124 protein-coding genes and 3 pseudogenes are annotated in these 110,291 nt (G+C 52.3%); 42 read left to right on the top strand and 85 right to left on the bottom strand.

Annotated elements, in window-relative coordinates; genetic code table 11:
• Positions 1-133: 133 nt before the first annotated feature.
• From B5E84_RS09085 to B5E84_RS09045, 9 genes and pseudogenes are all read right to left on the bottom strand, one after another.
• Positions 134-430, bottom strand: coding sequence for a DUF3847 domain-containing protein (locus B5E84_RS09085; RefSeq protein ID WP_016147288.1), 297 nt, complete (start codon positions 428-430; stop codon positions 134-136).
• Between the two features lie 131 nt (positions 431-561).
• Entirely contained in the window at positions 562-1,395 is an 834-nt protein-coding gene (locus tag B5E84_RS09080) for a methyltransferase domain-containing protein (protein WP_002584969.1), read from the bottom strand.
• A 185-nt stretch (positions 1,396-1,580) separates the two neighbouring features.
• Positions 1,581-1,877: a P-loop NTPase family protein gene (locus B5E84_RS09075; RefSeq protein WP_005930687.1), complete on the bottom strand. Its 297-nt coding sequence runs from the start codon at positions 1,875-1,877 to the stop codon at positions 1,581-1,583.
• Positions 1,878-2,011: 134 nt separating this feature from the next.
• Positions 2,012-2,191, bottom strand: a complete 180-nt coding sequence (locus tag B5E84_RS09070; RefSeq protein WP_005930684.1) for a transposon-encoded TnpW family protein — start codon at positions 2,189-2,191, stop codon at positions 2,012-2,014.
• A 78-nt stretch (positions 2,192-2,269) separates the two neighbouring features.
• On the bottom strand, positions 2,270-4,120 hold the full coding sequence (locus tag B5E84_RS09065) for a recombinase family protein (protein ID WP_206197938.1): 1,851 nt from the start codon (positions 4,118-4,120) through the stop codon (positions 2,270-2,272).
• A 56-nt stretch (positions 4,121-4,176) separates the two neighbouring features.
• Positions 4,177-4,485, bottom strand: a pseudogene (locus tag B5E84_RS09060) (VirD4-like conjugal transfer protein, CD1115 family); the annotation flags it as partial.
• Entirely contained in the window at positions 4,482-4,964 is a 483-nt protein-coding gene (locus B5E84_RS09055; protein WP_087221904.1) for a PcfB family protein, read from the bottom strand. The gene B5E84_RS09055 and the pseudogene B5E84_RS09060, both read right to left, overlap by 4 nt.
• Before the next feature lie 99 nt (positions 4,965-5,063).
• Complete coding sequence (locus tag B5E84_RS09050) at positions 5,064-5,414, bottom strand: DUF7768 domain-containing protein (RefSeq protein WP_002592984.1); 351 nt, start codon at positions 5,412-5,414, stop codon at positions 5,064-5,066.
• A 176-nt stretch (positions 5,415-5,590) separates the two neighbouring features.
• On the bottom strand, positions 5,591-6,496 hold the full coding sequence (locus tag B5E84_RS09045; protein ID WP_087221902.1) for a DUF6017 domain-containing protein: 906 nt from the start codon (positions 6,494-6,496) through the stop codon (positions 5,591-5,593).
• 319 nt (positions 6,497-6,815) lie between these two features.
• Between B5E84_RS09045 and B5E84_RS09040 the strand changes: the two genes are divergently transcribed.
• Positions 6,816-7,619 (top strand): helix-turn-helix domain-containing protein, encoded by an 804-nt coding sequence (locus B5E84_RS09040; protein WP_087221899.1) that lies wholly within the window; start codon positions 6,816-6,818, stop codon positions 7,617-7,619.
• On the top strand, positions 7,616-8,227 hold the full coding sequence (locus tag B5E84_RS09035; protein ID WP_087221897.1) for an alpha/beta fold hydrolase: 612 nt from the start codon (positions 7,616-7,618) through the stop codon (positions 8,225-8,227). Before B5E84_RS09040 ends, B5E84_RS09035 begins: the two co-directional genes overlap by 4 nt.
• Positions 8,228-8,291: 64 nt before the next feature.
• On the opposite strand, the gene B5E84_RS09030 is transcribed toward B5E84_RS09035, so the two are convergent.
• The 3 genes from B5E84_RS09030 to B5E84_RS09020 all read right to left on the bottom strand — a co-directional run bounded on the left by B5E84_RS09030 (position 8,292) and on the right by B5E84_RS09020 (position 9,673).
• The gene (locus tag B5E84_RS09030) at positions 8,292-8,633 is read right to left on the bottom strand and encodes a winged helix-turn-helix domain-containing protein (RefSeq protein WP_227604672.1); all 342 of its coding nucleotides are present in this window, start codon (positions 8,631-8,633) and stop codon (positions 8,292-8,294) included.
• 99 nt (positions 8,634-8,732) lie between these two features.
• Complete coding sequence (locus B5E84_RS09025; RefSeq protein WP_087221893.1) at positions 8,733-9,026, bottom strand: metalloregulator ArsR/SmtB family transcription factor; 294 nt, start codon at positions 9,024-9,026, stop codon at positions 8,733-8,735.
• Positions 9,027-9,118: 92 nt separating this feature from the next.
• On the bottom strand, positions 9,119-9,673 hold the full coding sequence (locus B5E84_RS09020; protein WP_227604675.1) for a helix-turn-helix domain-containing protein: 555 nt from the start codon (positions 9,671-9,673) through the stop codon (positions 9,119-9,121).
• Positions 9,674-9,842: 169 nt separating this feature from the next.
• Here B5E84_RS09020 and B5E84_RS09015 point away from each other — a divergent pair, with 169 nt between their 5' ends.
• The 5 genes from B5E84_RS09015 to B5E84_RS08995 all read left to right on the top strand — a co-directional run bounded on the left by B5E84_RS09015 (position 9,843) and on the right by B5E84_RS08995 (position 13,333).
• Positions 9,843-10,046, top strand: coding sequence for a PLDc N-terminal domain-containing protein (locus tag B5E84_RS09015; RefSeq protein WP_058963791.1), 204 nt, complete (start codon positions 9,843-9,845; stop codon positions 10,044-10,046).
• Positions 10,043-10,960 (top strand): ABC transporter ATP-binding protein, encoded by a 918-nt coding sequence (locus B5E84_RS09010; protein WP_058963790.1) that lies wholly within the window; start codon positions 10,043-10,045, stop codon positions 10,958-10,960. Before B5E84_RS09015 ends, B5E84_RS09010 begins: the two co-directional genes overlap by 4 nt.
• A complete protein-coding gene (locus B5E84_RS09005; RefSeq protein ID WP_058963789.1) occupies positions 10,957-11,715 on the top strand; it encodes an ABC transporter permease in 759 nt (252 codons plus the stop codon). The genes B5E84_RS09010 and B5E84_RS09005 overlap by 4 nt, the downstream gene beginning before the upstream one ends.
• A 266-nt stretch (positions 11,716-11,981) precedes the next feature.
• Complete coding sequence (locus B5E84_RS09000) at positions 11,982-12,893, top strand: ParM/StbA family protein (RefSeq protein ID WP_087221891.1); 912 nt, start codon at positions 11,982-11,984, stop codon at positions 12,891-12,893.
• A 5-nt stretch (positions 12,894-12,898) separates the two neighbouring features.
• Positions 12,899-13,333, top strand: coding sequence for a hypothetical protein (locus B5E84_RS08995; RefSeq protein WP_087221890.1), 435 nt, complete (start codon positions 12,899-12,901; stop codon positions 13,331-13,333).
• Between the two features lie 38 nt (positions 13,334-13,371).
• Here the strand turns inward: B5E84_RS08995 and B5E84_RS08990 are convergent, their stop codons facing one another.
• The gene (locus B5E84_RS08990) at positions 13,372-13,707 is read right to left on the bottom strand and encodes a helix-turn-helix domain-containing protein (protein WP_058963758.1); all 336 of its coding nucleotides are present in this window, start codon (positions 13,705-13,707) and stop codon (positions 13,372-13,374) included.
• Positions 13,708-13,910: 203 nt separating this feature from the next.
• On the opposite strand from B5E84_RS08990, the gene B5E84_RS08985 reads away from it, so the two are divergent.
• From B5E84_RS08985 to B5E84_RS08910, 16 genes are all read left to right on the top strand, one after another.
• Positions 13,911-14,381 (top strand): SLOG family protein, encoded by a 471-nt coding sequence (locus tag B5E84_RS08985; protein WP_242959237.1) that lies wholly within the window; start codon positions 13,911-13,913, stop codon positions 14,379-14,381.
• 298 nt (positions 14,382-14,679) lie between these two features.
• Positions 14,680-15,315, top strand: coding sequence for a TetR/AcrR family transcriptional regulator (locus B5E84_RS08980; RefSeq protein ID WP_087221886.1), 636 nt, complete (start codon positions 14,680-14,682; stop codon positions 15,313-15,315).
• Complete coding sequence (locus B5E84_RS08975) at positions 15,312-15,509, top strand: cysteine-rich KTR domain-containing protein (RefSeq protein ID WP_087221884.1); 198 nt, start codon at positions 15,312-15,314, stop codon at positions 15,507-15,509. The genes B5E84_RS08980 and B5E84_RS08975 overlap by 4 nt, the downstream gene beginning before the upstream one ends.
• An 81-nt stretch (positions 15,510-15,590) precedes the next feature.
• Positions 15,591-17,351, top strand: a complete 1,761-nt coding sequence (locus B5E84_RS08970) for an ABC transporter ATP-binding protein (RefSeq protein WP_087221882.1) — start codon at positions 15,591-15,593, stop codon at positions 17,349-17,351.
• The gene (locus B5E84_RS08965; RefSeq protein WP_087221880.1) at positions 17,344-19,080 is read left to right on the top strand and encodes an ABC transporter ATP-binding protein; all 1,737 of its coding nucleotides are present in this window, start codon (positions 17,344-17,346) and stop codon (positions 19,078-19,080) included. Before B5E84_RS08970 ends, B5E84_RS08965 begins: the two co-directional genes overlap by 8 nt.
• A 17-nt stretch (positions 19,081-19,097) precedes the next feature.
• Positions 19,098-20,030: an ABC transporter permease gene (locus B5E84_RS08960; protein ID WP_087221878.1), complete on the top strand. Its 933-nt coding sequence runs from the start codon at positions 19,098-19,100 to the stop codon at positions 20,028-20,030.
• A complete protein-coding gene (locus B5E84_RS08955) occupies positions 20,030-20,812 on the top strand; it encodes an ABC transporter permease (protein WP_087221876.1) in 783 nt (260 codons plus the stop codon). The genes B5E84_RS08960 and B5E84_RS08955 overlap by 1 nt, the downstream gene beginning before the upstream one ends.
• Complete coding sequence (locus B5E84_RS08950) at positions 20,809-21,612, top strand: ATP-binding cassette domain-containing protein (protein ID WP_087221874.1); 804 nt, start codon at positions 20,809-20,811, stop codon at positions 21,610-21,612. Before B5E84_RS08955 ends, B5E84_RS08950 begins: the two co-directional genes overlap by 4 nt.
• Complete coding sequence (locus tag B5E84_RS08945) at positions 21,585-22,313, top strand: ATP-binding cassette domain-containing protein (protein ID WP_087221872.1); 729 nt, start codon at positions 21,585-21,587, stop codon at positions 22,311-22,313. Before B5E84_RS08950 ends, B5E84_RS08945 begins: the two co-directional genes overlap by 28 nt.
• Positions 22,314-22,316: 3 nt before the next feature.
• A complete protein-coding gene (locus B5E84_RS08940) occupies positions 22,317-23,942 on the top strand; it encodes an ABC transporter substrate-binding protein (RefSeq protein WP_087221870.1) in 1,626 nt (541 codons plus the stop codon).
• Between the two features lie 13 nt (positions 23,943-23,955).
• On the top strand, positions 23,956-24,318 hold the full coding sequence (locus B5E84_RS08935; protein WP_087221868.1) for a metal-dependent transcriptional regulator: 363 nt from the start codon (positions 23,956-23,958) through the stop codon (positions 24,316-24,318).
• 752 nt (positions 24,319-25,070) lie between these two features.
• Positions 25,071-25,484 carry a sigma-70 family RNA polymerase sigma factor gene (locus tag B5E84_RS08930; protein WP_227604679.1) on the top strand — a complete coding sequence of 138 codons (414 nt, stop codon included), beginning with the start codon at positions 25,071-25,073 and terminating at the stop codon, positions 25,482-25,484.
• Positions 25,474-25,656: a helix-turn-helix domain-containing protein gene (locus tag B5E84_RS08925; protein WP_087221866.1), complete on the top strand. Its 183-nt coding sequence runs from the start codon at positions 25,474-25,476 to the stop codon at positions 25,654-25,656. The genes B5E84_RS08930 and B5E84_RS08925 overlap by 11 nt, the downstream gene beginning before the upstream one ends.
• 193 nt (positions 25,657-25,849) lie before the next feature.
• Complete coding sequence (locus B5E84_RS08920) at positions 25,850-26,038, top strand: hypothetical protein (RefSeq protein WP_087221920.1); 189 nt, start codon at positions 25,850-25,852, stop codon at positions 26,036-26,038.
• Between the two features lie 203 nt (positions 26,039-26,241).
• Positions 26,242-26,445: an antitoxin VbhA family protein gene (locus B5E84_RS08915; RefSeq protein ID WP_006573901.1), complete on the top strand. Its 204-nt coding sequence runs from the start codon at positions 26,242-26,244 to the stop codon at positions 26,443-26,445.
• Entirely contained in the window at positions 26,438-27,154 is a 717-nt protein-coding gene (locus tag B5E84_RS08910; RefSeq protein WP_087221864.1) for a Fic/DOC family protein, read from the top strand. The genes B5E84_RS08915 and B5E84_RS08910 overlap by 8 nt, the downstream gene beginning before the upstream one ends.
• Before the next feature lie 40 nt (positions 27,155-27,194).
• On the opposite strand, the gene B5E84_RS08905 is transcribed toward B5E84_RS08910, so the two are convergent.
• The 14 genes from B5E84_RS08905 to B5E84_RS08840 form a co-directional block, all read right to left on the bottom strand.
• On the bottom strand, positions 27,195-27,602 hold the full coding sequence (locus tag B5E84_RS08905; protein WP_087221862.1) for a winged helix-turn-helix domain-containing protein: 408 nt from the start codon (positions 27,600-27,602) through the stop codon (positions 27,195-27,197).
• A 52-nt stretch (positions 27,603-27,654) separates the two neighbouring features.
• Complete coding sequence (locus B5E84_RS08900) at positions 27,655-28,980, bottom strand: MATE family efflux transporter (RefSeq protein ID WP_087221861.1); 1,326 nt, start codon at positions 28,978-28,980, stop codon at positions 27,655-27,657.
• Between the two features lie 80 nt (positions 28,981-29,060).
• Entirely contained in the window at positions 29,061-29,675 is a 615-nt protein-coding gene (locus B5E84_RS08895; RefSeq protein WP_087221859.1) for a methyltransferase family protein, read from the bottom strand.
• 80 nt (positions 29,676-29,755) lie between these two features.
• Positions 29,756-30,316 (bottom strand): TetR/AcrR family transcriptional regulator, encoded by a 561-nt coding sequence (locus B5E84_RS08890; protein ID WP_087221857.1) that lies wholly within the window; start codon positions 30,314-30,316, stop codon positions 29,756-29,758.
• 65 nt (positions 30,317-30,381) lie between these two features.
• Entirely contained in the window at positions 30,382-30,990 is a 609-nt protein-coding gene (locus B5E84_RS08885; RefSeq protein ID WP_087221855.1) for a class I SAM-dependent methyltransferase, read from the bottom strand.
• A gap of 237 nt (positions 30,991-31,227) precedes the next feature.
• The gene (locus B5E84_RS08880) at positions 31,228-31,662 is read right to left on the bottom strand and encodes a winged helix-turn-helix domain-containing protein (protein ID WP_087221853.1); all 435 of its coding nucleotides are present in this window, start codon (positions 31,660-31,662) and stop codon (positions 31,228-31,230) included.
• A gap of 18 nt (positions 31,663-31,680) precedes the next feature.
• Entirely contained in the window at positions 31,681-32,391 is a 711-nt protein-coding gene (locus B5E84_RS08875; protein WP_087221851.1) for a hypothetical protein, read from the bottom strand.
• Positions 32,384-34,567, bottom strand: coding sequence for a hypothetical protein (locus B5E84_RS08870; protein WP_087221849.1), 2,184 nt, complete (start codon positions 34,565-34,567; stop codon positions 32,384-32,386). Before B5E84_RS08870 ends, B5E84_RS08875 begins: the two co-directional genes overlap by 8 nt.
• On the bottom strand, positions 34,564-35,424 hold the full coding sequence (locus B5E84_RS08865) for an ABC transporter ATP-binding protein (RefSeq protein ID WP_087221847.1): 861 nt from the start codon (positions 35,422-35,424) through the stop codon (positions 34,564-34,566). Before B5E84_RS08865 ends, B5E84_RS08870 begins: the two co-directional genes overlap by 4 nt.
• A gap of 133 nt (positions 35,425-35,557) precedes the next feature.
• On the bottom strand, positions 35,558-36,160 hold the full coding sequence (locus tag B5E84_RS08860; protein ID WP_058963742.1) for an alpha/beta hydrolase: 603 nt from the start codon (positions 36,158-36,160) through the stop codon (positions 35,558-35,560).
• The gene (locus B5E84_RS08855; protein ID WP_242963331.1) at positions 36,157-36,831 is read right to left on the bottom strand and encodes a CatA-like O-acetyltransferase; all 675 of its coding nucleotides are present in this window, start codon (positions 36,829-36,831) and stop codon (positions 36,157-36,159) included. Before B5E84_RS08855 ends, B5E84_RS08860 begins: the two co-directional genes overlap by 4 nt.
• 283 nt (positions 36,832-37,114) lie before the next feature.
• Entirely contained in the window at positions 37,115-38,635 is a 1,521-nt protein-coding gene (locus B5E84_RS08850) for a sensor histidine kinase (protein ID WP_087221845.1), read from the bottom strand.
• On the bottom strand, positions 38,613-39,281 hold the full coding sequence (locus B5E84_RS08845; protein ID WP_087221843.1) for a response regulator transcription factor: 669 nt from the start codon (positions 39,279-39,281) through the stop codon (positions 38,613-38,615). Before B5E84_RS08845 ends, B5E84_RS08850 begins: the two co-directional genes overlap by 23 nt.
• Before the next feature lie 109 nt (positions 39,282-39,390).
• Complete coding sequence (locus B5E84_RS08840) at positions 39,391-39,765, bottom strand: winged helix-turn-helix domain-containing protein (protein ID WP_087221841.1); 375 nt, start codon at positions 39,763-39,765, stop codon at positions 39,391-39,393.
• Between the two features lie 374 nt (positions 39,766-40,139).
• Between B5E84_RS08840 and B5E84_RS08835 the strand changes: the two are divergent.
• Both B5E84_RS08835 and B5E84_RS08830 read left to right on the top strand, forming a co-directional pair.
• A pseudogene (locus B5E84_RS08835) lies at positions 40,140-40,352 on the top strand (hypothetical protein); the annotation flags it as partial.
• Between the two features lie 42 nt (positions 40,353-40,394).
• On the top strand, positions 40,395-41,591 hold the full coding sequence (locus tag B5E84_RS08830) for a tyrosine-type recombinase/integrase (protein ID WP_074141138.1): 1,197 nt from the start codon (positions 40,395-40,397) through the stop codon (positions 41,589-41,591).
• 191 nt (positions 41,592-41,782) lie between these two features.
• Here the strand turns inward: B5E84_RS08830 and B5E84_RS08825 are convergent, their stop codons facing one another.
• The 28 genes from B5E84_RS08825 to B5E84_RS08695 all read right to left on the bottom strand — a co-directional run bounded on the left by B5E84_RS08825 (position 41,783) and on the right by B5E84_RS08695 (position 63,892).
• Entirely contained in the window at positions 41,783-44,116 is a 2,334-nt protein-coding gene (locus B5E84_RS08825; RefSeq protein ID WP_087221840.1) for an ABC transporter permease, read from the bottom strand.
• Positions 44,113-44,796, bottom strand: a complete 684-nt coding sequence (locus B5E84_RS08820; protein WP_087221838.1) for an ABC transporter ATP-binding protein — start codon at positions 44,794-44,796, stop codon at positions 44,113-44,115. The genes B5E84_RS08825 and B5E84_RS08820 overlap by 4 nt, the downstream gene beginning before the upstream one ends.
• Positions 44,797-44,947: 151 nt before the next feature.
• Positions 44,948-45,640 (bottom strand): transglycosylase domain-containing protein, encoded by a 693-nt coding sequence (locus B5E84_RS08815; RefSeq protein WP_087221836.1) that lies wholly within the window; start codon positions 45,638-45,640, stop codon positions 44,948-44,950.
• Between the two features lie 357 nt (positions 45,641-45,997).
• Positions 45,998-46,291 carry a hypothetical protein gene (locus B5E84_RS20385; protein ID WP_143469200.1) on the bottom strand — a complete coding sequence of 98 codons (294 nt, stop codon included), beginning with the start codon at positions 46,289-46,291 and terminating at the stop codon, positions 45,998-46,000.
• A 97-nt stretch (positions 46,292-46,388) separates the two neighbouring features.
• Complete coding sequence (locus tag B5E84_RS08810) at positions 46,389-48,206, bottom strand: ABC transporter permease (RefSeq protein WP_087221834.1); 1,818 nt, start codon at positions 48,204-48,206, stop codon at positions 46,389-46,391.
• The gene (locus tag B5E84_RS08805) at positions 48,203-48,886 is read right to left on the bottom strand and encodes an ABC transporter ATP-binding protein (protein ID WP_087221833.1); all 684 of its coding nucleotides are present in this window, start codon (positions 48,884-48,886) and stop codon (positions 48,203-48,205) included. The genes B5E84_RS08810 and B5E84_RS08805 overlap by 4 nt, the downstream gene beginning before the upstream one ends.
• Positions 48,887-48,959: 73 nt before the next feature.
• On the bottom strand, positions 48,960-49,997 hold the full coding sequence (locus tag B5E84_RS08800) for a sensor histidine kinase (protein ID WP_087221831.1): 1,038 nt from the start codon (positions 49,995-49,997) through the stop codon (positions 48,960-48,962).
• 8 nt (positions 49,998-50,005) lie between these two features.
• A complete protein-coding gene (locus tag B5E84_RS08795; RefSeq protein ID WP_087221829.1) occupies positions 50,006-50,698 on the bottom strand; it encodes a response regulator transcription factor in 693 nt (230 codons plus the stop codon).
• A complete protein-coding gene (locus B5E84_RS08790; protein ID WP_087221827.1) occupies positions 50,695-50,889 on the bottom strand; it encodes a helix-turn-helix domain-containing protein in 195 nt (64 codons plus the stop codon). The genes B5E84_RS08795 and B5E84_RS08790 overlap by 4 nt, the downstream gene beginning before the upstream one ends.
• Before the next feature lie 169 nt (positions 50,890-51,058).
• Positions 51,059-51,259, bottom strand: a complete 201-nt coding sequence (locus B5E84_RS08785) for a hypothetical protein (RefSeq protein WP_087221825.1) — start codon at positions 51,257-51,259, stop codon at positions 51,059-51,061.
• Complete coding sequence (locus B5E84_RS08780) at positions 51,259-51,954, bottom strand: hypothetical protein (RefSeq protein WP_204248566.1); 696 nt, start codon at positions 51,952-51,954, stop codon at positions 51,259-51,261. Before B5E84_RS08780 ends, B5E84_RS08785 begins: the two co-directional genes overlap by 1 nt.
• Positions 51,951-52,757: a DUF4313 domain-containing protein gene (locus tag B5E84_RS08775; protein WP_087221824.1), complete on the bottom strand. Its 807-nt coding sequence runs from the start codon at positions 52,755-52,757 to the stop codon at positions 51,951-51,953. The genes B5E84_RS08780 and B5E84_RS08775 overlap by 4 nt, the downstream gene beginning before the upstream one ends.
• A 252-nt stretch (positions 52,758-53,009) precedes the next feature.
• On the bottom strand, positions 53,010-53,759 hold the full coding sequence (locus tag B5E84_RS08770) for a hypothetical protein (protein ID WP_087221822.1): 750 nt from the start codon (positions 53,757-53,759) through the stop codon (positions 53,010-53,012).
• Between the two features lie 25 nt (positions 53,760-53,784).
• Entirely contained in the window at positions 53,785-54,015 is a 231-nt protein-coding gene (locus tag B5E84_RS08765; RefSeq protein WP_087221820.1) for a hypothetical protein, read from the bottom strand.
• A gap of 114 nt (positions 54,016-54,129) precedes the next feature.
• Positions 54,130-54,639, bottom strand: a complete 510-nt coding sequence (locus B5E84_RS08760; protein WP_006573876.1) for a hypothetical protein — start codon at positions 54,637-54,639, stop codon at positions 54,130-54,132.
• Complete coding sequence (locus B5E84_RS08755; protein ID WP_087221818.1) at positions 54,636-55,193, bottom strand: decarboxylase; 558 nt, start codon at positions 55,191-55,193, stop codon at positions 54,636-54,638. The genes B5E84_RS08760 and B5E84_RS08755 overlap by 4 nt, the downstream gene beginning before the upstream one ends.
• 42 nt (positions 55,194-55,235) lie before the next feature.
• Positions 55,236-56,117 (bottom strand): hypothetical protein, encoded by an 882-nt coding sequence (locus B5E84_RS08750; RefSeq protein ID WP_058963728.1) that lies wholly within the window; start codon positions 56,115-56,117, stop codon positions 55,236-55,238.
• Positions 56,118-56,309: 192 nt separating this feature from the next.
• Positions 56,310-56,819, bottom strand: coding sequence for a hypothetical protein (locus B5E84_RS08745; protein ID WP_006573873.1), 510 nt, complete (start codon positions 56,817-56,819; stop codon positions 56,310-56,312).
• Positions 56,812-57,240, bottom strand: a complete 429-nt coding sequence (locus tag B5E84_RS08740; RefSeq protein WP_087221816.1) for a DUF6809 family protein — start codon at positions 57,238-57,240, stop codon at positions 56,812-56,814. The genes B5E84_RS08745 and B5E84_RS08740 overlap by 8 nt, the downstream gene beginning before the upstream one ends.
• A gap of 95 nt (positions 57,241-57,335) precedes the next feature.
• Complete coding sequence (locus B5E84_RS08735) at positions 57,336-57,779, bottom strand: DUF7659 family protein (protein WP_087221814.1); 444 nt, start codon at positions 57,777-57,779, stop codon at positions 57,336-57,338.
• Between the two features lie 195 nt (positions 57,780-57,974).
• Complete coding sequence (locus B5E84_RS08730) at positions 57,975-58,658, bottom strand: YkgJ family cysteine cluster protein (protein WP_087221812.1); 684 nt, start codon at positions 58,656-58,658, stop codon at positions 57,975-57,977.
• Positions 58,659-58,747: 89 nt separating this feature from the next.
• Positions 58,748-58,993 (bottom strand): hypothetical protein, encoded by a 246-nt coding sequence (locus tag B5E84_RS08725; protein WP_006573868.1) that lies wholly within the window; start codon positions 58,991-58,993, stop codon positions 58,748-58,750.
• Positions 58,994-59,046: 53 nt separating this feature from the next.
• Positions 59,047-59,586 (bottom strand): ECF-type sigma factor, encoded by a 540-nt coding sequence (locus B5E84_RS08720; protein ID WP_087221811.1) that lies wholly within the window; start codon positions 59,584-59,586, stop codon positions 59,047-59,049.
• 101 nt (positions 59,587-59,687) lie between these two features.
• Positions 59,688-60,533 (bottom strand): hypothetical protein, encoded by an 846-nt coding sequence (locus tag B5E84_RS08715; protein WP_087221809.1) that lies wholly within the window; start codon positions 60,531-60,533, stop codon positions 59,688-59,690.
• 38 nt (positions 60,534-60,571) lie between these two features.
• Positions 60,572-61,645, bottom strand: coding sequence for a DUF932 domain-containing protein (locus B5E84_RS08710; protein WP_087221807.1), 1,074 nt, complete (start codon positions 61,643-61,645; stop codon positions 60,572-60,574).
• A gap of 33 nt (positions 61,646-61,678) precedes the next feature.
• Positions 61,679-62,494, bottom strand: a complete 816-nt coding sequence (locus B5E84_RS08705; protein ID WP_087221805.1) for a hypothetical protein — start codon at positions 62,492-62,494, stop codon at positions 61,679-61,681.
• A gap of 110 nt (positions 62,495-62,604) precedes the next feature.
• On the bottom strand, positions 62,605-63,012 hold the full coding sequence (locus tag B5E84_RS08700; protein WP_087221803.1) for a single-stranded DNA-binding protein: 408 nt from the start codon (positions 63,010-63,012) through the stop codon (positions 62,605-62,607).
• A 274-nt stretch (positions 63,013-63,286) separates the two neighbouring features.
• Positions 63,287-63,892 carry a hypothetical protein gene (locus B5E84_RS08695; protein WP_087221801.1) on the bottom strand — a complete coding sequence of 202 codons (606 nt, stop codon included), beginning with the start codon at positions 63,890-63,892 and terminating at the stop codon, positions 63,287-63,289.
• A 287-nt stretch (positions 63,893-64,179) separates the two neighbouring features.
• Between B5E84_RS08695 and B5E84_RS08690 the strand changes: the two genes are divergently transcribed.
• From B5E84_RS08690 to B5E84_RS08650, 9 genes are all read left to right on the top strand, one after another.
• Positions 64,180-64,872 carry a response regulator transcription factor gene (locus B5E84_RS08690; RefSeq protein WP_087221799.1) on the top strand — a complete coding sequence of 231 codons (693 nt, stop codon included), beginning with the start codon at positions 64,180-64,182 and terminating at the stop codon, positions 64,870-64,872.
• Positions 64,869-65,891 carry a sensor histidine kinase gene (locus B5E84_RS08685; protein WP_087221798.1) on the top strand — a complete coding sequence of 341 codons (1,023 nt, stop codon included), beginning with the start codon at positions 64,869-64,871 and terminating at the stop codon, positions 65,889-65,891. The genes B5E84_RS08690 and B5E84_RS08685 overlap by 4 nt, the downstream gene beginning before the upstream one ends.
• Before the next feature lie 72 nt (positions 65,892-65,963).
• Positions 65,964-66,410, top strand: coding sequence for a hypothetical protein (locus tag B5E84_RS08680; protein ID WP_087221914.1), 447 nt, complete (start codon positions 65,964-65,966; stop codon positions 66,408-66,410).
• A 58-nt stretch (positions 66,411-66,468) separates the two neighbouring features.
• Positions 66,469-66,999 (top strand): flavodoxin domain-containing protein, encoded by a 531-nt coding sequence (locus B5E84_RS08675; RefSeq protein WP_087221796.1) that lies wholly within the window; start codon positions 66,469-66,471, stop codon positions 66,997-66,999.
• Between the two features lie 15 nt (positions 67,000-67,014).
• The gene (locus B5E84_RS08670; protein ID WP_087221794.1) at positions 67,015-67,680 is read left to right on the top strand and encodes an ABC transporter ATP-binding protein; all 666 of its coding nucleotides are present in this window, start codon (positions 67,015-67,017) and stop codon (positions 67,678-67,680) included.
• Positions 67,681-67,692: 12 nt separating this feature from the next.
• On the top strand, positions 67,693-70,230 hold the full coding sequence (locus B5E84_RS08665; protein ID WP_087221792.1) for an ABC transporter permease: 2,538 nt from the start codon (positions 67,693-67,695) through the stop codon (positions 70,228-70,230).
• Positions 70,231-70,384: 154 nt separating this feature from the next.
• Positions 70,385-71,056: an ABC transporter ATP-binding protein gene (locus B5E84_RS08660; RefSeq protein WP_087221790.1), complete on the top strand. Its 672-nt coding sequence runs from the start codon at positions 70,385-70,387 to the stop codon at positions 71,054-71,056.
• Positions 71,057-71,070: 14 nt separating this feature from the next.
• A complete protein-coding gene (locus B5E84_RS08655; protein WP_087221788.1) occupies positions 71,071-73,629 on the top strand; it encodes an ABC transporter permease in 2,559 nt (852 codons plus the stop codon).
• A gap of 154 nt (positions 73,630-73,783) precedes the next feature.
• Positions 73,784-74,053, top strand: a complete 270-nt coding sequence (locus tag B5E84_RS08650) for a winged helix-turn-helix domain-containing protein (protein WP_242963330.1) — start codon at positions 73,784-73,786, stop codon at positions 74,051-74,053.
• Between the two features lie 47 nt (positions 74,054-74,100).
• Here B5E84_RS08650 and B5E84_RS08645 read toward each other — a convergent pair whose 3' ends face one another.
• The 10 genes from B5E84_RS08645 to B5E84_RS08600 all read right to left on the bottom strand — a co-directional run bounded on the left by B5E84_RS08645 (position 74,101) and on the right by B5E84_RS08600 (position 81,523).
• The gene (locus tag B5E84_RS08645; RefSeq protein WP_087221784.1) at positions 74,101-74,604 is read right to left on the bottom strand and encodes a hypothetical protein; all 504 of its coding nucleotides are present in this window, start codon (positions 74,602-74,604) and stop codon (positions 74,101-74,103) included.
• Entirely contained in the window at positions 74,601-75,302 is a 702-nt protein-coding gene (locus B5E84_RS08640) for a hypothetical protein (protein WP_087221782.1), read from the bottom strand. Before B5E84_RS08640 ends, B5E84_RS08645 begins: the two co-directional genes overlap by 4 nt.
• A 59-nt stretch (positions 75,303-75,361) precedes the next feature.
• Complete coding sequence (locus B5E84_RS08635) at positions 75,362-75,937, bottom strand: sigma-70 family RNA polymerase sigma factor (RefSeq protein WP_087221780.1); 576 nt, start codon at positions 75,935-75,937, stop codon at positions 75,362-75,364.
• Between the two features lie 14 nt (positions 75,938-75,951).
• Positions 75,952-76,368: a zinc-finger-containing protein gene (locus B5E84_RS08630; RefSeq protein WP_087221778.1), complete on the bottom strand. Its 417-nt coding sequence runs from the start codon at positions 76,366-76,368 to the stop codon at positions 75,952-75,954.
• A 60-nt stretch (positions 76,369-76,428) separates the two neighbouring features.
• The gene (locus tag B5E84_RS08625; RefSeq protein ID WP_242963329.1) at positions 76,429-76,776 is read right to left on the bottom strand and encodes a hypothetical protein; all 348 of its coding nucleotides are present in this window, start codon (positions 76,774-76,776) and stop codon (positions 76,429-76,431) included.
• 103 nt (positions 76,777-76,879) lie between these two features.
• Entirely contained in the window at positions 76,880-77,110 is a 231-nt protein-coding gene (locus tag B5E84_RS08620) for a DUF6133 family protein (protein WP_058963714.1), read from the bottom strand.
• A gap of 396 nt (positions 77,111-77,506) precedes the next feature.
• On the bottom strand, positions 77,507-78,385 hold the full coding sequence (locus tag B5E84_RS08615; protein WP_058963713.1) for a hypothetical protein: 879 nt from the start codon (positions 78,383-78,385) through the stop codon (positions 77,507-77,509).
• The gene (locus B5E84_RS08610; protein WP_087221776.1) at positions 78,382-79,347 is read right to left on the bottom strand and encodes a type II secretion system F family protein; all 966 of its coding nucleotides are present in this window, start codon (positions 79,345-79,347) and stop codon (positions 78,382-78,384) included. Before B5E84_RS08610 ends, B5E84_RS08615 begins: the two co-directional genes overlap by 4 nt.
• Positions 79,348-79,350: 3 nt before the next feature.
• Entirely contained in the window at positions 79,351-80,727 is a 1,377-nt protein-coding gene (locus B5E84_RS08605; RefSeq protein WP_087221774.1) for a CpaF/VirB11 family protein, read from the bottom strand.
• Entirely contained in the window at positions 80,720-81,523 is an 804-nt protein-coding gene (locus tag B5E84_RS08600; RefSeq protein WP_087221772.1) for a CpaE/TadZ family protein, read from the bottom strand. Before B5E84_RS08600 ends, B5E84_RS08605 begins: the two co-directional genes overlap by 8 nt.
• A gap of 106 nt (positions 81,524-81,629) precedes the next feature.
• Between B5E84_RS08600 and B5E84_RS08595 the strand changes: the two genes are divergently transcribed.
• Entirely contained in the window at positions 81,630-83,054 is a 1,425-nt protein-coding gene (locus B5E84_RS08595) for an ATP-binding protein (protein ID WP_204248565.1), read from the top strand.
• A 34-nt stretch (positions 83,055-83,088) separates the two neighbouring features.
• Here B5E84_RS08595 and cpaB read toward each other — a convergent pair whose 3' ends face one another.
• The 20 genes from cpaB to B5E84_RS08495 all read right to left on the bottom strand — a co-directional run bounded on the left by cpaB (position 83,089) and on the right by B5E84_RS08495 (position 104,942).
• Positions 83,089-83,961, bottom strand: coding sequence for a Flp pilus assembly protein CpaB (gene cpaB / locus B5E84_RS08590; RefSeq protein WP_087221768.1), 873 nt, complete (start codon positions 83,959-83,961; stop codon positions 83,089-83,091).
• Between the two features lie 14 nt (positions 83,962-83,975).
• A complete protein-coding gene (locus B5E84_RS08585; RefSeq protein ID WP_242963328.1) occupies positions 83,976-84,482 on the bottom strand; it encodes a prepilin peptidase in 507 nt (168 codons plus the stop codon).
• On the bottom strand, positions 84,457-86,157 hold the full coding sequence (locus B5E84_RS08580; protein ID WP_087221764.1) for a DUF8193 domain-containing protein: 1,701 nt from the start codon (positions 86,155-86,157) through the stop codon (positions 84,457-84,459). The genes B5E84_RS08585 and B5E84_RS08580 overlap by 26 nt, the downstream gene beginning before the upstream one ends.
• 80 nt (positions 86,158-86,237) lie before the next feature.
• Positions 86,238-86,813 carry a DUF6550 family protein gene (locus B5E84_RS08575; protein WP_087221762.1) on the bottom strand — a complete coding sequence of 192 codons (576 nt, stop codon included), beginning with the start codon at positions 86,811-86,813 and terminating at the stop codon, positions 86,238-86,240.
• A 73-nt stretch (positions 86,814-86,886) separates the two neighbouring features.
• Positions 86,887-87,387, bottom strand: a complete 501-nt coding sequence (locus B5E84_RS08570) for a hypothetical protein (RefSeq protein ID WP_087221760.1) — start codon at positions 87,385-87,387, stop codon at positions 86,887-86,889.
• An 8-nt stretch (positions 87,388-87,395) separates the two neighbouring features.
• Positions 87,396-87,818 carry a DUF4320 family protein gene (locus B5E84_RS08565; RefSeq protein ID WP_227603392.1) on the bottom strand — a complete coding sequence of 141 codons (423 nt, stop codon included), beginning with the start codon at positions 87,816-87,818 and terminating at the stop codon, positions 87,396-87,398.
• A gap of 314 nt (positions 87,819-88,132) precedes the next feature.
• Positions 88,133-88,780, bottom strand: a complete 648-nt coding sequence (locus B5E84_RS08560; protein ID WP_087221758.1) for an RloB family protein — start codon at positions 88,778-88,780, stop codon at positions 88,133-88,135.
• A gap of 1 nt (position 88,781) precedes the next feature.
• Positions 88,782-89,978, bottom strand: a complete 1,197-nt coding sequence (locus B5E84_RS08555; RefSeq protein ID WP_087221756.1) for an AAA family ATPase — start codon at positions 89,976-89,978, stop codon at positions 88,782-88,784.
• Between the two features lie 197 nt (positions 89,979-90,175).
• Positions 90,176-91,732, bottom strand: a complete 1,557-nt coding sequence (locus B5E84_RS08550) for a S1 RNA-binding domain-containing protein (protein WP_087221754.1) — start codon at positions 91,730-91,732, stop codon at positions 90,176-90,178.
• 27 nt (positions 91,733-91,759) lie between these two features.
• Entirely contained in the window at positions 91,760-93,685 is a 1,926-nt protein-coding gene (locus B5E84_RS08545) for a VirD4-like conjugal transfer protein, CD1115 family (RefSeq protein ID WP_087221752.1), read from the bottom strand.
• Between the two features lie 23 nt (positions 93,686-93,708).
• Positions 93,709-94,695 carry a hypothetical protein gene (locus tag B5E84_RS08540; protein WP_330374219.1) on the bottom strand — a complete coding sequence of 329 codons (987 nt, stop codon included), beginning with the start codon at positions 94,693-94,695 and terminating at the stop codon, positions 93,709-93,711.
• A 283-nt stretch (positions 94,696-94,978) separates the two neighbouring features.
• Positions 94,979-95,641 carry a DUF6100 family protein gene (locus B5E84_RS08535; protein ID WP_006573834.1) on the bottom strand — a complete coding sequence of 221 codons (663 nt, stop codon included), beginning with the start codon at positions 95,639-95,641 and terminating at the stop codon, positions 94,979-94,981.
• Positions 95,642-96,127: a DUF5697 family protein gene (locus tag B5E84_RS08530; RefSeq protein WP_330374218.1), complete on the bottom strand. Its 486-nt coding sequence runs from the start codon at positions 96,125-96,127 to the stop codon at positions 95,642-95,644.
• 232 nt (positions 96,128-96,359) lie between these two features.
• The gene (locus B5E84_RS08525) at positions 96,360-99,422 is read right to left on the bottom strand and encodes a PrgI family protein (RefSeq protein WP_087221746.1); all 3,063 of its coding nucleotides are present in this window, start codon (positions 99,420-99,422) and stop codon (positions 96,360-96,362) included.
• A gap of 32 nt (positions 99,423-99,454) precedes the next feature.
• Complete coding sequence (locus tag B5E84_RS08520) at positions 99,455-100,831, bottom strand: C39 family peptidase (protein ID WP_087221744.1); 1,377 nt, start codon at positions 100,829-100,831, stop codon at positions 99,455-99,457.
• The gene (locus tag B5E84_RS08515) at positions 100,831-101,730 is read right to left on the bottom strand and encodes a hypothetical protein (protein WP_330374217.1); all 900 of its coding nucleotides are present in this window, start codon (positions 101,728-101,730) and stop codon (positions 100,831-100,833) included. The genes B5E84_RS08520 and B5E84_RS08515 overlap by 1 nt, the downstream gene beginning before the upstream one ends.
• 107 nt (positions 101,731-101,837) lie before the next feature.
• Positions 101,838-102,548, bottom strand: a complete 711-nt coding sequence (locus B5E84_RS08510) for a hypothetical protein (RefSeq protein ID WP_087221740.1) — start codon at positions 102,546-102,548, stop codon at positions 101,838-101,840.
• A gap of 39 nt (positions 102,549-102,587) precedes the next feature.
• A complete protein-coding gene (locus tag B5E84_RS08505) occupies positions 102,588-102,986 on the bottom strand; it encodes a fimbrial protein (protein WP_204246187.1) in 399 nt (132 codons plus the stop codon).
• 251 nt (positions 102,987-103,237) lie between these two features.
• The gene (locus B5E84_RS08500; protein WP_087221736.1) at positions 103,238-103,789 is read right to left on the bottom strand and encodes a hypothetical protein; all 552 of its coding nucleotides are present in this window, start codon (positions 103,787-103,789) and stop codon (positions 103,238-103,240) included.
• A gap of 16 nt (positions 103,790-103,805) precedes the next feature.
• Positions 103,806-104,942 carry a MarR family transcriptional regulator gene (locus B5E84_RS08495; RefSeq protein ID WP_087221734.1) on the bottom strand — a complete coding sequence of 379 codons (1,137 nt, stop codon included), beginning with the start codon at positions 104,940-104,942 and terminating at the stop codon, positions 103,806-103,808.
• Between the two features lie 391 nt (positions 104,943-105,333).
• On the opposite strand from B5E84_RS08495, the pseudogene B5E84_RS08490 reads away from it, so the two are divergent.
• From B5E84_RS08490 to B5E84_RS08465, 7 genes and pseudogenes are all read left to right on the top strand, one after another.
• Positions 105,334-105,843 (top strand): annotated as a pseudogene (locus B5E84_RS08490) (lysine--tRNA ligase); the annotation flags it as partial.
• 275 nt (positions 105,844-106,118) lie between these two features.
• The gene (locus tag B5E84_RS08485; protein WP_087221732.1) at positions 106,119-106,550 is read left to right on the top strand and encodes a DUF6075 family protein; all 432 of its coding nucleotides are present in this window, start codon (positions 106,119-106,121) and stop codon (positions 106,548-106,550) included.
• A 19-nt stretch (positions 106,551-106,569) separates the two neighbouring features.
• The gene (locus tag B5E84_RS20830) at positions 106,570-106,746 is read left to right on the top strand and encodes a hypothetical protein (protein WP_204248564.1); all 177 of its coding nucleotides are present in this window, start codon (positions 106,570-106,572) and stop codon (positions 106,744-106,746) included.
• A 17-nt stretch (positions 106,747-106,763) separates the two neighbouring features.
• Positions 106,764-107,546, top strand: coding sequence for a ParA family protein (locus B5E84_RS08480; RefSeq protein WP_087221730.1), 783 nt, complete (start codon positions 106,764-106,766; stop codon positions 107,544-107,546).
• Positions 107,539-108,405, top strand: coding sequence for a ParB/RepB/Spo0J family partition protein (locus tag B5E84_RS08475; RefSeq protein ID WP_087221728.1), 867 nt, complete (start codon positions 107,539-107,541; stop codon positions 108,403-108,405). Before B5E84_RS08480 ends, B5E84_RS08475 begins: the two co-directional genes overlap by 8 nt.
• A gap of 14 nt (positions 108,406-108,419) precedes the next feature.
• A complete protein-coding gene (locus tag B5E84_RS08470) occupies positions 108,420-109,487 on the top strand; it encodes a DUF6017 domain-containing protein (protein WP_087221908.1) in 1,068 nt (355 codons plus the stop codon).
• A gap of 72 nt (positions 109,488-109,559) precedes the next feature.
• Positions 109,560-110,114 carry a hypothetical protein gene (locus B5E84_RS08465; RefSeq protein ID WP_087221726.1) on the top strand — a complete coding sequence of 185 codons (555 nt, stop codon included), beginning with the start codon at positions 109,560-109,562 and terminating at the stop codon, positions 110,112-110,114.
• Positions 110,115-110,291 lie beyond the last annotated feature (177 nt).

Below are 110,291 nucleotides of genomic sequence, written 5' to 3'. Positions count from 1 at the left end.
TGGCTTTAACTGTATCATGTAGAGAAAGATTATCCGAGGAAATTTCTTTGAAATCCTTATTATATGGCCACTATTTGAAAATTTCCTCGAATAGTTGAATATCTCGGATAATGCGCCCTTTGTGCCAAAGGGATTATTCGCTTTTCCCGCCCTTGGTGCGTTTTTTCAGATAAGCCCGCGCTTCCTCGCTCGTCAAGGCAAGCCGGAGAAAGGCGGCGGCTTCCTCGTCGGTCATGGTCTTGGCTTCCGGCACAATGCTCTCAAAGACCGCACCCCGGACGATCAGCCGATGGCTGCGCGTCCTGCGTTCCTCTTGGGATAACTTTTGCCGCAACACCTTTTCCCGGTTTTCAAGCTGCCGGATTTTCTTCTTCCCGTCCTCAATCTCGGCTTGCAATTCCTCGCGGTTTTTTTCTCTCGGTTTCGTCATGGGTGGTCACTCCTTTCTACCTGTCGGCATAGAAAAAGGACAGTCGATTTCCTCGGCTGTCCTTTTGATTAGGGTGTTTGGTTTACTCCGTTCTGCTCAATAAATGGGAATATTAAATATCAATACGCCCTTTAATACATTCCTATTAAAACATCAGCTTCGATTGTCAAATGTGTGAGAGTACGCCAATCAACGCAATCTTTTTCAACGCAAAAGAGAAGCGGCGTCATTTCAATAAACGACATTCTTTGTTCTGATGACAACTGTACGGTGGCTGAAACCGTTTCTCTTGAAATGGTTTTAAGATATTTCTCAAAATATTCAACGACAGACTCATTTGAATAATCTGGATTTTTCAAGTGTGCTTGCACTTTAGTCCTGATTTCCCTCAAATGATTTTTCGTAGGAATTACTTTCACAACATATCCGTTAGGAGATAGCAATCGCTGAAATTCTTTGTAGTGTGCAGGCGAAAATATGTCTAAAATACAATCCATACTTCCGTCTTTCAAAGGGATTTTTGATAAGTCAGTAACAAACCACTTCACTGCTTTGCGCTTGTCTTTTTTTGATGCAATCTGTATTGCCTCCCTTGACAAGTCAAAGGCAAAGATGTTTCGTTCTGTTCTTTGCTGTATCTGCCTTGCATAGAAACCCTCGCCGCAACCAACATCTAAAATGTTTCTTATAGATGGCGTATCAGAAATAAACTGTATGATTTTCTCCAACACAACATCATACATGCCATACTCCAAAATTTGGTGCCGGTTGTCAAAAGACCGCTTGCTGTAGTTGGTTTTGGGCGATGATTTTAACAACAAATTTACATACCCATATCTTGAAATATCAAAGCAATGTCCATGTCTACAAATTAGGCTATTGCCTTGTATATCCATTGATTTTGTGCAAATTGGGCATTGAAAATAAACCTTGCTGTCTGCAAAGCGTGATAAATTATTATTCATTTGTTTTTCCTCCGTAATTACATCTCTGCTTCAATAAGCGAGTTATGCAATACGGATAACCGCAACATAACTCGCGGTTTTATCTTAATCTCATAAATGTAACCATTGTGTTGTCCTCCAATCAATTCCGCAGTATTACTCTGCTTTTAGAAAAAGTATAGCACAAAACTATGAACATTTCCACTCTATTTCAGCCTGTCGGCGGCGTTGCTCTCTCTGGCGTACCGCCGCGCCGCTTCCCGCCGTTCCTCGCTGTATGGGGCGGTCAGACGGAAAGAGAAGCGGCCTTTCTCAATGTCAAACTCCATGCAGCCCGTTTCCGGGTCTGCGTCGGTCTGGCGGCACACATCGGGGTGCTGCTCGGCATAGGCGGCAAGCCGCTTCTTCAAGTCGGTATTGTGGGTACGGATATGGATCAACGGGTCTTTCTCATCAAACCAGATGTCTGTGGTCTTTTTTTGCTTGGGAAGCCCTGTTCGCATAAACTCTCCTTTCTGCGCCCCTGTTACGCAATAGGGGCATTTTTCGGGTGTTTTCTCCGGCTCTTGACTTGGAGAAAACGGCGTTTTTGACGATAAAAACCGCCCGGACGGGGAATGTATCGTCGGGGCGGCTGTTATCGCAAAATTTCCGATTTTTCCGGCTCTTGACCGTCCTGCAAGCTGTCGGCAAGTATCACTTTGAGCAGCTTGTCGCGGAATGTTTCTGTGCCGCTGTGATTGAAAAACAATTCCGCAACGATGGTCTGTCCGTTCTTCTGTGTCGTGATGATACTGTCGGGGGTCTGTTCTGCCATAGGCGGCTCCTTTCTCCGGGCGCGAAAAAGGGATTTCCCGTAGCCCGGAAAATCCCTCTTAGTTGTCGGTATTCTGTTTTACTGTGCGGGTGCTGCGGCGGCGGCCTGCGCCTTTCTCCTTGCCCGGTATTCCCGCGCTTTCATGCGGTCATATTCCCGTTGCTTTTCAAGGTTTCGCGCCCGGTACTCCCTTGAATACTGCCGGTGGTAGGCGCGGCTCTTTTCCTTTTGGGCTTCTTCGATTTCCTCCCGCATTTGCCGGACTTCCTGCTCCGTAGGCTCTGCAAGCTGCGTCACTTCGTTCTCAAATCTGCCGATATAGTTAAAATATATCCCGATGTGCTGAACAGCCTGTTTTGCCCTTTTCTTGTCGCGCTCATGCACTTCAATCCGGCTGATAAACTCGTTGAGAATGGCGGGGGTCAGGTCAGTAAAGGCGGCATAGCGTTCCGTCAGCTTCAAAAACTTCTGCGCCCGCCCTCCCGCGTTCTCATAAGCGGATAGCTGCTCTTGGAGTGTGGCAAGCTCCGTTTTCAGTGTGTAGTATTCTTCCGAATATTTTTGCGACATTTGCTCATAGCGGTCTTGCGGGATAGTGCCGAGGGCGTTGTCCTCATAGAGCTTATTCAGCACCTTGTCAATCTGTTCAAGGCGTGTCGTGATTTGCGGGATACGTTTCTGCTGCTTCTTGGTCTGGTCGGTCTGCTGCATGGCAAGGTTCTTTTTCACTAAGGCTTCAAACTCCGCCCGGTTGCTGATAGAGTAGTCCTCGATTTTCTTCAGCACTTCCGCGACGGTCTGCATGAGCAAGTCCGCGTCGATGATGTGTGGGGAATGGCACTTGGGGTTTTTGGCTTTCCCCTTGTGATACTCGCTGCAATAGGCAACATGCCGCTTGCCGCCGTTCCTGTAATCTATGCGGATGTGCATTTTTGCGCCGCAATCCTTACAGAAAAGCAAGCCCGACAAAGGGTGGATTTCCCCGTCCCCGTTGGGGCGTCTGACGGGCGCGTTTTCCAAAATCCGCTGTGCGGTTTCAAAGTCGGCGCGGTCAATAATCGGCTCATGCACATTTTCGGTTATCTGCCATTGGCTCCGGTCTACATAGTGGTTCCGCTTGTCCCGGAAATGCTTTGTAGTCTTGAAGTTGACTACATCGCCGCAATACTCCTGCCGCGTGAGGATATGGGTCAAGGTGACTTTGTTCCACTTGTAGCGGTTATCCTCATTGAGCGCCTTGTTTTTACACGTTCCCCGTCCCCGGTCTTTCATGTAGAAAGTAGGGGTAGGGATTTGCTCCTGCGTCAGATATACGGCGATTTGGTTGCGGTTCTTCCCGCCGATAAACAGACGGAAAATAAGGCGCACAACCTCGGCGGCTTCCTCGTCGATTATCCAAAAATCCTTGTTGTCCGGGTCTTTCATATAGCCGTAGGGGGCTTCGGTGGCAATCGGCTTTCCGCTCATGCCCTTCGTTTTAATGCCGGTCTTTACTTTCTTGCTGATGTCCTTTGCGTACCACTCCGACATGATGTTGATAAAGGGCGCAAACTCCAATGTGTCGGGCTTCTCGCTGTCTATCCCGTTGTTGACCGCGATAAAGCGCACATTGTTCCGTCTGAATATCTCCATAGCGTTGCCAACTTGGAGATAGTCGCGCCCCCAGCGCGTCAGGTCTTTCATAATGCAGACACCGATTTTTCCGTTTTCTACATCGTCCATCATGCGGGAATAGGCAGAACGGTCAAAAAATCTGCCGCTTTCGTCATCGTCAATGTAGTGCCGGATATTGGTTAAGTGCTGTCCTCTGGCATAGTTCTCCAAAAAGATTTTTTGGTTCTGTATGCTGTTGCTCTCACCGCCGTCCCTGTCCTCGTCGCCCACGGAAAGGCGGGAGTAAAGGGCGGTAATTTTGCTATAATCAGTCATGTGCATAACCTCCTGTGCGTCCATGTAGGTGTCCTTTACACTTAAAATTATGCACTCCACCGGGCCGTGCCGTATTCTTCTCCGTGCCGGTACTTTTTCGCATTTTTGATTTTTGACCAGACTACCAGACGCAGCAGCACAGCCGCTACCGCGCCCACCAGCAAATCAAAGGGGTGGAAGCTGGGAAGCGGATTTTGAAATACAAGGCCCAGCTTTGTAAAGGCTGCCAGCAGCTTATCCAGTACATCGCCGCTGGTGGTCAGCCGGTAGGCTTCACCCAGCTTTGTGCAGAGCAAACCGGCAAACACATAGGGTAGACTTGCCTTGACCGCTTTCGCTGGGTTAATCTTTGGCAGGTTCTTCATCGCGCCACCTCCTGCTGTTTATTGCGGGAGAGGGATTGTGCCATTTTCCGGACAACCTCCTGAAGCTGTGTAAGCTGGCGGCGAACCGAAGGCTTTTCCTGGGACTGGCGCTTTACTACCTTGCCGGAATATTCCGCAAAGGCAGCAGTCAGTGCATCCGCGTCCCGCGACTTGAAAAATACCAGATAACGGGGTGGCTGGCTTGTGGTGTCCTTTTTCAGCGCGAAATCAACGCCATACTTGCGGGCAACGCGCTCAAAGGATTTGATGTTGCCGTCTGTAATCTCAATGTTGGAAACGCCTGCGCCCTGCCGGACAAGGTGCTTCACACTCTGCTTGCCTTTATAGATTTTCGGGTTTTTCTGGCTTTTCTCCATTTCCGCCAGGGCCTTTTCCACGGCTTTCTTCAAGAGATTTGCGGTCAGCTTTCCCGCCTTAATGCTGATCGCCACAGATTTTTGTTCCAGTTCTTCCTGCATGGGCTATCCTCCTTTCCGGCAGGGTGGAAATGGAAAAGAAGATACTAAGGCGGCACCACCAGCCGGTGCAGCAGGGAACGCAGCAGCCGGTGGAGAGTATCAGCGGGCTTCCTCATGGCCCTGGCTCCGGATTTTCAAAATACCGTCCAGTGTGGTGGCCGTAATGCCAAGCCGCTGCGCCACAGCAATATCGTTCTTTACGGCTTCATCCACCTCGTCGCCGCAGACAATCAGCACATGGCTACGCCGCAAAAGTTCCCGCGCCATATCAATCCCGTCCTTATGTTCGGCGGGAATGGTGTCATTGAGGAAGTGCGGCAAATAGAGGATGGGACAGATCGGGGTAAAACCGGCCAGATAGACCTTGCGGCAGTAGACCGCAGCCTGGTCGGTGTCGGTAAATTCCTGACCGCTCCATGCGGCAGAAATATATGCAAATGGCTTCTTCACGGGGTCGCTCCTTTCTCCGGCTTCATGCCGGGTGGCAAACAAACGACCCCGTGTCAAGAATAAAATGAACGCGCACCGTGCGCGTTCTTGACACAGTGCCGTTCATTTGCTGATGGGTAATCAAGGCGGGCCGGATAAGACCGGCTCGCCGCCCTCATTTGAGTATGAAAAAACAGTTACCCACTGCCATACATATCGTGATTGACAAGTGCGGTGTAGTAACTGTTGATAGTAGTAGGCGCATTGTAGAGGGAGGTTAGGAGGTAAGCGCGGATGTTCCGTACCTTCGTCGTATTTTCCCGCAGGCTGCTGATCACATACTCGATGTGGCTGGAGTCCAGCTTCAACAGCCTGCTTTTCACAACCTCTTTTGGGAAGTCCTCACCGCCAATGCGGATCATTTTTCGGGTGCTGCATACCGTGTCCACCAGGATTTCCAGAATTTCATCCAGGAGTTCATAGTCGTAGCCAAGATTTTTCCGGAGATGGTCATACTCAATGTTCTCTTTCAAAATCTCCCGATAGGCTCGTATCGTATCCATCGTATCAGCCGCCGTAGGCGGTCTATCTTCCGGAGGTCGTACCGCCGGATAGATAGATGGATCAGTATCACTCAGATCAGTCTTATTCTTATTAGTATTGATTGTGTCCGATTTTCGGAAGTCAAGAGTTCCGCTTTCGGGAAGTGCAGACTTCCGATTTTCGGAAGTCTTGACTTCCTCTTTCCGGATGAAGTTCTTGACGTAGATTTTTGTAGGGCGGCCCTGGCCCTGCTTCTTACGCTCGATCAGGCCCACCTTGTCCAACTCGGTGAACAGGGACACCGCCTTGTTGTGGCCGCAGCACATCGCGTCCATTGCTTCTTCCAACGTGAAGTAGATAAACACGCGCTCCTGTTCGTCCAGCCAGTTATTGCGTATGGACAGCCCCATGCGATCCAACATCAGGCCATACAGGATTTTCGCGTCTGCTGTTATGCGCCGGAAGCCGGGGTCGGTAAACAACACCTTCGGAATCCGGTAAAAGGTATATTGCTCTGCCTCGGTTCCGTAAAAGTAATCCAATGCACCCGGCTCGGCCATGTTTTCACCCCCTTTTCTTTCAGACCGGCAAAACAAAAGGCGCTGCCCGAAAGCAACACCTTTTGAAATATCCACCATCCGAAAACGGCGGATTTATGCGGTTTTTTGAAGCAAATCCCTACAATTTAGCGGCGGCCTGTCTGTGTGTATTTGTTGATTGGTGGAGGGTGTCCCTATGGCTAGTTTGCTAATAGCTGATTATGCGTTAAAAAGCAACGCCGCAATGGTTCGTTGCGGCGGTTCCCGCTTGTGTTGGTAGAAATAGGGCGTCTTATTTGCTATGATTTTCTCAAATCAAATAGCAGGAGGAAACAAAAATATGACCCTCGGAGAGAAAATACAAAAATTGAGAAAGCAGCGAGGACTTTCACAAGAGGCACTCGCTGAAAAGGTAACAGTTACACGACAGACGATTTCAAAATGGGAATTGGGACAATCGACCCCTGATTTGGATTTTATAGCCCAGCTCAGCGACATTTTCAATGTGTCCTCTGATTATCTTATTAAAGATGAAATGACCGAGCCGGATGAGTTACCATATAAGAAGCGCAATTATCGTTTGTCTGAAAGAGGCAAGCGCATTATTTTGGTAATCGTTTCTGCTGCAGCATTGATTGCTGGCTGCGTATGCCTGATCTGCGACTACTTTACTTCGGACAGGTTATCATGGTCATTGATTGTCGCTGTTTCCATCATCGCTGCATGGCTTATGTTACTTCCAAGTCTGATTTCCAGAACAAAGATCGTTTTGAAAACCTTAGTTGTAATCAGTGCTATCCCTATTCCACTATTGGCAATATTGTCCTTGCTTTTGCAAAAGTCAGTTATATTCACGCTGGGCATTTGCATAACGCTAATTGCGATTGCTGCAATCTGGGTAATATATGGAATTTTCCGCAAGTGCAAGAAAAATATGTGGAGAGCATTTGGTTTTGCCCTGTTGGTTTTGATCCCAGTGCCGATTGCGATTACCCATATTTCAGATTATTTTTTGCCACAAGTCCAGTTCGATTTTACATCTGACATATTCAACAGCGGGATTACCCTTGCACTTTCTCTTGTGTGCTTTGGGGTAGATTATTTGCTTTATCATAGGAAAGGGGATGCAGCAGACGAACAATGAAAACAGTTCTTTTACATGGATTAGGACAAACTGCACAAGACTGGAAAGAGGTAGTCTGTCAACTTTCAACTTCCAATGTTGAATGCCCGGAGCTTTTTTCTTCAACAGGAAATGAAATATCCTATTTCCGGATTTTGGCTGACTTGGAACGGCAGTATTCTAACGCTACAGAGCCGCTTCGTATCTGTGGCCTATCGTTTGGGGCACTGCTCGCCCTCGATTTTACTATTCGTCATGGGAATAAAGTAGATTCATTGATCTTAATCGGCGCACAATATAAAGTACCAACATTACTGATTGATTTTCAAAATTTCTTGTTCCGCTGCATGCCCAACAAGAGTTTTGAGAACATGGGACTATCAAAAAGGGATACGATTAAGCTATCTCACTCTATGCGGTCTTTGGATTTTACCTCACAATTAAACGGAATTACTTGCCCTGTCACTATTTTGTGCGGTGAAAAAGATAGTGCCAACCTAAAAGCATCGAAAAAGTTAAATGGACTACTTCCCCAAGCAACTTTGCAAATCATCCCCGGCGCAGGCCATGAGATTAGCAAAGATGCGCCAGAAGCTATTGCTACCATACTTAATAATTATACTGTTTAAGGAACCTGCACCGACCTATGATAAAGCAGCGCCGCCCCGGTAGAGCCGGGACGGCGCTGTTCTGTTATTTTGGTGTGAAGCGGTAGCCGTGGCCCCGCACCGTTTCGATGATACCGGCGCCCAGCTTACGGCGGAGCTTGTAGACCATGCTGGAGATTCCCGTCCAACTTGCGTCATAGGTGTCCGCGGCAACAGCCTCGTAGATCTGGCGGGCGGAGAACACCTGCCCTGGCCGGCGGGCCAGCAGGAGCAGAATGTCGAACTCCATCGGCGTCAGCTCCACCGCCTGGCCGGACCGCCATACCAGCCTGCGCTGCGGGTCGATTTGCAGAGAGCCAAAGAGCAGCGGGGCATCTGCGGAGGCGGTCACTGTGGAGAAGTTCGCAACAGAAGCAAGAGCCGTCACAGTGTTTGCAAAGATGGCGTCCTCGTCGTCGCTGAAGGATAGAATTATAAATTTCCCAATTTTCCCCCACCTCCTAATTTTTGCTCGAATAATTTACAATCACTTATTTGACTTAGCATTATATAGACCCATTAGCCACAGATACACTTCATCCAATGAGCCGCGATTGATGCTATATATCCTCCGTTTTTCTACTTGACGACAGCAAATTAAGCCACTCCTTTGCAACAGAGAAAGATGATAAGAAATCGAGGCAGGTGTTATCTGAAAATATCCTGCAATCTCTCCGGCAGAGTGCGGTTTTTGGCTTAACCGCATTAGAATTTCTCGTCTGGTTGGATTTGATAACGCATGGAATTTTTTGTCCAGTGCATTTTCGCGTTCATTCTTCATAATGTATCTCCATTATTCCCGATAACAAAATATTACCATTATGGGAATATTAAGTCAAGAGAAAACGCCCTGTGCATATAGGGCGTTTTTCTCTATTCATCCGCCTTATGTTCCGGGGAGATAATCAATCCAACCGTTCTTAATCTGCGACCCGGCTCTGGTTTATTATCTTGAAGTGGATATAAGATTTGAGCAATATCCGATACCACTTTTTCCAGTTCCTCATCTGTCAAATAAACATGAGAAAGGCTAAGACCAGACCGATCCCTTTTTATGTCAATTCCCGGTGTGTCGCAGTATTCTTGAAAAATCTTGGCGAAGGTCAAAAAATACTGAAAGAACATCTGCATATAAATGGCACCGGAATTTTCTCCGAGAACTGATGGAGGATCAGACGGGTCAAAAGTTAATGCGTAAGTCTTTTCAACTGTTCCGCGTATTGGTGTTTCATTAACGATTTTCAATAGTCCATCATCGGTCATTCGTTTCAAATTACGATATAGTGTAGTTTGAGGAATATCTGAGCATTTTTCAGCCAAATACTTTGCGGTAACTTCCCCTCGACGCATTATTTCTATCAGCAGGCGGCTCTTGGCCGGATTTGAAATACATTCCATAATCTTTTCATTCAAATTCTTGCTGCCCATGTTCAACCTCCTTTTTGAAAATATTATCACTTCGGAAATAAAAAGTCAAGGGAAGGTATTGCTTTTTTATTTCCATAGTGGTAATATAACCTATGCGGGAATATTAAGGCGAAAATGTCGAACCCCCGCAAATATCGATACGAATTATAACAATAGGAGGTAAATTGGTATGTCTTTGTTGCAGGAAATATTTCCGCTTCTTATTCCCATCTTTGTGATTGATGTGATCCTTGCCGTGGCCGCTGTCCGGCATATTCTCCGGCATCCGCATTATCGCTTTGGGAACAGGGCTATGTGGCTTGTAATCTCTCTGGTTATCCTTATGTTTGGCCCGATTATCTATTTTGTTTTTGGGAGAGGTGAGGAAAAATGAATGTGCTTTCTATCCGCAATCTATCTAAAAGTTTTGGACAGCAGCAAATTATAAAAGATCTGAATATGTCTGTTCCAGAGGGGAGCGTTTTTGGCTTCATTGGACAAAACGGTGCAGGAAAAACAACAACAATGAAAATGGTTTTGGGGCTTTTGCAGCCCGATCAGGGAGAAATCCTTGTGTGTAATGAACCGGTTCGCTTTGGGCAGACCAAAACAAATCAGTATATTGGATATTTGCCGGATGTGCCGGAATTTTATAACTATATGACTGCAATGCAGTATCTTACACTGTGCGGAGAAATTGTTGGCCTTCCCAAAGAAAGCATTTCTCAAAAGGGAAAAAAGCTACTTTCCCTTGTCGGTCTTGATGGCGTAGAAAAGCGTGTTGGCGGTTATTCGCGTGGTATGAAACAGCGCCTTGGAATTGCACAGGCGTTATTGGCTGATCCTAAACTGCTGATTTGTGATGAACCTACCAGCGCCCTTGACCCGGTGGGAAGAAAAGAAATCTTGGACATTCTTTATAAAATCCGTGGGACAACAACGGTTTTGTTTTCAACGCATATTTTATCCGATGTGGAGCGCATTTGCGATCATGTGGCACTCTTGAATGACGGTAATATTGCTGTTGGCGGAACGCTTTCGGAAATCAAAGCGTTGCATAGCCATGACAGCCTGTTAATTGAATTTTCAACCGAGGCCGATTTACAGCATTTCAAAGAATGTATGACAGGACAATCGCTCCTGAACGGATCAGAAGAAAAGGGGCGGGAAATTGTAATACACAGCCGGGAGATGAAAAAGGCCCAGCATACCATCTTCTCCACTTTAGCCGAAGCAGACCTTGTGCCGGTCAAGGTGGAACTTATGGAGCCGTCGCTTGAAAGCCTATTTTTGGAGGTGATAAAATGAAAGGCTATATTGCATTTGTAAAAAAAGAGTTTGTAGAAAATCTAAAAAACTACCGCTTTTTAATCCTGTTTGCAATCTTTGCGGTTTTCGGAATGTCCAGTGCTTTTCTGGCAAAATTCACGCCGGAAATTATAGCTGCATTTGGAGCCGGATTAGAAATCACCGAGGAACCTGTCGCCCTTGACGCATGGCAGCAATTCTTTAAAAACATATCCGGCATTGGATTTAGCGCATTTATCATTCTGTTTGGAAGCTGTATGTCCAGTGAGTATTCCAAAGGGACATTGCTACTGCTGGTGACAAAGGGATTGGCAAGGCCATCTGTGATTATGGCAAAGTACACCGTAGCAGCAGTATCTATGACGGTTAGCTTTTGGGTGAGCTTTGTAGGTGCCTATGGATATACATATTACCTTTGGCCAGATGCTTCACTTTCAAATGTTGTACCGTCTGCGTTTTTTATGTGGATGATTGGATTTCTCTATCTTAGCATCCTCATACTCGGTTGTGTTCTATTCAAGCAGACTTTTACAAGCATCCTGTTTACTGGCGGGATTGTAGCCCTGTTCTCTGTTTTAAGTGTTGTAAAACCGTTATCTGCCTTTAACCCGGTTGTCCTCACTTCACGAAATGTTGACCTGATTTCAGGTGAGATTTCAATGACGGAGTTTCTTATTCCATTTATTGTTTCAGTGGTTTTATCTGTGGTATTTTTAGCGGCAGCAATCCGGGCATTTAATAAAAAGCAGTTATAAAGCCCGAAATTTTACTCCCTCATTCCCTAAAATAAAGAAAGGTTGCTGTCGATTACACTATTGAGCCAAATTGTTGAACATACCGATATAACAGCAGCGCCGCCCCGGTAGAGCCGAGGCGGCGCTGTTTTGTTATTCTGGTGTGAAACGGTAGCCATGGCCCCGCATGATAAACATGGGTTTCAAAAAATATGCCGTCGCCTGTTGAGAAAGGCGTCATCCAGGCGTAAAGGATATGTATAAAGCAAAAAAGGAGGCATTCACCTATGTTAATTGGTGTCGATCATGGCAATAAACAAATCAAGACGGTTCACTGCGCCCCGTTCGTTTCCGGCCTGCAGCAGAGCATGACCCGGCCGTTTGGGCCGAGCCTGCAATACGGCGGTAACTACTATACGCTCTCCAACGAGCGTATTCCCTACCGTAAGGACAAGACTGGGGATGACCGCTTCTTTATCCTGACTCTGATTGCGATTGCGGAGGAATTGACGGCCCGGGGCGTTGACGAGAAAGAATTGTACCACATCCAGCTGCCGGTGGGGCTGCCGCCCGCCCACTTCGGCGCCCAGGCGGAAAAGTTCACGGCCTATTTCCAGAAGAAAGGGATCGTAGAATTCCAGTACCGGGACAAGCATTACGCCATCAGCATTGATGATGTGGCCTGCTATCCCCAGGCATACGCGGCGGCGGCCACCATGCTCCACACGCTGATGAATGAGGCCAAGGCGGTAGTGGTGGACATTGGCGGCTTCACGGCAGACTATCTGCTGATGAAAAATGGAAAAGCCGACCTCAGCTCCTGTGATTCGCTGGAAAACGGCGTGATCCTGCTTTACAATAAGATCAGGTCCAGGGGCAACGCGGAATTGGATCTGCTGCTGGATGAGGGAGATGTGGACGCCATCCTCACCGGCAAGCAGACGCAATACCCGTCGTCGGTGGTCCGGCTGGTGGAGCAGCTGGCACAGGAGTTCGTCAACGACCTGTTCAGCACCCTGCGGGAGCGGATGCTGGACTTGCGCTACTGCACGGTGGTCTTTGTGGGCGGCGGCGCCATTCTTTTGCGCCGGCAGATTGAGGCATCCGGAAAAGTGGGTAAGCCGTTGTTCGTCTCCAATATCAACGCCAATGCAGCCGGATATGAGTATCTGTACCGTCTTGAAGCTGCGGGCAGGTGACAGCTATGGCGGCCAAGAAAGAACGGGGGCGTTTTTCCCTGCGGTTCAATATCAGCGACCCGATCCATTTAGCAACGGTCGAACTGCTGGAAAAACAACCTGACCACGGGAAAGCACAGTATATCGCCAATGCAGTCGTTTTCTACGATACCCACTTTGCGGATGATCCACAACCGTTAAGAGCAGCGGCACCGGCCATAGACCGGGCCGCCATTGAAGCCATCGTGCGTGAGATTCTGCTCCAGGAGACGAGGCACTCTGAAAAGCCTGCCGCCGCCCCCGCCGCCTGCCCGGATGCAGAAACAACAACGGCCCCGGTGCCGCAGGAGCAGACGCCGGAGCCGGAATATGTGCCGGAGCTGGGAGAGGAACCGGAGGCAGATGATGCGATCCTCGGCCTGATTTCCAGCACAATGGAAGCTTTTCGTCAGGGGAGATGATATAAAAAGAGGTATGAGGGCTGCATTGCCGCTGGCGCTCATACCTCTTTTTCTTCCTGTATAGCCGCGATGAAGTTGTCGATAATATTTTCCAGGTGTCGGTATTGGCAGGGAGTCAACGACGAGACCTTTTGATTGAGCAGGCGTGTGTCGCCTTCCATGACCTGACCGCGCAGGAGATAGTCTGTGCTGATATCAAGCGCATCACAGATCTTCAGCATCGTTTCAGGCCGCATGGCTTTTGTGCCCAGCTCCGCAGTGGAAACGGTCTGGGGCGTGACATGTGCCATCTTGGCCAGAGCCTCTTGTGTCAGTTTTAGTTGTTTGCGCCGGTCCAGCATCCGCTGGCCCATTTCTTTCAAAAGTTCGCCCATTCGTAACCCTCCATGCTATAGCTATATTTTATCCGCTATAACATAAAAAATTAAGCGGCCATGGTTGAACTTCATCAGCCATAGCAAGTATAATGGGCTATATTGAGAAAAAAGTTTCTGGAGGAGATGAGATGTCCCAGTTTTACTCGTGTGCAATTACCAGTCAGCGGCCTACACGGTTCAAATTCAAGTATCAGGAATATATGACCTCGTGCAAGCGCCTGAAGAAACGGCTGCACGATGTTTTTACCGAACTGTACCGGCGCGGTGTGCGCCGGTTCTATGTTGGTGGGGCCCTTGGCGTTGATCTATGGGCCGGCGAGATCCTGCTGGAAATGCGCCGGCAGGAAGAGTACCAGGAGCTGGAGATCGTGCTGGTCTACCCGTTTCCGGGCCATGACGAGCGATGGGACCCAAAGAGTCGGGAGCGTCTGCGCCATCTGAAGGAAAACTGCGACCAGTTTGTAATGGGTAGCAAAATCGTGGGGGCCCAAGGGTATCGGGAGCGCACTGCCTACATGGTAGAACACGCTGATTGCCTGGTGGCCGTGTGTGATGATGAGCCTGCTGGCCCGAGCGGCGTGGAGGCGGTGCTGCGGATGGCAGAGGCGAGGAAACTGCCTGTGGTGTTGATCCATCCAGATACGGGAAAGGTGAAATGTGTTATTCTTTGATATAGTCTTATGAGAACAACTTCCAGAGAAATTCAATATTCAGATCTTACTTTACAAAGGGCTTGAACTACCTACTGCAAACATTTTCAGATGAATATTACTTGAACTCAAGAGTCTATTTGTTGGTACTTACTGTTGTAACCTTTCTCTTTTTTCTATACTGTTTTGAGAACTTATGGATGCGATTTTTGGCTAAAGTGTAGAACACAGCAAATTTCCTATTGACTGCCAAAATGCTTTGTGCTATATTAAGACCGATGGATTGAAACTGGTGGTCTTGAATGAAGGGAGGCGAACTATGGCAAAAAGAGTGGCGGGAGTGACTGAAAAGCTCATGGAATGTGCTAAAGAGGAGTTTTTAGCAAATGGATATGAAAATGCTTCTCTTCGGATAATTGCAGAAAAGGCTGGATCGAGTAAAGGCGCAATCTATATTCGCTACCCTGATAAAGAAAGCCTATATCGGTCCCTGGTTCAACCGGCGGCGGACGGCTTTTGTGAATTGTTACAAACCGTATTATCCGGGTTTACCACGATGCCAGGTAATGAGCAGACACAGCAGATGCTTCGATATTCCAATGATGGCTTTCCTAAAGTAGTGGACTATCTTTACGATCATTTCGATGAATTTAAGCTGTTGCTTACCAGCGGAGAGAATAGTGTCTATCAAGAGTTCATTCATCGTGTTGTTGAGCTGGATACAGAATGTACCGCAAAGTATATTGAGGCATCTGGAAATGATGCAATAACAAGCGGCCGACTTACGCCGGAACTAAATCATCTTCTTTCCAGTGCTTTCTATACGGGAATGTTTGAGGTTATCATTCACGATATGCCAAAAGCCCAGGCATTGGAGCATATCCGCAAAATGCGGCGTTTCTATACCGCTGGATGGCAGACCATCTTTTCTACGGATGGAGGTGATGTCGTATGAGTGGTTGGATTGACCGCAACGGTTGGATTCACTGTCCTACCTGCGGCAACAAAACCCGCACGAAAGTAAATCCGGATACTGTTCTCAAACACTTTCCGCTATTTTGTCCTAAATGCGGAAAAGAACACATCGTAGATGTGCAGGGACAAAGCATCATATTATCAGAGCCAGACGCCAAGACGCAGAGCCGATAATTTACAGGATAAATCCTGTGGATTGTCGGCTTTTACTTTTGATCTATGGTTAGGTTCTGCTAACTAAAAGGAGGGAATTGTATGCAGCGACAAAAAGATTCTGTAAATTTGATGACCTTCATTAAACCGCATCAATCAGGCTTTTTGCTCTCTATCATTCTTGCTGTTATCAGCGTCACAAGTGGTATCGTGCCATATTTCGCTGTGGCAAGGATTGTAAATTTGCTGATCGGAGGTGAAACGAATTTTTCTACTTATTTGACTTGGGGGATTGTTGCCCTTATTGCTTACCTGATGAAGTCTGTTTTTCACGGCCTCTCAACCAGATGTTCCCATGAAGCGACATTCCATGTGCTTTCAGAAATACGACAGGCGGTTGCGGATAAATTAACGCGTGTTTCTATGGGATATTTGACGGATACACCTTCGGGACGGCTGAAAACCACAATGGTAGAGCGTGTGGAGCAAATGGAAGTCCCTCTGGCACATATCATCCCGGAAATGACTTCTAACCTGCTTGTCCCCATCGCCATCATTATTTACCTGTTTGTGTTGGATTGGAGAATGGCACTGGTATCCCTGATTACGATACCTATCGGGATGCTCTGTTACATGGCCCAGATGAAGGAATACCCTAAAAAATACGGTGCTGTTGTTCAGGCAAGTAAGTATATGAGCGCCACCACTGTGGAGTACATCAATGGGATTGAGGTCATCAAGGCGTTCAATCAAAGTGCTGCCTCCTATGGAAAGTTTACACAGGCTGTCCGCCAGAGCGTGGATCTCATGCTGGACTGGATGAAATCCACCCAGGGCTATTCTGCTCTGATGATGACGATTTGGCCGGCCGTATTGATTGGTGTGCTGCCTGTGGGATGCCTGTTCTATATGAACGGCTCTTTGTCTGCTCCGGACTTTATCACCATTGCCATTCTTTCTCTTGGCATTATGGGGCCACTGGTTGCAGCTATCTTTCTGACGGATGATTTTTCTAAAATTGCTACTATCACCGGAGAAATTACTGCCGTATTGTCCGAGCCTGATCTGGATCGTCCGTCCCAGCGGAAAAATCTCAAAGGATTGGATATTTCCCTGCGGGATGTGACTTTTGCTTATAAGGATACGCAAGTTCTGAACGGCATCACCCTGGACATCAAGCAAGGAACCACAACGGCATTGGTAGGACCGTCCGGCTCTGGTAAATCCACGATTGCGAAACTTATCGCCTCTTATTGGGATGTTGGAGGCGGGCATATCACCATTGGAGGTGTTGACGCAAAAGAACTTCCTCCAGAGCAGGTAATGGATCTGATTGGCTATGTATCCCAGGATAATTTTCTGTTCAACTTGTCCGTCCGCGAGAATATCCGCATGGGAAGGCCGGATGCAACGGATACCGAAGTCGAAGCGGTGGCAAAGGCTGCGGGCTGTCATGAGTTTATCATGGGACTGGAACATGGCTATGACACGATTGTGGGAGGTGCTGGCGGACATCTTTCCGGCGGCGAGCGGCAACGAGTAGCTATTGCACGCGCCATGATGAAAAATGCACCCATTGTTATCTTGGACGAGGCAACTTCTTACACAGACCCGGAAAACGAGGCGGTCATTCAGGATGCCATAGGGCGGCTGACTCACGGAAAGACACTCATTGTGATTGCCCATCGCCTGTCCACCATTACCGGAGCGGAACAAATTGCTGTGGTGGATCACGGAAAGATTTTGGATGCCGGGACACATGGAGAACTGTTGGAACGGTGTCCGCTCTATCAGCAAATGTGGGCAGCTCACACGCAGGCGCGGGACAACGATCAGATGGAAGGAGGTGCGGCGTATGTTTGACGCATATAAACGGTTCTTTCGGTTCTCCGGGGCGGAGAAAGGCACTTGGTATAAAGGTATGGCCTTTGAACTGCTGCGGAGCATCTTTGAGGCTTTACAATTTGTCGCTCTATTGATAGTGTTGCGGGCGTTGGTAGGACAGAACATGACCGGGGCCACCGCATGGACGGCTTTGGGAATTATGGCGGTTAGTGTGGCTGGTGCCGCGTTCTGCTGGTATCTGGCCCACAATAGCGAAGGACACGCCAACTACCGAATGTGCGGAGAAAAGCGTATTCACATCGGTGAACGCATGAAATATATGCCGATGGGTTATTTCAACGCACAGAGCCTTGGCAGTCTTACTGCGGCAGCCACCTCTACAATGTCCGATTTGGAGAGTATGTCTTTTGCAGTGATCGCCCGGACAGTTGTGGGTATGATCCGGACTACGATCTTTTCTCTGGCGATCATGTGCTTCGACTGGAGAATCGGTCTTGTGTTCTTTGTTGGGATGCTGCTGTTCCTTTGGGTCAATTCCCGACTGCTTAAGAAATCCCGTGAGCTTTCCCCAGGGCGATTGACTGCACAGACTAAATTGGTGGATGCTGTGCTGGAATACATACAGGGCATGAGTGTGGTGCGTGCTTTCCACGGGGATAAAGCGGCAAAACAAACTCTAAACAATACCATCAAAGAAACAGAAAATCAAAACTTCAAATTGGAGCGCAAACGCATCCCCTACAATGTGCTGGAGCAGGTTGTTTTGCGTGTTACTTCTGTATTGGCAATCCTGCTTTCCATCTGGCTTTTCCTGCAAGGGAATATGTCGCTGTTCACCTGCTTGATGATGGTGGTATCTGCGTTCCTGGTATATAGCGAATTGGAATCGGCTGGTGAGATGTTCTTTATGCTGCCGATGATTGATACTTCCATTGACCGGGTAGAGGAAATTGACCGGGCACCCAGGATGGATGAGGGCGGCTCTGTTCAGGTGCCGAAAAGCCATGACATTTCATTTGAGCATGTGGACTTCTCCTATGGAGATCGGAAAATCATTGATGATGTGAGCTTCACAATTCCAGAAGCCACGACTACCGCTATTGTGGGACCCTCCGGTTCCGGCAAAACAACGCTTACCAGCCTTATGGCCCGGTTCTGGGATGTGAACAAAGGCTCCGTGAAATTGGGCGGTATTGATGTAAAAGACTATTCGCTGGACAGCTTGATGAGCAATTTCAGTATGGTCTTTCAGAATGTGTATTTGTTCAACGACAGTATTGAAAATAACATCAAGTTTGGTAAGCCGGCGGCCAGTCATGAAGAAGTGGTGGCTGCGGCAAAAGCCGCCCGGTGCCATGATTTCATTATGGCGCTGCCTGACGGCTATGACACGGTGATTGGTGAAGGAGGAGCCACAATATCCGGCGGTGAGCGTCAGCGGCTTTCCATAGCCAGAGCCATGCTGAAGGATGCTCCCATCGTAATTTTGGACGAGGCAACCGCAAATGTTGATCCGGAGAATGAGGCGGAACTTCAAGCGGCCATTGAAGCATTAACCGGAGGCAAGACCATTATTATGATCGCCCATCGACTGAAAACGGTGCGCCATGCAAACCAGATTTTAGTGGTGGATCACGGAAGGATTGTTCAACACGGCACCCACGACCAACTCATCCAGCAAAAGGGCATTTACGCTGATTTCATTTTGAATCGTAAAGCTGCGATTGACTGGAAAATCAACGCATAGTGCAGGGAGGCGGAGGTGTGAGTACAAAAAGATTTCTACTCCAAAAAATTTTACAACTTTTTTTAACCTTATTTCTGGTAACGGCGATCACTTTTATCCTGATGCAGCTTTCGCCCATCGATGCCGCCGAAGCCTACTCGCGCCGTATATTCACGGTCGATGAGACGCGTATTGAAGCAGTGCGTGAGCAGATGGGATTGAATCGCCCGATTGTCGTACAGTATCTGGACTGGCTGAATGACTTGCTTCATTTTGACTTGGGAAATTCGTATGTGGATAATCGGGATGTTTTCCTTATTGTCGGATCAGCACTAAAGGAAACTGCCTGTATTGTGCTACTATCTGCGGTTCTTCAAGCGGTTGGGGCACTGATATTGGGGGTTCTGCTCTATCTGACACGAAAGAATGTGATCGGCAAAATCCTGGCATTTGCGTCCATCGCGGCAATATCAATCCCAGCGTTTTATTTGGCAACTTCATTTATTGATGTGGTGGCCGTGAGATGGAACCTGATTAGTGTATCTGGCAATACAGGTTTAATGAGATACCTTCCGGCGGCACTCTGTTTGGCGGTGGGCGGGATTGCCTTTTTCGGGCAAATGCTTTCAAAAGCGATTCAGCAGGCCATGAGTGAGGACAGTGTTCTCTACGCCCGTTGCAGGGGGTTAAGCGATCCTTATATTGTAGTGCGCTACGCTATGCCCCAGGCTATCATCTCTACGGTTCCGACATTTATGCAGATGATGGGAATGTGTATGGCGGGATCCGCCATAGTGGAAAACATTTTTTCTCTGCCAGGATTGGGGTATCGGATTGTAAACAGCCTGACAAATCGTGATCTGCCCGTGATTTACGCAACGGTGCTGTTCCTTGCTTTTGCACTGGTGATTTTCAACATTCTGGCAGACATTATCCAGCGCCTGCTCCAGACACGAAAGGGGGACCTGTAATGAAACATTTGAAATGGATAATTCCGGTCCTCATCATTATTTTTTGTTTTCTCGGATTTCTTATCGCACCACATGACCCGGAGGCGATGGATATTGTTAACAAGTATGCGCCATTCAGTGCAGAGTTCCCTTTGGGGACCGACCAGTTTGGTCGCTGTGAATTATCCCGACTTTTGTATGGCGGTTATGTGACCCTCGGTATTGTGTTGCTGGGCGGAGGCATTGTGCTTGTTCTTGGTACGCTGATCGGATTATGGCTGGGCAGAGCAAATGCCGCCAGAAGTTTGGTGTTCAGTAGCTTGCTGGACGCTGTGACAGCGATCCCACCTTTAGCTTACCTTATCATTTTTGTCGGGATATGGGGAAACAGCATCCCTACGATGCTGGTGGCGCTGACGGTCTCTCTGATTTTGAGGATGATTAAACTGGTCAAAACACAGACAGAGATTGAACTGGATAAGGCTTATGTATTGTGCGCGGTGTCCTCCGGGGCCTCCCGCAGCAGGGTGTTATTTGTCCATATCTTGCCGAACATTATCCGACCCTTGGTACATTTCCTCTGCCTATCCTGCGCGGAAATGATTATGAATATTTCGGCGTTTTCCTTTATCGGGCTAACCTTGGGCGATGATGTGATTGACTGGGGTTCGATGCTCTCCGAGGGGCGCAGTATGCTGATGACCCATCCATCGTTGCTTTTCCTGCCGATACTATTTATTTTCCTGTGTACCTTGGCCTTTAATTTGTTGGCAAAACAGTTGGAGGGAGGTGACGCGGCATGATAGAGGTCAAAAACCTGTCTGTTCAAACATCAAAAGGAGTCGTTCTGCTGGATCGTGTGGAGTTTACCTTGACCCCCGGTGTCTGTACTGGATTGACCGGTGCCAGCGGCTCCGGCAAAACCACACTCTTAAAGGCGCTGATGGGGGTATCGGATGGGGATGTATCCATTAACTCTGGACAAATATTGCTGGATGGAGAGGACCTGCTAAAAAAGCCAGAAAAAGTGCGGCGGGATCTCTGCGGGACAACTTTGGGCTTTATTCCGCAAAACCCGATGACTGCGTTTAATCTTCATGTGCCAGTTGGGACACAGATGACAGAAACATTTCGGAAACGGCTTCGATTAGACAAAAATGCTGCTCGCAAACTTAGTATGGATGTTCTGCAAAAGGTCAATCTTCTGGATACGGATCGGGTTTATCGTTCCTACCCCAGCCAGTTGTCCGGAGGGATGCTTCAGAGGGCAACTATGGCGATTTTAATTGGCCTTTCCCCTCGGTACATTTTTGCAGATGAGCCGACCTCCGCTTTGGATGAGGAAAACAAGGAGTATCTGATCCAGGTATTGATGCGGATGAAACAACAGGCAGCAATTCTGTTTGTGTCCCATGATGATGCAGCTATTCGCACTCTCTGTGATGATCTGCTTGTGATGCAGAGCGGCATCATTGTAGAGTATGGCACAACAGCAGATTTGTTTGCCGCCCCTCATAAGGAGTGGACAAAAGAGTTCGTGCGTTTGGCTATGGTTGAGGAAGGAGGTGGCTGGACATGGCAGAAATCCAAGTCCGAAATGTGAGCAAAGAGTTTCTGGACGCCTCCGGCAAGCCCTTTCGTGCGCTAAGAGACATTTCATTTACATGGGTAAAAGGGGAAAATATCAGTTTTACCGGAGAAAGCGGCAGTGGAAAAAGCACAATGGCCCGCCTCTTAATCGGTTTGGAACGACCCACCAGTGGCGAGATTTTGCTTGATGGCGAGAACATTGCCAAATGGAGTTATGGACAGTGGCGTAGCCATCGCACAAAGATACAGGCCGTTTTCCAGGATGCCACTGGCAGCCTGAACCGTAGGCTCTCCGTAGGGCATAACTTGGAGGAAGCATTACGCAATTTGACCAAATTATCTTTCGGGGAGCGTAAACAGAGAATTTTAGAACTGATGGATTTGACGGCCACCAGCAGAAAACTATTGGATACGCCAACCAAAAACCTATCTGGGGGTGAGCAGCGGCGCGTTGCACTGCTGCGGGCGCTGGCTGTGCGGCCTGACTATCTTATTTTGGATGAGTTAACCAGCGGACTTGATCTGATTTCTCAAAAGGCGATTCGGGAGGTCCTGGAGGCATACCATCGGGAATACCGGTGCAGTTATTTCCTTATCACCCACGATATGAAATTCGCCTATCGCCTGTCCCAGCGCATTTATGAGCTGGAAAGCGGGCAAATCGTTAATATCGGTCAATCTAATATTGACATAAATTTACAGGAAAGGAAGTAAACCATGAAAAAATCGAAACTTGCTCGTCTCATTGCGGCCATTTGTTGTTTCGCCATGCTCCTTACTGCTTGCAGCAGTAATCAGACATCTGCGGAGTCTGGCGGCGATGGATCAACTACGGCAGACTCTGAAAAGAAAGTGCTGACCTACGCTATTGGAGCAGAAACCACAGACCTCTCTACCCTTTACATGAATAACTCTCTTTATTGCACATCCAAGCTGGTGTATGAAAACCTGGTGGACTTTGACAATGGTGAGATTGTCCCCGGCCTGGCAGAGAGCTGGGAGTATAACGATGACCAGACGGAGCTTACATTCCATCTGCGCCAGGGCGTCACCTTCCACAATGGGGAACCCTTCAATGCCGAAGCAGTCAAGACAAATCTGGAACATAAGCAGTCTAACCCATCCTTTTACAGTTTGAAGGGCATTACTGACATTCAAGAGATTGAGGTTGTCGATGAGTACACAATCACGCTTCATTACGACCATCCGTTCTATGCCTACCTTCAGGATTTTTGCTGGCCGGATGTAAACCCCATGAGCGCGCCGGAGTACATTATCCCCGGTGACTTCCAGACTATCTCCGGTGTTGCAGGCACAGGCCCGTATATCTATGACGAGTATGTGGCCGGCGAGTACACTCGCTTTGTTCGGAACGAGGACTATTGGGGAGAAACACCCTATTGGGATGAGATTATCGTCAAATACATTCCTGACTCGACCTCCCGCCTCCAGGCTCTCCAGACCGGCGAGATTGACATGATCTACGGGGGCACGCTTCTGACCTATGAGGAATACGACCAGGCTCTTGCTATGGACGGGATTGACGGACAGATGGCCGAAAAAGATACCCGTGTGCAAGTAATCACCACCAATGCCACCAGCCCCTATTTGTCTGATATTCGTGTACGGCAGGCCATAGCCTATGCCATTGATAAAGAGGAAATGTCCGTAGCTATTTCTAACGGTTATGAACCTCCGGCAGACATCCCAGCCACCCGCGATACTCCCTATGCGGATGTTGAGTTAGAAACAACTTATGACTATAACCCGGATATGGCAAATCAGCTTCTGGATGAGGCTGGCTGGTTGATGAATGAAAGCACTGGTATCCGCGAAAAAGACGGAGAACCATTGAGTCTCTTGCTCACACTGGAGACTGGCAGCACATCCGTTAGTATGCCTACTGCCGAAGTCATCAAGAGCCAGCTTGCAGAAGTGGGAATTGATATTACGATTTACGGGACTGAGCAGATGCAGTGGTATGCCGATTATCTGGAAGGCAAGTTCGATCTGACCTTGTGGCATTGCCAGTACGCCTTTGCGTCTCCCCATTGCTGGTTTACTCCTATGGACAGCATGGTGCCGCAGACACCCTCGTTGCCTGGCATTGAAGGCTCTGACGAGTTCCTTGCTACCATCAAAGAATTGACTAATATGTCCGATGACCAAGAAGTTCGGGATACCTACACCTACTTATTTAACTACGATGTAGGTAATGTGTTGGATATTCCTCTTACTTATCAAAAGGATATGCTCGTTTATAACACTGATAAGATTGCAGGCTATACCTTCACAGGAACACCTTGCTTCTTCGATATTCTGTCTCTGGAACCTGCGGAATAAGGGAGGCAATGTAATGAAACTCCATGCGTCGGGAGAAGATTACCTGGAGGCTATCCTTGTTCTCCAAAAGAAAATGGGCATGGTGCGTCCAGTTGATATTGCCCGACACATGGGATTCACCAAGCCGAGCATCACCCACGCCATTACAACACTGCAGACCGGCGGATTTGTCGAGCGGGACGAGGACGGCTTCATTCGCCTGACCGATGTGGGCCGCGAGGTGGCCGAGCGCACCTATGAGAAGCACTGCTTTTTCACGGAAATGCTCATAGAGGCCGGCGTGGATCAAGAAACGGCTGAGGCAGATGCCTGCCGGATGGAGCACGCCATCAGCGAGGACAGCTTTCAGCACCTGAAGGTCAAGCGCCAGGGATAAATCTTGTTTAGAAAGGGCGGGCGGAGAAATCAGATCTTTGCCCGCCCTTTTTCTTTGTGTTAAAGCTGCAAAATTTTGATGGAAATAACCGCCTGATGGGAAAAATTGCCGTTCAGTCAAAATCCAGCGATCTTTGCCCTTTACACTTAATATGGCATTTTGAAGCCATATATGGGTAGAAAGAACGGGAGGGATGTCTATGAGACGGAGAAATCAAAATAGCAGAGGTAATTTCAAGTTACAACAGGCGGTCTTATTCCAGAGAGAATGAGGCCGCCTTTTCTTTTATAATCCGACAAAAATCAACAAAGTTTTCGGAACAACACTGCACCTAAGATGATTGGCAGGCCCGCCGCCAGCCCATAGCATCGGCGGGCTCGTGTGCAAAGTGTGGTCCAGATGGCAGGGAGCCAGAAGTGCATGATGGAAAGATGGATCATGCACATAAAGAGGTTCGTCCATCTGCTTACATTTCGACACACAGCTTACTTTACAATACGGTTCTTCCGCCGCCCTTTTCACGGGAGTAGGCGGGAACATCGCAAATCGAGCGATAAGCCTCCTCCTGCGGGCGCCGGAAGTCATGACGGACTTCTTTATGTGTATCACTCGGCCGGCAGCTCACCTTTGCGGTGTGCGGCCGGCCGCGTTTCTTTATATGGCAAGGCAAGATGCCCGTTAGTTCGGTGCCGGTCTCCGCCAAAGGTTCAAGAATTCCCTTAAAATTCTTGAACTATTTGGAGGATAAGGCCATGTGGCAACGAAATAATGGACGAGCAGAGGAAGAACTGCAAATCAAGTTTACAGGTTACTTAATCCAGGCAGTCAGACGAACCCAGCGGGATTATCTGAAGGCCCTTTATGCGTACAGCAATCAGGAGACCTTGACGGATACGATCTTTGCTGTGAGCCAGACGCTGGAGCAGGAAGTGATGGAGCGGCTGCCCCTCTGGGAGAAAATTGAGAGCGGTGCGCTCCTGTATGCCTTGAAACAGCTGGACGAGCGGGAACGGTATGTGTTCCTGGCCCGCGTGCTGGACAAGCGCCCATTCGATGTGATCGGTATGCAGCTGGGATTGTCGTATAAGGGCGCGGCCGCGGTGTATTACCGGGCTATCCGGAAGTTGAAGAAGAACATCGAGGGGGTGAACGGATATGACATTTGAACAGATGCTGCGGCGAGCCAAGGGCGGTGACCAAGAGGCCAGCACAAGCATTTTGCTCATGTACCGGCCCCTGCTGCTCAAGTATGCCGTGATTAACGGCAGACTGGACGAGGATCTGTACCAGGAGCTGTGCATCACGCTGATGCGGGCGATTGACCTGTTCCGGATTTAAGTCTATGAGAAAGGCCCTGAGATCGCTGTCTCAGGGTCTTTCCCGTGGGCTTAAAATGTATTTGCCACCTGAGAATACCTTGCGTTTCAAGCTTTTCCCGTTCAGCAAGTTTACAATTCATCTATTCCAAAAAGCAACTGGTCATAGTATAATAGAGCCAACGATAAAGTTCAATTTAGGGGGATATAACAATATGAAAAACAATAGATACTTAACTATTGGCTTATTAACAGGATTTATTGTCGGTGGTTGCATGGGTGTATTGGGATGGGCGTTTCTGCAAAATCTTTTTGCTATTCCTATTTGTGCGGGTATTGGAATGTTGATTGGAATTGTTATAGGTACATTGATTGATTATGGAAAAAATCATCAAGAGAAATAGCAAAAAAGCGTTATGCTTTTATACTCATCGAGCCACCCTGATCCAAACTTTCAAAATTGAGTACCAACCGTCCACCGGCAGCACCACCGAGCAGGAAATCATTGAGGCTCGCTGCTAATTCAGAAAGATTCGCATTGGTCTGGCCTATTGGAAACAGGCCTGTTCTGTGTTATACTAAAATCAATGAAGGGGGTGAAGGCGCGATGAGTCCATTGGAAAAGAAACGGATTGCAGCGGTCAAGACGGCTGACGCGATCAACGCCATTGAGGGTGCGCCGATTTCCAGCTATGCACGGTCACTGTCTGCCAGCTGGGCACGCGGTGAGTTGACGGGCGAACAGATGAAGCAGGCATTGCTGGCACATCACCGCCGGATCGCGGAGCAGGAGCGTCAGAGCCGTGTCTGATCCATACCTGTATGAAGATGTGCCTGTCTTGAAAAACAAGCTGGACATCAAAAATGAGAAAACACTGGATCGCATCGAGGCCGAGCAATCCAGAGCCAATATGATGCTGTTATACGAACAGGGCTTTCAAGACTTTTCTCCAAATGGCCTACGGGAGATCCACCGATGCCTGTTTGGCGACATTTACGAATGGGCCGGCCAGTACCGCATCATCAATATCGAAAAGCGGGAGAAACTGCTGGCAGGTCGAAGCGTTTGGTACAGCAACGATGACAGGATAGAGGAAGATCTCGACGAGGCTTTTAGGCGGCTGAGAAATACTCGCTGGGATGGCATCAGCCGGGAAGAATTTGTTCATCAGCTTACCAGCCTCTTTCCGCCAATCTGGCAGGTGCATCCCTTCCGGGAGGGAAATACCCGAACGGTTGTAATGATGATGACCTTTTTTGTGGAGTATCATGGATACTTTATGGATCAGGAGCTGATGGCTGCCAGTGCCGGTTATGTCCGCGACTCCTTTGTGATGGCCTCCCTGGATCAGTTTTCAGAATTTGAGCATTTGGAGCGCATTTTGCTGGACGCTGTTTGTGATGAGCCGATTGATTACAGTGCGGAAAGCCTGGAGGAGCCTGCCGAAGTACCGGAAAAATATCGCAAATACCAGAAGGAGCCCTATGTGCCGGAGCCGCATTACCGGCGTGAGGAATAAAAGAAGCGCACAGCGGAAGAAGATCCGTTGTGCGCTTGCTTTATTTTGGTGAGGTGCCTGGGGCAACGAATTTGTAGCCGTGGCCCCGCACTGTTTCGATAATACCGGCCCCCAGCTTGCGGCGGAGCTTGTAGACCATGCTGGAGATCCCGGTCCAGCTGGCGTCATAGGAGTCCGCCGCAACAGCTTCATAGATTTGGCGAGCGGTGAACACCTGCCCTGGCCGGCGGGCCAGCAGGAGAAGAATATCAAACTCCATCGGCGTTAGCTCCACCGTCTGGCCAGCCTGCCATACCAGCCTGCGCTGCGGGTCGATCTGCAGGGAGCCAAAGAGCAGCGGCGTGTCTGCGGAGGCAGCCACCGTGGAAAAATCTGCAATAGAAGAAAGAGCGGCGATTGCTTTATTAAAGACAGCATCATCGTTATCATCAAAAGACAGGATTACCAACTTCCCAAACGAATCACCTCCCTATAGTTAGAACTGCGATATAATAAGTTTCCTATTCTGCAGTCAGCCTTTTCTTGAAAGAGATAGTTCCAGAAATACTTGCGGCGGCACTGGCTACCACATGACTGATCAATACCGCAACCCAAATTCCATTTAGGCCGAACCCCAGATAGGAAAGTAAGTACGCCAAGGGCATCCGGACTACAATGTAATAGAAAATCATCAGAAACATACTCTTTGACGGTTTCCCCATCCCGTTAAGGGAACCTAAATAGCAATTTGTGACGGTGTTAAGAATATACCCAATGCTGACGATCAAAAAATATGTTCCAACAATAGCGGCCACATCCTCACTGCGGACGAATAGACCGGAAAGCTGTCTCGAAAAACCGACCACCACAACGGAAAGAATTACGAGCAGGCCACAGCCATATCCCAAAGCGCACTTTAGATAGTCCTTGGCCCGATCATAACGGTTTGCACCAACGCACTGTCCAATAATAGTGGTCAAAACCATGTTCAGTGCCATTGCCGGGTAGAAAAGAATGGTTTCCAGTTTTCCCGTTACTCCATAAGCTGCTATTGCGGTGACGCTATAGGTGCTGACAAGCGCCGTGAGGAAAGTCGTGCTAATTGCAGGGATACTTTGCTGGATGACAGAAGGGATTGCTTTCTGAATCAGGGGTAATACAGCATTTCTGTCAAACGCAGAAATTTTGAATGCAAACAGCTTTTTCTTTTTCAGATAGATCAGCATAAACAGCAGGCAGATGACCTGAGAAAGAAGTGTAGCAATCGCCGCACCGTGAAATCCGATAAAGTGAATAAAAATAGGATCGAGGATCGCGTTCAAAATTGTTGACACCAGCATGGCTACTGCTTGAAACATAGAATTGCCAAAGCTCCGCAAAACAGCGGTGAAGTAAAGGTAAAGGTAAACTGCAAGATACCCAAGTACATAGATGGCCAAATAGCTGTATGCCATATCATAAGTTTCGGCCGGAGTATTCAGCGCCTTCAAAATTGCAGGAAGAGACGCCTCAAGCAGAATCGTCACAAGGAGGGAGAAAGCTACCGCAACGCAGAAGGATGTGGCAATCAAACTCTCTGTCTTTTTCTTGTCCTTCGCGCCAATCGCCTGGGAGATCAGAATTGATACACCGTTAGTTGCGCCCATCGCAACGGAAGTCAAGATCAGGATGATGGGGGTGGAGTTTGTCAATGCGGCATAGGCTGTTTCTCCCAGCAAGTTCCCGATCCACAGGCTGTCCACAAGGTTATACATCATATTGAGGAACATGGCGGCAATCATCGGGAGCGCCATCGCCATAAGGCAACGCTTTGTATTCCCACCTACAAAATCAATTTTTGTTGGCATGATAAAAACTTCCTTTCTATAATTGAATGAAGAACATTCATATTTGAATGATATTTTATGGCTACTAAAACAGTAGCCAGTTACCAAATAAGAGGTATCAGTCTCCATGAACGGAAACAATAATTTTTGAAATCTTCTCCGAAGCACTCATATAATGCTTTTTCCTCTACCTTAATCCGAATTCCATAGCAGACTGCCAAAATTAGTAACACAATGAAGGGCGAAAAAGCAGAACGGAAACAAAAAGCATTTCCAAGCATACTCAACATTGTTCCGGCATAAGCGGGATTCCTGATATATCGGTAAACGCCGGTTGTAACCAACTGCTGGTTGCTGCCTGTTTTGACAGCAAGCGTAAAGGAATGCCGCAGGCTCCAGACCGCAAAAGCACGCAATGTCGTGCCTATTAGAATTAAAGCCACACCCACATAGTAAAAAATATGAGGGAGAAGTATTTCTCCAGCTATTTGCGTAAATTGTTGGCTCCTGAAATAAGGGCTGAAGTAAAAACTTCCCCAACACCCCAACATAACAATCAGAAGCGTTCCATAATCACTATTTTTCTTATCCAGCCTTCTCAACCAGCCCCTAAAATTGTAGATCCAGATTCCAACTTCTACTAACATCATGTAGCTTATGGCATAAATGAAAGTGTAATATTCATGTAAGTTTGTAAAGCATGAAGGGTCATTCATTATAGCTCCTCCGTATGTGAATGAAAACTATTCAGTTATTGACCTTTGAATATCCCCCGCCCGATAGCAGGGGATATTTTTCAAAGGCGAAGCGCATATATGAGAAATTCTCGAATCCGCTTTGATTTATCTTCTTGTGTCAGTTCGTCCGCCAACAGGATGCCAAGCTGTCCATATACACAAAACATCGCAGCAGCCTGCAAATCATCAATCTGGATCTCACCGTTTTGCTGGGCCCGCTGTAGCAGCTTTTCCACAGGCGGAACCAACTTCTCACATACTTTTAGAGAAAGCTGATCGTGGAATTTCTTATTTTCGGCCTGGTGAAAAACTGAATAGTACTTTGTGTCCCGATCTTCCATCGTGGCAGGCATATCTTCGATGATCTGCCGCAGGGACTTGTGATCGTCCTTTTCAAAGCCAACAAGCTGTTCCACCAGAACATCTGCATACTGTTCAATCGTGCTGTCAAATAGCGCCTCTTTGGACGGAAAGTATCGGTAGCATAGACCTTGAGCAACGCCGATTGCTTTTGCTATATCTGTAATCGAGGTTTTTTCATATCCATTTTCCCCGAACAATTTGAGGGCAGTATCCAAGATCTCTTGCTTGCGTGCTTCTGGTTCTTTTGTAATCCGCATAGTCCGAGCCTCCTTTCTTTTTATAATAGCACGCCCACGCTAAAGAATCAATGATTGAATATCACTCATTTTTGAGCCATAGCAATACAGGCCGTATTTCCAATCTGCTCCCACGACACATTATGAAAATATTCTGAAAGCATCGAAACGATTTCTGTTTCAGAGTATATCTTCACATCGCCTTCTTTGCTATGGCGCATATAGAAATTCATTATCACGCGCCCTACAAATGGTTGCCAGCAATCCCCCATCAGGAAGGTCCCTTCCGGCTTCAAAACACGATGCACTTCCTTTAATACATTCTGCGGAGCTGGGTAATGATGAAAAGAGTCATTGCAGTACACAACATCAAAAGTGTTATCCGGGAAAGGGAGTGACTCACTATCTCCCAGTAACAGCTTGACTTGTTCCGGAAGTTTTGACTTAGCAACAGCAAGCATTTCCTCCGACAAGTCGATGCCGCACAATTCTTTATGGGTATCCTTCTGAAAAATGAGTTTCAGCATTTCACCAGTCCCACATCCTAAATCCAGAGCAGAGTGGAAAGGAATGTGTGACAGCTTTTCCAGCAGAATAGGATAAAGGGAGCGGGCGTGCTGGCCCTTAATATCTTTATCGTAGGTGGCGGCCTGTTGGTTAAACGCTGCTTTTGAGTTTTCTTTTATGGTATTCATGGCTCAACCTCCTTCTATCAATAAGTATAGCACCATTTGTGAAAATGTCAATGAATAATTTTCATTCATAAATTGGGAATACGAATTTTGCAAAGAGAAAAAACTGCTTCACAGCAATTCCCCATCTTTCAAATCGAATTCACAAACACCAGAAGGAGCCCTGTGTGCCGGAGCCGTATTACTGGCGTGAGGAATGAAAGAAGCGCACAGCGGAAGTAGATCCGTTGTGCGCTTGCTTCATTTTGGTGAGGTGCCTGGGGCAACGAATTTGTAGCCGTGGCCCCGCACTGTTTCGATGATGCCAGCCCCCAGCTTGCGCCGGAGCTTGTAGACCATGCTGGAGATCCCCGTCCAACTGGCGTCAAAGGAGTCCGCTGCAACGGCCTCATAGATCTGGCGGGCAGAGAACACCTGCCCTGGCCGGCGGGCCAGCAGGAGCAGAATATCAAACTCCATCGGCGTCAGGTCCACCGTCTGGCCGGCCTCCCGGACCAGCCTGCGCTGCGGGTCGATTTGCAGAGAGCCAAAGAGCAGCGGGGCGTCTGCGGAGGCGGCCACCGTGGACAAGTCTGCGACTGAAGCAAAGGCCGATATTGCTTTGCTAAAAAGGGCTTCTTTATCGTCCCTAAACGATAGAATTATAAACTTCCCAAGCAGCTCACCTCCAGTCATTCAAACTTCGCCCGCTTATTATCTTTTGGATCGTGCGGGGCGAACCATCAACAGGACGATGCCCGCGGCCAACAGTATGCACTGAACGATAAGAACTGCGGCCGGCATAGAGAAGGCGGGGTCTAAAGTACCAAGTGCTAGAGGGTACTTGCTGAAAAAATGTCCGTTCCAGATTCCCAGGGCGTCGGGCAGCGGCAAGGCCATACACAGGAAGGGTACCGCCATCCACACATACACCAGCCAGGGCCGGATCTGCCCCAGCAGCCAGCCGCTCCCCAGTGCGAACACAAGGGCGGGCAGAAGGGTCGCCAGAGCCGGGAGCAGAAGACTCCCCCAGCCGTACCAGTGGAACATGCGGCCGTAGAACACCGCCGCCTCTCCCATGCACAGCAGGCTCAGCAGCACGCCGCCCGTCAGGGCCGCGGCGCACCGGGCCAAAGCGTACTGCCTGGGCGGCATCGGCGTAGCGTCCATGAGAACTGCCGCCCGCCGGGCCTTGGGCGAGGTATAGAAGGTCAGAAAGAACAGCATCCCGATCCACAGCAAAGGCAGCATGCGGGAGAGATAATCCCCAAAGCTCCAGGGAGAGAAGGGGGCGGTGTGGGATACCCCCAGGATGGTCACGGCATGGAGCACCAGCGCCCCGTAGAGAAGCAGCACAACCGCCAGCCCGATAAAAAACTTGTTCCACAGCAGCCTGCGGCATTCATATCGAAAAATCTTACGCAAGGTTCAAATCCTCCTCCGTCAGCCCGCAGGCATCCAAAAATTCCTGGTAGGTCAGATAGGGATACATGGGGTCCAGCTCCCGGTTGAACAGGTCATGGAGGATCTGATCCATGGCCTCCTCGCCGCCCACCAACTGCTCCGCTTTCCAAATTTTCAGGGGCATCTCATTGTACTGCCGAACCTGAGACAGACTGTTGGAGATGGCAAGCTGCACCTGCGCCGGCAGCATCTCCAGATATTCGGGATTGCGCACATAGAAGTTCAGGTAGTAGTCATCTACCGCTTTCTGCCACTGATCCACATAATGCTCCTGGGCATATTCCTCGCCGTACAGATCCTTGACGATACGGTAGGTGGTGTAGACAGTCAGTCCCTCGGCAGACCAGGGGCTGGTGGGATCGGAGGTATCAAACATGTTGCCCAGGCCCCACCACTGGTGCACCAATTCGTGAATCATCACTTCGCCTGCGCCCCCGCCCTTTTCGGTGTTCCCCAGGTTGGCGGCGGTAAAGTCCGCCTCATCCAGCAGGCTGGCCCCGGTGGTGGCGTAGCCGCCGCCGGCCACCCGGCTCTGGATAAGCTTGAGCGTTTCACCTGTACCAAAGGACAAGGAACCATAGTGCTCAGTGCAGTAGTCCACCACTTCCTTCACCGCGTCCACGGCTTTGGCGGCCTCCATGACGGCCTGATGCTTGTGACCGTAGTAGAACTGGATGGTCATGCCGCCGGCCTCAATGTCCTCCCGGATATAGTCCCCGGCGTAGAGAATGCCGCCGGCGCCGTTGTGTTCATACCGCCATGTTCTGGTGCCGTCCTCGTGTTCCGCGACGACCTCCGCCGCGCTGGAGCCGAAGGGAATCGCCAGCATATTTTCCGGCAGGGTGATCTCAATTTCAGCGGGATAGCCGGCATCTCCGGGCATGACATTCATCACACGGGGCGAGAGGGCCGAGTTCTCCAGGCAGAGGTATTCGCGGCTCAGCTCCTTGCCGCCCTGCATGGTGGGCATGCTCTCCTGGGGGAATCCGCTGTACTCCATGGTCAGCTCCACTTCTTCCTCTGCGGGAATGGTGACTTCCAGCAGAGCCTCGTTATACTCCTGGTAGTCGCTTACCGTGAAGGGAACGTCAGCGCCGTTGGCTTTCACATTGGAGATGGCGTAGCCCGGGTTGACGCCGAAGGAAATGCTCTGCTCCTGGCCGGAGGTGTTCCGGAACTGGTAGGAGGCCCGGCCCGTCACGGTGCCGGCATCGGTGTCCGGAAACACCTGAGCGGTGCGGCGGACAAAGGTAACGCCCTCGGCATAGGGGATCTCATAGAAGGACATCACCGTTAAATCCGGGTTGCTGTGGTCGATAAAGGGCTGGGCGGCATAGGCGGCGCCGGAACAGGCCAGCAGCGCCAGGGCGATCACCGGGCGGTAGAGCCGCCGGACGCTCCGGGCCAGGGAGCCGAACACGTCCTTCCCATACTGCCGGATGCAGAGATAGGAGACTGTCCAAACCCCGGCCAGTGCAAGGAGCCAGGTGAAACGCATCCAGGCCACCGACCGGAACACACGGAGGTTGGAGAAATCATCGGACAAAGCCCACACGCAGGGATTGAGCCAGCATAACTGCCATTCTGCCGCCCACACCGTCAGGCTCAGGGCGCAGAAGGCGATAAACAGGACGATGGACAGATCCGCCCGGCGGGTGAACTGGTAGGCTGCGGCCGCCGCCAGGATGCCCAGGGGCAGCGCCAGCCCCATGAACAGCAGATAGGCCAGCACATAGTTTGCGCCGGTGAACACGGCGCCGATCAGCCCCACGCTGATGGGCAGCCAGACCAGCATCGTGAGGCCCACCGTCAGCACCGCGGCCATCAGCAGGGCCAGCAGGCGGGTCAGGGCCGTGGTCAGAGGGGACACCACCGCGTCGGTGAGAATGTCCACCCGGCTGCGGCAGGCCCGGTCCAGCTCAAAGATGGTCAGCAGGCCGAAGAGGATGGCGCCGGCCACACCGCCGGCAATCGCGGGGTTTGCCAAATACATGGAGAGCATGGTGGTGGATGTGGCGGGTTTGTAGAGTACCAGCCCCAGCGCCGGGGAGAGGACCGCCAAAGCCATCATCAGCCAGGTCAGGCGGCTTTGCAGCAGCCGCTTCAGTTCCAGGGGAAAGAGCCGCATTGTCTTCATTGTACCGCCTCCCTGGAGATCAGATAGAGGTAGGCGTCCTCCAAAGAGGGCTCCTCCGCCTGGGCATAGGGCGGCAGCTTGTCCGCCACGGCCCGGCAGCGGATACCCTGGCTGGTGTTCACCCGGGCGGTGATGTGCAGCCCCTGCTCCAGCGTCTCATCCTTCTCCCAAAAGACGCCCACATGGCCGGCCGCCGACTGGATCAACTGCTCCGGCGTGCCGGTGAACAGGATGGTCCCGTGGTGGATGACCACGATCTGGTCGCACACCGACTGCACATCCTCGATGATGTGGGTGGAGAGCAGCACCAGATGCTCCTCGGCTGTGCGGGAGAACAGGTTGCGGAAGTGGATGCGTTCCTCCGGGTCCAGTCCCACAGTGGGCTCGTCAAAGATCAGGAAGGGGGGATTCCCCAACAGGGCCTGGGCGATGCCCACCCGCTGGCGCTGGCCGCCGGAGAGGGTGCGGATCTTGGATTTTGCCTTTTCTTCCAGATTGACCGCCTGTATTGTCTTTTGGATCGCGGCCTTTGGATTTGAGATCCCTTTGAGTGCGGCCATGTAGTCTAAAAACTGGGTGACCGTCAATTCATCGAACAAACCGAAGTCCTGGGGGAGATAGCCGAGACTGGCCTTCAACTGGCTCTCGACCTTGGCCAGCGGCACCCCGTTCAGCAGGATGTTCCCCCCGGTGGGCTGCAGGGCCGCCACCAGCAGCTTCATCAGGGTGGATTTGCCCGCCCCGTTGGGGCCCAGCAGACCGATGAGGCTGGGGGATTTTAACTCCAGGTTCAGCCCCTTCAGGGCCTGCTTCCCGCTGGGGTAGGTCATACTGACGTTTTGAATCTTGATTTCCATATTGTCGGATTCCTTTCTGCTTGGGATGATGAAAGAATACCAGGGCAATATGGAGTGAAGATGGAGGGAATTTGTGATTTGTATGGAGAAAGGCAGAAAACAGGGCAGGCCACCGGCCTGCCCCGTTCTAACACTATAAAAGATGTTTTTTCACCCAGCTATCCAGTAAGGCCATCTGTTCCTCTGTGTGGAACCAGTGCTCACCGCCCTCCAGGACGGTGAGACCGGCGCCGTGCTCCGCCGCGAACTGCTCCACACTCTGACGGGACACCAGATGGTCGCCCCCGGCATAGAGGATTTCCGTGGGGACCTGCCAAGCGATGGGATGCTCCCGCACATAGCACAGGTACGCCCAGGACAGGGTCTCCCCGAAGTCTGTGGGGACCTCTCCCCGTTCGCATAGCGCCTGCTCCGACACACCGGCCCAGGCCATCATGTCCAGGATCAGCCGTTCCATGTCCAGCACCGGCGACACGAACAGCGCCCTGTCCGGCGCCTGATCCCCCAGGGCCAGCATGGTGAAATAGGCCCCGATGCTGTTGGCCAGGAGAATGATGTGCTCATACTGCCGGCGGGCCTCGTCATAGGCGGCCGCGATCTGGGGTGCCGCCTCCCAGGGAAGCTCCCCCCGGTAGTCCACCCCCAGCACGTCGAAACCGGGGCAGACGGCCCGGAAGCGGTCTGCCTCCCCGGCGCTGCCGCCTTTGCCGTGGACATATAAAATTGCGCGTTTCAAACCTGTTCACCTCCGTCCTCAGCCTGTGGACTGTCTGCGGCCATACGGTCCATCCGTTCCTGTACCTCGGTAAAGAACCGGGACAGGTGGAACCCGTCCGCCACCGCGTGGTGGATGTTCATGGTCAGCGGCATGACCAGCCTGCTGCCCTCCGCCTCGTACTTGCCCCAGGTGACCACCGGGGCCAGAAAGTCCCCCTGGTCAAACACATGGACATCGAAGTGGCGGTAGCGAACCCAGGGCAGACAGGACACATCGAAGTGATTCGTTGGCTGCCCTTCCACCACGCCCCGGAGTTCCCGGTACTTTTCCCGGTCCTCCAGAAAACGGGCGTGGAATGCCGGCAGGTCCTCCATGTAAGGCGTAACCAGCTTGGTGAAGTTCCCGTCCTCCGGGTGGAAGTGGGCATAACTGGGGGAAACAAAGTCCCAGCGGATCAGGTTTCCATCCTGGTCCCAGCCCAGTTTGAACTCCTCATGGGCGTTGATCACCCGGGATACCACCCAGATCATGGCCGGATAGAACTTCATGCCGCGCTGCTTGACGAACCGGACCAGCGGCGTCACATCCATGTCCACCGTCAGGCTCATGACCACTCGCATGTGGTCCATATAAAACTGAAACAGATCGCCTCTCGGCCAGGTGCTGAAATCAACCTTTTTGTAATTCATCTCAATACTCCTTTGCATGATTGTTTTCCCGTTTCATCATGCAAGGCCATTGGGATGGGGTATTTCCGTTTGCTCCATACAAGCCATCCAGCTCAAGCCTTGCATGGAGCCGCATCAAGTCCGCGCTTCATTCGTTCACCTCCTCAATGAACCGGGCGCAGGATGCCCTTTCCGGCAATCCAAAAATGAGATGTTTTTTTCCAGATATCTGCCTTGTAGCCACAGGTGTGAATCAAAATCGTCTGTTCCGCAGGCACCCTCACTTCCATTGGATCATCTATGCTTATCCTATCATATTCCCGGCGGCAAGTCCAGAAACAGCGTCCGTTTCAAACCGCACCGCAGCCCGCACCCCGTCCTCTGTATTTTCGATGGTACATTCCGCCCCATGTCGGGCTAAAATCATTTTCACCAGATACAGCCCCAGGCCGCTGCCGCCGGTAGCCCGGTTCCGGGAACTCTCTTCCCGGTAGAAGGCCTCGAACAGATGCGGCAGGGCGTCTTCTGAGATGCGGGCCCCGGTGTTCTCCACCGTCAGGGCTGGGCTGCCGTCCAGCAGGCCGCACCACACCCGTACCTCCGCCCCTTCCGGCGAGTAGAGGGATGCGTTAGAGAGCAGATTGCCTGCTACCCGACCCAGCAGAGAGGCATCCCCGGTGATAACGATCCCCGGCGTCAGGTCCTGCACCAGCCGCTGCTCCTTCTGCTCCAGAAGCGGCGCGTCCAAGGCAAGCTGGCGCTCGATCAAGGCGGACAGCTCTACGGGCTCCCGCTTCACAGCCACAGAGCCGCTTTCCATACGGGAGATCGCCAGCATCTCCTGCACCAGATTTTCCATCCGTCCCGTTACCCGGAGCGAGCGAAGCAGGTACTTGTCCCGGTTCTGATAGACGCCAACCCCCTCCAGCATGCCGGAGAGCTGCCCCTTCAGAATGGTCACCGGAGTTTTCAGCTCATGGGAGGCGGCGTTGAAGAAGGCCATCCGCTGGCGGTCCAGCTCCCGTTCCCGTTCCACCTCACCCCGGAGCGCCCGATTGGCGTTCTCCAGGTCGGTGAGAGCGGTGTCCAGCCGCCGGGCAAGCTGATCCAGACTGCGGCCCAGCTTGCCGATCTCGTCCTTGCGCTTTTCACCGCATTCCCAGTGGAAGTCCAGCTCCGCCATTTTCCCGGCGATCCCGCTCATGCGCACGATAGGCAGGGTGATGTATCGGGAGTAAATCAAGGCGCACAGCAGAGAAAATACCAATAACACCATCAAAAGCCAGGGGGCTATCTGGATCAGCGCCCGCACCGCCAGATTTTCCACTTCGATCCGCGGGGTGACATAGAGGGTATAGCTTTCGTTCTGGCCTGCAAACACCACCTCGGCGGTAATGGTAGCCTGCTCCGACATGGTGACCGCTACCGTATCGCCTTCCCGGATGTCCTGGCTGTGATAACCGACGGTGCTTTCCTGCTCTGAGGTGGTGACTACCATGGTATCATCCTCATACACAGCCTGCACCGTCAGCTTGGCCCCTGTGTCCACCAGGCGCCCGTCCGGCCCCACCAGCATGGCGTTGGCCCCGGAGGTAAGCACAAAGTCATCCAGCAGCTCGCCGCAGTCTGCGGGCGTCGTCTCCGCCAGTTTCCCCACCAGGGCGTCCACCTGAGCGGTCAGGTCATCATTCACGACGGCGGTATAGGTGCTGGGGGAGGCCCAGGCGATAAAGCTGAAGGTGACCGCCCCGGCCGCGAGCAGGACGCCGGCGGTAATGAGAAAGATCCGGGCTGTCAGGCTTTCAGTGATCCTCTTTCGCAGCACGGTAGCCCACCCCCCTTACAGTATCAATATAGTTCCGCCCCAGCTTGTGGCGGAGGTTTTTGATGTGGCTGTCCACCACCCGTTCGTCCCCATAGAAGTCATAGCCCCACAGTTTCGCCAGCAGCATCTCCCGAGTGAACACCCGGCCCGGAGCGGCTAAGAAGGTGTGGAGCAGTTCAAACTCCCGGGCGGTCAGGTCCAGGAGCTGACCGTCCAACAGGGCCTCCCGCGTGTCGAGATCCAAAGTCAGGTCCCGGTACCGCAGGCGGCTGTCTTCCCCGGCGGTTCCACGGCGGCGAAGGATGACCCGGATCTTTTCCAGCAGCACCGGCATAGAGAAGGGCTTGGTCACATAGTCGTCGATGTCCATGCCGAAGCCCCGGAGCTGCGATTCTTCCCCGTCCAGAGCGGTGAGCATCAAAATGGGGATCTGTGACTGCTGGCGAATCAGCTCGCAGACCCCAAAGCCGTCGATCTTCGGGAGCATAAGGTCCAACAAAACCAGGTCGAAAGGCTGTCCCCCAAACAGGGCCAGGGCTGCCACGCCATCCCCGGCCACGGCGGTCTGATAACCGGCATCCTCCAGGTAGGCGCGTAGCAACTCCTGAATATCCGGCTCGTCTTCAACAATTAGAATGCGTTTCATTAGTAATCACCCAATCGAAGTATATCATGGGATTGTGAATTTATCATGGAGAAAAGAAAGTAACCATAAAAGAAACGCACAGCGGAAGGAGATCCGTTGTGCGCTTGCTTTATTTTAGCGAGGTGCCTGGGGCAACGAATTTGTAGCCGTGGCCCCGCACTGTTTCGATGATGCCAGCCCCCAGCTTGCGGCGGAGCTTATAGACCATGCTGGAGATCCCCGTCCAGCTGGCGTCAAAAGAGTCCATGGCAACGGCCTCATAGATCTGGCGGGCAGTGAACACCTGCCCTGGCCGGCGGGCCAGTAGGAGCAGAATGTCAAGCTCCATCGGCGTCAGGTCTACCGTCTGGCCACATTTCCAAACCTGGCGTTGTTTCGGGGCAATTAGTAATGGCCCAAAAAGGAGCGGTTCCTCCGAGGAAACAGCCATAGTAGAAAAGTCAGTGATAGATGCCAGGGCCAATACCGCCTTGCTAAAGAGCATACTTTCGTTGTCATCAAAAGATAGAATTATAAACTTCCCATGCAGATTCCCCCTTTGAACAAGAAATTATATATTTTTAAATTGCAAAATCTTTCTAAAAAGTCCGATTATCCCCTAAAACACTGTATTTATCGTATTTTTTGAGGACTTCAAACTTTGAATTTACCACGAATTTACTACAAACGAGCAAGCCTTGAACTCGATACGAAGTCCCAGCTCTGATAGATATGGTACAGCACATCAGTATTGATAAACTAAAAATTGAATATCGCAAGTAGATTATGGAACGCCGATATTGACGTTCCTTTTCTATTTCCAGCCGTTCAGAAATGGACGGCTTTTTCTATATCCAAACGAAAGGAGAATTTAAAGCTATGAAAAAGATATTGAAGCGATTAGCCACAGGCTTCCTTGCCTTTGCAACTATCGCTACCGCTTTGCCGACAACGGCAGTCCACGCTTCCGAGAAGCAATACTGGACAGAAAGTGCCGAGCGTGTCGGTATCGTTGAAAAAGTGATGAATGACGGCTCTATCGGTTCGACGTTCAATGAGGGCTATATGAAAGTTGAGGGTGAAACTGCCTATCGAGTTTAAGGCTTGCTCCTTTTACGAAAGGAGCTTCCTGTAATGGCAAAAGAAGTCAGACGAGATAACAAAGGACGTATTTTACGCACAGGAGAAAGCCAGAGAGCCGACGGAAGATATTTATATAAGTGTACCAACGCATTAGGAGAACCTGTTTCGCTTTATTCATGGAAACTCGTTCCCACAGACAAGATACCAAAAGGAAAACGTAAGGATATTTCCCTACGAGAAAAGATTGAACAGTTGCAGAAAGACCTTAATGACGGTATCGACCCTACGGGAAAGAAAATCACGGTATGCCAGCTCTATGACAAAAAGAACAGCCTTAGAAAGAATGTCAAACGCAATACGGTAAAGGGACGTAAGCAGTTTATGAACCTGCTGAAAAAAGACCCTTTAGGAAGCATGACGATTGATACTGTAAAGCTGTCCGACGCTAAAGAGTGGGCAATCCGTATGAGTGAAAATGGTGTGGCGTACAGTTCTATCCGCAATTACAAGCGTTCCTTGAAAGCGTCGTTCTATCTTGCAATACAGGACGACTACATCAGAAAGAACCCGTTTGATTTTAAGTTGAGCGACGTTCTGGACGACGACACCGAGGAAAAGGTAGTTTTGACACCAGAGCAGGAAGCCAGCCTATTGTCCTTTATGCAGTCAGATAAGACGTACCGCAAGTATTATGATGAGGTCGTCATACTGCTGGAAACAGGCTTGCGTATTTCTGAATTTTGTGGATTGGACTTAAATGTAGCTGTTGACATGCGTAACAGGTCAATCCTTGTAGAACACCAGTTGCTAAAGGATAAGGAAATCGGTTATTACATTTCCACACCTAAAACAAAGAATGGTAGCCGACAAGTGCCAATGAGCAAAAAGGCTTATGAAGCATTTAAGCGAGTTATCAAGAACCGTGAGAAAGGTATATCGTTTACAGTAGATGGTTACAGCCGTTTCCTGTTCCTTAATCAAAAAGGATTGCCTAGAGTAGCCACGAATTATGACGGTATGTTAAGAGGTCTGGTAAAGAAGTATAACAAGACACATGATGAACCTTTACCGCACATCACACCGCATACATTCCGTCATACGTTCTGTACGAATATGGCGAATAAAGGAATGAACCCAAATACATTACAGTATATCATGGGACACGCCAATATCACCATGACGCTGAATTACTACGCACACGGTTCTTATGCTTCTGCAAGGTCTGAAATGGACAGGCTTTGTGCATAGTGGTAAAAAGAGTATTTACCACAGAATTTACTACTTCCGAACGGTAAAATACATAGAGATATAAAAATCTATGTGAAGTGCTTGACCCTATGAAAAATGCCTTAGAAGCCTGTAAAATAAGGCTTCAATGGCATTTAAGAAGATTTAAAAAGATAATAGGAATTTATGATAAGATTTTCCATTAAAAGGAGTTACAACTCGTTAATAATTTCTGTGATCGCCATATTGCGTATCCGTTTTGAGGGTGCGTAAGCTGCCAGGAAAGCTGCCGCAAAATCGAACAGAACGATAATACAGAGCAGTGATACTGGCAAACTCCAAGCTGTACCGAAATACCTTGTAAGCAACATGATGTGCAAATATCGGCTCAAAAGCAATCCGGCTACGCAACCCACTACAAGGCCAGAAATGGCATAGGTGAGGGATTCCGCTGTAATCATGCGCGCAAGCTGACTGCCATCCATTCCAACCGCCCGCATTGCGCCATATTGTTTGATGCGGGCTGTCACACTCATCGAGATGCTGTTGATGATATTGAACAGCGTGATCATAGCGATAATTGCAAGGAAACTGTATAGCACAAACTGTGCAGCCAGGTAAGTTGCCGCATCTTCCTGATTGCTTTGCCGCAAATCATCAAGAATAATATCGCTGCTAACCAGGTTGTTGATTTGCCGGATCGTCTCATCGTCTGCATCGGCATCCAACTGTATGCCAATCAGGCTGTAGTTTGTTTCGCCTGTCAGCCATTCAAAGGTTTCGGTAGAACAGATTACACTGTATTCGCTGGAATATACGCCATCGGAAACGGCGCAGGTAATGGTGACTTCCTTTCCGTCAATCTGAATCGTATCCCCAACCTGTAAAGGATTGTCTTTGTTGCTGATCGTCATAACCTGCCCGCTGTTCCCGTAGATGGCAGACAAATCGCCTTCAACCACACTATCTGCTGCGCTATCCAGCAAATAGTCTGTATAAGACATGAGATTAACATGGTCGATCCCTTCTCTGGAGGATGTGGCAGGGACATTTTCGAGGTATGCAATACCATAGGCATCTTCCACATGGGGAATTTCCTGAATTTCATTCAACAGATCCGGTTCCAGCAGAAGGGCATTTGCATACCCGTTCAAAGTAACATCCGGCTGCCAGGATCGCAGGGACGGCACCAATTCACGAGCAAAATCCAGTCCCACAGAGAAGCAAAGAAACAGGATGATACTCAGAGAAAAGCTGGCCGTCATAAGGAACCAGTTTTTCTTAGAAGCAGTTGCATGATGAACACCTAATGTCCATTCGACCTTTCCAAATAGCAATCTCGTCGTATGGCGTGTCGCAGGGAGCGTCTCGCTGTTGCCGGAAACGGCTGCCATTGGAGATACCTTTGCCGCACGTTTTGCGGGAGCCTGCGCCGCCAGCAGAACTGTCACAAGGCCCACCACTGCGCCGCTTATCAGTCCAATCGGGCTGAGTGCAAAGACCGGAGTACCCGCAAATTCACCGCCAATCCCGTAGCGAAGCAACGCACAGACGGCCCATGTGATGACTGTACCTACGATAAGGCCAATCGGGATTGCTGTTTTGCACCAGTTAAGCGCCTCCAGCCTTACAAATCGAATCACCTGTTTGCGGCTTGCACCGATGCAGCGCATCATGCCAAAGAACTTCGTTCGCTGCGCCACCTGGCTGTTCATGCTGCCGGAAATCATTAGCACTCCGGCCAACAGAACCATGATAAACAGAATGGCCGCCAATCCGTAGACGTTTTGCATGGACTCGTTGCTGCTCTGCCCGGCAAGTCCCATAATAGCGGTATTTTCACGGATGCTTCCTTCTGGCAGGCTATACTGTGTTTGAATTTCAGCAATGGCGTCGGCAGCTTTTGCCGCACTCTGAAACTGCATATAGCAGGCAGGGGCATAGTCCGAAACGCCATTTTCGTTCATCAGTGATACGAAAGCATCCTTTGTCATATAAACAGCAACCAAATATGTCTGCCCTTCGTAATACTCCTGATCGTCTGAACCAAAGCCGGAGATAGTAAGATCCACATTTCCTGCCGGTGTTTGAACTGTCACAGAATCACCCAACTGCACATCCAGTGCAAGTTTGGCATTTGAACTGAGTACCACTTCCTGGTCACTCTGAGGGAAAGCGCCTTCCTCCATGCCATCGGCCAACTGCGCCAGATAGGTTTCATCCGTACCGTATAGTGTTGCTTTTCGCTCGCCTATGGTATAAGGCTGGTCGGCATCCTCATTGAACACCGCTGACCATCCAACGGCAGTGACATCGGGGCGGTTGCTGATTTCTTCGGCAATCTCATCCGAAATATTGTTCACCTGGATATGCCAGTTGCCATGTTTAGCCTGCATGGTAACCGTTTCGCCTCGGATAATCATATCTGCGGCACTAAAGATTGTGGTCACAAGCAGGACGGAAATGATGATGCAAAGAATCATCATTCGATTCTGGCGTTTCCGCACCTTTGCAGAAATCGGGATCAGGCTCAGATAGCTTTTCATTCTTTGCACCTCCCAAAATCAGTCACCACACCGTCCGACACCCGCAAAATGCGGTCAGCGGTTTGGGCGATGCTCTGGCTGTGCGTAATCATTACGATGGTCTGTTCGTACAGATGTGAAGCCTCTTTCAGCAGAGCAATCACCTCACTGGTGTTTTGAGTATCCAGGTTGCCGGTCGGCTCGTCGGCCAGAATCAGGGCCGGACGGGTAATCAGTGCGCGGCCTATCGCTACACGCTGCTGCTGGCCGCCGGAAAGCTGGCTGGGCAGATGGCGGCGACGTTCTTTCAACCCCAGCACTGTCAGCAGTTCTTCCAGATACTTCTTATTTGGCTTCTGGTAGTCCAGCAGCACCGGGAAGATGATGTTCTGCTCCACCGTCAGTTCCGGGATCAGGTTGAAGCTCTGGAAGATGAAGCCGATGTTCCGCCGCCGGAATACCGTCAGGTTGCGTTCCTTCATCGAGAAAATATCCTTGCCGTCGATGAACACTTTCCCGGAAGTGGGGGTATCCAGTGCGCCGATCATGTTCAGCAGCGTACTTTTACCGGAGCCAGACTCACCGACAATCGCAACGAACTCGCCCTTGGGGACGGAGAAAGTCGCCTGTTTCAAAGCGTGGACCGTAGCTTCGCCGGTCCCGTATGTTTTAGAGATATTCTTGACCTCTAACAAATTCATATCAGATTACACCTCTTTCTGTCTTGGTATAGAAAGAGTAGCACGTCAACCCTACTGCATTATGACAGCGACCCTACAATTTTGTAGGAATTGCAATTAAAAAAACAGCGACCTTGATGGAACCATCAAGGTCGCTGCCTGTATAGCTGAATTATTTGAAGACTGATTGTGCCTGATCTTCGGTGATATAGCCGTATTTTACCATTTGTCTGACCACATATTTCTGCCGTTGCTCCGCCAAGGCCGGGTTTTCTGTTAAGGAGTACACAGAGGGAGCATTGGGAATGCCCGCCATAAGGGTACACTCATAATTTGTCATCTCAATGGGCGCTTTATTCAAATATCCTTTACAGGCGTCACCAATGCCGTAATAGCCATCCCCAAAATATATGGAATTGACATACAGCTCCAGGATTTCGTCTTTCGTGTAGGTGTGTTCCAACTGGAACGCCACAAACATTTCTGCAACCTTACGAATAAAGCTCTTTTCCTGCGTAAAATACATATTTTTGGCAAGCTGCTGCGTAATTGTGCTACCGCCTTCCCGCAGGCTCCAGGTGGTCAGATTATTCCATGCAGCCCGACCTATGGCAATCAGGTCAATTCCAAAATGCTGTTCAAAACGGTGATCCTCAACGGCTACAACGGCATTCAGATACATTTGGGGAAGTTCTGATAACTCCGTATAGCTCGAATCAGACTGGATTTCCTCTACTTTGCTTTCAAGACTTTGCTGGGTCAGCGCCGCCTGATACATCTGGTAACCACGGCCAATCAATACGCAACCCGCCATAACCGCAACGGCTACTACAAGGAGCAACAACCGCAAAATGGTTTTTCTCATGGCACGTTTTTTCCTGAAACGACAAACAAAAACGCCAGTCTCCCGAAGGGGGAAACTGGCGTCAAGTTCATTTCTTTTGTGACTGCCGATTAACCGGCAGGATAATACCGGTGGAGGAGCGGAAAGAGCCGAGGCGCAAGCAAGGCTTTTTTTGATAAACTACATCTTACTGCTCTCACGGCGGCTCCCTCCCTGGGCCACCAGTCCTGACATCACACTCCTTTTAGGATAATGAAAGCGGCGGCCTTGATTTCTCAAAGCCGCCGCTGATCGTATGGGCGTGTCAAAAGGGCTGCTGTACGACGGCTTTTTTTCTTTTGCCGTCGTGCGGCAGATAATCAGTTTTTTATGTTTTACTTATGGCATGGATGCTGTAAACATATAAATCGCCAAAGTAAAAAGAGCTATCAGTAAGAACAAACAAGATACCCATACTCTCCAATTTTTATAAATAGGGTGTTCTAATTTCTTGGTGCAAATTATTTCTGCGATTAACCATATAGCATTAACAGCACACCATAGCATGGACAACGCAATGTTATTTCCTGTATTATTAACAAACCAAAGATATATCAATGCTATGCCATTTACTAAAAAAGCTCCTAAAATGCCATACATCGTTACTTTTCTCATGCTCCTTGCATTTTTCATAACTCATACACCTCGGATATTCTTTTTCTTATTAGATATATTGGTTTTATTTAGTCTTGTGGTTCAATCCTTTGTTTGTACCGGCTCATAATTCCTGTCACAGTTCGTTGATGGTTTCCGTCACCGAAATTGTCCGCATTCGTTTGGCCGGAGAATATGCGGCAAGCACCGCCGCAGCAATGACAAACAGTACGATGACGGCCAGCGATCCGATAGGCAGGCTCCAGGACGCATAAGGAAAGTGATCCGTGATAAGGAAGTCATAGATTACTTTACTGAAAGGCAGACCAACCGCACAGCCGATGATACAGCCCCAAAAGGCGTAGGTGAAGGCTTCTGCCAGAATCATTTTGGAAAGCTGTCGGCCATCCATGCCTACTGCCCGCATAGAGCCATACTGCCTAATACGGGCCGATACGCTCATGGAGATGCTGTTCACGATGTTCAGCACAGTAACCAGCGTGATAATGCCAAGAAAAGCATAGACGCAGGCAACAAAGGCAAAATAAGTGCCAGATGTGCGTTCATCCCGCTTATCGTTCATGGTATAACCGCTTTCCTCCACGATTTGACGAATGGCGGCTACATCTTCATCCGTTGCGTCGGAAGTGGTCTGAATCATAATAAGCGAATAATCGGTGATACCCGTTAGTCGGATAAATGTCTCGTCAGATGTAATCAGAGTGATCTTGCCACCTGTGAGACCATCCCCGCTGAATGGGTCATATTTCAACAGCCCGGCAATCGTGATCTGCTCGTCCCCTATGAGAATGGTATCTCCCACGGCCCAGGGAGTATTCTGATCCCAAGTTGCAAGGACATACTCGCTGTCACCATAAACCTCTGACAAGTCGCTTCCCCAACGGAGTGTACCGTCTTTTTGGAGAGCCTTCAGGTCAAAATCGTCAAAGGAAACCAAATCCAAAGTGCTGGAAAGGGTCGTGTCACCATCCAGACCGGCAGCCACGTCGAAGCTGCTTCTGCGACCATAGACTTGTTTCACGCCCTCCATTGCTGAAAGCGTCTGTACCAAATCGCTGTCGATGGAATTGCCTCCGTCACTACTTGAAATATCAATATCAGAGGTGGCAGCCGATTGCGGCATCAGGTGATCGACAAAATCAATCAGAACAGAAAAGCTCAAAAACAGAATGATACTCAAAGCAAAGGAGCCGGTCATCAAAAACAGGTTTTTCTTTGCAGCCACAGCATGGTGAATACCCAGCGCCGTTTCAATCCTGAGAAAAACTGTATGGACAGCGTGATGACCTGCTTTTGCTTTTTCGGAATTACCAGAAACCGCCGCAACGGGGGAAACCCTTGCAGCGTGTTTAGCTGGGGTTCTCGCCGCCAGCAGGACAGTAATCACACCCACCAAAATACCGCTGACAATTCCAATGCCACTGATACCAAACAGGGGAATGTTTGAAAATTCTTCCCCAACAAAAAATCGTAGAGCAGCACATAATACCCAGGAAACCAAAATCCCAAGGACAAGACCAATGGGAACGGCGGTTTTACACCAATTTAAGGCTTCCAGGCGGACAAAACGGATAATCTGCTGCTTACTCATACCGATGCAGCGCATCATGCCAAAGAACTGGGTGCGCTGCGCCACACTGCTGTTCATACTGCTGGAGATCATCAATACCCCGGCAATCAGAACCAGCAGAAACATTCCAGCCGCCGTAACCATCAATGTCTGCCCCATTGCGGTGTCCATGAGACTGTCGATAAGCGAAAACTCACCATGCTTATCTGACAGTCTGGATTGCTCCATCCGAGCGCCCATTTCTGCCATGCTGAAAATAGCCGTGACCATAAACACGGCGAAAATGATGCAGAGCAGCGTCATGCGGTTTTGCCGCCGGTGAACCCTTGCTGAAATCGGGATCAGGCTTAAATAACTTCTCATTCCCGGCACCTCCCAAAATCAGTCACCACGCCATCCGACACCCGCAGGATGCGGTCAGCGGTTTGGGCGATACTCTGACTGTGGGTAATCATCACGATGGTCTGTTCATACAGCCGGGAGGCTTCTTTCAGCAGGGCGATCACTTCGCTGGTATTCTGGGTGTCCAGGTTGCCGGTGGGTTCATCAGCCAGGATCAGAGCCGGGCGGGTAATCAGCGCACGGCCAATCGCCACACGCTGCTGCTGGCCGCCGGAAAGCTGGCTGGGCAGATGGTTGCGCCGTTCTTTCAAGCCCAGCACCGTCAGCAGTTCTTCCAGATACTTTTTGTTGGGCTTTTGGTAGTCCAGCAGCACCGGGAAGATAATGTTTTGCTCCACCGTTAGCTCCGGGATCAGGTTGAAACTCTGGAAGATAAAGCCGATGTTCCGCCGCCGGAATACCGTCAGGTTGCGTTCCTTCATCGAGAAAATATCCTTGCCGTCGATGAACACTTTTCCAGAAGTGGGGGTATCCAGCGCGCCGATCATGTTCAGCAGCGTACTTTTACCGGAGCCAGACTCACCGACAATCGCAACGAACTCGCCCTTTGGGACGGAGAAAGTCGCCTGTTTCAAAGCGTGGACCGTAGCTTCGCCGGTCCCGTATGTTTTAGAGATATTCTTGACCTCTAACAAATTCATATCAGATTACACCTCTTTCTGTCTTGGTATAGAAAGAGTAGCACGTCAACCCTACTGCATTATGACAGGAACCCTACAATTTTGTAGGAATCAAAAAGTTGATCGTAAAGGTTGTTCCAACCCCAAGTGTGCTATCCACCTCAATCGTTCCATTGTGTGCTTCTATAATGGCCTTTGCCAGCGGCAGGCCCAACCCGATCCCTTGCGTATCTTTTGAAAACCGGCTGCGGTAAAACCGCTTGAAAATGTGGGGCAGATCTTCCGGGTGAATGCCGCTGCCGTTGTCGCTTACGATAATCTGCACAACAGAAGCAAAAGCACGCCATGTAATACGGATAGTGGCTCCTGTTTTTGTGTGGTCAAAAGCATTTTTCACAATATTGCTGATTGCCTCGATCAGCCAGGTCTGGTCGCAGACGAGAGTAACTTCTTCATTCCCGGAGAGAATGAGCGTTTTTTCCTGCTGTTGTGCCTGGTAAGCGAAGTGCCTTTCAATATATCCCATCATATCCGCAACATTTTGGGGAGCTTTTTCCAATGTGATTGTTCCTGCGTCCAATTTTGTGATTTTCAATAAGTTTTGAACGAGGTTTTCAATCCTATCCAATTCCTGTTCAGAGAGGGAAGTAAATTCCTTCAACTCCGGGCTGTCGTTTACCTCCTGCTGCATCAAGCCATTATAAATGTTGAGGGCAGCCAGCGGCGTTTTGAGCTGATGGGAAATGTCTGAGATGGTATCCTTCATAAAGGCTTTGGCGCGCCCTTCGTTCTCTGCATGAGCGTTCAAAATCGTGACCAGAGAATTGACTTCGTGGAACAGCCGGTACAGGTCGCCCTCATCGTCACACTCAATACGGGCATTCTGGTTCCCGGATATGTATTCCCGGATTTGTTCGATAGCTTCATTCATGGTTTTGCTTTGATCTCGAAAATACCAATACAGGACAGCGCAAATAATGAGCACCATCAATACGGCAGCTATTGCCACATAAAGGGCGATATTTTTCAGGCCCAGGCAAATCATGAGAATAGAAGCTACGGTAAAAATCGCCACTGCTAATAGCACATACAGAAAAAGACGTTTGATTTTTCGATTGACCAGTATTTTCATGGCTCACCTCACTCTGCTGTGTTCCATTTATATCCCATACGTCGGACAGTCACAATCTTTTGAGGAGCGGCAGGATTATCTTCTATTTTTGTGCGGAGCCGCCGGATATACACAGTCAGAGTATTGTTATCAATGTATTTTTCGTCACAATCCCAGAGCTTGCTCAGAATTTGCTCTGGAGAAAGAATGATGTTCGGATTTTCCATAAATAGACGCAGCAATTTATATTCGCTGGCCGTCAAGTCAAGAGGAACCCCGTTTTTGGTAACTTCCTGTTTGAGAAGTTGAACCCGTATTCCATTAGATTGCAGTTCTGGCTCGGCCTGCTCCTGATTAAAGTTTTCGCTGCGGCGCAGCAAGGCATTGATCCGGGAAAGAAACACGGCCAGCTTGAATGGCTTGGTCATATAATCATCGCCGCCAATGTCAAGCCCCATAATAATATCCGTTTCCTCATCGGCAGCCGTCAAAAACATAATCGGTACTTTGGAGGACGCCCGGATTTTCCGGCACAGGTCGAAGCCGGAACCATCCGGCAATGTCACATCCAAAATTACCAGATCATAATTCCCGTTTTCCCATAATTGCTCGGCCTCCACACTGGTGCGGGCAACCGTCAGCGCATAGCCCTGCTTTTTGATTGCAAAGGAAAGACCATTGATTAAACTCAAATCATCCTCCACAAAGAAAATGTGCTTCATTTGTTTTCACCATCCTTACAGCGTGTGCTTTTGAATCTTCTGTCGGCGGGCTTTTGAGCGCCTTTGGGTATCAGCCAAACGGTTCCCATTTTTACTGCGCCGGGAATACGATCAGCCGCACAATAGTAGTTTATCCGTCGAGGGGTCACACCCCATTTATTGCTGGCTTCTTTTAAAGTCATATAATCCATAGAACAACCTCCTGTTAATGGTATTATAATTCGATTTCTCGAATAACACAAGGAAGAGAGAATGGCGTCTATAGGTTATGATTATGAATTTATGGTAGCTGTATAAAGTCTTCAAAAATAACAGCCGCAGGCCGGGAAATCCCCAACCTGCGGCCTCGCTGCGGCAAAATCACGCTGCCGCAATTTCCCATTCTCTCAAATTGAACTCACTCAGCGGATAAATTTCCGAGGCAGACGCCTCAAAGCCAAGCGTAATATCCCCGTTGCTGCTGACGCCCTCCAGAACGCGCTCGATAGCGCCGTCATCATGATGCAGCAGCATTCCGACTTGAATTTCTGCACCATGCTTGTCGTAGTATCTCAGCCGCATCACTTGCCTTCAACAGCCGCCTTATCGTAATAGTGAACATAGACATTGTAATCCCGGAACCGGGTGATCATCCGAATCCAAATATACAGGTGATCGGTTTCGGAATAGAGGTTGAACTCCGTCGTTTCGCTGGTGGCCTGCGCATACCTGCAGAACCGCCGCATGGTGTCCAGCGTCTTGAAGGCTGGCAGCTTGAACAGGGCATTCTGGAACTTGTCGATCTCCTTCACCAGTTCCGGCGCTGTCTTTTTCTCAGGCCCATCGTGCCAGGTTGTCCACCACCGATGGCCGTCATAATCCGAGCGGGAGTAGGCGATCTCACTGACAGGCCGGCCAGTGAACTGCATGGGCGGTGTATCGGTGTGCCGGAATACTTCCTCGAAGGTGCAGGTAGTATTCAGGTAGCATACGCGCCCTTTTTCAGATGCCGGAAGTTTGCCGCGCTTCACCGCATCCCATTCTGTGAGGGGCAAAGGGGCGTGGACGGCATCCCGAAGGGCCTCATCCATGCCACAGGCTTCACAGATCTGCACATCCGCATAGCGGCTGAGGGCATTGACCATCAGGTGGGCGGCCAGAGGGGCGCCGCACCGCAGGCATCGGGGCGGCTCTGCAGCATCGCCGTCTGCATACAGCGTCTTGTCTTTACGCCAGGTAGTTTCCAACAGGTCTTTGGGATATAATTTGATCTTCATGATTTTGTGCTCCTTTTTCTGGATTTCTTTTTTGACGCCTTTTGGCGGACTTCGCTTGTTTCTTTGAATGTCTGAGCAAGGGGCGGGTCATGCCTTGCGTCGCTTTCTCTGCGGCGTGTTTCAGACCAGGGCATAAAAGCAGGCAGCTCGTCCTGGAACAGCGCCAGCAGATCGGCGGCCATATCTTCCCGGCGGCGATACAGACTGCTTAGCGCAATATTGGTGTCACAGTCTGTGATCGTAGTCCGCAGGATGATCCCGCGGTGCTCAAAGGTGAAGCGCCGGTGATGTGCCGGATCTTCGGCCTCGACCCGCAGTGGGGGCGCGCCAAGGGAATTTTGCAGCCCGCGCCACCCGCTGTAATCGGTGTAGTGGAAATCCGGAATGTGGTTTGCCAGCCGCCGAAGCGCCAAATATAGCCGCTCATATCGCCGGCCGAGTTCTCCCTTCAAGCGCCGTTCATAGTAGGTGTAGCCGTCTGGGTCCAGCTTTTTCAGCTTTTTGGCGTTGAAGAGGTATTCCACATATTCCACGCCGTCCTCCAGCCGAACCTGGCCGGTGCGCTCCCCCAGACCATTGCGCTTGATCCAGGCGTAAAAACGTTTGCCTGCAGATCTGGTGTTGATATATCCACAATCTTTGGGACACAGGCCGCTCAGATTGACCGTGAGGCTGTCCCAGAATACCAACTGGCCGAAGCTTTCCTGATAGAGTTTGATGGCGAGATTGCCCTCCGGATAGGTGGCAATCTTGATGGTCAGGGCATATTCCGTTCCTTTCATGTTAAATGGTATTGGTTTCATGATTTCCCCCGGAACGAAGACCAGAAGGCCGCAAAGCGCAGCCTGCCGGTCCTCGTGATAAGCCTGCCGGTAAGGGCAGTGTGTAGGAGGCGTTCAAAACGCCCCCGTTTTCTTTGAAGTCTAAAATGGTATTGGGGCATTGCTTGCCCTTTTGATGCAATCATCAGGCCGCATCAACTGTGCTTTCAAAAAAGCGGAACCCCGGGACATCCATCCTTTGCTTTGCCAATGCGGCATAGATTTCTCTGTACTTCATGCGCTGTGCCTCCCCGTTGCGAGAGGGCTGCCATCAGCAGCATCGTCTGTCAGGCCTAGTTTCCAGCACAGGGCAAGAACCTCGGAATCAGAAACACGATAGAGCTGCCGCTTGGCGTACTTGGGACGGAAGCAGAAAATGCCATCATCAAACAGGAATTTCCCGTCCTTACTGCCATAGGTGCAGCTGCAGCCCGCCAGCAGACATTTCATCCGGTCAGCATCTTTTTCGATCTTCTCATGGTCGTACCAGATGCTGTACTGGACGGCAACATCCAGATTGCGGTTTTTCCGGCAGCGGTGTTCCAGAAATTGCAGCAGCCGCCAGCAGACCTCGGCACGCTTTTCCACAGTCTGGTTCTCGTTGAAGTTCAATGTAAAGTAGGAATAATCCCGTCCGGACAGGCCACAGCCGTGGAGCGTATTGCTGAAATCATTGCACCAGAAAAAGAGGTCCCACTGACAGCTCCGGAAAGGCGCCGGCTCGGTATCCTCATACTGATAACAGACGAAATTTTGGGCGATGGCGTCCATGAGGGGATTCATGACAGAATTTCGTGCTTCAGCGGCCATGACCAGGGCTTGCCCCTCATCAGCCGCTGTATGCGCACGGCGGTTGGCTTTCTTCTGTTCTTCCGTATAGACAAATTGAAAGCGCACCGAATGAACATCGTACATAGCGTAGCCCCGTTCGACCCATTCCGGGGCTGAAGGCGAAATATAAGACTTGTCATGCCATAAGTTCATATTTATCTCTCCCTTGTAGTAATGATTAAAATTCTCTCCATCCGGTTGTTTTTCCGGTCTTGTTGTGCCGTGCCATGATCAGGCGGGTAGTCGGTGCTGAGGGCTGTACCACCAATTCCCCTTGCTTGTAGGCAGCTTCGGCTGTTTCCAGCGCATGGGAAAGGTCATAAGCCTCCACGGGAAACTCCTGAACGATCTGTTCTTCAATCGTTACGGTGTATTTCCTCAGCATTGGGTGAGATGGTTTTTTCTTCATATTCTACTCCTTTATAAAGAAAGGGACCGGCAGACCATAGCGGTACGGTTTGTCGATCCCTTTGTAATGATGCCCTCTGCCTATTTGGCAGAGCATTTGGCTGGCGCAGGAAAGCTAAGGCTGTGAAGCCTCCAAATCCTCGGATTTGAGTACACGGCCCTGTTTCTCCCGCAGCTGGGCAATATGTGCCTTCCATTCCTTTCGGGCCTGTTCTGCGCGTTGCAGTTCCACGACCTGTTGCTCCGGTGTGAGAGCGGAAAACTCATATTCCCGTTTGTCTGATTCTAAATCACGAATGACCTTCCGCATAATGGCGAGCGCCATTTCAGAGATGGTGGGAGGATGGTTTTCTATTGCTTCTCTGCCACGGCGGAACAGATCTAAATAGGCATGATACTGTGCCTCAGTGATGAACTCCCAGCCGTAAGCATCCTGAATTTCCGCCTCGCTGTGGTACTGCATGGCGGCTTCAAAGTCAGCTTGCCTTGCGGCGGCCTCTTTATCGATTCGCCGCTGCAGTTTGGCGGATATGCGCTCCAGGTCTTTGAGGATCAGGGAGCAGGCCTCCGCCTCCTGTAAATAGCCGTGAGCCTCGCTGCTCAAGTATTTTTGCGGCCGCTTCATGCCGCTTCCTCAGACGGCGCAGGCACCTCATAAATAATCTGCACAGGAATCAGTTCTCCGGGGCGGATATGCTCCGCAAGCTGCCATTCCCCGTTCCGCAAGACCTGTGAAGTGACATCATTATAGATCTCCGGGGGAGTGTGGTAGTCATTCATACACTCCGTAGGAACATACAGGCAGAAAAGCGGCAGGCTGAACACATGCAGGCTCTGCAAAACTACTTCACGGAGCTGCCTTGCCAGTGCCGCGATCTCATCCATGTCCTGTCGCTCAAAGGCGGCCTCGGAGATCTTTTTCAGGTACGGAGTATCTTTGATTGCCTCATTTATGTATTTCACGGCCTCGTCGCCGTAGCGGCTCTTGACGCGGATACCACCGAGGGAAATGTACTGGGTGTATGCGGTGGCAGTCTTACAGATGTTATCTTTCAGTTCTTTGAATGGCTTTGCGTATTTCGCTTTCAGATCTTCCATCGAAACGACCTCCAAGTTGCGCCGGAGCGTATCCAGATGGAATTCCAGGTCTTCACGCAGTTTCTTTTCTTTTTCGTCCATGTAGTCAAACCTCCAATCTATTATGATTTATGTGTCACAGCGTCAGCAGGGGCTATGTCCTGCGGATTGCTGGCGCAACTCTTTCAGCAGAGTGCGTGCCACATCGGACACCGCCTGCCAGTAAGCCTCACCGTAGGCGCAGCTGTGTTCCAGCTGGTTGGCGATCCGCTGCGGCAAATTGGGAGAACGCAGTAGTGCTTCTTTCTGTGTGTCAGAGAGCTCTTGAAAATCGTCACAGTTCTCAATATGCTCCCTGAAATCATCCCGCAGGCATTCTGCGCGGTACAATTCTGCCGTGCTGCGGCAAAATGCAGGGGAAAGAGGCAGCGCCCGCTGTTCCAGCGCAATCGAAAAATGGTTCTCACAGTATTCGCCGTCCAGATAGCACTCATAGCTGTTGTCAGACTCTTCTTCGACGAATTGGCTGCTTTCTTTCCAGCGTGGAATGCTTCCAGCCAGAAATTCTTCCCGAAGATCATTGTGAAATTGATGTAGGGCATCGGTGCGCTCCGTGAAGATCGCTTCATAGGAACCATACTCCCCATCGGTAGCCCAGTGGACGGCGACTACATAGAGCGTCCCTGTGGGATATACCTGGGCAGGATGCTCAAGGGGAACAATCATTTCAGGCCCCATAATGACCATATCCAGGCCCAGATCCTCGATGTGTTTCTGCTCACGGTAAAGCTGTGAAAAGGTCTGCTCCAGCGCAAGACGGTCCGCAGAGAGCACCGGCGCTTCAAACGCGCAGTAGATGTCCGGCGTGTCGTTGTCAGTCTCCCGGTCATCCTCGGTGCGGATTTCAAGGATATTTCCGAAGAGCCCTGCGTAATCGCTCGCTTCATTGGCAACAATGCGTCCGCCGACTTTGTAGCAGACACCCTCATGCCAAAATTCTTCTCCAGGCTGATGATAAATCATCATTGCTCCCTCCTTTTTGTGGGGTGGGGCTGGGTACAATGCCCTAGCCCCGCAGATCAAAAATCGTTCAGTTATCCGCGACGAAAATGGCGGCACCGCTCATACACATGCAAATGAGTGGCAGCAAAAGAGCGGTAGGCTTGCAGCTTACCAGACTGGCAATCCCGATACCCGCTGGGGCGGGTCGTGTTGTGATCAGTCGTCACTTTCCTGTTCGTCTTCGTCCTCTTCCCAGGGAGAGTCATCAACATCAGTATCTGCCTCCTTCATCTGCTCGGCGGGTTGCTTTGTCCGCTTGAAGGCCAGAACAAGAGCATCCTCACCAAAATCATCTTCCTTCTTCTTGCGTTTCTTTTTCCTGCGGCATTTTTCCATGGCAGCGTCATAGTCATAGCCGATGCCGGCCTGAAATTTGCCTGCAATTTCCCTCATTTTTTCCGCATGATACTCATAAAGGGCACGATGAAAACCAGTCAGGTCCCATTGCTCACAGGCCATCTCCAGCAGCCGTGCATAGTCCCGTAAGGCATTGACTGCTTTGCAGATATCGCCATAGCAGGTCTTGAACACATGGGAGCCGTCCAAATCATGAAAGCAAAGGGAGAGTTCCTGCCCCAGCAGGAAGTCTAACTCCATCGGCTGCCGGAGCACAGGCTCGTATAATCCTTTTGGCAATTCTAAAGCGTTGTGCTGCTGTTCATCCATTGGCGTGGTCCTCCGGCGGAGCAGATACCAGCCCAGCAAAAAGCATTTGCATGGCAGTACGGTATCCAGACTCAAAAGCCTGTTCAATCACAGCGCTGTTGCGCTCACCGGCGGCCGTTTGGTACACCTCGAAAGCTGCCAGAGCTGCAGGAGTTTTGGAGAGTTCCCCGCGTAGAGCGGTCTCAGCCGCAGATACTGTGTGGTTAAGTACCTGCTGCTTTTTGTCCTGCTCCTTAAAAACACTCGGTTCGTACTCGCCGTAATAGAGGTCATGCAGGAAATTGGGCTCAATAGTCATGCCATGCGGCAAAGACATTTTTGGTTGGGTAAGGCCATCGGCAATGCGTTCCAGAGCCTTGATGAGATGGGGCAGCTGGGCGTCAAAAAAGCGGCGGCCGCATATCGTTTCGTGAAAATTCAAAGATTGCACCTCCTGTCAATGAAAAGCCCGCCGGCGGCATATGAGCTGCGGCGGCTGTTGATTCGGACCCCGGTGGGGCATGGTTTCTTTCTGGGTCAGTCGAAACAATCGTGCTGCATAGCCTTTTCACAGGCCAGAGCCAGGCCATCCAGCAGTTGCGGAACAGCCTCCATATACTGGGCCGTAATGCCCAAAGCATCAAGAGTTTCCTGCACATCGCCGGTATAACTGTACTCATGGTTCTCCAACTCCTGGAGGAACATATCACAGATAAAACCTTGCCCGGTTTTGTCGCCGGCAATGGCATCTTCCAGCTCTTTTCGGTGTCGGGTGAATATTTCATTCAGTTTTGCGACATCGCTTTTACGGCAGTAGCCGCCTCCAAAAATGCTGCATACCTGGCGGGTGTCCGAGGGGGACAAGCCCAGCTTGCGCATTCCTTCAGCAAACTGCTGTTTATTAAAAGCAAAGAACATGGGAAATGCGTTTACTTCCGCCTGCTGGCGGTTGCGCATCTCTTGGTATTGGTTGGTACTCATGCGGCACTCCTTTCTTCTGGTACGCCTGCTGCCAGAGGAATTACCCGCCATTCCTCCGGCCGGCGCTGGTTTTGGCAGACCTTTTCTAAAATTTCATATTTTCCGCAGATAGCGTACTGTATCCAGCATCGACATGGGCGGCCGCCGGTTCCCTGCGCTGAAAAGTGTTCCAGTGCGTACATCATAGGCGCCGCCTCAGTCCAGAAGCGCCAGCTGACGAAGATCATGCAGAAGGCTGCGGTTATTTTGTTCATACTGGGGCAGGAACGGCTGATCCAGGTCGAAGTTGTAATAGTGATAGAACAGGATCTTGAACACAGATGCCCGGCGCAGTTCCTCTGGTATGCGGCGCATCAGCTTGCCAATTTCCGGGATGGCCCGGTACTGCTGCTTCAAGAATTCCTTATCTTCCCGGGGAAAGTTGCGGTACAGCCAGTCTTTGACAAGCACCTTCCCGCCATTGAAGTGATACTGCTGGTTATCATCAAAACAGAGGCAGTATTCAAAATCCCGGCCGCGCTCACCGGGCCCCGCCGAAAACGGGTAAAGGCGGCAGGTCCGAGGACGGGTGGCATAGATGCTGCAATGGTTGCCCTGCAGAAAAACACAGGATGCTTCTGCTCCAACTGTTTTGAGTGTGTAAATGGGATACCCTTCATCGGTGAGCGGTGTGGGCTCGCAGTATTGGAGAAGCACATCATCCGTACTGCGGACACCGCAATGCTGCTCTCGAAGGTGTTTTGCCATTCGGTAGGCGTCCAGGCTTTCTACCATAACGCAGCCCTCGATGCGGCGGCAGCAATGGCCGCATTGGCTGCACTGGTATGTGACAAACTCCTTGGCGCTTACGGAAACAGCAAGGGTTTTGGATTGTTCCATACATTCCTCCATAAAAAAGGCCGCGGCAGACAAGTGCGCCTGCCACGGCCGGGACCTATGGGGCATTACCCCTTATTGTTTTGACTTCTCTACGCGCACGCGGCCAGAACCGTCGGGAGCGGGCTGGCGGCCGCCAGCGGGAAAGGGTCCATCGAAAGGAAGTAGTTGGAGTTGAGCGTTTCGAAATGCACCAGATCCCCGGACTGCTCATGGATCGCCACAACGGGCGAGGTCCGGTAGTCGGAGCCGTTGGCACGCAGGAAGGCGCAGTGGCCGAGAACCAGCGGGCACAAAAGCATTCCGTGCATTACAATGGACTTTTTCGATTTCGTCATAATAGTCAGCCTCCATTCATTTTTGACATTGGCCTGCCAGGGGCGGCAGGCATTTACTCATAGCACAACTCCAGAAACACCGCGCGGACCTCTTCCAGAAGCTCCTTGATGCGTTTCATGGGGAGCTTTTCACGGCTGGCGATCTCGCGGATGCCGTAGCCGCAGCCCTTCATGCGGACGATGTTCATTTGCTGCATGGAAACACGGCCAGCCAGGTCATGAAGCAGCTGCTTCATCTCAAATTCCTGCATCAGATCATCCTGCGCCGGCAGCAGTTCCTCCAGGGGCACGCCGTCCGGGTACAGGCCGATATGAATGCTGAGGATTTCAGCGTTGCGCTTGCGGCGAGCCTGCGAGCGAAAGTGATCATAGACACACAGACGCATTCTGTGGCGGGCAATCGCTGCGAATGAATAGCGTTGTGCCGATTCATCTGAAAAATAATCCTGCACAGCCTTCAGGTAGGGAAAAATGACCACATCATAAAATTCGTCATCTGGCAGATGGTTGTCATTTAAAAATTTGTAGACCAGGCCGTGATGTTCAGCGGCAAACTCCTGTTGCTCCTTTGTTAACGGTACTTCACATAACATATATATTTCCTCCAGTCTAAAGCAAAAAAGGGATACCCCCGGCGTGAGCCGAAGGTATCCCTTGATGACATGTCATGCGGCTGAGGCCGCAACAAAACTCATTACGCGGGCAGCTTCTCGTAGTTGCCGTTGATCTCTCCGACCACATAGCTCCCATCGGGGCTGTCGGGCGCCGTAGCGGACTCCGGGATCACATAGTCGCAGTCGTTGGTACGCTGCTCCTCGTTGATCAGGGCCCGCTGGATGTTGATGGCCTTGATCTGCTCCTTAAAGCCATTGGCATAGGCGCGGATCTGAGCCAGTTCCTCGCCCTGGAAGTCGCGCACAAGGCGGAAAGTGGCAACGCTGTAGTCGTTGCTGCCATTGTTCTCCTTCTTGAGCCCAATCTGGATCAGGCTGCCATAGGTGGCGCGCCGGCGGTAGACAAAGGCCCGGTTCAGGAACTCCTTGAACGGCTTGATGCTGGTAGGCGGCAGAGAAATCAGCAGAGGCATATACTCGCCGCTGCGCAGCAGGTAGATGTCCCGCATATTCTTGCAGGCCTTGCCGCGGCCGCCGTCTCTGGCCGAACCGTATGCGTTCATCGGGCAGGTGGCGCAGGCGCCGCCCGGTTCCCCAATGCCCGTCTTGCCGTCCACAGAAGAGCAGAGAGGCTTGGTGTCCTCGTCATACTCGCTGCCTTCCGGCCACAGGGTATAGGCAGAATGATTGTAGAGAATGACTCCTTCCAGGGTCCGGGCATAATCCGGATTGTCGGGGTCTTCCGTGGGGATCTCGAACTGCAGGGCGCCGCCGGCGGGAATTTTCACCCGCTGGAAACTCATCATCTGCAGGCCGTCCGCATCTTCCGCGATCTCATCGCTGCTGAAATCACCCTCCACCATCGCAGGGAGCAGGAAAGTGTTCCGCTCAGGAGTGTTCATCATAGAAGTGTTCTGTTCGTACATAGTTCGTTCCTCCTTAAAATTGGATGGTTGGCAGCCACTCAGGCGGCCAGCTGGTTGATACGGCTCCACTGCCTTGCCGGCATGGAGAGAATGTTGTAACCGATGCCCTCCAGTGCAGTCGCCCGGTCATAGTCCTGAACATCCTGGCTGTGGCGGGTCACCGCATTGGATAAACCATAGAGCGTCAGGTCGTTGCCCTCGATCAGCCGCTGCAGCACACCGGAGCTTTCCTCATCGGTGATGTGGAAGTCCTTGCTGACCAGCTTGACAATACCGGGGACATCGGTGGTATTTATGCGGGCCTCCTTGGCCTCCCGCATCATGTTGACTACACGGGTAAAGCGCACCTCGTCTACCACGGCCCGCACCGTGTCCTGGATCTTCATGGCAAAGGCTTTGTCGTCGGCCTCCAGCGTCTTTTCCGAATACAGCTGATAGTTCTCCGAAGCCTCATTGATGCGGCCCACATGAGTGCGGCGCGTCTGGGCATCGTTTACGACCATACCGTTACTGCATACCAGCCGGTAGACCAGCGGCTGGATGTTCACCGATCCGAGTCCCACCTCGCTGTTGCTGATGATGATGCCGGACTGAACGATGTCGCCCGGCACGACCTCGGCCTCCAGGCGGGTGTTGACTACCTTGATATACATGCGGCTTTCTGTGAGCTGGCAACTCTCAAAGTGCATTCCCTCCATATCCTGAAGGACGGGAAGGACGATGCCCGCAATATCAAGGTTGTCAATGCGCCGGTAGCGGTTGCTTAAAAATGCCCGTGCCGTACCCTCAATGGTGCGGATCATACGGACAGAGGGCTCCCGCTGGAACCAGGCGTTCACATTTTGTGCCAGCAGCTGGGGATATTCCTCCAGCATCTTGTCATAGTAGGCTGCTGGAATCTTCAGATGTGTGCCAATCTGCCGGTGGGCAATGGAATTGACCTCCAGCGGTTCAAGCGCCGGGACACCGGACTGGTCATAGGCGTTGAGGTACAGCTTCGAGTCAAAAGGCTCCAGACGAAGGCTGCGGGTGTCCAGCATATAGTCGGCTTTCAAATCAGCCTGGCGCTGGATCTCCTTTGCCATGTCTACAAGACTGATCCCTGATTTCATTGTGATTTCACTCCCCTCTCTGGGTGATGGCGGTCACCAGGAGACCTGGATGCCCTGCGCCGTGGTTTCAGCCGACAGGCCCTTGCTTTCAAACACTTCCACCAAGCGGGGCCAGTAGACCTTCGCGGGAAAGTTCGCAAGATGTTCCTGCGGCACCAGTTCATCGTCCTGCTGGATGCAGATGTCGCCGTTTTCCCGCAGCGTGAGCTTGCTGTGTCCACGGGAATTCAGATCGGCGATCAGCGTTTCCATGACTTCGCGCCCGCAGTTTTCATACCAGATGCGCGGATCAATGGGCTGCTTGTTGGGCGGGATATTGGCTTCATCGCCCTGTTCTGTGCCAGCCTTGGACAGAGGCACGATTTTGAGCAGGTCACACTGGATGGTCGCATCCTGCCCGAATGTGATGTCTGCATGGTCGAATCCATCTACATTGTGAAGTCGGATGCGCCCAGTGCCATTGGTACGGATCAGCTCTGCCGGCCGTTTCTCACACCACTCAAAGCAGGCGTCAGAATACGACGAGCGCAGATAGGCCAGAATCCGGTGGTTGGCATAGCGGAGCAGCAGGTCGTCTGAAACTGGTTCCTCCAGTTCCGGGACCTGGAATGTGCTCTGGGCAATGCCTTCAGCGTGCAGCCGGCGTTCTCTCTGCTGGCGCTGCCGGCGGCGTTTGGCCTGCTGCATATACGGGAGCAGGAGGATCAGAACGACCCAAAGCCCCCAAAGGGTGAATACCCCAATCAGCAGCCACGCCTGCCACGGTCCGCGCACCAGAGCCATGATGGCGATGACAGCACCGATCAAGATGGTGATGCTGCCGCTCAAAAGTCCCTTGTCATTACTCATATCTTTACCGTCCTTCCTTTAGATTTTTGCCTGAAAACAAAAAAAGAGGGACCGCACCAAGCTTCAGATCATTCTGAAAACTTGATACGGTCCCTCTTGGATGCCGGGAGCTATTCCGGCAGGGGTTCACGGTCGCCATTCATCACCTCGGAAGGTGACGGAACAGGCGCCGCGTCGTCAGGGTCATGCTGTCCACTTTCGGATTTTGCTTTGGAGGACTGCCCGGGGAGAAATCCAAAGTCCGTCAGCCATATTTTCAGTTTCTTGACTGTGGTTCCGTCCTTTTGGCGAACATCCACCAGTTTTTGCGATCCGGTGAGCCAGATCATGCTTCCCTTTTTGACCTTGAGCCGCATGAGCCGGGTAACATCGTCACCGCGGGCCCATACCTGATAGTAGTCCGGCGGGGTGTTGCCGGAACGCTCCATCAGGTCGAAACAGACATATTGCTGTTTTGACTGGCCCTCTTTCGGGACAAGCTCGTGCATGACTCGGCCAAATACAACGATTTGTGCCATAACACTTCCTTTCTTCGCCTCTGGCGTTAATATCTATATATAAAAAGTGCCAGCAGATACCAGACCCGAAAGGGCGCGGCAATACCACTGACACTTGATACAGCATACAACCTTGACTGCGTGTGCAATGCAGATTTTTAATCTGCGGTACAGAAGCTAAGTCTGTATCCCACAAGGGGAAACGCACAAAAATCAATTACAAGATAAGTGTAACACTATATCTTGTGTTTGTCAAGCGGTATTATACTATATATAGATATTTAGGCGAGGCAAATCACAATATATGGTTCATGTCGCGGTAGTAATCATCCAGCAGATAGAATTTGAGTGCTCGGGCTGCCGGCGTCCCGTAGCTGAATATCAGACGATAGAGATTGCCTGTCCCATCCACGCCGAAGGGACCGAGCCAGTGGGAGATGGTGTTGCCATCGAGATACCAGAGCTGAATATCCCGGTAATCATCTTCACTGACAAGACCGGAAGAAGCCAGACGATAAGCGTCTTCCTCATCGATCATGGGGCGGGAAAGAAAATGGCGGTAGAGCTCGTCCGACAGCCCAAGGGCCTGCTGGTAGGTCAGAGGATTGGGGTGGTCCAGCCACCAGCGGGTAATATCTTCAAAGGTACGCAGACGCGGTTTGGGATTGAGGGACCGGAAGCGCCGGATGAAATCTTTGATTTCTTCCGGGGCGGCCGGCGGCGGGAGCGGGATCTCACGCACTTCGTCATCCAAAAAGCCGAAAGCAAGCTGCTCGCCGGTTTCATCCTCCAGCAAGAGCGAGGTGCGGGACAGCGGTGAGACCAGGAAATGCTCCATAGCAAAGGTGTCGTCCAGAAAACGCTGGATTTTGTATTGCTCAATGGTGTGGGGCTTATACATTGGGGTAAACCTCCTATTAAGTATTCCGCCTATTAAATAGGAGAAAACAGCGCAAATTCTGCAGCACATCATGAATTTTTTCTTTTTCGTTAATAAATAAGAGGCAGTTTGGGTTATTCGTTGCTCTTGTTCACGCTGTATTGTATAATAGTCAATGCTATGGCTGAAAAAGCTCAACCAATTATTATGGTGCGTAAGATCGCAGTGATTTTAAATCAATCTGATATTTTACAACGAGAAATCATTTGTTATAATGCTAAAGGAATTCTCTGTTTGAGGTATAAAGGATGGAACGAATCTTAGTGGTAGAGGACGACCTGGCCTTGAGCACAGGTCTTTGTTTTGAACTGGACAATGCAGGATATTTGACCGTAGCCGCATATAACTGCGCCAAGGCGCGATATTTGCTGGAACATGAACAATTTTCTTTGGCGCTTCTTGATGTGAACCTGCCGGACGGGAATGGATTTGACCTGTGCCGGGAGATCAAGGCCCAGAAACCGGAGCTACCGGTGATTTTCCTCACGGCCAACGACCTGGAGCGCGATGTGCTCAGCGGCTTTGATATGGGGGCCGAGGACTATGTGACCAAGCCCTTCAACATGCAGATCCTCCTGCGGCGGGTGGAGGTGGTCCTGCGCCGGGCAGGTGTCAAACAGCCCGCGCCCCAGGCTGACCGCTGGAGCGATGGGTGGCTGACGCTGGACTTCTCCGCGCTCACCGCCCAGCGGGGCGAGGAAAAACTGGTCATTACCCCCAATGAATATAAGCTGCTCAAGACCCTCACGGAGCACAGCGGCCAGATTCTTACCCGGCAGGTACTGCTGGAGCGCCTGTGGGACAGCGGCGGCAACTTCATCGACGACCACACGCTGACCGTCACCATGAACCGGCTGCGCGCCAAGATCGAGGATGACACCCATCCCTACATCAAAACAGTACGGGGTATGGGCTACATCTGGACAGGAGGCAAGCCATGAAGCACCGCAGCATGACAGTCCTGCGGGCGGGGATGCTCCTGCTCTTGGCGGCGCTGTTTGGGGCGCTGGTGTGGCTCTTGTGGCAGACCGTCCCTTGGGCGGCGGTGCGCTGGGGCATCCTGGGGCTGTGCGCCGCCATCTTCGCCGTGGTGGGCCTGTGGGCCTGGTACCAGCGGCGGCAGGTGAGCCTGTTTGCCGACGACCTGTGCGAGACGCTGGACGCCCTGATGTCCGGCCGGACGGTGGAGGGCTACCAGCCCTATGAGGACAGCCTGACCGCCAAGGTGCAGGGCAAGCTGATGCAGTATTTTGATATTATGAGCGAGGGCAAGCGCCAGAGCCAGCGGGACAAGGAGACCATACAAGGTCTGGTCAGCGACATCTCTCACCAGGTCAAGACCCCCATCGCCAACATCAAAATGTTTACCGGCATCCTCCGAGGCCACGACCTGCCGCCGGAAAAGAGGGCGGAGTTCCTGGCCACGATGGACGGGCAGATCGACAAGCTGGACTTCCTGATGCAGTCCCTTATCAAAATGTCCCGGCTGGAAACCGGGACATTCACCCTGCATATGGAGGAGACTCGGCTCTCCGATACCATCGCCCAGGCTATGAGCACCGTCTGGGCCAAGGCGGAGGCCAAGGGGATCGACCTGTCGGCGGAGTGCGACGGCGCCATTACGGTGCAGCACGACCCCAAGTGGACGGCGGAGGCCATCGGCAACATCCTGGACAACGCCGTGAAGTACACACCGCCAGGCGGCAAGGTGGCAGTGACCGTGCGCCCCTGGCAGTTCTACACGCGGGTGGACATCACCGACACCGGCATCGGCATCCCGGAGGAGCACTACAACGATGTGTTCCAACGGTTCTACCGCGCCCCGGAGGTGGCGGCCCAGGAGGGCGTGGGCCTGGGGCTGTATCTTGCCAACGGCATCATCACCCGGCAGAAGGGATATATCAGCGTAAAATCGAAAGCCGGGGAGGGGACCACATTCTCGGTTTATCTGCTGAGCTGAAAATGTGAAACACGGAGGAGCATGATGAAAAGGACAAGTGAAACAAAGACACTTATGCGGGAGAAATTGGATATGAAAAGAGTGCTCTTTTTTGAACCTTGGTTTTTCCTCTTCTTTGGAGTATTTCATTTGCATCGTATATGGGGCCTGATTGACCGTCACAGCTATGCACGTTTCTGGTTGGAAGTAATGGAGAGCAGAAATTTGTTCTATTATTTCTTGATGGGCTTTCTCAGTATTTTGTGTATTTTCGGAATCGTCACCTTTTTTCAAAATCGAGGCAATAACTATTGGTGGCGGTGGATCTATTTGTTTGGCGGCGGATACGTTCTGTTTGACCTTTTTGCCATTGCTACCGGATTGAAGTTTTGGAATAGACTTTTGACACTAATGTTTGATACTAACGCTTGGTACTGGAACTATCTTTGGTCCTTTTTTATCCTCATGGGGGCGGCCGTGTTTGCTCTGGGGTGTCATGTTTTCCATATGCGATGGCCAAGAAAGAGGACAATATTATAAAAAACAGGCTTCGGTGTCGAGGTTTCATGAAGTCATAACGAATATGGAGAAAATCTCAATGAATCAACAGATCATTTACGGCAGCGAATACGGCACTACCCGCCGCTATGCCGAGCAGCTGTCCCAGCTGACCGGCATTCCTGCGATGGACTATACTTCAGCAAAGAATTTGGATGGCTGCGAATTGGTGATCTATCTGGGCGGGCTGTATGCGGGAGGCGTCAAGGGGCTGAAGCATACAGTCAAACGGCTGCCCACTGGAGTTAAGCTGATTCTGGTCACTGTTGGTTTGGCGGATGTGACGGACCAGGAAAACATCCGCAACATTCAAAATTCCGTCCGCAGACAGCTTCCGACCGCGCTGTTTGACCAGACGGCGCTGTTTCATCTGCGGGGCGGCATCGACTATGGCCGGCTGAGCCTTGCCCATAAGACCATGATGACGCTATTATATAACAAAGCCCGGCATCTCCCGGAGGAGAAGAAGACAGCGGAGGTCCGCGCCATGATCGACACCTTCAATCAAAAGGTCGATTTTGTGGACTTTGCTTCTTTGGAGCCGGTTGTGAACGCAATTCCCAAACAATAAGCGAGGAATCCACCCATGAACATCGTAACGGTACATAACCTGAAAAAATATTTTGGAAAAGGCGAAAATCAGGTCAAGGCCCTGGATGGCATCGACCTGGAGATTGAAAAAGGCAAATTCACCGCCATTATCGGGGCCTCCGGCTCCGGCAAGACCACGCTGCTGAACATGATCGGCGGCATGGACATCCCCGATGAGGGGGAGGTCATCGTGGACGGCGTGAACCTGCGGGGCCTGAAGGAGAAGGAACTGGCGGTGTTCCGCCGCAGCAAGGTGGGCTTCGTGTATCAGAACTTCAATCTGGTGCCCACCCTGACGGTGAAGGAGAACATCCTGTTTCCCCTGAGCCTGGCGGGCAGCACCCCGGACCCGGCTTTCTTTGACGAGATCGTGGAGCTGCTGCACCTGAAGGAGCGGCTGAACGCCTACCCCGGCGAGCTCTCCGGCGGCGGCCAGCAGCGGGTGGCCATCGCCCGCGCGCTGATCGCCAAGCCCGCCATCCTCCTGGCGGACGAGCCCACCGGCAACCTGGACAGCAGGACCGGCCAGAATGTGCTGGGCCTTTTGAAGCTGTCGGTGGAGACCTACCGGCAGACCCTGGTGATGATCACCCACAATCTGGAGCTGGCGCAGATGGCCGACCGTGTCGTTCGCATCGAGGACGGACGCATCCGTGCGTAAGGAGGTCCGGCCATGCTTGCGAATAATAATCTGAAGGTCTGCTGGACCCTGGCGAAGCGGGATTTCCGCTTTCACCGGGCCAAAAACTGCATCCTGGCTTTGGCAGTGGCTCTGGTCACCGGCCTGTATGCCTTTATGTTCCTGCTGGGCGGGGCGGTGGAGGACGCCTACTTGCTGAACTACCAGTACACCTACGGCTCCACCAGCCACATTCTCTATACCGGCCTCACCGAGCATCAGGCGGCGCTGCTCTCCCAGCATCCCAATGTCAAAAGCGCGGTGCGGCTGAGTACCGTGGGCACCCTGTCCGACCCCATGCTGGGGCAGCGGTCGGTGAAACTGGCGGTCACGGACCGGGACTATGCCCAAACGGTGCTGTCCATCCCCACCACCGGCCGACTGCCGGAGCAGCCGGGTGAAATTGCCCTGGACGAGTTTACCATGGGGTCGCTGGGGGTTTTACAGGAGATTGGCGCCCCCGTCACCCTGGAGTGGACGGATGCCGCCGGGAACACACATACGGATGCCTTTGCCCTGTGCGGCTGGTGGGCCAGCCCCACCAACTTCACCGAGGCCTGCGCCTGGATCACGGCGGATACCGCCGCCAGCCTGATGCCGGATTACGACAGCGAGAATGCCGCCAATCTGACCCTGGGCGTCACCCTGCACCAGCCCCGCAGCCTGGAGGAACAGGCGGCTGAAATGCTGTCTGACCAGGGCCTGCCGGAAGTGCCCTTTACCACCAATCTTGCCTACAACGACGCCCGCATGGAGACAGCGGGCCAGCAGGCGCGGCCGTACTACGCGCCCGCCGTTCTGGTGCTGGTGTGCGGCTTTTTCATGATTTATGCCATTGTGCAGGTGACGGCGGAGCAGGACCGGGCCTATTTCGCCGGGATGAAGGCCCTGGGCCTTTCGCCCCGTCAGCTGCGCCGGTATCTGCTGGAGAAGGCGCTGGCGGTGGCGGCGCTGGGCCTGATCCCCGGCTTTTTGATTGGATTTGGGCTGAACCTTGCCGTCACACCCCGGGTGGTGGTCGGGATGGAGCAGAACCCGGCCCTCTATTTTTTGAGCTGGCAGCCCTTCGCCGTGGCCGCGGTCTGTTCGTTCCTGACGGTCCTGCTGGCCTACCTGCTGCCGTCCTGGCGGCTGTCCCGTATGACCCCGGCCCAGACCCTGCGGGTGAACGCGCCCCGGTCCAGCCGCAGGGGCGGAACGCGGACGGGAATGGTCACGCTGCCGCGCATGGCCCTGCGGACCTTTGGCCGGGCCAGGGGGCGCACCATTTTGTCGCTGGTCACCATGCTGGCGGCCGTCCTGCTGCTCACCGACATCCGAATGCAGTATGTGAGCTTGCGGGAGGATCTGTACCTCTCCGCCATGTCACCCTGGGACTACTCTATCACAGACGCCTCCGCCGCGACCCCTTACCAGCAGTACAATGAGCGCAACCGGGGCGTGACAGAGGAGATGGTGAAAGAATTGAGGAACCGCCCGGAGGTTGACTCCGTGAGCGCGCTGAAAAGCCGGGAGGTGCCGCTGGCGGCCTCCAGCGAGCTGCAAGAGCGGGTGGTGGATTACTACAACCAGCCCTACGACGAGACCATGACCCTGCGGGAATCTCAGGCCGCTTTCCCGAACTGGATGGCGGGCATCGACCGCTTTACCGAAACTGGCGAATACACCGCCATTGTGGTGGGGCTGGATGGGGCGTATCTGGACTATGTGCTGGAATACTGTCCCTTCACCAGCGGCAGCTTTGACCGGGCTGCCTTTGAAAGCGGCGATTATGTGATCGCCGGCGGCGCGTACCATGAGGGCGTCTCCTGTCTGGCGGCGGGCGAAACGCTGGAGCTGGAGGGACGGAGCTTTACCGTGCTGGGTTCCCTGATGCACGACAATGCCTATCTGGAGGGGACCAACAGCCCGGAATCCTCCTTCACCTTCTACTACCTGGTACCGCTGACCGTGTTTGACGAGCTGTTCCCCGGTCAGAGTTACCGGCAGCTGGCGGTGGACATCGACCATGGCCAACAGGCATCCTTTGAGGAATACCTGGCCGGGTATGAGCAGGGCCTGAACCGGGGCATCAGCATCACCCTGCGCAGCGACTATCAGGAGAACTTTGAAAGTGCCCGGCTCAACATGGTGCTGGTGCTGGGCCTGGTGGCCGCAGTGCTGCTGGGAATCGCCGTGCTGAACTTCGTCAATCTCCTGGTGGTTAAGACTGTGAGCCGCCGCAGGGAATTTGCCGTGTACCAGAGCCTCGGCATGACCGTCAGCCAGCTGCGCCGCCTGGTTCTGCTGGAGGGCGGCTTCTACGCCCTGCTGATGGCGGCGGTTCTTCTTCCGGCCACCCTGGCCTTTGCCCTCTGGTTTATGCCGGGCGTGATCGCGGACCTGTCGTGGGTGGCCGTCTACACCTTTGATGTGACGCCGCTGTGGATCATCCTGCCGGTGATCGCGGCGCTGGCGCTGCTCACCCCGCTCCTTTGCCTGTACTGGATTACCAGAGGCACTATTCAGGAGCGGCTGGGAGTTGTGGAATAATGAAAATGCGAAAACGCGCCCTCCTGTGGGAAGGCGCGTTTTTTTGCAATGTCACAAAAATGTACCTTTGCTGTACCTGAAATGAGACATTGGCCTGCTATGATACAGACAAAGAGAAGGGAGGACTTCTCAAAAGAACGAGGAGGTACGGCTTATGGAGACCATTTTGCAGGCCAGAGGTCTGAAGAAATACTACGGCAAAGGTGAGACGCAGGTGCGCGCCCTGGACGGGGTGAACCTGGATATTGAGCGGGGAAAATTCACCGCTATCATCGGAACATCCGGCTCCGGAAAATCCACTCTGCTGAATATGCTGGGCGGCCTGGACACCCCCACTGAGGGTAGCATCCGGGTAGGCGATACCGAGCTTGCCAAGCTGAACAGCGAACAGGCCACCATCTTCCGGCGCAAACAGATCGGGTTTATCTTTCAGAACTACAATCTGGTGCCGGTACTCAGCGTGTGGGAAAACATCATTTTCCCCATCTCTCTGGATGGCCGCAAGCCGGACAAAAAGTTCATCATGAACATCGTGAAGCTGCTGGGTCTGGAGAAGAAGCTGGATAGTCTGCCCAATAACCTCTCCGGCGGCCAGCAGCAGCGGGTGGCGATTGCCCGTGCCCTGGCCTCCAAGCCCTCTATCATTCTGGCCGACGAGCCCACCGGCAACCTGGACTCCAAGACCAGCGACGATGTGATCGGCCTTCTGAAGATGACCAGTCAGGAATTTCACCAGACCATCGTGATGATCACCCACAACCCGGAGATTGCCGCCATGGCCGACCGTGTGATCCGCATTGAGGATGGGCGGATTGTGGCACAGTAAGGGGGGCGGATAGTATGAAAAAACAATTGATCTTTCGTCCTATTCCGGTACTGACCAAACGGATGTTCCGTACGAACCGGGGCCGGAATCTGGTGGCAATTCTGGCGATCCTGCTCACCACTATGATGTTCGCCACCCTGTTCACCCTGACCCAGAGCATGAGCCGCAACCTGGTGGAGATGACCTTCCGCCAGACCGGTTACAATGCCCAGGCCTCCATGCGGGGACTGACCGAGGAGCAGGCCGACCTGATCGCCGGTCACCCGGATGTGGCGGAGCTGGGCCGCAGCATCGTGCTGGGCCTTGCGGAAAACCAACAACTGACTGGGCAATCGGTGGAGATCCGCTGGGCCAATGACGCCTACGCCCGGCATTCCTATGCCGCCCCCACCACCGGGCAGATGCCCCAGGCGGCGGATGAGATCGCACTGGATACCAGCATCCTGGACCGTCTGGGCATCCCCCATGAGCTGGGGCAGACCGTGACTCTGGAGTGGCGCAAGGATCTCAGCGGCGAGGAAGTGACGACTTCCACCTTCACCCTCTGCGGCTTCTGGGAGGGCAACCAGTCCAGTTATTCCTCAATGGCCTGGGTCAGCCGGGCCTATGCCGCTGAGATGACCGGCGGCGTCATTTCCACCGAGGAAAGCCAGGTGCTGGGCCTCTATATGGTACAGGTCAATCTGGCAAGCGACCAGAACATTGAGGCGACGATGGACCGTATCCTGGCGGATACCGGCCTCACGGGTCTTGAATACAATGTCAACCTGGCCTACTCCCCGGAGATGGGGGCGATGGCCGCCCAGGAGAGTATGCCCATGTATCTGGGCATGGTGCTGGTATTCATTGCCGGATACCTGATTATATACAACATCTTCCAGATCAGCGTGACCGCCGATGTGCAGTTTTATGGCAAGCTGAAAACCCTGGGCATGACCACCAAGCAGCTGAAGAAGCTGATCTACGGGCAGGCCAACCGGCTGTGCATCATCGGTATCCCCATCGGTCTGATTCTGGGCTGGCTGCTGGGCAGCGTGCTGGTGCCGGTGCTCATGGGGACAATAGACGGCGAGGCCGTGGTCTCTGCCAGCCCCATCATCTTCATTGGCTCAGCGGTCTTTGCCTGGGTGACAGTGCTGATCTCCTGCCTGCGGCCCGCAAGGCTCGCCGGAAAAGTATCGCCCATTGAGGCCCTGCGCATGAGCGACGCCGACAGCTCCAGCAAGAAGAAAACCAAGCGCCGCCGTGGAAACGCTTCCCTGGCCTCGATGGCCTGGGCCAACCTGTGGCGCAACAAAAAGCGTACCATCACGGTGATCTGCTCTCTGACCCTGGGCCTGGTGCTGCTCAGCAGCTTTTACGCCAAAAACGCTGCCTTTGACATGGACAAATACTTGGCTGACCTGATCCTGGCCGACTTTGAACTGTCCGACGCCACCAGCGAGGATTATATCAACAACTATGACCCCCACGGCACCACCCTGACGGATTCTCTGGTAGCTCAGGCAGAAGGCCAGGAAGGCGTGGAAGCGTCCGGCCACCTGTTCTCGGCCCAAATCGACTGGCAGATGGACGAGGGCACACTGCAAAATGTGGCGGCCTTCTACACCGAGGACAAACTGGCCGATTGGGAAACCTACGACGCTGCTGGTGCCCAGCAGCTTCGGGATGTCCTAGAGACTGGCGACGGCTCTGCCATCCTGTACGGCCTGGACGGCATCCCGCTGGATGCTATCACCCAGGAGCAGTATGTGCTGGAGGGCAGCTTTGACTCCGCCGAATTTGCCAGCGGGAACTATGTACTGGCGGTGGGCCCCAGCCTGGAACTGGGTACAGACTACCCGGTGCTGCCGACCCCCTCCGCGGGCAGCACCGTGGAACTGAACGGCCGCACCTATACGGTGATGGCGGTGGTTTATCCTCTGAATCCGGTGACCCAGCTGACGGTGCAGCAGGGCGCGGGCGACAAGTTTAATTTGAGCTTCATCATCCCCAGCGAGGTATTCCGCGAGCAGTGGCCGGACCACACCCTGCGCAAGCTTTTCCTCAATGTGGATGACGCCCACATCGACACAGTACAGGCGTTCCTGGATGACTATATGGAGACGACGGACCTCGGCCTGCCGGTGGCTTCCCGCCAGACGATGGCACAGCAGTACGAGGCCCAGACCCGTTCCTCCGCCGTCATGGGCAACGCTGTCAGCGTGGTCATCGCGCTGGTGGGTGTGCTGAACTTCATCAACTCGATGGTGACCGCCATCGTATCCCGCAAGCGTGAGTTCGCGGTCATCCAGAGCGTGGGCATGACCAAGAAGCAGCTCAATCGGATGCTGGTAAACGAGGGATTGTTTTACGCGGTTTTGACGCTGGCGGCATCGTACCTTATCAGCAGCCTGGCCGTGGGCGTTGTGGTCCGGGCGATGGTAGAGGGCGGATTTACCACCTTCCGCTTCACCCTGCTGCCGCTGGTGGCCTGCACCCCGATCCTGCTGATCTTTGCGGTGCTGATTCCGCATCTGTGTTTCCGCAACCTGGAAAAACACAGCATCGTGGAGCGGCTGAGAATGGAGTAAATCATCGGGAGGTGATGGATTTGGGAAATTTGTAATACTGTCTTTCAGTGATGGTGAAGAAAAAGCTTTAGAGAAACTGATTTCTACACTTTCCGCAATTTCAGATTTTTCTACACTAGCGGCTTCTAAAGATGCACCACTATTGATGAACTCATTGGAAATTTACCCTCGGCATCACCTGGTACGGCTGTTTGGTGCGCCGGTTAAACTGACCCCGATGGAGTTCGATATTCTGCTCCTGCTGGCCCGTCGGCCAGGGCAGGTGTTCACCGCCCGTCAGATCTATGAGGCCGTTGCAGTGGACTCCTTTGACGCCAGTTGGACGGGGATCTCCAGCATGATCTACAAGCTCCGCCGCAAACTGGGGGCTGACATCATCGAAACAGTACGGGGCCACGGCTACCGAATGAGAATAACAAAATAGAGGGATACGGCACCGAAGCCATAGCTTTGATGCCGTATCCCTATTTCTTACTCATGGGGTGTTTGCTCTCCGCTTTCCATCTCTTCATTATAGGAGGATGTGTCCTCCAGTGCCTCATATCCAAGAAAACTGTTGGTGGAGAGGGCGGCATCCAGATAGTCGTTTCCGACGGCAGGCCGGCTCCCTTTTTGAAAATAAAAGCGGTAGCGGGCGCCGATCTGGAACTTGGCGGTTTTGCTCAACAGCAAGGTGCGCTCCGCCCCCTGTTCATCAATCAGCTGGATCTTGCGGTAACGACGCAGCATAGGGGTGCTGACGCTGGCGCAGATCCCTTCCACCACTTCGTACTGGCCCCGGGCGGCGGTGCCCCACAGGCTGCTGCCCAGCACCAGAGAAGCGGCAAAAATAAGTCCACCCAGCACCAGAAGGATGCGGTCTGCGGCGACAGTGAAGATCACAAAGCTGACTGCTATGCTGGCGATCCCGGCCAGGAATGTCAGCAGGATCTTGCGCCGCAGGACAAAGGGAAATTGGCTCAATTGGTTTTTCATGTACTGATCCTTTCAAAAATGATTTGCTGGCGCAGATACAGGTTGGCAACGGCCAGCGTTACCGCCTGGCTGCTCCGGCTGTTCTTCATCAGGCTGGCGATGTTCTGGCAGGTGGTCTCGCTGTCGCCGTACACCTTCTCCATCAGGACCCGCTCGCTGGGGAGGGAGAAGATATCCTGCTCCACACATTTGATGATCTCCGCAGTGGAAAGCAGGGCCTGCCGGGAGAGCCGCATGACGCGGGATTCATAGTCGGTCCGGCGGTCTTTGCGAAACAGCTTCAGCGCCTGCCCGACTGAAACCCGACGGCTGAATACAAGCTTCATAAACGATACGCCGCGCACCAGGGCAGAGCCGCTGGTGGGGATGATGCCCAGGGGACTCAATAGATCATACAGCGCATCGTATTCGGTCTCCCCGCAGCCGGAAACCAGCAGTCCGCGGGTAAGCAGGCGGTTCACGCAGTCATCCCAGGGCCGGCTGACAGCACCACCCATAGATGAGGCCAGCTTATCGCACTGAAAAGAAATATCCTCCCATTTGGAGATCCGCCAATTCAGGGCAGTCCAAACGACCAGCTCCTGCATATCCACCATGTAGGGCTGACCGCCAAGGCGGATGACCGGGCAGGACCGGCCACAGCCATTTGTTTCCCGCTCCAGACGGCCGATTGCAGTATATAAGGTTTTCTGTTCCATTGATCAATGCCTCCTTTTACATATCCTTTACTGCGGGAAGGCCGTGGTTTTCAACAAATTTAAAGCAGGCTTGCCAGAAAGCGGGGGTCGCTGCGCAGTTTGGCGACCGAGCGCGAGATCCATGCACCCACATGGGAGGGCGGAACCTGGTAGAGTTCCGCAATATCCGTGACCCGCATTCCCTGAAGCTTGAGCGCCAGGGCTTCGATCCCAAGCCGGGCCACACCGTCATAGTCCTGTTTGCTGGCTTCCAGAAGCGACAGCGTTTCCATCAGGGACACTTGGGTGTCAAATACGTCGGACTGCGGCTTCAGGGCTTCACCGTCAGCGGCCAGTTCCCCGTGCTCTCCAATAATGAGCCGGCTGAACATCTTGCCCCTGTTGCAGATTGTCCGGCAATAGGACAGAAGCCCGTTTTTTACGACCGTTTTGGCGTAGGTGGCAAACTGTGCCCGCCCATCGTCTTTATAGGTGGCCGCGGCTTTGCAGAGCCAGACGCACCCCTCCTGGAACAGATCGCTGTACTCCAGGCCACAGATAGTCGGATTCACATGGATATAGTCGCAGATCACCCAATGCACCACCGGCAGGTTTTGAGCAACGAGTTCCTGCTGCTGTTTCGTCAGACTGGTCATTTGCTCACCTCCCGTCAGGCTGCCGCCTGTCCGGCGGCGGGAGGAGCTGAGGCCTGCCTGCAGAGGCGGACGACCTCATCGCACATCCATTCGGAAAACTGGCCGATATGAGTCTGCCGTTTATCCAGCCCAAGCTTCGCCTGGAGCCAGATATAGACCTCCCATTTTTCCATGTGCCGGCTCTGCTGCAACTGTTCCAATGCCCGGTGCGCCAAAATGCGCTTGTGCCGGAGATCTCCATTTGCCAAAGTTCCCATAGGCCGGTGCGTCCTGTCATGGGCGCTCACATAGGCATCGCAGGCGGGCCAGCGGTCGCAGAGATAGAGAAATTTTCCCTGGGAGCGGCGGTTCAAGCCATAAACCACACTGGCCGGACGGAGCGAGGCATTGGCATGGCAATAAGGACATTTGATCTGTTTTTGCTTCATCATAAAATCATCACCTCCAAAGACGCGCCAAAGGCGGCGCGATGGCGTCTTTCTGTGTAAAAATCAGCTGTTCTGGCTGCAGCTGGGGGCCAGACAAAGCTGCCTGAGCGTACATGCGGAAGGGTCCGGCGCATGCCATTCGATGTACTTGGAAAAAGCGGCGTCAAAAGAGCAGCGCGACAGGACGGCGCTGCACTCGGCGGGCTCTACCTCCTCACCGGTCAGCTCATGCACGGTTTCCGCAGGCAGAAGCATGACCTGACCGCACTCATCCACTGTCAGCAGGAATCCGGAACAGGGCTTCTCCCGGCCATACATGCAGGCATCGCAGCCACAGCTGACAAAGATGGCGTTGCGCCAGTTCCCACGGACGGCCCGCAGAAAGGAATAAAATTTGCAGGATGTTTTCATCCTCTACCTCCAATAGTCGTTTTTTGAGATAATAAAAAAGCGGGGACCAGCTGTGGATGTCCACAAGCTGATCCCCGCTGACGGCATTTAAGCGAACAAGCCCTTAGTTGGCCGCGCCAAACAGGCCCTCGATCTCCTGCGTGATCCGGGGGATGACCGTATCGTTGAAGATGAGGGTCAGGGCCGCCAGCAGCAGGGCGCCCAGCACAACGGCGATGATGATTTTGACCGCATCAGAGATGTAGAAATCGCCGCGCTGGTTGGAGAGCGCCATACGGGCCCGAAGCGCGAGGCCGTTCGCTTTGCTGCGGATGCAGCTGGTAAACTTCTTCATGGAAATACCTCCTGTAAATGTGATATTGGATTTTGGTATGGTTATGGCCGGTCAGGACCGGCGGATAGGTTTGAGCAGGCCGTTTTTGTTTGAGCGGGGCCTGTCCGGATACGCTTTCGGCTTCTGGCGCAAAAGCCACCGGAACCGGCGCCTCCGCCCATCTTCGCCGTCAGGCGGAATATATTTTTTCTTCGACATGGATTTCTCCTGTTCAGACGGTAGGTTCAGGACCGGCCTGGGAGCAGGCCGGCCCTGGGGAAATGGATGGAAGGCAGCCGGCATAGCGGCTGCTATGGGAACCCACTGCGGTACAAAACATCACCTCCATCGTAGATTCGCCCCCGGGTGGGAGCGGGTATATGGAAAGCCCCCACCAGAGGCGTGGGCGAATACCTGTCAGCCGAAGAAAGCGCCCAGGGAACTCATGACCTCGGTGCAGAGGACCACCAGATAGATGATCATAATGCAAATGAGCATCATCATGGAGTAACGCTGGATCTTCTTGGGGCGCTTGGCCGCTTCCTTTTTCAGATTGTTCTGCTCGATCTGCCTCATGTCAAAACAGATCATCTTGAAATACATCCGCTGGTCATCGCCGCGAAGCACGCCGATCAGGCCGCGGATCACATCGGACAGCATGGGGCTGCCAATGCGGGTTTCAAAACGGATCAGGGCATTCTCATAGTTGCCGGTTTTCATGTCGGCAATGGTCTGGTCCAGCTCCGCGCCGAAGTCCTTGCCCGCTACCCGGCGGTAAGAGGTAAGGATCTTCAGCACATCCCGGTCGTTCTCCAGGTTCTGCCCAATGGTCAGGGCGAACCGGGGAATTTCGCTTTCAATGAGCTTGCGGCGCTTCTTAACGAAATCAAAGACGCTGTAATAGGTCGAGAACCACAGCGCCACCGCAAGCCCGATCAGCACGGGAACCATCAGCGGCACCAGAAACACCATCAGGATAGAGCAGAGGCCGACGGCGCCCGCCGTGACCCAGGCCCGGGCCGTGTAGACCTCCGGCGTCAGTTCCAGACCGGCAATATCCAGCGCCCGCTGCAGCTTATTCCGCTTGAGCTTATCCAGCTTCAGGTACGGGGCGATCAGTCCGGCGATTTTGGTGATGTAGACATCCAGCAGTTTCTCGGTCTTTACGCCCTGCTGCTTGCGGGCCAGCATCATCATGCGGGAGGTTTTCTTTGTGGGAATATCCACAAAGGCGCAGGTCAGGTTGTAGGTGGCAAAACCAAAGAAGATGATCGCCACAAGTGCCAAAAGGGTCATGCGCCGTCACCTCCGTATTCAATGGGCTTGCTCAGCTTCATGATCTGCGTCAGGGCAAAGAGAATAATGGCCGCACAGATCGCCAGGGCGATTTTGCCGGGTGTGGTGAAGATGAGCGTATGGAACCAGTCTTCGTTGAGGAAGTAAAGCAGAGGCACATTGGCGACCACCAGGAACATCATCGTGATGGCCTCACGGCGCGGGCCCTGCATCATGGCCTCCAGTTCAGACTGCACCACTCGCACATCGCTGAACTTCTGGGCGATGGTGGGCAGCGTGTTTTTCATGGAGCGGTCAGACTGGCACTGAATGAGGATGTTGCACCACTCATGAAATACCCGGTTGGGGACCTTCATCTTCAGCGAGTTGATGGCACTGGTCAGGTTGGCGTTGATCAGTTCCGCCTCGTACACAAATGCCTCGAAGTTGGCCTTCACCGGCTCATTGATGTAGGGCAGGTTTTCCTTGACCGGCTCATTGATGTAGGGCAGGTTTTCCTTGACCGCCCGTATCAGGTCCTCTGTTCGCAGGTAGGAGGTGGTGATGATGGAGATAGCGGTCTCCAGTTCCTCGTTCAGATGCTTCTTGTAGCTGGCGGCTGTGCTGCGCAGATACCAGATGGGGGCCAGCGAAAAGCCAATGCCCAGGATCGGCACCATATACACATTGTTGATGAGCAGCGCCAGCACAGCGCCCACCGCAAACAGGATCAGCGACAGCCGCTTGACCGCCTCATAGCGGTCGGAGCGGCCGGTGCCTTTCAAAATCTGCTTCAGCTCATAGTCCTGGTTGAAGAAGCCCTTGGCGGGCGTACCCATCAGGACATTGAGTTCGTCAGACAGGGTAGCGGCCTTGCGCTGGGAGCGGAACAGGGCATCGATAAAATCCCCCGGCCGCACGCCGAACAGGGCCAGGAGGCCCGCGCTGATCAGCGCAAAGCAAATGATGTAGATCCACTGCAACCTTTAATCCACCTCCTTCGGGGCGTCCATGAACTCTGCCAGCTCCTTATTGGAGATGCCGTTGTCAAGGAGCCGTTTTTTCAAAGTATCCGAGATTAAGCCCACCTTCCGGTGATGGCCCACCACATGGATCTCTCCCTTTTCATCGGTCACATTGTCCTCCACCTCAAATTTGTAGAGTGTGTGGGAAATGAGCTGCCCGTCCCGGTAGTCCTCGCCCTCCAGGATCTCCATGATCTTACGGGAACGGTCTTCCAGCTGCTTGGTAAACACCACGATGGGATAGGCCTCCACCATGATCTCCATGAGCACGGCGTCGTCCATGCTGTATTTGCGCTTGGCGAGGGTCATCATCCTGCGGTAAGTGCTGTTGCAGGAGTTGGAGTGGATGGTGGTGCAGACGGTATGGCCGGTGCGGGAACTCTCGGCGGCCGACAGGCTTTCCGCGGCGGACCGCATCTCGCCGACACCGATGACATTGGGGTGCTTGCGCAGTACCCGCTCCAAAAGGAAGTCCTGGTTGATGTTCAGCGCCGGATTTTCGCTGGGCCGGGTCAGCAGGTGGATGACGGAGTTTAAGATATTCCCGTTTTCATCCCGCTTGACCAGATCAAACTCACGGCTGCCTTCCTCTATGGTGATAAGGCGCTGGTTGTTGGGGACATTGGAGAGCAGCCAGGCCATGATGGTGGTCTTGCCGGAGCCGGTGGAGCCCGCGATGCACACGCTGACGCCATACCGGATGCAGGCCATCAGGAAGTGAAGCATCTCTGCGGTGGCGCTGCCGGAATCGAGCAGCTTCTGCTCGGAGACCGTCTGCTGGTTGACAATACGGATGGAGGCATTGATCCCTACATCCGGGTCCACAATGGGCGTCTTGTCCACAGAGATACGGATATTTTTGTCCAGAAAGCCCACCACACTGGGCATGGTGTCGTCAATGACCATGCCGCAGGCGTTGAGCATACGGCGCACCACATCAATGGCGTGCTGCGGGGAGGAAAACTTGTCCGGGATCTTGATGCTGCGCCCACCGGCCTCGATTACTTCGATGTCGTTGTAGGCGTTGATGTTGACTTCCTCAATGCCGGGCTTGTAGATCCATTTCTTGAGGAAGGAGTAACCGGCCATATCCTCATAGAGCTTTTCACACAGTTCCTCGGTGGTCAGCCCCTCAATGGCGTATTTTCGCTTGACGATGTACTGCACCATCAGCTCTTTGAGCAGTGTGGTGGCCCGTTCGGCGTTGCCCTCGCCGGCCTCGGCAATGGTGGAGGCGTGATTTTCAGCAAAATACCGCTGCACATCCTCCAGCACCTGGTCATAGGTCAGGTCCTGGTTGGCCGCCGGCGCGAAGAATATGTCGTTGAGATTATTCATCGGCGTCATCCTCCTCGAACTCGTCCTCGTCGTCCGCATCCTCTGCCGCCTGCTCGGCCAGCTCCATCTGCTCCAAAGCGTCCAGTACCTTGTTGAGTGAGGCGGTGTACTTGGGATTGCAGTATTTGATGGCCTGGAACATCCCTCCTTCGGTGGCGCAGCGGTCGATCTCCTTGCCATAGGGCAGAAGGCCGTCAAAGCCGCCGATGATATAGCCCATTTCATCCAGTGCGTGGAAGGGGCGGGCCATGCCGGCGAAGGTCATGTGCCGGTCATAGTGGAAACGCCCATCCACCAGCAGGGGCTGGTGGGCTTTCAGATAGTTGACGCCCTTCAGGTCGGGAGTAAGCAGGCGGATGACCAAATCGCCGGACTCAATCGCCGCCGGGGTGAACACATTGGTCATGTTGGAACTGCAGTCCAGGATGACGAAATCCACCAGCTTGGCGGCAGCGTTGACCAGCTGGAGTACCATAGCATATTTGACTTCCGGATAGCTCAGCGGATTCTCACCGGCGGAATAGCCCATCAGACCGATGAAAGGATAGCTTTTGAGCACCGTGACATGGCTTGCCACCAGCGTGGTGTCGATCTCTACGCTGCTCAGGACCTGCCCCACCGAGGCGTTGGTCTGGATGATCTGTTCCGGCAGCCAGACCGGGAGCATGGGGACGCTGATCTCTGCGTTGATGATGATGGCTTTCCGCTTGTCGCGGGTCAGGGCTTTTGCCAGGATGCAGGAAAACATACTTTTCCCGCTCCCCGGGCTGCCCCAGACGGTAATGACTTTTCCCATAGGAAGCTCCTTTCCCAAGGGCGGAATGCCCTTGACTTTTTGCAAAACAAATATATAATATAAGATAGATTATCATAAAATGAATTATGATAAAGGAGGCGTTAACATGAAGTTTATCGGCAGACAACGAGAACTGGAGTCTCTTGAAAGGGAATACCAAAAAGACAGCAGCTTTGTTGTGATTTACGGCAGGCGGCGTGTAGGAAAAACAACGCTGATTAAAGAATTTATCAAGGGTAAGCTGGCATTCTACTTTCTCGCAACGGAGGAAGTGGAATCACAAAGCATAAAACGGCTGTCTGGTGTTGTGTCCCGGGTAACACAGAATCCGTTGCTGCAGCGTGCAGCCTTTTCCGACTGGCTGGATTTGTTCCATATCATTGCGGAATTCCGGCCGGAGGAAAAGAAAGTCCTGATTATTGATGAATTTCCTTATCTGGTTAAGTCCAATCCGGCGTTCCCGTCTATTCTGCAAAACGCATGGGACGAGGTCCTCAAGGACAGCAATGTGATGCTGATTCTTTGCGGCTCCTTGATTGGAATGATGCAAAAACACGCGCTGTCTTATGACAGCCCCCTGTATGGCCGCCGGACTGCACAGATCCGGTTGGCGCCTTTGTCGTTCCCGGATGTGTATGCCGCTCAGCATCTTTCTTTTGAGCGTGCGGTGGAGCAATATGCGATTACCGGCGGCGTACCCAAATATCTGGAGTTTTTCAACGATCAGGAAGGACTGCTGGAACAGGTGGAGTCTGCGGTTCTCTCGAAGAACGGTTTTCTGTATGAAGAACCAAACTTTCTGCTGAAAGATGAAGTGGTATCCGCTGTCAACTATTTTTCCATTATCCGCGTGATGGCGGATGGAAACCACAAGCTGGGGAAAATTGCGGGAGCTCTGGGGACAGAAACTTCCGCGCTGACGCCATATCTTTCCACGCTCAGCGACCTTGGCTTTGTCGTGAAGGAAACGCCGGTTACGGAGAAAAATCCGGAGAAGTCCCGTAAAGGCCTTTATTTCATCTCTGATAACTTTGTGCGTTTCTGGTTCCGGTATGTCTATCCATATAAAGGGGAACTGGAACTGGACAATACGCAGATTGTTCTGGATGAAATCCGAAAAGACTTCGTACAGAAGTTTGTGGCCTTCGCCTATGAAGATATCTGCAGATCCATTTTTGCAGACCTTTGCAGGGAAGGTGCCATTGACTTTGTTCCCTCGCGGATCGGAGCTTACTGGCTGAATGATTTGGACAGCGATACGGAAATTGATGTGATGGCGGTGGACCATCAAAACAAGCGATTCTTTGCAGGCGAGTGCAAATACCACAATAAGCCGGTGGATGCGCCTGTATTTTTTGCTCTCCGCGATAAGGTGCAGGCTTCTGGTGAAATCCAAAAGGTATGGAAAGGCTATCAGCCTATTTTTGGGATATTTTCTAAAAGCGGTTTTACCCAGCGTCTTGTTGACTTGGGCAAAGAAAATCCACAGCTTTTCCTGATTAACGAGGATCATCTTTCTAACCAGCAGTGAGGAAACGGGCGGTGAATCTGTTCACCGCCCATTTTTATTCGCCGTCTTCCGGGATGCTGTCCGCAGGAGTTGTTTCCGTACCGCCTTCCGCCCCATCGGAGCCGGCCTCGCCTGTGGACTCGCTATCTGCGGCGCCTTCAGCGGCTTCTCCACCATCCTGGCTTTCAGCATTTTCCTCAACCAGTGTTTCGGGGAAGTAGATCTCCTGAAGCGTCTTGTCCTGCTCGGCCAGCAGTTCCTCGGCCAGCTGGTCGTTGTTGCGGGAGATCAGCGCCACATGGGCCACACCGTCATTTTCCATCTCAGTAATGATACGGGCCTGCTCCGGGCTTGCCAGCACAGTGATGGTGGCAGACTGCTGCGGCTCTTCGTCCTCGGTAGGCTCCTTGGTGTTGTCCACATTGATACCGTCAGAGTCGGTGACCGACAGCACCTTGACAAAGCGCAGCTCCGGCACCTCTTCCGCCGTCTCCAAGAAGTGATAAATGCGGATGATGTCGCCCGGTTGCAGCTTATCCGACAGGCCGGAGGCCAGCGTTTTCACAGTCAGCGAGATGGCGACCTTGCCGGAGGGGATGTCGTTGAGCGCCACATCCGAGGAAACAGGGACGGTACTGACCTTGCTGGTAAGGATATAGTCGCCCTCTGCCAAATCAGCGGTAACATACAGTCCCTCCACATCATCCATGCTGTGGGCCACATTGGAAGGGAGGTTGTACCCGCCCACTTCTACGACTTCGGCGTTGTCGCTGGTGATTGTTTCGCCTTTCAGCACCGGCTGGGTAATGCGGACAATCTCCGTCTTGCCGTTGGTCTGCCGGGCAATGGTGGGCAGTGCCACAAATGCGATGACCGCCGCCAGAACCAGGGACAGAATGCCGAAGATAAATCGGTTGTTGAGTTTCATAAGCATCTCTCCTGTCATAAAAATAGTTCAGCCAGCGTCGCCACAGAGCAGCCGCAGGCCAGAAAAGGTAAAAACGGGATCGCGGTGGGCTGTTTGTCCCGCAAGAGCCGCCGGTACAGCAGCACCACCGGCATGGCGAAGCCGGCGGCTACCAAAAATACCAGGGCCATGCCGGAGGGACCATAGACCAGACCCAGTACCCCGCAGAATTTGATATCCCCGCCGCCCATGCCGCTGCCGCCGGTCGCCATAGCAGCGGCCAGCGGGATGCAGAAGCCCAGCAGCGCACCCACCAGAGCCTCGGCCACAACGGGCCAGATGAAAATGGGCGTCCGGCCATACTCCAGAATGAAGTAGACCTGGATCAGCGGGGCCAGCGCGGCCAGGGGGATAAAAAAGACGAGCGCCCGGTCGGGCACCCGCCTGTATAGGATGTCGTAGACGGCAAAGCCCGTCACCACCAGAAAAACAGTGAGCAGGTAAGCCATCCACACATTATTCTCGATTGGTGTACCAGTCATCATAGAGGCTCCCGTCAATGGAAACATAGTCATTCAGGTTGATACTCAGCATCCCGTCCGGCGTCCAGGTATCCCAGACCTGGGTGAAGACGGTGTAGTTTGTCGCATCCGGGAACCAGATGGGGGTAAAATGCACTTCCCGGCTGTAAGTCGAGAACTCATTGGGCTGGAAGGTGAATTTGGCGCTCCGGCCGCTGGACACTCGCTGCAGCAGGCGGAGATAGGTTTCATACTGGAACTCCGGGAACACCGAAAAGACCGTCTGCGGATGGGTGATGTGGCTGGTGGGCGCGTCGGTGGAGAGCGTGGCTGTCACATCCTGTTTGACGCCGTACCCGCTCTTCATGGACTTTCCGGAGGCCGTCGGCACAATATCGTCCGGCATCAGGGACATAACGCCGCTGATGGAGGCAGAATAGCCGGTGTACTCATATTCCCAATAGCCTTCATCGACCCAGTGCCCGCCGTCTTCCCCATGGTCGCACCAGACCCATACCGGCACCCAATAGCAGCTCCAGACGCCCCAGTTGGCGGTAAGCTTCTGTGTTTCGTTGGGCAGGGACGGTACCGTATAACCGGGGTTGGTATCAGTCGCCACCGGGTCGGGCGGAATATGCTCATTCAGATCCACGATTTCCGCCACAAAGGTATCCTGGGCGGTATAGGCCCCGCTGACGGATACCGTAATGGTGACCGTCTGCGGTGTAGTGGGGGTATGCCACTTGACCCAGACCACCTGGCTGTCACCTGCGGGGATCACCACATCGTTGACTCGGTAGGTGGTGCCGAGGATGTGGAAGGTCACCGAAGCGGGATTATCCGGCGTCAGGTCGGTATCCGTCCGCAGGGTGACAGAGGTAATGACATCGGTATCCACCCGGTACTCCACATCAGGGGCCTCGATCTCGCCCTCGGGCGGGGCCTCGTCAAACCAGACAATGCCGACGCCCAGTGTATTGATGATGTCGGAATTGTTCTGCGTCCCGGTGGTGTTGCCGGTCCAGGCGGAAATACCAAGGTCACTGAACTCCAGAAACATGGACAGCGGCAGGTTCTTATGGGTCAGCGAGGTCATGGTCCGGCGCAGGTTGCCGCCGGACATCTGATCGTAAAGGCCGGCCTCAGTGGCCGTCATGCAGTAATACTGGCCGTTGTGGGTAAAGTAGGCAATGGGCTCGATCAGCAGCTTATATTCGCCGGCGATCATCCGCTCATAGTCCACACCCGCAGCCTGGGCAACCATCATGCAGGCGTACTCCGAGCAGAAGTACCGCTTGATGGCGTCAATGTTGCTCTGGCCCTTGCTGCTGACGATGGTGGGCATGGACTGCGCGGGCTTGATGCAGGAATAGGCCACCCCGGACTGGAGGGAGAGGCCAGTGCCGCTCAGGTACTGCAGTTTGTTGACTTTGCCGAAATGGAGGATACTGCTTTTCTGTGTCCGGTTGGAAAAGTCCAGCGGTGAAGACACGGCGGCGCCGCTTTCCGCATCCACAACTGTGATGCGCACGCCATCGTTGCCGGGATTCCAAAAGTTTGAGGATGTGCCTTGCCCCATCCCACCGCCGCCACCGTCAATGTTCCCGTTGCCTCCCGATGCAAATGCCGTGGAAGGAACGAGGCAGAACACCAGGGCGAGGCTGCATAAGAGGGCGAGCAGTCGTTTCAAATACATCACGCTCCGTTCTTTTTGAAAATAAGAAGGCCGCCACAACCCTGTGACGGCCTTTCAGGTCCATATTCAGTTGTAGGTGGTCAGCCGCCCATGTTGCCGACCTGCTTGTTCAGGTCGCCGTCGCTGTCGCCGGTGGACTGCTGCACATCGCCGGGGACTACCCAGCCAAACACCGGGTCGTAAACGGCGCCGCTGCCATTGCTGGAGCCGGGGGCCGGCTCATTGCTGGAAGTGGATTCCTCTTCGGGAGGGGCGGTGACTTCCGGTACTGCCGGGTCGGGATTGACCTCATGCTCTTCGCCGGGGTCTTCGATCTCCGTCTTGCCTTCCGGCACAGGGGGCGGTGTTTCTTCCGGCTTCTCCGTATCGGTAAAGTCGATTTCAACCTCGCCCTCGGATTCCGAGGTCACCTTGGGATACTCCTCTTCGGCGCTGGAAGACTGGCCGGGCGCATAGGCATCTGCGCCCCCGCCTCCGTCGCCAGACTGCACACCGCCATCCGACCAGTCGCTGCTGGTACTGCTGGGAGGAGATTCATCCGGACGGAATTCATCCGTGCGGTCCCGGCTCACGAACCAGCAGACGCCCAGGATGGCGACGCAAAGGACAGCCAGGGCCGAAACAATAAAGCCTTTGGATTGGAAAAACTTCTTCATGTGTATGCACACTCCTTTTTTGCTGTTATATAAAGCCTATACTGCGGAGCTGACTGGAATTTCAACAGCGCCGCTAAAATTTGGTGTTGTGGTAGCCAGTCAGCTCCACCCGCTGGGTGATGGTAGGGTAATTGTGTCCGAACATGCGTACATAGAACTCCACATCACAATAGAAGATGTACTCCACCCGGTCGCCCACCACATTGAACTCCAGGCTGATGTTGGATACCTCATAGTCCTCTGTGGAGAGCGGGATCTTCTCAGCCAGACCACCGGCGACAGTGGCCTCCAGCATTTCCGTATAGTCATTGCTGGAATAGAGGGTGCGCAGGTATTCCTCGAAGTTGGTTTCCCGCTGGGAGCGGTAGGTGTCCGCATAAATGGTGGCGCTCAGGTTGTTCAGCTCCATCTTGGCGCCGTTGCGGATGTTGATGCAGGTGATCCGCACCGAGGCGTATAGAAGCAGGAAAGAGATGAGCATGACGACCCCGACCACGAAGAAACAGGCAAAGAAAGTGATCTCGCCCCGCTCGTTGCGAAGCGGCCGGCGCAGCCGTGAAAGGAAACGCTTCATAGGCCACCTCACTTCCAGTAGTGCTCGCTGACGCCGGAACCGCGGGCCACCACCGTGATGTTGACCAGATCCAGGTTCCAGAAGCCGCCCAGTTTGGCTTCGCCCTCAATGGTGATATAGAAGGGCGTCCCCAGCTGGATGGCCCGGGACATCCCGGACGGCGTAGGCGTCTTGTATGTGGCGTCGATGGAGTATGTGATATTCTCCGCGCCCTCGATCTCCGAACACAGGAAGTCAAAGAGCGAGTCGGTCTCGCTGTTGATGCCGCCGGACAGCTGGATCTGCTTGACCATCTGATCTGCCGCATGGTCTAACTCCTGTTTTGTGGAGATGATGCCGAACAGGTCGATGATAAAGGCCAGCAGGATAACGGCGATGAAGATGAACACCACCGTGGAGAAATAGTTGGCCTCGCCCCGTTCGCTCTTCAATGTCCTGCGGACTTTTTGCAGGAAAGTATGAATGTGAACCACCACCTTTACTTACAAATGAAAAACAGCCGTCCCGACCGGAACGGCTGCATTACAAATTTTTGACTGTACCAAGTATAGCAGATTTGGATTTACGGCGAAAGGGCAGGACTGCGCCAATGTATGGGCAATCCTGTGCCAATTCAATGTGTTGTTGTTAAAAACAAGAACGACAAGCACACATCATCTTAACTGAAGATAATGTGTGCTTGTCGAAGCAACGGAGGCGAGTTCTATACGGTCTGCATGATGCTCACGAGAAAGCCTACGCACAATTACAGCAATGATTCAACCAGTTGATAGATGTCGGTGAATGGATTAACGGCGATCCCAAACGGTTTATTGCAGTCATTTTGAATATGGTATTGTTCTACACGCTTGGCGTTCTGGATCGCATCAGTTGTATGTTCAGATAACTGCGCATACACATCGCCGGCTTTTTCATAATCCGAGAGGTAGGCGGTCAAGGCTGTCTTCACTGCAGGGTAATCTTTGAAAAATTTTGTTGTGTACTGAAAATGCAGCAAATACCAAAACTCAAAGCAGGGATTCGAAATTGCAATGTGAATTCCCTTTGCATCTGCCAGTTTCCTTGCTCTGGAGAGCAAGGTGTCTTTGGCGGCGATAGGATCAGGATTATTATAGTTTACATCACCGTCAGCAACGACCCACACCGCATCCCCATTTGATGCAGAAATCTGATTTTTACTTTGATATTCCACGGCTTTCCGAATTAGGCCAAGGTAATCGGTTTCACCTCCTTTGGTGCGGCTGCCGACCACACGAATGTCAATATTGGTCTGGCGGCTGCGATAATGTTCAAAATATTTCGGTTCAGTTTGAGAACCCTCCGTCACAATCAGAATGACAGGTTTTAGTTTTCTGCGCCGCTGCCCACGCTTTTCAATTTGTCCGCGTGCCATTTTACAGCCCTCCCTTGATAAAGGGAATCGCACCAAAACGGCCGATCAAATAACCCTTTTCTACTTTAGTGTCTTTGCGAACAGAAAAATCGTAAAGGGAGAACAGATCGGTGGCTGCTGTCTGCTCGTCTTTTTCTGTGAACCAAATTTGATCTCTTCTCAACAAATCCAAATCAAGAAGATTGGTGCTGTGAGATGTGAAGATCAACTGAGCACCCTTTGGATTGAATTCTGTGCTGTCAAACAAGGATACCAGATGCCTGGTCAATAGAGGATGCAGATGTGCGTCCATCTCATCAGCCACAAGAAGCGTTCCCTGGTCTAAAGCCTTTTTCACAACGCCGATCAGTTTGAAATAACTGTTGGTGCCGTCAGATTCCTCTGCCATATTTAACGCATAGGATAACGCATTTCCATTGGTATCCTGTACCGTGTGAATGGCCTCAATATTTGTAAAACTGTCACTGTGCTGCGATGGAGCAGGCTCTGCATCGCGCATTTGCAAAGCTTGTATTCCCAAATCGGCAACACGCAGCATAGATGCGATCACGCGCCGGTAATCATCATCTTTCAGCTGCTGTGCCTCAAGCCCATAAGCGTCTGCCACGGAATTCTTCGTGATAATCTGACAAGAAGCGAACCACTCCAAAACCGGAATCACTTTAGAGTAACTCCAGTTTGATGCAACTGACAAGTAGAGTTTGTTCGCAGAAGTGCGCTCCTTGAGCGTGTTTTGTTCATCTATATCCACCGTAAAACGAAAATCTTTGGTATTTTTTCTCTCAAAAATAAGCGCCTGTCTGCCGTTGGGATAGTAATATAGGTATTCTTCTGTAACAGCCTTATCTGTCGCAGAAAAACCATACGCATATCGGATACCTTCAGTGGTAAAGATGACCTCAAAGCTGCTGGGGCGCGTTGGCGTTTCCGGATCAAACTTGAAAGGCGAACGGTCAATGGTCTTATGAAGCTGCTGGTTATGTGAGGTCAGCACATAGTTTACCATGAACCAGAACGCGTTTAGGACATTAGACTTCCCCGAAGCATTGGCTCCGTAAATGACAGCAGACTTCAAATAGCTTTTATTTCCATCCATGATAAGATGCTCTGGATGCTCATTATCCTTGCTGGCCAGCAGGGATAATACAACTTTATCTTTGATAGATAGAAAATTCTCTACACTAAATTGAATCAGCATAAGCGACCTCCTAAACCTTTATTTTTATATATTATAACTCGGATTTTGTGAAAAATCAACGCAAACACAAAATAAATTCTTTGAAATAGGGATTTGAAAGGAAGCCTATGTGATAAAGATATACAGTGGTGGATCTGATAATGACAAAAAAGAAACCTGGAGAGCAGTTCGTCACTACTCCCCAGGCACTTTTGCTTTTACAGGTTCTGCCGGATGATCCGCGTGATGATGCCCACGGCCACGCCCCGCTCCATATCCAGGCGGGTGACAGCAAAGGACACATCATCCTTCTTTCCGGGCATCCGGTAGTCGTAGCAGGAGTGGGCTACCGCATTGACGCCATTGGCGAGCCGGACATAGACCACACCTTTATGAACATCGGTGACCTTTCCTGCATACTTACCCTGGATGCGGCACTTCTGCAGGTTGTCCCGGTCAGTGTTTTCCGAAGTGCTCTTGATGTCGGCCCGGATGCCCAGGTCTTCCAAACTGTTGCGCCGCACACTGAGGATGCGGACCAGCACTTCATCGCCCACAGCAAACCGCTCATGAGCGTCGCCGATCCAGTCCCAGGCAAGGTCGCGGGCCAAAATCGAGCACTCCACCCCAAACACCTCCACACGGACAACCTTTTCCGCCACAGCGATGACCCTCGCCTGGACAATCCGGCCCTCGTAGACGCGGTACATCCCATCGGGGTCAAGGTCGAAATAGAAGGTCTGGCGCTTGCGCATCATGGCCTCCCGGCGGCTGGCTACCACGCTGCGGGTCTTGGAGTCAATGCCCCGCACCACAAAGTCAATGTCGGCGCCCAGCATATTCCCCAGGATCTTGTTCTGGCGTAGCATCAGATCAGTGTATTCCTGGCCGGAGGGGCTGCGGCCCAGATTGATCATCATTTCTTTCAGGGGGATGATGATGCGGAATCCCTTGTAGTCCACCACAGCCACCGTCTTGCGGTTGTCCAGCTGCTCAATGCCGCCCAGCTTGCCGGTGAGGATGCGGCGGGTGCGGTAGGCGTTGTGGATCTCATGCCAGATGATGTCCTCACGGTCTTCCTGCGTCTCCACATCTTCCCGGCTGCGGATGGTCAGGATTGAAGGCTCACTGCGGCGGGGAGCGGCGGTGCGTCTGGGAGTAGAAGCAGGAGCGGGGGCTGCCTCTGCCAGCGGTTCGGCCAGAGAGGCAGGAGCTTCTGCCGCAGCCGCTTCACTATCATCAGACGGCACATCTTCCTCAGCGGGAGCCATCGGCGCAGGAGGCTCTGCTTCTGCGGGAACTCCTTCCGCCGGCTCCGTACTCTCAGCCGGTGCGGTCTTTTTCCTGCGGGTGGCCCGCTTGGGCTTGGGCGGTTCCGGTTCCTCAGCCGCTCCAGAAACAGGCTCACTGGGGACATCGGCTGCACCATCATCAGCGGGAACAGCAGAGGCACCTTCGCCATCATCACTGTCAGAGCCCTCTGTCAGAGCGGCGTCATCATCGCCGGGAAGGGCGTCTGCCACCGTAGCATCGGTGTCCATCTCACCAAACATCTCGCTTTCGGTGAGTTCCGGGAGGCTGCCGTCATCCTCAATGGTGGCTGCCTCTTCATCCGGCTGATCCATAGAAGCCAGCAGCTCATTCAAATCGCTGCCATCAGCGGGTGCCGCCATATCAGCCTGCGCTTCATCAGGGGGCGGAGCGTTCTCCACGGTAACCGTGGTCTCAGGTGCGGTATTTTCCTGCTCAAGCAATTCTTTTTTCTTGGTTGCCATAAGTAAAAACCTCCTTATGTTGTGAATTTAAGAAAGGATCGAGTCCTTGTCTGTAGTGATGATCCCGTCCGGGGCCTCGGAAGCAGGCGGTGACGGGGGCGATTTCGGGGCAGTCGGCGTACCGGAAGATTTCGGTTTTCTCTTTGCCGCCGGCTTCTTGGGGGCGCTTTCCTTCGGCTTGGGGGCCGGGGGCGGCGCGGCGGCAGGTTTCGGCTGCGCTTGTTCCTCCAACTCGCGCCATTCAGGAATGTGCGCGGATGCTTTGCAGTCGCGGAGCTTGGAGGATTCCGGATGCTTGGAGTAGTCCATCTTCTCTACCTTCAGGGCCTTTTGGCCGCGGATAATGACCAGCGCCTGTGTAATCGGGAGACGAAGCACTTCATCCGGGGTGAGGACAGGCCGCTTGCCGACGCCGGAGGTCTCCCGGTATTCCGGCGTATAATTGGAAATGCGCCAGGTGCCCAGCTGCTTGGATTTACTGGACACTGACACAGAAGCCAGACCGGTGCGCTCGGAAATGAATTCCGCCGTCAGGCTGTCTGTGCAGCCTAAAAACAGCTGCGCGTCGCAATTTCCCAAAATTTCCTGCCAGAGATTGAGCGGGTATCTGTTTTGGAGACCCGCAAGATTTTGGAAGACGCAGCTCATGGATATGTTTCTGGATCGAATCACACTGAGACGGCGGGAGAGGTCCGGAATGGTTCCGCAGGCAGTGAGCTCTTCCCCCAGGATATGGACGGGAACCGGCAGCTTGCCGCCCTCGCAGTTCTTGTCTGCATACCGCACCAGCTTAATAAAGCAAAAGGACAGGAACAGGCTTGCCAGAAAATCAAAGGTGCTGTCCTGGTCGCTGGTAACGAGGAAGTAGACGCACCGCTCCTGACCGGGCAGTTCCAGGTCGATCTCATCCCGGGTGGTGATCTTCTTGATAAGCTCCGACTGGAACACCTGCAGCCGGGAGCCAAGGCCGATGATGACGCCGCTGCGCACCGTGTCGCTGGCCTGCTTGAACAGGCTGTAGGGCGCTTTGGCCGGATGGGTGGGTGGCAGAACATCAAACAGGCTATCCAAGTCGGATTCCCCGTTCAGCGTCAGCAGCCGGTACACCTCACCGATATTCCGATTTTCTTTGGCATAGCTCTGGTCCACATAGAGGACGAGGGCTTTCAGCAGGTTCATCTCACAGGAATCCCAGAAGTGGTCGCCCTTGCCGGTGCTGTTGGTGTTCTTGATAATGACATCCACAAAAAGCTGCGCCATCAGTTCCTGCCCTTCCACTTCGGAAAGGCAGTTCCAGCTGTCTGAGTTTTCCGGCAGTACCAGATTGAAAACTTTGACACAATAGCCCTGCTCCCGCAGGTACTCGCTGGATTTTTCATAGAGTTCACTTTTCGGATCTGAAATGATCAGCGATTCCCCACGGATCACCGCCTGAAGGATGCGGTTCATACAGAACGACCGGGTCTTCATGCTTCCGCTGGAGCCGTACACGGCCAGGTTGCCGTTGATGCGGGGATTCTCGGGAATACAGACGGCTTTCCCGTCCAGCATCCCCAGCACAATGCCCTTATGCTTGCGCAGATCCGGCACCAGATCCAGCACACCCTTCATTTCCTTGCGGCCCATCCAGCCGGAGGTGCCGTAGGTGCCCTTGGCCGAATAGACAAAGTTCCGGTCTGTGTCATACTCGCCGGTATCACTGTAGCCCATCCGCATGACCATGAGCAGCAGGACCGCCAGCAGGCCAATGCAGATCAGCACCCCGTACACCCCATAGGGGGGATGGAGCACAGAGGTCAGGCAGGTAATAAAATCGGGCGACGCTGCCGCCGGAGATGTGCCGTCTCCGGGGATGCCGCCGCCCTGTTTCCATGCCGCGTAGTTGCCCAATATCTGCCCCAGAAAGCCGCCTGCGTAGAGAATCGCAAGGATGGCAAACGGCGCAGCGATCAGGCCTGCAATGAGTTTCTTCTTATCTATGGGAACAACCTCCCCTCGAATTTTGTGAAATCAATGGTTTGAAAGCGAACCCGGCTACCGCAGTAACGGCGCAGCACATCTGCCTGGAAGTCAAAGCAAATCAGCGTGCCGGGGCGCTCCATCAGGTCGAGGGAGGTGCTGAAGCGCGTGATCCGGGGCAAGTCGCAGGAGTAGCCGAACAGCACCGGCGTTCCGTCCTGCTCCGCGGCATCCTGCTCAATGGCCTTTCCGGCGTTCCCGGCAATCAAGCCTTGGGACAGAATGCGGTTAAGCTCTGCGGTTTTCAAGGGATCACACAGTAAAGCAAGGATCACCTCCCCTTGGTGGTTATTTGTGAGAAAATAAAAATGGTCGTAGCTGCCGTCCAGCATGAAATAGTCGTGCTTGGCCCCGCCGGTGCTGGTGAGCATCTGGTAGGCCAGTTCCATGCTGTCGCCCAGCACCAGCCCATGCACATCTTCGGCGCGGTACTGCCCGGCCAAACGCTGCTGGCACAGGACGCTCCACATCAGCGCCTTTACCCGCATCTCGGATTTGCAGCGCCATTTCATCAGGGCAGCGCTGCTGTTATAGGTGACAAAAATGCCGGTGGGCGCCAGAAGCACCCCTGCGAACCGGGAGCTTCGCACCTGCGTGGTGTCGATCCCCATTTCCTTGACCTCACGGGAACTGTAAAAGGCGGGATACTCGATGGCTTCGCCGTGATAGCCCTGCGGCGAAAAGACCTTCGGCTTTTCATCCTGAAAGAGCTCGATCCCCGCATTGTCCATTGTGATATAGGTTTCCGCGAGGCGGTGGAGCCGGAGCCGCCGGTTCACCTCGCTCTTGAGGCGGTTGGTGTCGGTGTCGCCGGTCAGGTAGGGAGAGAAACGATCCGGCCAGCCGTCCAGCAGGGCGGCCTTGGCTTTTGCCCCCAGCCGATAGCCCCGGAGCCTGTCGCGGTAGTAGGTCCGCAGCAGCCCGCTCTTTTTGAGCGAGGTCACGACCGCCTCCAAATAGTAGGGGCTGGATAGACGGTTCAGCTGGCTGGTGGGGAACTCTCCAGAGATGGCGGTCAGCGATAAAAGCCGGAACGGGAGCGTATCCGGCTGTGGAAAAGTGCGGCTGTTTTTCCCAAGGGATCACCTCCTTTGTCGGTGCTGGATTTTTACCGTAATGACTGAGAACTTCGGTAAAATAAAGCCTCACCCAAATGGCCGCAAGCCCCGAAAATCCGGGGCTTTCAGCGGCTCCGCGGGATGTCGGGCCGGAAGGGGCCTAAAATGCTCAAAAATCCGAGATGGATTTCAGGCTTGATTTATGCTCCGCAAGCCACCCGGGAAAGCGGTGCTTCTCCATGACGAAAATCATCGTGCAGTCCTGCTCGCCCAGCTCGGCAGTGTTATAGGCATCACACAACAGGCCGGTATCATCAGCCATTACAAAAGAGGACAGCAGATCTAAAATCTGCTTTTCCTCCAGATTGTCATAGTCACGCACCCGCCTGGTGGGGAGCGCCTGGTCATATACCTGGGCGAAGCAGACAACACATTCCCGGTAGTGAGGCAAAGTGTTCTCTTTGGCGTACTGCTCCAGGGCAAAATAGAGGGGGTCCAGCAGAAACTCGGCGCTCTGCCGCTGCCTGCGCTTTGGCAGAAGGCTGGGCAGCGTCACCGCAAGCACCTCGTTCTCATAGGTGATGGTGATGCCGTGCATCACACTGGCGGATTTGAGGTAATCGCCCTTGCGGATCGTCGTGCTGGAATAAATCAGATGCCGCAGCCGGCAGGCAATACGCTCTGCCCGCAGCGCGGCATCGGTGGAAAGGGTCTCATAGTTATCGGGATAACGCTGGATGTCGGTGGTGTCCATCGCATACAGCGCGTTGCTCAGCCGGGATATATCGTCAAGGATACTCCCGATCCGGCGGGATATAAGTTTTCGGTCCAATCATGTGCCTCCTGCTTTCTTGAAATAGTGTGTCTGGCCGTTTTCCTCTACGGTGCAGAACCCGGAAATGCCGGGGCAGTCGATTTTGGCAATCTGCGCCGGTGAATCGACCAGAATAATGCGGCGGCTGTCACCTTTGTTGCCCCGCAGGGCATGGCAGACAAGCGCCTCCTGCCCGTCCTCAACGCAGGCCACCTCGTAGAGTTCGCCATCGGCAAAGAAAACGAGCTTGACAGGAAAATCAGCGGGAGCATGGTAATCGGCCCGCTGAATGAAGTCCAGCAGGACCCATACTGCCCGGACAAGCGCCCGGTCAATTTTTGCTGACTGGCCGGCCGGGAAATAGCCGCCGCTCTCTGTTTGAAAAATGCGGCCCTGCCTCTCCAGGTGGGAGAGCAGGGCCTTTGCCGTATCTTCTTTGCCAGGGAGAAAACAAAGAAGCTGCTGTTCACTGAGGCCAGGGTACATTGTTACCGTCCGCAGCAAGTCCGCAGCCTCATTTCCATAGATTTCAGCCCTGGTCTTCATGGGGCTCACCTCCTTTATCAAATGGCGTCATCAAGGCGTCATCGGAACGCCTTATCGAATATTGGAACGCCGGAAAGACGCCATCCGGGCGTCAAACCGGCGCTTTTCTTCATGGAAGGCGTCATATAGACGCACACCCAGCGCAGTACATCAAAACAAGGGATTCACCTCGCATATATATCATTTGAACCTATGCAGATTCCTGTTCGCGGCGCTTGCGCTCCAAAATTTCACGCAGCTCGCGGCGGTCGGTGGTGATCAGGTCCTTTTCCAGCGGGCTGGCCTTAAATTCCACCATGATGTTGTTGTTATTGGTGGAAATCAGGCCGTTGCCGCGTTCAAAGTGGGTGACCTCCATCGTTTCCGCATCGGACAGGTGCAGGGTCTCCTGGACCCGTTCTGCCTCGTCATCCTCCAGATTGAGGATAATTTTGGTCTTGCTGTTGTTGATAATGCCTTTCCCAAAACGGCCTTCGTCCAGATTGAAAAAGTCGTTCAGGTCCTGGCTGGCGCAGACCGCTGAACCGCCATAGCCGCGGATGGTCTTAAAAATTTCCAGCACGAAATCGCCAGCCAACCGGGTGCCCGTGGCGCCGGCGCCGGAAAGAAGCTGCCAGCACTCGTCGATAAAAATGGCTTTTTCCTCGGTGCGGTCGGCTTTGGCGCGGTCCCACACGAAATCGAGCACCACAAACATCCCCACAGTCAGCAAATCGCCGGTGAGGGAGGAAATGTCCAGTACGGTGTATTTGTTATCCAGCCGCACATTGGTCTGCTTGTTGAAGGTGCTGGCGGAACCGTTCACTAGGCGGTTAAGGATATGGGCCATGCGGATGGTTTCCGGGGCGGCCTTCAAAATCTCATACAAATCGCCCAGCACCGGCATTTCCCGGTAGCAGCCCGGATTGGCCGGGTCTTCCAGGGAGGCGTTGTCGTGGGTGATGCCTTTGGCATTGTAGGTGCGGATCAGGGCCTCATCCAGAAGCTGCCGTTCCTCGTGGCTCATATCGGGAATGAGCAAGCTGAAGAAAATGTGCAGCTGCTGGATCTTCGCTGCAAGTTCCGAGAGTTGGATACCGGGGCCGTCCAGCATTTCGTTGACCGACCGATCCACCTTGCGGATCTCCATGACATTGATACAGTGCGGGCTGGCCGGGGAGATCTGGATGAACTCACCGCCCACATTGGCGCAGGCCCGGTGGAACTCATGCCCCTTCAAAGGAGCGATGATAAAAACGGGGATGTTTTTGCGCCGCATCCTGAGCGCCATCAACTGCATGGTGAAGGTTTTGCCTGCACCGCTGGTGCCCAGGATCGCCATGTTGGCGTTCTTATAGATCGCGGAATTGAAAATATCCACGATAATCAGGGAGCTGTTATATTTGTTGACTCCCAAAAGAATGCCATTGTCATCGCACATCTCAAACGAAGTGAAGGGATAACAGCTGGCCGCGCCGCCCGTCAGCAGGTTGCGTTTGCCGCGCTCATAAAGCCCTTTCTCCATGGAAACCAGCGGGAGGGCAGAAAGAAACGCCTGCTCTTCACGGAAGTGGCAGGCGCTGACATTCATATCCTGCGACAGCAGGAGTTTTTTCATTTCGCTGACTTTCCACTCCAAATCCTCCACAGAGGGGGCTGTCACGGTAATCAGCAGATTCAGGTAATAAAAATCTTCGTTGTTGGCAAGACCCTCCTTCAAGAAATATCCGCTCCGGATAGCGCCGTCGATGTCATCAAAATCTGTATTGGTGTCGCTGGCGTCTTTGATTTTAGAGCGGTTGATACGGAGCTGCTGGCCCACCCGCTGGATGATGCGTTCTTTAGGTTGGCGGGCAAGGAACATATCCATGTCGATGCCGTCGCCGGCGTTGACGATCAGGCTCAGCCAGCCTGCGGGCACCTGCGTTTTGTACCCGTCCGAAGGAATCAGCAGATAGGCATAGTACAGTCCATCCATGCAGATATAGCGTCCATGGGAAAAATCAATGCTCCGGGGGGCGGCAAACTCCGCCGCCGGGATATGGTCGATCTCACTTTCCCGGCCATGCTCCATATACTGCGCCACCACCTCCTGCGCCCGCACCGACAGCGGCTTGACGGCGCTCTCGTTCCTGCACAGCAGATTATAGAGGACATCAACGGTAAACTCATCCTCATTTTCAGGGACGATGACCTCATTCCCACACTGGCGCAGGTAGTTGGAGGCCGTATGGACGGCGCTCTGGAGGGACTGGATCGCTTCATCTTCCTGCTCTGACCGCCGGGTATTGGCCCAGGGCTCATACTCAAAAATCAGGAAGAACCGCCGAGTCACAGCTTCACGGGAACCGACCTGCTGCACAAAGTTCAGGTAATCCTCCTGCATCAAGCGGCACTGTTCGTTTTCCTCATGGGCCATCTCCTGACGCACCGTGTCCAGGTGGCGGTTAATATCCGCGCGGCGGGTCAGGACCTTGATTTGCAGCTTGATAGGCGAGATTTTCAAGTACGAAACGAAGGAGTAGATGATATTCCTCTGCTCTCTGGCGCTCCGCAGCATGAAATTGATAGGGACAACCTCGACCACCTTGACAAACCGATGGTCCTTGGTGTAGATAATGCCGTTCTCCACCTTCTCAATGGGCAGATAATCCGCCACCGGATTGAGGCAGGCGAGCTTCTGCTCCTTGATATGGGCGGGGCGTCTGGGCAGGCGTTCCTTTTCAGGGCGCTTCTTTGCTTTCTTTTTCGCCTTATTGGCCTTGGCAGGGCGCTCCTTTTTGGCTTTTTTCTTGGGCCGGAGCTTTTCACGGATCTCATAGCCGCGTACTTCGTCAAACTCGGCCGGGAAATCCGCTTCACCGGACCGCCGGCGTTTCGGGGCCTTGGGCTTTTTCTCCTTGGGAGGCCGCTGTTTGAGATGCTTGCCTGCCGATTTGGAGGGCGCCGCTTTTTCCTCCGGCTGCGCACCATCACCGCCGACAACGCGGCGGTTTCGCAGGTATTTCAAAAAAATGACCAGGAATTGCGAAAGGCTCTCCCCGGATATGCCGATCAAAGCGACCAGCCCTACCGGAAGAGCGGTCAGGCACAAAATGATGATGCGGGTGGTCAGCCCAAACGGAAGGAACAGAAAAACCGGCGCCCCGATGGCAAACACCAGGATGCCGGCCTCGATTACATTCCGCGCACGGAACATACCGCCGAAAAAAGTGCCTGTTTCTATAAAATTCGGCGGTATGATATAAGTATCATGGTCGTTTTTGTTGCTCATGTATTACCTCGTTTCCGCAGCCGAGGGGCAGGTCAGCCTATGATCCAGAAAGGACCGCCTGCTCCAGCACGGCGGCTTGCTTCGTTTAGGATGATGGATAGATCCCAGAGCTGTTCGCTGCGCTTGTAGCTGGCCGGGTCCGCCACCATGATCTGACCGTCTTTCACGCCACGGAGAACGATAAAATGCCCGGATGAAGTAAAATGGCCCTCTGCCATAATCGCCACCACCAGCTTTCCTTCAGCCAGGGCGTCCAGTATCCGCTGGGGCTCGGAAGTCGTGCAGCCGGATACCGGCAGGCCCCATGCCTCAGCGGCGGCGGGTATCAAAGCGTGATAAGAGCCGCTGCTCTTGCACCAGTAGCCGTTTTCGTAAGACCACTGAGCCATCGCCACCGGGTCCACAGTTTCATCCGTGAGGGAGGATACCACAATGGACATAGCGGTAGGCCCGCACCCGTAGCCGCCGATATTGTCGGTGCCGTAGGGCTGGCTGGCATAACGCTCGTCCAGCTGGTTGAAATAGACCACCGGTGTCACGCCGTCTGTAAAGGTAACATCGCCCAGAGAGGGGATGCTGTTTCCAGTCCATTCCGTCAGGTTCTGCAGCAGGCCGTCCCCCAGGAACATGCTCAGGTTTGAGGCATAATCAGAGGCAAGCTCTTTCTGCTCGTCCGTAAGCGCAAAAACATGGTCAGCAAGATAAGACTCGCCGTTGTAGCGGATGGTGTAGACCATCCAGATCTCGGTAGTTGTGGTTTCCTCCCCGGTCTCCGGGTCTTCCGATGTGACCTCACGGCTCTCCCGCACGCTGGTATAAGAGTAGAGATGCTCTTTGTTCTCCCGCAGGACAGCGGCCAGATCATCCAGCGAAATGCTCTCAAAATCCTCATCCCGGGCAGCGCAATACTGCGAGACGATGAGATTGGCGTTATAGACGGGGCCGGCCGAATAGGGATTTTTGATCTCCATCTGGTCAGCGCCGGAAGAGGCGAAGTCCGCTTCAATGCGGGCCATCACATCGTCCAGTGCCTCGCCCAAGATGGAATTGATGGTAAAAGTGATGTCGTTGGCGTTCTCTACGATAGCAGTTTCGCTGTTGAGGACAGGCTGTTCCGTGTCCGCTGGCGAAAAGGCATTGATCAAACCGCCGAAAATCAGCCCAGGAAGCATCAAAACAAACAGGACCGGCAACAGAAGCAAAATGACAATAACGGCAACGATCTTGCCGATATGCTTGCGCCCGGCCCAGACTGCTCCGGCCACAGCTCCATAGGGACCGCCGGCGGCAGCGCCCTTGGCCGCTCCGGAAATCGCCTTGCCAGCCTTGATGGCGCCCTTGACCGTATGTGCTGCGGAGGCCGCAGTGTCTACCGTTTCAGCAAAGCTGTCCTTGTGTTCTTCAGCCATCAGATCTTATCCTTTCGTTTGGGGGTGGGCGGCAGCTTCTTCACGATGGACTCATTGTAGGCAATCGAACCGTCCGGCGCCATGTAGGGCGTCTTGTCCACAGCGTCCACTGCATACTGCTTATACCAGGCGGTGCCGTCTACTGCATGAACGGTCGTGTACTGGCCCTCCGGCGCAACATACTGGTCCGCATGGTACATACCGAAGGCAATGCCCTCCGGGTGTTCCGGAGTGACCTCTGTGCCGGTGATGCGACCGCCGCCGATCTCGACGTTCTGATAGGTGGGGATATTCTCTGCCCCAGCCCCCAGTGCCGTGTGGCCCATATAGGAGTGCAGGGCTTCAACGGCCTTTTCACCGGTGATCGAGCCCATTTGAGTGATGTTCCCGGTAGCCACGGAACCGATGACATTATTGGCGAAACTGCCGCCCTTGCTTACCGAGGAAGAATAAATGTGGCCGCCGACACCGCCAGCAGCACCACCCACAAGACCGCCGAGGCCGGAAGGTTTGGCGTCCGAGGGCGTTGTGGCCGTCTTGATGGCGTTGTTCGTGACATTCCGCTTGATTACGCCTGCCAGACCGCCGCTGGCAAAGCCTGCGCCAAACCCGGCGCCGCCCCGGCCGCCTCCACCGCTGGCATTGACATGGGTGGAACTGCTGCTGCGGCCGCCGCCAAAGTGGTGGCTGGAAAAGTTCTTAAAGCCGCCGATGCCCTTGGCCGCAATCATGGCCTCAGCCAGCATACTGCCGCCGGTGTGGCCTACATTGACGCCCAGGCTTGCCATGAACGAGTCGATTTTCTGCGATACCTTCAAGAAGCCTATCGCACACATGAACCAGATCAGGACATTGCCGGAAACCGTCTCCTTACCTACAGCGTCCACTTGAGCCTGCACATCTTCCTCGGAGATGGCAAAAGCAGGCTGACAAAACAGGCAGGAGAGGGCAGCAACCATCAGCGCAAGGAACAAAATTTTCTTGAATTTTTTCAAAGCGCCCCTCCTTACAAAGAGAGCGGATTGGCAATAAAGGAGCCAACCATGCTCGTAAACAGGCGCAGGCACCAGGCATTCATAATCAGCAGAAAAATCTGCCCGCCCAGCATCCGGCACCAGGATTTCCAAATGTTCGATGTGGTCTGGCTTGCGCCCATCGAAAAAGCGACCGGCGCCGTATAGACCAGCACGCCCAGCAGAACATACCGTTCCGCCGCTTCCAGCAGTAATTTCAGATAGTTCCAGGCCAGGATAATGACGAGGATCAAGGTGATCAGCGCCACAGCGCCATTGGCACAGACGCCGATGATCACCAGCATGACCGAGTTAAAATCGGCAAAGCTGAGGGGCGGCAGCTCCGAATCCATGATCCAGCCATACGGCGTGCCGCCGATTGTCAGGACGATGTTGACGATTTCATCGGAAAAGAGCGCCAGCAGGATGAAAATGACCGACCGGATGCTCAACTTGACCGGATCTTCCGCCTCAATTCCTGCGCCCAGGCCGAAGTTTTTGAACAGCTGCCAGACCCAGTTCAGCAGGATAATGCCGACAGCCAGCGCCACAAAGACGCTATACATCGTTTCGGCAGCGGGAAAGTACCGAAGAAACACAGCCATATCACAGCCCAGAGCGCCCAAAACCGAAGTGGTCACCAGGTCAAGGCCGGCCATTACCTGTTCCGCGATCCATTCAACGATGCCATCCAGGATACCCATAGCTTACGCCTCCTTCCAGTGGGTATATTGCGGCGGCCATCAGCCTGTCCACTGACCACCAGAGAACAGAGGCGTCACATAAGCCATAATGAATCCAAGACCATTGAGGACGGCCCAGGTGATGCAGATACGCTTCAGCCACGCCCGGCTCTCATCGACTGTTCGGCCGGAGCGCGAAAAGTTCATAAGCAGAAGCGCCACCGAGGCGGTCACGATGGCCGCAATGGTGGAGATGGCGAGGATCTGCGTGTAGACATCCTGCATGATCTCCTTGGCCTTCGTCCAAACATCGGTTGCGGCAAAGGCCGGCTGGCAGAACATCATCGCCATCATCACACAGAGGAACGCCGTGTAGGCGATCCGGCCGATGGAAACTCGACGAGGCGGGCTGCTGTCATCTTCCCGCCGCTGCTGTTGAGGAATTTTCAGTTTTTTCAATTTGCGGACCTCCAATCCAAATGTGATGTTCGTCGCTCAAAGAAGCAAAGAAGGAGCCCGCATCCGTCGTGCAGATGTGGACCCCTTCTCCGGCCAAAGACCATTTAGGCAGCAAAAAAGCACCTCGGGAAAGGTGCTGTTCACTGCCTGTATTCAGTTTTGGGTGCAAGTTTGAGCATATTCAGTCTAACACATAGGGATTTACGGCTCAAGGGCAGGAACGCGCCAATTTCAGTCCCGAATTGTGCCAATTACTTGCCCGCCTGTTTCTCGGAGGATTTCGGCTCTGGGAAGAACTGCTCCAGCACATCCAGACTGTCCTTGGAGGTATAGCCCCATAGCACAGAACTGAGGGCTTCAATGGCCTCCCGCCGCTTACGGTAGTAGGTGCGGAAGGAGATGTCTCGGATATGTGGGCGCAGGTTCTCGATGATTTCCTCCACATTCTTCAACTGCTGAGGGGAGAGGAAGGAGTAGTACAGCAGCCAGTAATACGCCTCGCCGTTCTTATGGCGGGTGCGGAGCAATTCGACTGCCGAATCCAGGAGCTTCAGCATCTTGTGGCTGCGCTCAATGCACTTGGCATGGTGCTCAATGTCGCTCCCGTTCAGGTCTGCGCCGGCCAGGTAGACGGAATCCAGAAATTCCTCGATGGAAGTGCCGTATTCGATCTCGAACTTGGCCCGCACATGCTGGACGGAAATCTCCAAGCTCCAAACCACATCGCGGTATTTTTTCAGCAGTTTCCAGGTATCATGGTACAGAGGGCTCTCTGCGACATCTTTTTCAACAAATTTCTTCATGGTAAGACCTCCTTGTTCAATTCTCCACCGAGGGAGAGAGTGTAAGTTCAAAAGTGGCGACCTGCTTGTTCCCACACAGAACAGCAAGGCCAAAACGCATCAGGGACTGCTCTCGCGCGCGGGGGAGTAAATCTTCCCGGCAGTCGCCCGATAAGGGATATAACTTGTAGCGAGAGAGCGGGCAGCCAAAGCACGAAATCCCTTGTGCCATCAGGATTTGCGCCATTTTCTGAAGGATAATTTCAATGTGCGATTTTGAAACGCTGGCGAGTTCATCTGAAACGATGACCTCATGCTCCAAGGCAGGGGCGTCGTGGCCTGCGCTGTCCTCCTTCGGGAGTTCCAAGCGAATGTTAAGCGTCATAGCGACCTCTTCTTTGTCCACCATCACATCCGAAATCTCGAACATGGTGGACAGATATTTTTGCAGATAGATCACGCTGCCATGCCGGCCCGGGAAGGACATGAGGGAGATGTAGTCCAGCGCGGCTAGCTTTTTCAGGACACGGCCGACTGTCGCCCGGGACAGCCCCCAGCGGGCAGCCAGCTCGGTGTAGGTGACAAGGGGATTCCCGGTGCCGTTGCGGAAATAGACCACTGGCCCCAGGTCTGACCCCTGCACCTGATTGTCGTTGTAGATGGCTGATACCCACAGGTCCAGCACAATGTCCATCTCGGAGCAGCGATCCGAACTGATGAGGTCGGTGGCAACGGAAACCGGCAGGAAGAAAAAGCCGGTGTCCTTCTGGCAGGGGGCATTGTACTCCAGGACCGTGTTATGCCGCGCCCAGTCGCAGATCTTATAGCGGACTACATTCCCGCGGCCCAGGGTCTGGAAAGAAACGAGATGCTGCTTCTGCAGCCGTTCCAGCACGGCCAGCGCCTGACACTGGAACCGGGTGCGGAACCATTGGGACAGCTCCTTGAGGGTGCAGACCCACTCGCCGGGGTAGACGGTATAGCTGATGCCGTCGATGCGGCGATATGAGGTGCGGAAGTTTGCGTAGCTGCAAAGTACCGTAAAATAAAAAAGGCCGGAGCCTCCGCTTACGCGAATGCTCCGGTCCTCCATCAGAAAGCGGACGAACTGCCGGTAGATCCGGCAGCGTGGGTAATCCACTACCTGTTTAATTTGTAATTGATAGGTTGGCATGGCTTTCTCCTTTTTATATATAAGGTATGAAATTGGAAGGGCCAACGAAAAAATCGTTGACTTGAACATCTTGGGGGCTTATGCTATACTTGTCTCTGTATGAATCCGCAAGATAATCCTGCGCGGGACTCATACAGGCTTTACTACAAATGGGGCAATTCTACAATGGCGTCTTTGAAAACAATGTAGCCATTCGTTGTGCCAATTTTGAGTCGTCATTGAGCCGGTTTCGTGCCAATACAACTTTCCACAACTTTTTTACAACTTTTGCCCCGAACCAGACGGCACAGGAGGACACACTATGGAATCCAAAAAGTTAGAAAAACCTCGTGAAAACGGCACTTTTTCGACCGTACAAGGCGTGATGAAACCGGATGAAGAGGGTAGAAGGGTGTTCCCGACAATGAAGTCATTGGATCCGAAGAAGGGCGAGGCGAAGGCAGAGAGCAAGGCTGCCCAGACTGCAGAAGCAGCCGTTTCCGGACAGGCAGAGGCTGCAAACATGTCCGTGACCAGCGTACAGCTCGACCTTTCCAAAGTGAAGGTGGAGCCGCTGTTTGAGGACATGGTGGATTTTGAGACCTTCTCCAAATCCGATTTCCGGGTGGTGAAGGTGGAGGCCTGCGAGGCGGTGCCGAAGTCAAAGAAGCTTCTGAAGTTTACTTTAAACGACGGAACGGAGCGCAGACGCACCATTTTAAGCGGAATTCACGAGTATTACGAGCCGGAGCAGCTGGTTGGAAAGACCTGTGTGGCCATCACAAACCTGCCGCCCAGAAAGATGATGGGCATTGATTCTGAGGGTATGCTGATTTCCGCAGTGTACGAGTATGACGGACGGGAAGGACTGAATCTGCTGATGCTGGATGATGGAATTCCGGCGGGGGCGAAGCTGTACTAAAGAGGATGTAAACCAATCATTTTTCGTTGTGAAACGTCGCTGTACGACAAGAGTACGACAAATTTAAGCTCCTTAGTGGGTGCCAATAAGCGATTTTAAATTAAATTCAGAATCATAACAAATGCAATTTGTGTAATAGGGACATTTTTCTAAAAGTAATTTTGGGAAAGTGTCCCTTTTTGTAGCTAATTTACTTAAAAGGAAGGGCTTTGCATTGCTTGTCAGTATCTGCCGATATAGTCATGAAAAACGAAAATTGATTGGAGGAAACGAATGTGAACAGTACAGCGTTAGGTGCAGGAAACTTAAGGAAAATTATTTTTGCGGACTTGGCACATAAAAGATTTTATTTTGAACAGTTAAAATTTGTCAGATGCCAGGATGTCTATCATGAGGCATTGATTTATTGTCTTGGGATATGCGGTGACACCAGAAGAAATATAGAACGGATTTATGACTTTGAAACGGGTTGTGTGAAAACCGAGTGTCTGAACGAGGGCTGGCAGACCAGTGGGAGCATGCGGGTTGTCAGACTGGCTTTTAACCTGTATTGCAACGGTACGCCCAGTGTGTATGATTCAGAAGACCAGAATGAACAGCTGGAAGAATGCAGCCGCTATACGGTGGAGAATCTGTTTTGCTGCAGTTATGCCCCGTATTTTTGGCAGGCAGTGAAAATCAGATATCCGGAATATACGGAGGACTAAAGAGGCATATGGAGGGAAAATGCTGAAAGTACGGGTAATGGGAACCAAAAAGGATATCAAATGGTTCAGGGATTTACTGAGAGATTGCTCCCGGATTAAGGTGATAGAGTTTTCAGATGTATATCTTAATAAAGGAACAAAAACGTATTACAGGGCTTATATCGAGGTGGAACCGAGAAAAAAGGCAGAAGAATAACAAAGGGGAAATAGATTATGTGCAAAGTCATAGCAATCGCAAATCAAAAAGGCGGAGTGGGAAAAACCACGACTACAAGCAATTTGGGAATCGGTCTGGCAAAGATGGGAAAACGAGTCCTGCTGATTGATGCGGATGCCCAGGGGAGCCTGACAGCCAGCCTCGGCTTTCGAGAACCGGATAATCTGGATATTACATTCGCAACGATTTTGGCAAATGTGATTAACGATGAAGAAATGGAGGATGGATATGGAATTTTAAAACATGAAGAGGGGATTGACCTGCTTCCTGGCAATATTGAACTGTCCGGAGTGGAAGTTTCTCTTGTCAGCGTAATCAGCCGGGAACTGGTTATGCGCTCCTATATTGAACAGGTAAGAGAGAAGTATGACTATATTTTAATTGATTGTATGCCGTCCCTCGGCATGATTACCATTAATGCGTTCGCCTGTGCCGACAGTATTTTAATTCCGGTGCAGGCGGCCTACCTGCCGGTAAAAGGCCTGGAACAGCTGATTAAAACCATTGGAAAAGTGAAGCGCAAGATTAACCCAAAGCTGGAAATTGAAGGAATTTTGCTGACCATGGTGGATAACAGGACGAACTTTGCAAGAGATATTACGGCGCTTCTTACGGAGGCTTATGGGAATCGGGTGAAGATTTTTGAGCATAGTATACCGGCCTCTGTAAGAGCGGCGGAAAGCTCTGCGGAAGGAGTCAGCATCTATCGGCATGATCCAAAGGGGAAGGTCGCAGGCGCCTATATGTCATTAACAGAGGAGGTGCTTACGCGTGCATAGTGCAGGAAGCGCTTCTAAAATAAAATTAAACAGCTTTGACGACTTATTCGGCGTGTCCGATGCGGAGCAGATTATACAAGTGGAACTGACTGAACTGTACCCATTTAAGAACCACCCTTTTCGTGTTTTGGATGATAAAAAAATGGAGGAAACCGTAGAGAGTATTCAGAAATATGGGGTATTAGTCCCAATTCTGATCCGGCAGAGAGCAGAAGGCGGTTATGAAATTATTGCCGGCCATCGGCGGAAGAGAGGGGCGGAACGAGCGGGCCTCCATTGTCTGCCGGCCATCATTCGGAATTATACGGATGATGAAGCCACGATTATCATGGTGGATTCTAATATCCAGAGGGAAGATATCCTTCCCAGCGAGAAAGCAAAGGCTTATTCCATGAAATACGAGGCGATGAAGCATCAGGGAAGAAAAGGCGGCGGCAGCACACTAGACGAAGTGGGAGAGGCCGCCGGCGAAAGCGGCAAGACGGTTCAGCGATATATCTGGTTGGCAAGACTTACAGAACCGCTTTTAGAAATGATTGATACAAAACGGCTAGGGATATCTCAGGGAGCGGATATTTCTTTTCTTCCAACAGAGCAGCAGCTGTGGGTGCAGGAAATCCTGCAGGAAACAAAAATAACAATTTCTAACGCACAAGCTGTAAAATTAAAAGAGTACAGCAAAGAGGGAATCTTATCGCCAGAAATTGTTCAAATGATTTTGGCTGAGGAGAAACCGAAAAAAAGGAAATATGTAATCCGGGAAGAACAGATTCGGAAATATTTCCCCGACCACTATTCCAGTAAGGATATGGAGAGGATTATTATCCAGCTTTTGGAGGAATGGAAAAACAGACAGTAGAAGGGAGCGATACGATGGGAGAGCCAATGCAGTTTGCATACTATTATGGCATAGAAGCAGAGCAGTTTGCGTTCTATCGCGTTCCACGACTGTTGATTAAGGATAAGCGCTTCCGCAATCTCAGCAGCGATGCAAAGCTTTTGTACGGCCTTATGCTGGACCGGATGTCACTGTCTATGAAAAATGGGTGGCTTGATGAGGAAAACCGGGCATATATTATTTATACCGTTGAAAATATGATGGAGGATTTAGGGTGTTCCAAACCGACCTGCGTAAAGATTATGCGGGAGCTGGATTCGGAAAAGGGGATTGGCCTGATTGAGAAAAAGCGCAGGGGTTTAGGAAAACCAGATATTATCTATGTCAAAAATTTTTCTGCTCCGGCCGAAACACCGGTTGAAGAAGCAGCAGAAAAGCCGGACAATCCTGGCATTTCCCCAGAAGTAAAAAATCTTTACTTCAAGAAGGAAAGGAATTTTACTTCTGGAAGTAAAGGTATTGAACTTCTGGAAGTAAAAGAAACTGACGCCCAGAAGGAAAGAAATTTTACCTCCAGAGGTAAAGAAAATTATCCTGCGAAGGTAAAAGATTTTTCCCCTAATTATACTGACTATAATCAGACTGATAGGAACCAGATCAATCCAATCAATCCATCCTGGCAGCAGGCAGAACCTGAGACTGGGATAGATCGAATGATGGAAGCCAGCCGGTACATGGAAATGGTTCGGACCAACATTGAGTATGAGCTTTATATGCAGGATAAGCAATGGGCGGACCGTGATTTATTTCATGAACTGTACGAAGCTATCTGTGAAATTGTGTGCATAAAACGCGAATCGGTCCGTATTGGGGGAGAAGACTACCCTTATGAGCTGGTGAAAGCAAAATTCCTGAAGCTAAACAGCAGTCATCTGCTGTATGTTATTGGCTGTATGCATGCAACAACCACGAAAATCAGCAATATTAAGGCATACATGCTGACTGCTTTGTATAACGCACCGATAACGATGAATCATTATTACCAGCAGGAAGTGCAGCATGATATGCATGGAGGAGGATGGCATGAAAAAGGTATAATCTGATAGGAGAATAAAAAAGGCCTTTTGTTTTCAAATAGTCTGATCCCGCAACTAAAAAGAATTGGAGAGACCAACATGGGAAAAAGCGGGATTATCACAACCAAAAATAAAAGACCTGATGTTTATCACAATGTGAAAGCATTATTTAAAATCTATCGTTCCGTATCCTGGAGGATGCAGGTGCAGATGAAACAGGTGAGCCATCAGTTCCGAAAGGAATATGGGGTAGATGTAGATGAATTTTTGGATTCCATTTACCAGGCAGGGATGGACCTAAATGAAGATGAAGCATATATTCAGGCCAGGGTGGAGGCAATTAACAGTTCTCATCAGTTCCTGCAGCTGATTGATGAATCAGTGGAGTTGATGCGCCAATATCATCCGCAAGGTGAAAGAAACTACTGGGTTTTATATTATACCTATATCTGCCCTTACAAGCCGGCTAATATTGCGGAGATCATCACAAAGGTGGAGTCTCATTTACCCCAGAATGTGCAAATTAACCGGAGCACTTACTTTCGCTGGAGAGATCAGGCATTAAGGACAGTGGATAGCATTTTGTGGGGATATGAGGAGGAAAGCAGAAAATTGCTGGAACATTATCGGGATACTTGGCAGGAAAAAGAGTAAATTTGAGTAGTTATGGTCTCCTTTTTATGGCCAGATTGAAAAACAGTATGAGTTATGTTCTCATCTTTGACACATATGAAGAAAGAAAAGTGCCACAACCCCTTGAAAATACTGGGCTGTGGCACTTCGTGCCATGGAATTGATATATGGTAATGTTTTACCTTCGTTTACTTTTTT

This window comes from Lachnoclostridium sp. An14, from assembly GCF_002160755.1.
GTDB lineage: Bacteria > Bacillota > Clostridia > Lachnospirales > Lachnospiraceae > Lachnoclostridium_A.
The sequence above is the reverse complement of the archived record's forward strand: the minus strand, read 5'-3'. Positions and strand labels throughout refer to the sequence as shown.

Excerpts from the sequence above, each read along its gene's own strand:
- B5E84_RS08695 (WP_087221801.1), bottom strand. The coding sequence starts at position 63,892 with ATGTATAAGCCCCACACCATTGAGCAATACAAAATCCAGCGTTTTCTG.
- B5E84_RS20385 (WP_143469200.1), bottom strand. The coding sequence starts at position 46,291 with ATGAAAAATGCAAGGAGCATGAGAAAAGTAACGATGTATGGCATTTTA.
- B5E84_RS08945 (WP_087221872.1), top strand. The coding sequence starts at position 21,585 with ATGGCAGAAATCCAAGTCCGAAATGTGAGCAAAGAGTTTCTGGACGCC.
- B5E84_RS08820 (WP_087221838.1), bottom strand. The coding sequence starts at position 44,796 with ATGAATTTGTTAGAGGTCAAGAATATCTCTAAAACATACGGGACCGGC.
- B5E84_RS08995 (WP_087221890.1), top strand. The coding sequence starts at position 12,899 with ATGGCGGCCAAGAAAGAACGGGGGCGTTTTTCCCTGCGGTTCAATATC.
- B5E84_RS08655 (WP_087221788.1), top strand. The coding sequence starts at position 71,071 with ATGAAAAAACAATTGATCTTTCGTCCTATTCCGGTACTGACCAAACGG.
- B5E84_RS09010 (WP_058963790.1), top strand. The coding sequence starts at position 10,043 with ATGAATGTGCTTTCTATCCGCAATCTATCTAAAAGTTTTGGACAGCAG.
- B5E84_RS08720 (WP_087221811.1), bottom strand. The coding sequence starts at position 59,586 with ATGTTATGTGAAGTACCGTTAACAAAGGAGCAACAGGAGTTTGCCGCT.
- B5E84_RS08520 (WP_087221744.1), bottom strand. The coding sequence starts at position 100,831 with ATGGCTGAAGAACACAAGGACAGCTTTGCTGAAACGGTAGACACTGCG.
- B5E84_RS08680 (WP_087221914.1), top strand. The coding sequence starts at position 65,964 with ATGAAAAGAGTGCTCTTTTTTGAACCTTGGTTTTTCCTCTTCTTTGGA.
- B5E84_RS09075 (WP_005930687.1), bottom strand. The coding sequence starts at position 1,877 with ATGCGAACAGGGCTTCCCAAGCAAAAAAAGACCACAGACATCTGGTTT.
- B5E84_RS08895 (WP_087221859.1), bottom strand. The coding sequence starts at position 29,675 with ATGAATGACCCTTCATGCTTTACAAACTTACATGAATATTACACTTTC.
- B5E84_RS08700 (WP_087221803.1), bottom strand. The coding sequence starts at position 63,012 with ATGGCACAAATCGTTGTATTTGGCCGAGTCATGCACGAGCTTGTCCCG.
- B5E84_RS08560 (WP_087221758.1), bottom strand. The coding sequence starts at position 88,780 with ATGGCACGCGGACAAATTGAAAAGCGTGGGCAGCGGCGCAGAAAACTA.
- B5E84_RS08670 (WP_087221794.1), top strand. The coding sequence starts at position 67,015 with ATGAACATCGTAACGGTACATAACCTGAAAAAATATTTTGGAAAAGGC.
- B5E84_RS09065 (WP_206197938.1), bottom strand. The coding sequence starts at position 4,120 with ATGACTGATTATAGCAAAATTACCGCCCTTTACTCCCGCCTTTCCGTG.
- B5E84_RS09045 (WP_087221902.1), bottom strand. The coding sequence starts at position 6,496 with ATGGCCGAGCCGGGTGCATTGGATTACTTTTACGGAACCGAGGCAGAG.
- B5E84_RS08690 (WP_087221799.1), top strand. The coding sequence starts at position 64,180 with ATGGAACGAATCTTAGTGGTAGAGGACGACCTGGCCTTGAGCACAGGT.
- B5E84_RS08715 (WP_087221809.1), bottom strand. The coding sequence starts at position 60,533 with ATGTACGAACAGAACACTTCTATGATGAACACTCCTGAGCGGAACACT.
- B5E84_RS08685 (WP_087221798.1), top strand. The coding sequence starts at position 64,869 with ATGAAGCACCGCAGCATGACAGTCCTGCGGGCGGGGATGCTCCTGCTC.
- B5E84_RS08990 (WP_058963758.1), bottom strand. The coding sequence starts at position 13,707 with ATGGGCGAACTTTTGAAAGAAATGGGCCAGCGGATGCTGGACCGGCGC.
- B5E84_RS08955 (WP_087221876.1), top strand. The coding sequence starts at position 20,030 with ATGAAACATTTGAAATGGATAATTCCGGTCCTCATCATTATTTTTTGT.
- B5E84_RS08825 (WP_087221840.1), bottom strand. The coding sequence starts at position 44,116 with ATGAAAAGCTATCTGAGCCTGATCCCGATTTCTGCAAAGGTGCGGAAA.
- B5E84_RS08705 (WP_087221805.1), bottom strand. The coding sequence starts at position 62,494 with ATGAGTAATGACAAGGGACTTTTGAGCGGCAGCATCACCATCTTGATC.
- cpaB (WP_087221768.1), bottom strand. The coding sequence starts at position 83,961 with ATGAAACTCAACAACCGATTTATCTTCGGCATTCTGTCCCTGGTTCTG.
- B5E84_RS08775 (WP_087221824.1), bottom strand. The coding sequence starts at position 52,757 with ATGAAACCAATACCATTTAACATGAAAGGAACGGAATATGCCCTGACC.
- B5E84_RS08725 (WP_006573868.1), bottom strand. The coding sequence starts at position 58,993 with ATGACGAAATCGAAAAAGTCCATTGTAATGCACGGAATGCTTTTGTGC.
- B5E84_RS08830 (WP_074141138.1), top strand. The coding sequence starts at position 40,395 with ATGGCAAAAGAAGTCAGACGAGATAACAAAGGACGTATTTTACGCACA.
- B5E84_RS08855 (WP_242963331.1), bottom strand. The coding sequence starts at position 36,831 with ATGAATTACAAAAAGGTTGATTTCAGCACCTGGCCGAGAGGCGATCTG.
- B5E84_RS09020 (WP_227604675.1), bottom strand. The coding sequence starts at position 9,673 with ATGGGCAGCAAGAATTTGAATGAAAAGATTATGGAATGTATTTCAAAT.
- B5E84_RS09035 (WP_087221897.1), top strand. The coding sequence starts at position 7,616 with ATGAAAACAGTTCTTTTACATGGATTAGGACAAACTGCACAAGACTGG.
- B5E84_RS08730 (WP_087221812.1), bottom strand. The coding sequence starts at position 58,658 with ATGGAACAATCCAAAACCCTTGCTGTTTCCGTAAGCGCCAAGGAGTTT.
- B5E84_RS08465 (WP_087221726.1), top strand. The coding sequence starts at position 109,560 with ATGGGAAAAAGCGGGATTATCACAACCAAAAATAAAAGACCTGATGTT.
- B5E84_RS08900 (WP_087221861.1), bottom strand. The coding sequence starts at position 28,980 with ATGCCAACAAAAATTGATTTTGTAGGTGGGAATACAAAGCGTTGCCTT.
- B5E84_RS08500 (WP_087221736.1), bottom strand. The coding sequence starts at position 103,789 with ATGAAGAAATTTGTTGAAAAAGATGTCGCAGAGAGCCCTCTGTACCAT.
- B5E84_RS08870 (WP_087221849.1), bottom strand. The coding sequence starts at position 34,567 with ATGAAGACAATGCGGCTCTTTCCCCTGGAACTGAAGCGGCTGCTGCAA.
- B5E84_RS08980 (WP_087221886.1), top strand. The coding sequence starts at position 14,680 with ATGGCAAAAAGAGTGGCGGGAGTGACTGAAAAGCTCATGGAATGTGCT.
- B5E84_RS08525 (WP_087221746.1), bottom strand. The coding sequence starts at position 99,422 with ATGAGCAACAAAAACGACCATGATACTTATATCATACCGCCGAATTTT.
- B5E84_RS08815 (WP_087221836.1), bottom strand. The coding sequence starts at position 45,640 with ATGAGAAAAACCATTTTGCGGTTGTTGCTCCTTGTAGTAGCCGTTGCG.
- B5E84_RS08480 (WP_087221730.1), top strand. The coding sequence starts at position 106,764 with ATGTGCAAAGTCATAGCAATCGCAAATCAAAAAGGCGGAGTGGGAAAA.
- B5E84_RS08780 (WP_204248566.1), bottom strand. The coding sequence starts at position 51,954 with ATGAAGATCAAATTATATCCCAAAGACCTGTTGGAAACTACCTGGCGT.
- B5E84_RS09000 (WP_087221891.1), top strand. The coding sequence starts at position 11,982 with ATGTTAATTGGTGTCGATCATGGCAATAAACAAATCAAGACGGTTCAC.
- B5E84_RS08755 (WP_087221818.1), bottom strand. The coding sequence starts at position 55,193 with ATGGACGAAAAAGAAAAGAAACTGCGTGAAGACCTGGAATTCCATCTG.
- B5E84_RS08765 (WP_087221820.1), bottom strand. The coding sequence starts at position 54,015 with ATGAAGAAAAAACCATCTCACCCAATGCTGAGGAAATACACCGTAACG.
- B5E84_RS09015 (WP_058963791.1), top strand. The coding sequence starts at position 9,843 with ATGTCTTTGTTGCAGGAAATATTTCCGCTTCTTATTCCCATCTTTGTG.
- B5E84_RS09040 (WP_087221899.1), top strand. The coding sequence starts at position 6,816 with ATGACCCTCGGAGAGAAAATACAAAAATTGAGAAAGCAGCGAGGACTT.
- B5E84_RS08810 (WP_087221834.1), bottom strand. The coding sequence starts at position 48,206 with ATGAGAAGTTATTTAAGCCTGATCCCGATTTCAGCAAGGGTTCACCGG.
- B5E84_RS08585 (WP_242963328.1), bottom strand. The coding sequence starts at position 84,482 with ATGACTGGTACACCAATCGAGAATAATGTGTGGATGGCTTACCTGCTC.
- B5E84_RS08770 (WP_087221822.1), bottom strand. The coding sequence starts at position 53,759 with ATGAACTTATGGCATGACAAGTCTTATATTTCGCCTTCAGCCCCGGAA.
- B5E84_RS08575 (WP_087221762.1), bottom strand. The coding sequence starts at position 86,813 with ATGAAGAAGTTTTTCCAATCCAAAGGCTTTATTGTTTCGGCCCTGGCT.
- B5E84_RS08970 (WP_087221882.1), top strand. The coding sequence starts at position 15,591 with ATGCAGCGACAAAAAGATTCTGTAAATTTGATGACCTTCATTAAACCG.
- B5E84_RS20830 (WP_204248564.1), top strand. The coding sequence starts at position 106,570 with ATGCTGAAAGTACGGGTAATGGGAACCAAAAAGGATATCAAATGGTTC.
- B5E84_RS08570 (WP_087221760.1), bottom strand. The coding sequence starts at position 87,387 with ATGAAGCGTTTCCTTTCACGGCTGCGCCGGCCGCTTCGCAACGAGCGG.
- B5E84_RS08845 (WP_087221843.1), bottom strand. The coding sequence starts at position 39,281 with ATGAAACGCATTCTAATTGTTGAAGACGAGCCGGATATTCAGGAGTTG.
- B5E84_RS08930 (WP_227604679.1), top strand. The coding sequence starts at position 25,071 with ATGTGGCAACGAAATAATGGACGAGCAGAGGAAGAACTGCAAATCAAG.
- B5E84_RS08495 (WP_087221734.1), bottom strand. The coding sequence starts at position 104,942 with ATGCCAACCTATCAATTACAAATTAAACAGGTAGTGGATTACCCACGC.
- B5E84_RS08790 (WP_087221827.1), bottom strand. The coding sequence starts at position 50,889 with ATGGATTATATGACTTTAAAAGAAGCCAGCAATAAATGGGGTGTGACC.
- B5E84_RS08915 (WP_006573901.1), top strand. The coding sequence starts at position 26,242 with ATGAGTCCATTGGAAAAGAAACGGATTGCAGCGGTCAAGACGGCTGAC.
- B5E84_RS08785 (WP_087221825.1), bottom strand. The coding sequence starts at position 51,259 with ATGCGGCTGAGATACTACGACAAGCATGGTGCAGAAATTCAAGTCGGA.
- B5E84_RS08510 (WP_087221740.1), bottom strand. The coding sequence starts at position 102,548 with ATGGGTATCCTGGATGGCATCGTTGAATGGATCGCGGAACAGGTAATG.
- B5E84_RS08940 (WP_087221870.1), top strand. The coding sequence starts at position 22,317 with ATGAAAAAATCGAAACTTGCTCGTCTCATTGCGGCCATTTGTTGTTTC.
- B5E84_RS08950 (WP_087221874.1), top strand. The coding sequence starts at position 20,809 with ATGATAGAGGTCAAAAACCTGTCTGTTCAAACATCAAAAGGAGTCGTT.
- B5E84_RS08760 (WP_006573876.1), bottom strand. The coding sequence starts at position 54,639 with ATGAAGCGGCCGCAAAAATACTTGAGCAGCGAGGCTCACGGCTATTTA.
- B5E84_RS08985 (WP_242959237.1), top strand. The coding sequence starts at position 13,911 with ATGACCTCGTGCAAGCGCCTGAAGAAACGGCTGCACGATGTTTTTACC.
- B5E84_RS09055 (WP_087221904.1), bottom strand. The coding sequence starts at position 4,964 with ATGCAGGAAGAACTGGAACAAAAATCTGTGGCGATCAGCATTAAGGCG.
- B5E84_RS08880 (WP_087221853.1), bottom strand. The coding sequence starts at position 31,662 with ATGACTGGAGGTGAGCTGCTTGGGAAGTTTATAATTCTATCGTTTAGG.
- B5E84_RS08925 (WP_087221866.1), top strand. The coding sequence starts at position 25,474 with ATGACATTTGAACAGATGCTGCGGCGAGCCAAGGGCGGTGACCAAGAG.
- B5E84_RS08735 (WP_087221814.1), bottom strand. The coding sequence starts at position 57,779 with ATGAGTACCAACCAATACCAAGAGATGCGCAACCGCCAGCAGGCGGAA.
- B5E84_RS08745 (WP_006573873.1), bottom strand. The coding sequence starts at position 56,819 with ATGGATGAACAGCAGCACAACGCTTTAGAATTGCCAAAAGGATTATAC.
- B5E84_RS08625 (WP_242963329.1), bottom strand. The coding sequence starts at position 76,776 with ATGAAAACATCCTGCAAATTTTATTCCTTTCTGCGGGCCGTCCGTGGG.
- B5E84_RS08885 (WP_087221855.1), bottom strand. The coding sequence starts at position 30,990 with ATGAATACCATAAAAGAAAACTCAAAAGCAGCGTTTAACCAACAGGCC.
- B5E84_RS09070 (WP_005930684.1), bottom strand. The coding sequence starts at position 2,191 with ATGGCAGAACAGACCCCCGACAGTATCATCACGACACAGAAGAACGGA.
- B5E84_RS08800 (WP_087221831.1), bottom strand. The coding sequence starts at position 49,997 with ATGAAAATACTGGTCAATCGAAAAATCAAACGTCTTTTTCTGTATGTG.
- B5E84_RS08555 (WP_087221756.1), bottom strand. The coding sequence starts at position 89,978 with ATGCTGATTCAATTTAGTGTAGAGAATTTTCTATCTATCAAAGATAAA.
- B5E84_RS08750 (WP_058963728.1), bottom strand. The coding sequence starts at position 56,117 with ATGATGATTTATCATCAGCCTGGAGAAGAATTTTGGCATGAGGGTGTC.
- B5E84_RS09080 (WP_002584969.1), bottom strand. The coding sequence starts at position 1,395 with ATGAATAATAATTTATCACGCTTTGCAGACAGCAAGGTTTATTTTCAA.
- B5E84_RS08795 (WP_087221829.1), bottom strand. The coding sequence starts at position 50,698 with ATGAAGCACATTTTCTTTGTGGAGGATGATTTGAGTTTAATCAATGGT.
- B5E84_RS08920 (WP_087221920.1), top strand. The coding sequence starts at position 25,850 with ATGAAAAACAATAGATACTTAACTATTGGCTTATTAACAGGATTTATT.
- B5E84_RS08550 (WP_087221754.1), bottom strand. The coding sequence starts at position 91,732 with ATGGCAACCAAGAAAAAAGAATTGCTTGAGCAGGAAAATACCGCACCT.
- B5E84_RS08620 (WP_058963714.1), bottom strand. The coding sequence starts at position 77,110 with ATGAAGAAGTTTACCAGCTGCATCCGCAGCAAAGCGAACGGCCTCGCG.
- B5E84_RS08600 (WP_087221772.1), bottom strand. The coding sequence starts at position 81,523 with ATGGGAAAAGTCATTACCGTCTGGGGCAGCCCGGGGAGCGGGAAAAGT.
- B5E84_RS08965 (WP_087221880.1), top strand. The coding sequence starts at position 17,344 with ATGTTTGACGCATATAAACGGTTCTTTCGGTTCTCCGGGGCGGAGAAA.
- B5E84_RS08470 (WP_087221908.1), top strand. The coding sequence starts at position 108,420 with ATGGGAGAGCCAATGCAGTTTGCATACTATTATGGCATAGAAGCAGAG.
- B5E84_RS08890 (WP_087221857.1), bottom strand. The coding sequence starts at position 30,316 with ATGCGGATTACAAAAGAACCAGAAGCACGCAAGCAAGAGATCTTGGAT.
- B5E84_RS08660 (WP_087221790.1), top strand. The coding sequence starts at position 70,385 with ATGGAGACCATTTTGCAGGCCAGAGGTCTGAAGAAATACTACGGCAAA.
- B5E84_RS08645 (WP_087221784.1), bottom strand. The coding sequence starts at position 74,604 with ATGAAAAACCAATTGAGCCAATTTCCCTTTGTCCTGCGGCGCAAGATC.
- B5E84_RS08710 (WP_087221807.1), bottom strand. The coding sequence starts at position 61,645 with ATGAAATCAGGGATCAGTCTTGTAGACATGGCAAAGGAGATCCAGCGC.
- B5E84_RS08675 (WP_087221796.1), top strand. The coding sequence starts at position 66,469 with ATGAATCAACAGATCATTTACGGCAGCGAATACGGCACTACCCGCCGC.
- B5E84_RS08615 (WP_058963713.1), bottom strand. The coding sequence starts at position 78,385 with ATGACCCTTTTGGCACTTGTGGCGATCATCTTCTTTGGTTTTGCCACC.
- B5E84_RS08605 (WP_087221774.1), bottom strand. The coding sequence starts at position 80,727 with ATGAATAATCTCAACGACATATTCTTCGCGCCGGCGGCCAACCAGGAC.
- B5E84_RS08975 (WP_087221884.1), top strand. The coding sequence starts at position 15,312 with ATGAGTGGTTGGATTGACCGCAACGGTTGGATTCACTGTCCTACCTGC.
- B5E84_RS09085 (WP_016147288.1), bottom strand. The coding sequence starts at position 430 with ATGACGAAACCGAGAGAAAAAAACCGCGAGGAATTGCAAGCCGAGATT.
- B5E84_RS09025 (WP_087221893.1), bottom strand. The coding sequence starts at position 9,026 with ATGAAGAATGAACGCGAAAATGCACTGGACAAAAAATTCCATGCGTTA.
- B5E84_RS09005 (WP_058963789.1), top strand. The coding sequence starts at position 10,957 with ATGAAAGGCTATATTGCATTTGTAAAAAAAGAGTTTGTAGAAAATCTA.
- B5E84_RS08595 (WP_204248565.1), top strand. The coding sequence starts at position 81,630 with ATGAAGTTTATCGGCAGACAACGAGAACTGGAGTCTCTTGAAAGGGAA.
- B5E84_RS08935 (WP_087221868.1), top strand. The coding sequence starts at position 23,956 with ATGAAACTCCATGCGTCGGGAGAAGATTACCTGGAGGCTATCCTTGTT.
- B5E84_RS08865 (WP_087221847.1), bottom strand. The coding sequence starts at position 35,424 with ATGGAAATCAAGATTCAAAACGTCAGTATGACCTACCCCAGCGGGAAG.
- B5E84_RS08640 (WP_087221782.1), bottom strand. The coding sequence starts at position 75,302 with ATGGAACAGAAAACCTTATATACTGCAATCGGCCGTCTGGAGCGGGAA.
- B5E84_RS08840 (WP_087221841.1), bottom strand. The coding sequence starts at position 39,765 with ATGCTCTTTAGCAAGGCGGTATTGGCCCTGGCATCTATCACTGACTTT.
- B5E84_RS08805 (WP_087221833.1), bottom strand. The coding sequence starts at position 48,886 with ATGAATTTGTTAGAGGTCAAGAATATCTCTAAAACATACGGGACCGGC.
- B5E84_RS08665 (WP_087221792.1), top strand. The coding sequence starts at position 67,693 with ATGCTTGCGAATAATAATCTGAAGGTCTGCTGGACCCTGGCGAAGCGG.
- B5E84_RS08635 (WP_087221780.1), bottom strand. The coding sequence starts at position 75,937 with ATGACCAGTCTGACGAAACAGCAGCAGGAACTCGTTGCTCAAAACCTG.
- B5E84_RS08630 (WP_087221778.1), bottom strand. The coding sequence starts at position 76,368 with ATGATGAAGCAAAAACAGATCAAATGTCCTTATTGCCATGCCAATGCC.
- B5E84_RS08580 (WP_087221764.1), bottom strand. The coding sequence starts at position 86,157 with ATGTATTTGAAACGACTGCTCGCCCTCTTATGCAGCCTCGCCCTGGTG.